The sequence below is a fragment of the Vibrio sp. 10N.261.51.C6 genome, assembly GCF_041471785.1.
Lineage (GTDB): Bacteria > Pseudomonadota > Gammaproteobacteria > Enterobacterales > Vibrionaceae > Vibrio > Vibrio crassostreae_C.
Map to the genome: position 1 here is coordinate 1 of NZ_JBFRPB010000007.1, position 115343 is coordinate 115343.

Below are 115343 nucleotides of genomic sequence, written 5' to 3' on the forward strand. Positions count from 1 at the left end.
CTTGTGATCAAGAGACAGCCACAAGGGAGGCTTTCAAGATTCTTAAACTAAACCGTTAATTCGGTATTAGTGAGAACCACAGCTACCGCCGCCGCAGCAGCCGTCTTTTTTCTCTTCACCGTGGTCATGGCCTTCGCCACCACAGCAACCGCCTTCGTGGTCATGATCGTGGTCGTGACCGCCACAGCCGCCTTCTTGGTGTACGTGACCGTGTTGAACTTCTTCTTCAGTCGCTTCACGAACCGCTACAACTTCAACGTCAAACGTTAGAGTTTGGCCAGCTAGCATGTGGTTACCATCAACAACAACTTCGTCGCCATCTACTTCAGTAACTTCAACTGGGATTGGACCTTGGTCAGTATCCGCTAGGAAACGCATGCCAACTTCGATTTGCTCAACACCTTGGAATACGTCAGCAGGAACACGTTGAACTAGTGCGTCGTTGTGTTCGCCGTATGCGTCTTCTGGAGTAACAGTTGCAGAGAACTTGTCGCCAGCTACTTTGCCTTCAAGCTCTTTTTCAAGACCTGTAATTAGGTTGTTGTGACCGTGAAGGTAATCTAGTGGAGCTTCTGCAGTTGATTGGTCAACTACTACGCCATCTTCAAGTTTCACTTGATATGCAACACTAACTACTACGTTCTTTTCAATTTTCATGAGAGCTCCAAGGAGGTTTGGACTAAGCTCGAACAGTTGAGCTTAGGAAAAATTCTGTACCGGGATATTATGGGGATCAATTAACGAAACTCAATCATTCTGGCTTAAAAATACCGATCATTTCTTGATTCGCGTGTTCAGATTTCTCTACAGTTTTCGGTTTACGCTGTTCTGTGAAGTCACAATCGACACATTCCACCAGCTCGATATTATTTTCAATCCACCAACGGAGTGTGTCTTGAGTGTTGCAACTTGGGCAGCTTGCCCCTGCGATAAAGCGTTTTTTCTGTTTCACGTTCATATCCTTTACTGCTCTGGATTCGCGGTTCTTCCCACTCACTTTATTGATAAGTTAAGCAGAGACCGCGTTTATTATTAGGTTAGTTCTATAGTCTGTTATTTCTATGCCCAAGCTCTATTTCTAAGCTCAAGCATGAGTTATCACTTCAAGCTACTGCCAATAGTTTCGAGATTGGTGATCGTTTTCCATCTCGTGTCCAAAGATCTCTTCAAGTTCTTTACGAGCCTCTTTCGCTCTTTGGGCTAACTCGGCATCTTCGTTATGCTGAGGCAGCAACTCTTTCAGCATACCATTATCCAACTTTCTAAAGTGTGCTTCTGCTCGCTTCGCTTTATATGGATGCATGCCAAGTTCAGTCAATGTTTGACGACCTAAATCCAATGCTCCAAGGAAGGTTTCACGCGAATAGTTACTCACACCGTGGTTAAGTAGTTGATACGCTTCAACACGGCTTCGTGCACGCGCCAAGATCTTTAAGCGTGGGAAGTGCTGCTTACATAAATCGACGGTTTTCATGATTTCATCTGGGGAGTCAGTACACAACACAATCGCCTCTGCTTTATCAGCACCGGCTGCGCGTAATAGCTCTAGGTGAGTCGAGTCTCCGTAAAACACCTTGTAGCCGAACTTTCTAAGGATGTGTATTTGGCTGGCATCACTTTCAAGGACAGTGATACGAATCTTGTTGGCATACATCAGACGACCAATGATCTGACCAAAACGACCAAAGCCCGCAATAATCACTCGAGGGCTGCGATCAACCACATCCGAAGACATCGCACTTTCACTGATTTGATTAAGCTGACGTGCAAAGAATCGGTCTTGCAGTTTAAGCATCAATGGCGTGGTCACCATAGAAAGGCTCACAACCACCAGTAAGAACGACACTTGTTCGCCACTTAAGATGCCTTGAGCACTCGCCGCAGTAAAAATAACGAAAGCGAACTCACCACCTTGGCTAAGGATCATCGCCATTCGGCTGCGTGCTTTAGCTTGAGTGCCGAAGATACGAGCCAGCGCATACAGCACCAAACCTTTCAATACGACTAGCGACGACACTGCAATAAGTATTGCGAATGGGCTTTCTGCCAGTAGACCTAGGTTTACCGCCATACCCACAGAGATAAAGAACAGACCAAGCAGTAAACCTTTGAATGGATCAATCGCGATCTCAAGCTCGTGTCGATATTCACTTTCAGCCAGAAGTACGCCCGCTAGGAAGGTACCTAATGCCATCGACAAGCCAATCCGTTGCATGATCACAGCAATACCAATCACAAGTAACAGCGCCGCGACGGTGAATAACTCACGCACACCACTCATCACTACGTATCGGAAAAGTGGTCTCAACAAGAAGTGGCCACCGACCAGTAGGCCAATCACGCCACCCAGCATCCACAGCATGTCAGCCCAGCTACCGCCGGTATTACCCGCAAGTAGAGGCAACATTGCTAGCATTGGAATAACAGCGATATCTTGGAAAAGCAGTACTGCAAAGCCCGACTGCCCTGCTTCTTTGCCGCCGAGCTCTCGCTCTTCAATAACACGCAAGGCAATCGCAGTCGAAGACAGCGCCAAACCCATACCTATCACGAGACTGGTTTGCCAGGTTAATCCAAATAGACAGGCGATGGCGGTAATAATTAGAGTGGTGATCAGCACTTGCGCGCCGCCCAACCCGAGAATGGGGGCTCGCATCTGCCACAGTTTTTTCGGGTTAAGCTCTAAACCAATCAGGAAGAGCAGCAGTACCACCCCGAATTCGGAGAAGTGCAGAATCGCCTCTACATCACTGATTAAGCCCAGCCCCCATGGGCCAATTGCCACACCTGCTAATAGGTAACCGAGTACTGAACCCAAACCGGCGCGCTGTGCGATAGGAACCGCAACCACAGCAGCCGCTAAAAATATAACGCTACTTTGTAGAAAATCATTAGTCAGAGCCATCATCTGCTCCTATATCTTGTAGCGGGTCTCGCAACCAATTTCGATACGCTTCGGCGTGTTGGTAACGCGTCATATCGGTGACATTTCGTGCCCAGTGTAAAACCAAAGGGGATATCCAGTTCATTTGACACAAAGCAGCGGTGAGCTCGAATGGTTGCAAGATCTCTTGTAATGGATATTTATTATAACCTGCGGCACCAAACGCCTCTTCTTTACCACCGGTAGTAATCACACTGCGCCAGTGTTTGCCTTTAAGTGCGCTCTGCTCACCAAACGCAAAACCCTTGCCTAACACGCGATCAAACCACTCTTTTAACAATGAAGGGCAGGAATACATAAACAGAGGATGCTGAAACACGATCACATCGTATTGAAGAAGCAATTCATGCTCATAAGGCACATCGATAAAGAAGTCTGGGTAGATGGCGTAGAGATCATGAACTTTGACATGACCGAGCGACTCTACCTTCTTAACCATCATCTGATTAGCAATAGAGGTTTGCGGCTCTGGGTGCGCGTAGATGATCAACACCTTTGGCACGACTTTGTCTGTCGAGGGAGTATTACTCATTCCTTTGAAACATTCCTTTGAGGGCTAAACGGTGGCAAGGCCACAAGAATTTAAGCAAAAGTTATTAATATGTTATTGGCATCATAACGCAAATTGCATTGTGATCGACTTTTATCTGGTTTCAGCCTACTATGCAGGCGTCTGTTCACCTCTAATTTCTATGCTATTTCAATTATGATTACTTTCTCTGATATTCAATTGCTACGCGGCGGTAAACCACTCCTCGACCAAGCATCTGCGACTTTTCACCCTGGCGACAAGATCGGTTTGGTTGGTAAAAACGGCTGTGGTAAATCTACGCTATTCGCCTTAATTAAGGACGAACTGTCTATTGATGCGGGCTCATTCAGCAAACCTGCCCATTGGGAAATGGCTTGGGTTGCTCAAGAAACCCCTGCATTAGAAAGAACAGCAATTGAATACGTGATTGATGGTGACCGTGAATACCGCGGCCTTGAAGATCAACTAGAAAAAGCTGAACAAGCCGACAATGGCACATTGGTAGCAGAGATCCACGGCAAGATTGAAACCATTGGTGGTTACAGCATAAAGGCACGTGCTGCCGAGTTACTGGATGGCCTAGGCTTTAGCCAAGAACAAATGACATGGAACCTGACTCAATTCTCAGGTGGTTGGCGTATGCGTTTGAACCTAGCGCAAGCCCTACTGTGTCGCAGTGACCTACTGCTACTCGATGAGCCTACCAACCACTTGGATTTAGACGCAGTAATGTGGCTAGAGCGTTGGTTACAAAGCTACCCTGGCACGCTAGTGCTTATCTCGCACGATAGAGACTTCTTAGACCCTATCGTCAACCGCATCGTGCACGTTGAAAACCAACAGCTCAATGAGTACACGGGTAACTACTCATCGTTCGAAACCCAACGAGCGCAAAAACTGATTCTGCAACAAGCGATGTACCAAAAGCAGCAGAAACAGATGTCTCACATGCAGAGCTACATTGACCGTTTCCGTTACAAAGCTTCAAAGGCTCGCCAAGCGCAAAGCCGTATTAAAGCGCTAGAGAAAATGGAACAAGTGCTGCCTGCTCAGTTTGATAACCCATTCAGCTTTGAATTTAGAGAACCAGACGCACTACCAAACCCAATCATGATGATGGATGAAGTATCAGCGGGCTATGATGACAATCTGATTCTAGAAAAGATTCGCTTGAACCTAGTACCGGGCAGTCGTATTGGTTTGCTTGGCCGAAATGGCGCTGGTAAATCAACACTGATTAAACTGCTTTCTGGCGAACTGAAACAGCAAGGCGGTGAACTGAGTTATTCGCAAGGCGTTAAGATTGGTTACTTTGCACAGCACCAGTTAGAAACGTTGCACCCAGAAGAAACACCGCTGCAGCACATGATGCAGATTGCCCCTAAACACACCGAGCAACAATTGCGTGATTACCTAGGTAGCTTCGGTTTCCAAGGTGAAAAAGCACTTGATAAAGTAGCACCCTTCTCAGGTGGTGAAAAAGCGCGTTTAGTATTAGCGCTACTGGTATGGCAAAAACCAAACCTGTTGCTACTCGATGAACCAACCAACCACTTGGATCTCGACATGCGTCAAGCGCTGACTTTTGCCCTGCAGACATTTGAAGGCGCAATGGTTATCGTATCGCACGACCGTTACCTACTGCGTGCGACTACCGATGATTTATACCTTGTACACGACCGCCAAGTAGCACCGTTTGATGGTGACTTAAGCGATTACTACAAGTGGCTAACCGAACAGCAGAAAGTTGAGCGCAAAGAAGCACAAGCATTGGCACCAGCAAAAGACGGCGCCAACAGTGCAGCGGCGAAAAAAGAGCAGAAACGTAAAGAAGCCGAGTTCCGCAAACTGACGGCACCACTTCGTAAAAAGCTCACTCAATTTGAAAAGCAGATGGATAAATTAACGCAGGCTCTTGAAGAAGCTGAGCAAGAATTATCCGACACTTCACTGTATGAAGCTGAAAATAAGGCTAAACTGAATAAAGTACTCGCTCTCCAAGCGAGCAGTAAGTCACAGCTAGAAGAAGTTGAAATGGATTGGATGTCCACTCAAGAAGAGCTTGAGCAGATGGAACAGGATATGGATAGCTTATGAGCCCAGAGCACGCCCCAATATCACTAACACTGGAACGACTATGGCAATTTAGCCTTCAGTATTACAGTGTGCGCGGTGTAAAGGATGCGTGCTTAGCTTTGCAAAACCAGTTCCACGGCAACGTCAATCTACTGCTGCTTCTCAAATGGCTTGATGAGCAGCAATTGTCTTTTGCTGAAGAAGAGTGGCATAAAGTTCAACAGTGTTTAAGCCGCTCTGAAACCCTGCTTCATAGCTATCGAGAGCTACGTAAACATCTCAAAGCACACGTTGTCGACTCTCTATACCGTGAAGCGCTAAAGTTTGAGTTACAGCTTGAAAAGCAACAACAGTCCGATCTGGTCGACTGTATAAACTCCCTACAGCTGTACGCTAACCAGCAATCACCGCTCACTTTTCAGTACTGTCGTTTATTAGGGGCTGAAAACCTCTGCGACGCTTTTTCTGAACCAGCACCACAGCCCTAGCTCGTTCTCTTTCCCTTTTATTCAATCAAGATCCAAGCTTAACCTTGATATTATTCAAACGGTTACCCATAGCCTGTTTTTGTATCTCGTATAAGTGAAGCCTTGCGCTTATGCCGAGAATCAACCAAGCTCAAATAAAAACGTGGGCGTTTCGTTACAAACTCAACACGTTATCAAAACCCGTAAAAGAAGCATGGATCGTTTTTATGACAATATTTACCGCAGCTGCTGGTCTCTCTAATCCGCACTTACAAACCTTAGTGCCACGGTTTATTCGAAAGCAGGCGCTGTTTCATCCTCACTGGCAAACCTTAGAAACACCCGATGGTGACTTTCTTGATCTTGCTTGGAGCGAATCACCAGACGGTGACACCTCAAATAAGAATGATCGCAGTAGCAAGCCGATATTCGTTCTATTCCACGGTTTAGAAGGTAGCTTTGAGAGCCCTTATGCCAATGGATTAATGAATGCGTTTGCTAAAGATGGTTGGTTGTCCGTGATGATGCACTTCAGAGGCTGCAGCGGAAAACCCAATCGCCTGGCTCGCGCTTACCATTCAGGTGAAGTCGAAGATGCGCGCTTTTTTCTAAGACACCTGCACGCCCAGTTTCCGAATAACCCTAAGGTTGCGGTTGGCATATCTTTAGGTGGAAACATGCTGGCGAACTATTTGGCTGAGTACGCAGACGACCCATTGCTGTCGGCGGCGACCATCGTATCTGCTCCTTTTGACTTAGCGTGTTGCTCTAGTCGTATTGAGCGTGGTTTCTCCAAGCTCTATAAGAAGTACCTGCTCAACTCTCTAAAATCGAATGCGCTAAAAAAGGTTAACCTGCTGCAGGAAAAACTTGGCATCACCGCTGAAGCCATCAAGAACATCACCAAACTGTATGAGTTTGATGAACGAATCACTGCGCCTCTGCACGGCTTCAAAAATGCCCAAGATTATTATGCGCAATGTTCTGCTCTGCCTAAGCTCAATAAGATCAAACTACCGACTCAGATCATTCATGCCAAAGACGACCCTTTCATGACCGATGATGTGATCCCAAAATTTGTTCTGCCCGATAACATCGATTATCGACTGTTTCAAAAAGGCGGCCATGTTGGGTTTATTACTGGCAGTACACTCAAGCCAAGGTTTTGGTTAGAAGAAGCCTTGCCTGCCTACTATGAAAGTATCCAAGATTCGGCATAATGTCCGAGCCTTAGTAAATAGAAGTAAAACAATACTAAGCACACGCATTTCTACATCAATAAACCTATTTATGAACATAAAAGAGAGAAGTATTTATGATCATCCCATGGCAAGACATTGCGCCAGAGACACTGGAAAACCTCATCAAAGAGTTCGTGCTGCGTGAAGGCACAGACTACGGCGACGTAGAGGTTTCACTGCAAAACAAGATTGATCAAGTGAAACATCAATTAGCTTCAGGAGAAGTCAGCATTGTGTTTTCTGAGCTCCATGAAACCGTTGATATTCAAGTCACAAAACGCTTCTAAGCTGCGCTCATAAAGGAGCCGTGTTATAGTGGTAAACGATTGCTAACAAGTAAGTTACTCAAAAGACAAGGGTTGTCATGTCCGCTAAACATCCAATTATTGCGGTGACGGGTTCATCTGGAGCCGGCACCACCACCACCTCAGAAGCCTTCCGTAAAATGTTCAATATGATGGACGTGAAGGCCGCTTGGGTTGAAGGGGATAGTTTCCATCGCTTCACTCGCCCAGAGATGGATGTCGAGATCCGTAAAGCGCGCGAGCAAGGTAAGCACATCAGCTACTTTGGTCCTCAAGCCAACGACTTTGGTGCGCTAGAAGAGTTCTTCCGTAAATACGGTAACGAAGGTACAGGTAAAGTAAGAAGCTACCTACACACCTTCGATGAAGCCGTGCCTTACAATCAAATGCCGGGCACCTTCACGCCATGGCAAGAGATCCCTGAAAACTCCGATGTGATGTTTTACGAAGGCCTGCACGGCGGTGTGGTTGATGGCGACATTAACGTTTCTCAACACGTCGATTTGCTGATTGGCATGGTACCTATCGTAAACCTAGAGTGGATTCAAAAATTCGTTCGTGACACCCGCGATCGTGGCCACTCACGCGAAGCCGTAATGGATTCCATTGTTCGTTCGATGGATGATTACCTTAACTACATTACCCCGCAATTTTCGCGCACTCACATCAACTTTCAGCGTGTTCCAACCGTAGATACATCTAACCCTCTCAACGCCAAAGGGATTCCAAGTTTAGACGAAAGCTTCGTAGTTATACGTTTGCGTGGCATCAAAAACGTCGATTTCCCCTACCTTCTGGCTATGATTGATGGCTCGTTTATGTCTCGTCATAACACGCTAGTAGTGCCAGGCGGCAAGATGAGTTTTGCTATGGAGCTCATTGTGAGGCCAATCCTGCAACAACTCATCGAAACCGGAAAAATAGGTTAACAAAACGACATTCTGGTTGATTACTTTTCATACCGTGATCATGTGCACAATTTTGCGTAAAAAATCGTAGCTTGGTCACGATTAAAATCAAGAAATAGTACCTGAAAAAGGATACTATTCTTAAACGAAACACAAGATAGCTTGCAGCACTCAACGAGTGCTCTTATCCTACAAGTCAATCCAGGCTTAGCTAAAATACGGAAAGCGGCAAGCATACCCTGCAGAGGAAGTGAGATATTATGGTTCTAGGTAAACCTCAAACCGATCCAACATTAGAGTGGTTCCTTTCACACTGTCATATTCATAAGTACCCTTCAAAAAGTACTTTGATTCATGCTGGTGAAAAGGCAGAAACCTTGTACTACATCGTTAAAGGTTCTGTGGCAGTTCTTATCAAAGACGAAGAAGGTAAGGAAATGATTCTTTCTTACCTAAACCAAGGCGACTTCATCGGTGAGCTTGGCTTGTTCGAAGAAGACCAAGAGCGTACAGCTTGGGTTCGTGCTAAATCTCCTTGTGAAGTAGCTGAAATTTCTTTCAAGAAATTCCGTCAACTTATCCAAGTGAACCCAGATATCCTAATGCGCCTTTCAGCGCAAATGGCAAACCGTCTACAAGTAACTAGCCAAAAGGTTGGTGACTTAGCGTTCCTTGATGTAACAGGTCGTATCGCACAAACGCTACTAAACCTAGCAAAACAACCAGATGCAATGACTCACCCTGACGGCATGCAAATCAAGATCACTCGCCAAGAGATTGGCCAGATCGTTGGTTGTTCTCGTGAGACCGTTGGTCGTATCTTGAAGATGCTAGAAGAACAGAACCTAATTTCTGCACACGGTAAAACTATCGTGGTATATGGCACTCGTTAATCTCGATTAACTGAGCCTAAAATTTGAAAGCCACCAAATGCAAATTTGGTGGCTTTTTTGTTTTCTAAAGATCTACAAAGAAAATACGAATGAAACACCTACAGCTTCGAAGCGCAAACACTCTCGAAGCGAAGCCTATCTGCATCTTTAGGGTAAAGTCCGTACTCGTATCTTTCTTTAACCGTTAGTGCTTTCGAAGATCTTGTCAGCCGATGCTGCCACAAAACCGGTATAAAGCTCACCATTAGCCATCGCATAACGCTTAGCGAACTCATAGAAGCCTCCAGGAATCATCTCATTGCCCTCAACAAATGAAACTGGGACTTTATCTGCCATTGTTGATGATTGCTCTAATAAGACCTCTGGAGAGCCTTTAACCTGGCCACCAGATGCATTGATCGTGAAGCCTGATTCGCTCAAATAATCATTCACTGCCTGCACTTCATCAAAAGCATCGAGTTGATTAACGCTCACTGTAAAGTGGTTGGCACCGTAACCATGAGCTGCGAGCCAAGACGCGTATTCACTCTCTTTTGCAAGCACTTGGAAATCTGCGAAGCTCAAGTCCCATAGACGACCACCAAACAAGAATTCATGGCCTTGAAGCTTACTTGAGTCCACTTGCTCAACCAACTTAGCAACGATCTGTTGCAAGTCACTTGAACACTCTTCTACCTTCAACTCACTAATGAACACTTTTGGTTGTTTTGGATCTGGGTGCTCGTAATGCTTAGCCACCAACTTCTTGCTCTCAAACAAGTAGTCGCCACACGCCTTATAGCCTAACTCTAGGAAAGGCTTCGCTAATGTTTCAATACCCAAAGGAGCAACATTGAAAGTACGCAGTGCAATGTGATCATTAATCAGCGCTTCGTCTTCTTTCAGCAAGTGATGCACTTTCTCAGCCGATGGACAAAGCCTGTGAATGTAATCGTCCCAAAGTGATTTAAAGAGTAGATCGGGCGTCATGGTGACTCCTTGTCAGAGGTTCTAGCAAGCTAGTAATTTGGATTAGAAAGGGAGAGGCTGAGACACAGAGTCAGCAGCCATCAGCCTGTGACATACTTTTTCTATTATCTACCGCCCAATCTAGGTGTCGGACGTGATGGAAAAGGAAAGCGATAACACCACTTCCCTATTTCAAGCTTAACGCATGAGCCTAAGACTCATTAGCCTAAATTAAAGCTCAATACCCGGGCTAAACGTTGCTGGAAGTTGAGTTTCACCGCCTTCCATTGAAGCCATAGGATAAGCACAGTAGTCCGCCGCATAGTAAGCACTTGGGCGTAGGTTGCCTGAAGCACCCGGACCACCAAATGGTGCATCACCACTTGCGCCTGTTAGCTGACGGTTACGGTTAACAATACCCGCACGAATATGGTCAACGAAGTATTCCCATTCAGAATCATCTGTTGATACAAGACCCGCAGACAAACCAAAACGAGTGTCGTTAGCTAGCTCAACCGCTTGCTTTAGCGATTGGTAACGAACCACTTGTAGCAGTGGACCGAAGTACTCTTCATCCGGCAGCTCAGCAATGTTGGTTGCGTCGATAATACCCGGAGAAACAAACGCCGCTTGACCCGCTTTTGCTTCTACTAGGCTGACGCCGCCTAACGATTGTAGATTCGCTTGCGCGTCCAGAATGAACTTAGCCGCAGCTTCAGAGATCTGAGGACCCATGAAGGGTGCTGGTTCAGCGAATGGCTGATCAACACGAATCTTTTGCGTCGCTGCGACCAGCTTATCGAGTAGCAGATCCCCCTTCTCGCCAACAGGCACGTACAAACGACGAGCACATGTACAACGTTGACCCGCACTGATGAACGCCGATTGGATAATGGTGTATACCGTTGCGTCTGCGTCACCATATTGGTCACTGATCACCATAGGGTTATTGCCACCCATCTCTAGTGCCAGCATCTTGCCCGGTTGGCCCGCGAATTGACGGTGAAGGATATGCCCAGTATTAGCGCTACCTGTGAACAGCACGCCATCAAGACCTTTAGCATCGGCCAGTGCGATACCTGTCTCTTTAGCGCCTTGTACTAAGTTGATTACGCCAGCAGGAAGACCCGCTTCTTGCCATAATTTCATCGCAAACTCACCCGTCCAAGGTGTCTGCTCTGAAGGCTTAAATACCACGGTATTACCCGATAGCAGTGCAGGAACAATATGACCGTTAGGTAGGTGACCAGGGAAGTTATAAGGACCAAATACCGCCATTACGCCTAATGGGCGATGACGCAGTACGATTTGGTTGCCTGCGGCTTCACGTGAAGCTTCACCCGTACGTTCGTGGTAAGCACGAATAGAGATAGCGATTTTACCCGCCATCGCACCCGCTTCAGTGCGAGTTTCCCAAATCGGCTTACCCGTCTCTTTTGCAATAATCTGTGCAATTTCTTCGCTGTTCTCTTTTACCTTCTCAGCAAAGTTCAACACGATCGCTTCACGCTCTGCAAAGCTCAATTTTTTCCAAACTAAGAAAGCGTCACGCGCCGCTGCTACTGCAGATTCAACCTGTGCTGGTGTTGCACTATCGCCTTGCCACACGACTTCATTATTGTATGGGCTTACTGATGTCATGGCGTCACCTTGACCTGCCACCCACTGTCCTGCTATCCACTGAGTCATACTTCTATCCTTAAAATCTTCGACAGATAATCGCCGCTCTTATTGAGCCAACATGCGAACGAATTCGCCTTCTTTTACTTCAAGAGCGCTTGCTACTTCAGATGATAAAATCACTGTGTCGCTAGCTTGGTCATACGCGCCTTTCGCAGCTACTGCGCGGAAGTTCTCAAACGAGGTATTACCAATTAGGAAGTCTTTAGAGCTTGAATGCTCTGCAATTGTCACTTGAGCTCGAATCGCATGACGCACTGATTCGATATTTCTTAGATCACACTCAACCGTTGGGCCTCCATCAAAGATGTCGACATAGCCACGGTTGGTGAAACCTTCACGTTCCAGTAACTTAAGTGCAGGGCGTGTATTGTCATGAACCTCTCCAATCACCGCCTGAGCTTCTTTACTTAGCAGGTTCACATAAATAGGTAACTTCGGCATTAGGTCAGCAATGAAGCCTTTCTTACCAATACCCGTTAGGTAATCGGCAAGCGTGAAGTCAATCGAGAAGAAATGTTCTTGCAGCCATTGCCAGAAAGGAGAATTGCCTTCCGCATCTGATACACCACGCATCTCAGCAAAGATCGTTTTTGAGAAACGCTCTGGGTGCTCAGCCATCAGTAGGAAACGACACTTAGACATCAGTCGACCGTTTAAGCCTTTGCGGTAATCAGGACGTAAGAACAGCGTACAAATTTCGCTGCAGCCTGTGTAGTTATTACCAAACGTCAACAGCTTAACCACGTTATTCACTTTAAGGCGCTGTGAAGAGTGAACCACTTTACTGATGTGGTACGAGTAAAAAGGCACATCCCAGCCAATGGAAGCTTCGATACCCGTTGTACCAGCAACTTCGCCAGTTTCAGCGTCGAAACCCACCATTAGATAGCCTTCATCACCGGGTTCGGTCACGTCTGCTTTCGCAAAGCTGTATTCAGAATGGGTAATTCGGTTAGTTAACAATTCTTCGTTAACCGGAAGAGATGTGAATCCATGACCAGATTCAACCGCGCAGGTGTGCAGCGCATCGTAATCAGACAGTTTTATTGGGCGAACAACTAGCATCAATATTCCCTCCAGATGCAAAATAGGCCCAAAACCAGAAGCTTGGGCCTTTAGCAGAACGTCATGGGATCGCTCTATTGGCGATCATTCCTATGACGCCACTCAGGCTAAACTAGCGTAGCGATTGCTTTGTCTAGTTTTGATAAACCTTCTTCAATTTCTTGTTTAGTGATAACCAGTGATGGAGTAAAACGAACCACGTTTGCACCCGCAACCAGTACCATTAGGCCTTGCTCGCCTGCTGCTACTAATACGTCACGCGCACGCCCTTGCCATTCGTCATTCAGTGCAGCACCTAACAATAGGCCTTTACCACGAATCTCACTGAAAATTTGGTATTTGTCGTTAATCTTAGTTAGACCATCACGGAATAGCGCTTCACGCTCTTTTACGCCTTCTAGAGTCTCAGGTTGGCTAACTACGTCAACCACTGCTTCAGCTACCGCACACGCCAGTGGGTTACCACCGTATGTAGAACCGTGCGTACCAACCTTAAGGTGTGTAGCCAGTTCAGACGTCGTCAGCATTGCGCCGATAGGGAAACCGCCACCTAGAGACTTCGCTGTGCTTAGAATGTCTGGCGTCACGCCCAGACCTTGGTAAGCATAGAAGTTACCAGTACGACCATTACCTGTTTGTACTTCATCAAAAATCAACAATGCATTGTGCTTGTCACACAGTTCACGAACCGTATTCACGAACTCAGCCGTTGGAGAGATGATGCCGCCCTCGCCTTGCAGAGGTTCCATCATGATGGCACAAGTGCGATCAGAGATATGCGCTTCTAGAGCGGCAATATCGTTGTAAGGTAGGTGAGTTACATCGCCAGGTTTTGGACCGAAGCCATCTGAGTAAGCTTCTTGACCACCAACGGTTACAGTAAAGAAAGTACGACCGTGGAAACCTTGTTTGAATGCAATGATTTCAGATTTCTCAGGACCGTGAACATCCGCAGCCCAACGACGAGCTAGCTTAAGTGCTGCTTCGTTCGCTTCTGCACCAGAGTTCGCAAAGAATACTTTTTCTGCAAAACATACGTCAGTTAGCTTCTTCGCTAGACGCAGTGCAGGTTCGTTAGTCATTACATTACTTAGGTGCCAAATCTTGTTTGCTTGCTCGGTAACAGCATTAACCATTGCTGGGTGACAGTGACCCAAACAGCTCACAGCGATACCACCAGCAAAGTCGATATACTCTCGGCCTTGTTGGTCCCAAACGCGTGCGCCTTCCCCTTTTACCGGGATCATTTCCATTGGGTTATAACAAGGCACCATCACCTCATTAAACAGACTACGTTCTACTTTTTTTTCCACTGTCATCGTACATTCCTTTTCGATACCGCAAGCTTCGCAAATAAGCGTACTGGTTCATAAGTGAGACAAAGATATTTTCTCTCGCCATAATCCCGCTGCAGCATTATATTTACATTTAATTAACGTTTTCAATAGTAGATTATTCTTTAGCTATCCCTAACAACCAGCTAAACGTCACTACCTATGACTATTTATGCATCAATTAATCTGTTTTATGAAGCTTTTTTTACCTAAACGTGTAACCTGCAACGGCAAAGCCTTACTGGCATTGCGGTATATTGGGTTCGAGACGAAATAAGGCGAATAATTTTGCATAGGCTAAAAACTTAGCCTGACGAGGAAGAAATGTTATAAAAAGTGATCAGCGTCAGAGGAGTAAGAGGAGTAAGAGACGCGTAATGCCCGAATTTAAACGCTTAACGAATGGGCTAACAGGTTTAACTGGCTTATTTAGACGGAGAAAGAGTCAAATTTAAACACTCAACGCGCTAAGAAGTTAGCGAGAAGCTGGTGTCCCTGCTCTGTTTTAATCGACTCAGGGTGAAATTGCACCGCATCAATCGACAAGGTTTTGTGTTGATAACCCATGATCTCATCCATGCTGCCATCTTCAAATTCCGTCCAAGACGTCAGTTCAAAGCAGTCAGGAAGCGTGCCATTTTTCACCACTAGGGAATGGTAACGTGTCACAGTTAGAGGGTTATTAAGCCCTTGAAAGACGCTCTTGCCATTGTGGCGTATTGGAGAGGTTTTACCGTGCATCACTTGTCTGGCTCGCACTACTTCACCACCAAACACTTGAGCAATGGCTTGATGACCAAGACACACACCTAAGATCGGCAGTTTACCCACGAAGTGTTCAATGACTTGTAGAGAGATTCCCGCATCATCAGGCGTACAAGGACCTGGCGAGATAACAAGATGGCTAGGATTCAGCGATTCAATACCCGCAATATCAATCTCATCGTTGCGAACAACTTTTACAGTGACCCCTAACTCACAGAAATACTGATACAAGTTATAGGTAAAAGAGTCGTAGTTATCGATGATAAGTAACATGGGTCGAAATCGTTTGCTAAATACTAAATGATTGGGAGATATAGGGGCGGTATTGTGCAATACCCATGGCGAAAGGCAAGTGGAAACTGCATTTCGCCAATAATTAAGGCTAACCTAAGTTGACCTTAATTGTTTACAGATAGCCTTAAGTTATCTGAATTGGCCTGCTTGTATAGCAAGCCAATCTATTTGTGATTGAGCTACTTGCGACGACGCCACATTGCTAAACCAAATAGTGACATCAGAGCACCGAAGCCAAATGAACCACCTACTCGCAGTTCAAGAACAGCAGGATCATGATCCGATGAACGGAAGTGATCTTGGTACTTAGGTAGGTCACCTTTGAACTCTTCGTTGTAGTCAAACAACGTCGACTCACCACCATTGATGTGCCAATCGGTCGCATCGACAACCCTATCTTTCAGGCTGTCACTGATCAATAAATGATCCAAAGCACCAACTTCATCATTGTATGAGTAGCTCCAGCTGTCTGGGTGCTTTTGAGCCACAGCATTAATGTAGCCGTAGTTCTTAGTAATCACCGCACCGTTATCACCAAACTGCTCGACGCCGTCAATGTAAGTGTTACGAGCCGCTTTGATTTGCTTGCCGTACTTCTCTTCAGAGTAATCAGTAAGCACCAGCATTGGGTCTTCCATGCCGTACGAGTTCATATCCCCCAGAATCACTTTATGGCCTTTGATGCCGTCTAGCGCTTCACCCAGAGCAACTGCTGCAGCCACACGGAAGTTCTCACATGAGCCTTGCTTATCGGCATCAACGCCGCCTTGGCCGCCCTGCTCAATCGGAGCAGCATCTTCCCAACACTTAGAGCCTTTCGATTTAAAGTGGTTGATCGCTACGGTGAGTTTCTCTTTGGTGCCTTTAACTTTAAAGGTTGGCGCCAATGAGTCACGTTGGTAGTTCTTACCGTCTTCAATCACCTTGCCTGAATCGTCTAACACCTCTGGTGCTTGTTGGCTTGGCATCGCGATAACACGGCTGTCTTTAAGCTTAACCACCTTCTTACGGTAGATAACACCCGTTGTGATAACGTCAGTACCAATAGAGTCCATCTCGTCGGTTACGCCGTCTTCGTTCGAGTCGACAGCCACAAAGGTATAACGGTCTTTCTTACGCTCAATGCGATCATTCAGTTGGTTTACAAGTTGCTGAATGGCAGAGCCTTCACCAAAGCCATTGTTCTCAATTTCCATCAAGCCAATGATGTCTGCATCTAAGCGAAGAATCGCGTTCACAATCTTCTCTTGCTGCATCTCAAACTCAGTGATGGTGTTCGCGCCACGGTTATTGCCGTGCTGATTCGCGTCGCCACCAAATGGAGAGTTGAAGTAGTTCAATACGTTGAAGGTCGCAATACGTAGGTCGCCTTCATCCATGTCTGGTTTGTCGGTACGCGGATCGTTACGCACATAGTTTTCAGCCGAGATCTGGTTAGTCGCAATTAAACGGTACTCACCGTAGCTGTAAGTCAGCACGCCTTCTAGGCCAACAATGGTGTCATCAATGCGGATGTAATCTTCTGTTGAACCATCTTGGTCGATATCAGTGCGGCCAAAATCTGGGTAGAAAGGGACTTGTCCATCAGCCGCTTTTTGATCGGTTTCAACGAAAAGACGGCGGTCTGCGTTGTCTTCAGTTTGCTGCTTCGCTTCGTCAGATCCCGCGGCGAAAAGCTGGTTCGGCTGCATGTTAATACGCTCATGCGCCAGTACCATGTTGTTACGACGACCTGCGTAGTCATAACCAAAGGTACGCGTCACACGCATATCAAGCGCTTCGGTTGTTTTCACCAACATGCCTTCGTAGCGTTCAAGCGTTGCAGCGAAGTTCTCGTCACTGTCTAGCACTTCAATCGCCGTAGCTTCAGGTGCCTGCTGCTCGCCCTGTTTTAGCCATTGGTTGTTTTCTACTTTCAGCTGAGTGTGGCTGTAGTATTCTTGAACCTTGCCTTTCACACACACTACATCACCGGCTACTAGCTCTGAGCTCGACTGGTTGGTATGAATAAATAGACCCTCAGAAGTGCTTGAGTTGAAATCATCCTCAAGTGCTTGCAGGTAGAAGCCTTTAGTTAGGCCTGTTGTTACCGCACTTACCACACCTTTTACGAAATATTCATCGTCGGTGATGTACGGGTAGCCATCGATGAACGGTGATGTTGCACCTTCGCCTTGGATCTCTTGAATGGTGGTAAATACCGGGTCTGAGCCATCTTCTGTACAATTAAAGGCTTCTGGCAGCTCAACACTGTCTAGTGAACCTAGCCCTTCAATACTGTCTTTTGGTAGCGATACCCATTGTGAAGCATCAAACGTCGCAGAAGGTGTTTGTGTCGCACGAACCAAAGTAACATCTTTGCCCCAGTCCACATCGCCCATCAAACCAACAACATCATGCACCGAACCATCTGCATTCAAGATAGCTAGCGGGTCGTCACCATTATGATTAGCCAATGAAGCATTTAGAATGTCAGCGACCGCCTTAATCTCATCACTAGCACTGGTATGAGCAACAACAAGCACCTCACCGGGCGCTAAAACGTGGCCATCTAAAGGTAAAGTGGCGCCCCATGATCCGTTGCCATTGGCAGACTTCGCCAGTGAGTAACCATCTAAGTTAATGCTGCTATCGCCGTTATTGGCGATCTCAACCGCTTTGTTGTAGCTGCCGCCTTCCACATATTGTGAAATAAACAAATCAGCGTGTGCGCTTGTGGTTAACAAGCTACCAATTGCCACTGCTAGCAATGAAGGTTTGTGTAAAAGAGCCATCCGTTTCACCTGAGTTCATTGATTTATAGTCACTGCCATCTATGGGCAGTCATGTATTTTGTGGTAACTATCAGGTTTATTTATGAAAGGAATAAGTCAGTTGGCAAGAAAATGAGGAACTTATCACTTTGGAATCATCAATTGTTTGGCACGTTATATATTTCCAACATATATAGAAACGAGTGTGATTTTATAAAGCTTGAGGGTACCAAATAAGATCATCTGCACAGCATTACAGCTATGGATATGCTAGCTAAATACTGGGTAAATTATCAATTCAAACAAGGGGGTTTCGAGGAAGGCAAATGGAATGGGCATGAAAAAGCCCAAAGTAAACAACAGCTACTTTGGGCTCAAATTCTCAAGCGAGTTGTGTTAGTTCACCCTATGGGCGAGTAACAAAACCTACTGCTTCGTATGCTTTTTTCAGTGTCACTGCAGCACGTTCAGAGGCTTTTTCAGCACCGGCTTTCATTACTGCGTCCATGTAGGCACGGTCAGCACGGATACGGTGATATTCAGCTTGAATCGGCTCAAGCATCTCAACCAATGCTGCGCCTACGTCTTTCTTGAACGGACCGTACATTTCAACGCCTTGGTACTGCGCTTCGATCTCTTCGAACGTTTTACCCGTCGCTGCAGAGTACAGACCCATTAGGTTAGAGATACCCGCTTTGTTTTCCCAATCGTGAGCAATGCGTGGTGGTGTTTCTGCATCGGTTTGCGCTTTGTTGATCTTCTTGATGATCGACTTAGGCTCTTCTAGCAGAGTAATCACGTTCTTACGGTTGTCGTCCGACTTAGACATCTTCTTCGTCGCGTCTTGCAGGCTCATTACACGTGCATTCACTGTTGGAATGTAAGGTTCTGGTACTTGGAAGATTGGCGTTTCAGGACCGTAGATGTTATTGAAGCGAGTTGCGATATCACGCGCTAGCTCTAGGTGTTGTTTCTGGTCGCTACCTACAGGTACTTGGTGAGCACCGTAAAGCAGGATGTCTGCAGCCATCAACACTGGGTAGTCGTATAGGCCTACGTTTACGTCGTTTGAGTGACGTGCAGACTTATCTTTAAACTGAGTCATACGGCTCAGTTCACCCATTTGTGTGTAACAGTTAAGAAGCCAACCAAGTTGAGCATGCTCTGGTACGTGTGACTGAACAAATAGCGTGCTCTTCTTTGGATCAACACCGACAGCAAGACAGATTGCTAGTGCGTCTAGAGTCGCTTCATGCAGTGCTTTCGGATCTTGGCGAACCGTAATTGCGTGAAGGTCTACAACACAGTATTGGCAATCGTAATCATCTTGCATCTGTTGCCATTGACGTAGAGCACCCAAGTAGTTACCGATACTTAGTTCACCAGATGGTTGAACACCACTCAATACGATGGGCTTGCTCATGGTTTTAATTCCTTTGCTTATTCGCTAAGTTTATTGAACGCTTAGCTTCTTAACTTAAATATAGAAAAGCCGCACAGCTCTTCTGTACGGCTCATCCAGTGTACTCATTGATAAGTATTTTGCTAGTAGGTTAGCTAACTTTTGTCCGTTTTATGCTGAAACTAGAACGACATCTAGTAATTGCGCGACGTTATCCGCGACATAGTCAGGGTTTGATGCTGAAATCGGCTCGCCGTGGTTATAACCGTAAGTCAGACCAAACGAGTGACAACCTGCATTCTTAGCCGCTTTAATGTCGTTGCTTGAATCGCCAACCATCAACATCTCTTCCGCTTTTACATTGTGCTTTTCTAGCAACCAGTTCAGAGCGACTGGGTTCGGTTTTTTCTCTGGGAAAGAGTCGCCACCCAACACATCAACAAAGTACTTATCAATACCGTGTTGCGCCAGTACGTCTGGTACAAACTTCGATGGCTTGTTGGTAACCAGCGCCATAGTGAAGCCGGCTTTATCCAGCTCAGCCAGCGTCTCTTTAACCGATGGGTAAAGGTGACTTAGCTTGTGACCGCCCTGCTCATAGAAATCATCAAACAGGATGCGTGCTTTTTTCAGTAGCTCTGGCTCTAGGCTTGGGTCAACCGTCAAGTTACGGCTGAGTGAACGTCCGATAAGAACATCAGCACCATTACCTACGTAGTCGCGAACTTGTTCTTCGCTCACTGAAGGGAAGCCCAACTCCTGACAAGCTTGGTCAGCAGCAACGGCCAAATCAGGCACGCTGTCTAACAAGGTTCCATCCAAATCAAAGGCGATCAGTTTTATTGAGCTTAATGACATCTTACTTTCCTATTTATTATGTTCGTCTTATGAGTTGAGCTATAAGACGTAAAAAAGGGGCAAATTAGCCCCTTAATATTCAATCTATCTGTAGTTTTACGATTATGCGTTTACTTTTGCAAGCTCTGCACGCATCTCATCAATCACTTCTTTGTAATCTGGTTGATTGAAGATAGCTGAACCCGCAACGAACATATCTGCGCCCGCTTCTGCGATTTCACGGATGTTATCAACCTTCACGCCGCCATCAATCTCAAGGCGAATGTCACGGCCTGACTCATCAATCAGCTTACGAACAGCACGTAGTTTATCTAGCGTGTGAGGAATGAAAGATTGACCGCCGAAGCCAGGGTTCACAGACATTAGTAGAATCATGTCTACTTTGTCCATGATGTAATCTAGGCAAGAAAGCGGTGTTGCAGGGTTAAGAACCACACCCGCTTTACAACCGTGCTCTTTGATGAGCTGTAGAGTGCGATCGATGTGCTCTGAAGCTTCAACGTGGAAGGTAATCATTGATGCGCCCGCTTTTGCAAACTCAGGCACGATGCTGTCTACTGGCTTAACCATAAGGTGAACATCGATAGGAGCAGTAATACCGTAGTCGCGCAGCGCTTTACAAATAGGCGCGCCAAAAGTCAGGTTAGGTACGTAGTGGTTGTCCATCACATCGAAGTGCACAACATCAGCACCAGCTGCGAGTACTTTTTCTACGTCTTCACCAAGACGAGCAAAATCTGCAGACAAAATCGATGGAGCGATTAGAAAATCTTTCATACCAAACCTCTTAAGAGTGAGTAAATTGCGAATATCACCGCCTTGGTGACATCTCATACACAAATACAAGACTCAATCCCAAGACTATTTGGTGTGCAATTCTACCTAAGCAACTAAGCAGATCCTAGCAGTTCGAAAGATTAGTTTATGAAAGTACCCGTTGGTCACTCAATTTAATGAGTTCGAGGGTTATGTTGGCCGCTACAATTCTTCTGAAGCGTGTTGCTGGTTTTTCTCTTTATGAAAAAGTGCCAGTAACTCATCGACTTTATTGCGCCCTGCGCCATTACGGCTAATGGTGCGCTTAACCTTGACCACGTTCAGTTCTGCACCATGGTATAAACGGCGCGTTAAGGTGGTGTCATGGTTTGAGATCAAGACAGGGATGCCTCGTTCCATCGCTGCTTTTTCAGCAACATCCGCCAGTGCAGCTTGGTCATCTAAGCTAAAGCCATTACCTGCGTAAGAGGTAAAGTTTGCCGTGTTCGACAGTGGTGCGTATGGAGGATCGCAGTAAACCACACAGCCTTTGCGCGCGCGGCTAAAGGTTTCATGGTATCCCTCACAGACGAAGGTGGCTTTTTTCGCTTTCTCGGCAAAAAATTCCAGCTCAGCTTCTGGGAAGTAAGGTTTTTTATAAGAACCAAATGGAACGTTAAAACCGCCCTTCTTGTTGTAACGACATAGGCCATTGAAGCCAAATCGGTTCATATACAAGAAAGCCAATGAACGATACATGACGTTATCTGTACCATTGAACTCAGCGCGAATATCTAAGAAGGCTTCTTTACGGTTGTTCTCAGGACAGAACCAGCGCTTCGCTTCCGTGATATAAGTTTCAGGATCGGTTTTAAGCAGGTTGTACAGGTTGATAAGATCGGGATTGATATCTGCAAGCAGGTACTGTTCAAAGTCAGTATTCAGAAATACTGAGCCGGCACCGACAAACGGTTCTACCAATTTACGAGCAGGTGGCAGGTGACGTTGGATGTCTTCAACTAGGCCATATTTACCACCAGCCCATTTTAGAAAGGCACGCTGCTTTTTCATTTACTGCTCTATCTATCAACTCAAAAATAAGGCTGCGGAATGTAACATATTTTGAGGCTAAGCTCAGGGTTATTTCGCACGTTCTATCTCTCGATGCACTTGATTCATCGATTTTGCCCAAGGTTCCAACTGTTGAAGGGGTTTTGATAACGCACTTACCGCGTCTCTCGCCACTTGAATCGTTGGGTAATCTTGATAAGTGATAATAAACCACTTGGTGTCGTTGCGAAGTGTTGGGTAAATACGAACCTTGTTCTCAAGGTCATACTCTTCAATGAAAGACTGTACGTCGTCCAATGAGGTCATCGCACTCAACTGCAAAGTATAAGCTCGCGGAGAGATAGCTTGTAACTCTTCGCGAGAAAATGAGAATGTAATTTTCTTAGTCGGTGGCGTGGACTGTGTTAGGTCTGTTGCTTCATCGGCTGAAGGCTGTGACTCCACTTTGTCTGCATCTGATTGCGAACTCACCGCGGCACCTGTGTTTTCTTCAACAGCAGCATCAATCGCACTGGTATCGGCACTTTCAGGTTTATCATCAAGCAAGGCATCAACCACATCAGAGGTGATTACGACACGCTGCTGATCTTGTTCGACTTCTCCAACACTCGCGGTATCTTCAACGACAGTCGGTGGCAAAGATGAGCTGTCGTCATCAGCACCTTGATAACTCATGTCAGCTTCGGCTTCAGAATCGTCCATTCCGTCGATTCCAGCTTGCTCGGTACCACTTTCCACTTCAAAAGTTGGGATAGCTGTCTGTTCAATCGGAGCGATAAGAGATTGCGCTTTATCGTCAGGGGTTGGTTGACTGAACATCCACCAATAACCACCACCAATTAAAATCAACAGCAAGGCCACCACAATCGCGATATTGATGGGTGAGCCAATAATTGAGCGAATAATAATCCTTTTTTCCACTTTCAATTCTCCTAAAGCCATTAACTCACCGGGCAGAGGTTGCGCTTTATTAAACGCACGTCGCACGCAAGTTTCAGACTCATCATCAACATATCGAATCACCAGTGATTCAAAGAAATGTTCAGCTTCTGGTTGCGAAAGGTCATCGATCTCAAGATCGATAGGTTTGTGTTGTTGACCGTAGCTCAAACGCGTTAATAACGTATCTAAGTGGCCAGGTTCCGAGAAGAGAACGATATTGATCGTCCATTGAGGGTTTGATTGAGCTTCCAGTACCAACATCCATAATTCGGATACCAATAGCTCAGAAAGTCGTTGGGCATCATCAACGACGATAACCACATTACACGGTTCTCCATCCAGTAACCTTGTTAGGCTATCCGATAAAGAATCATGTTGATTAAACAGGGGATCAGAAACAATTTGGCTAAGAATGAGCGCACGGCGTTGTTGATCGTCTTGGCTTGGATGACAAAGCAGTAAACACTGATTTTTTTCTGTCGACCATGCTTCAAGATAACGCTGAGCCAACCAAGATCGGCCAGAGCCAGCTTTGCCCGCCACCGTCACAAGGTTTGAACCAAAGTTAGTCAAAAGCTGTAAGCGCTCTAGCAGCTCAACTTGAGATTCTAACTCTAATACTCTTAATTCATGAGCCAAACTCATTGGGGATCCCTACTGATAAGATCGATCAGTAAAACGCTTCAGTTGCCTAGAGTTTAGCTAGGCAACCTCACAACCAAATTTAAAGAGTACGGCAGAAATCGATCGCTTGTTTAATGATGTCTTGAGGCACATCAGCAACCACTTCAGCAGTACCAATACTTGTTGGTAATACCAAACGTAACTGACCAGACAGCACTTTTTTATCGCGCATCATGTGCTTCATAAAGTCTTCAAAAGACATGCTTTCTGGCGTATGGATTGGTAGTTTCGCATTCTTGAGTATAGAAATAATTCGCTCAAGTTGCTGCTGAGAGATCAGTCCCTGTAATTGAGCTGTTTTAGCTGCCATTACAGTGCCTGACGACACAGCTTCACCATGTAGCCAATTACCATAGCCTAGTTCTGCTTCAATCGCATGACCAAATGTATGACCTAGGTTCAATAACGCTCTGATTCCTGACTCTTTTTCATCTAGAGCCACCACTTCAGCCTTAATTGCACAACAACGAGCAATCGCGGTAATCAGTGCTTCTTCATCAAGTTGATAAAGTTTCTCTAGATTCTGCTCCAACCAATCAAAGAAGGCTTCATCGTAAATGATGCCGTATTTGATCACCTCAGCAATGCCCGCTGCAAACTCACGCTCTGGAAGCGTTGATAAACAGTTGGTATCGATGATCACAGATTTCGGTTGGTAAAAAGCGCCGATCATATTCTTACCAAGAGGATGGTTTACTGCGGTTTTACCACCAACAGAAGAGTCCACTTGAGAAAGAAGGGTCGTCGGGATTTGAATGAAATCAATACCGCGCTGGTAACAAGAGGCAGCAAAACCGACCAAGTCACCGATAACACCACCTCCTAAAGCAATCACCACCACATCGCGGCTGTAATTTCCTTCAAGCATGTAGCTCATCACTGAATTGAACGTTTCAAGGGTTTTGTACTGTTCACCGTCTGGCAGCTCGAGAAGAGATGTCTGACAGCCGACTTGATCCAATAGCGATAAAATTTTATCAGCATAAAGAGGCGCTACTGTCACATTACTGATAACAACAACTTTCTGCTTACCTGATAAAAAAGAAAGGTACGCCGGGTCTTCAAATAACCCGGCGCCAATAGAGATAGGGTAGCTACGCTCAGCTAGATTGACCGTAATCCGTTCCATGGGTTTGCTCTCCGAAAAAATGAACTTAACGTTCTTCTAGCATTTTTACGATCTGGTTGGCTACCACTTTTGCACTTTGGTCGTCAGTACGAACTGTGTAGTCCGCCACTTCTTCGTATAGTGCGTTGCGAGATACAGCTAGATCTTCTAGCACATCACGCGGGTTGTCTGTTTGAAGTAGAGGGCGTTTCTTGTCGCGGTTAGTGCGAGCAAGTTGCTTTTCAATTGTTGTCTCTAGGTATACAACAATGCCTCGTGCAGATAGACGGTTACGGTTTTCTTTGCTCAACACTGAACCACCACCTGTCGCAAGAACAATACCTTGTTCTTCTGTCAGATCATTGATTACAGATTCTTCGCGCTTACGGAAACCTTCTTCGCCCTCAACATCAAAAACCCATGCGATGTCTGCGCCAGTGCGCTCTTCGATCACAGTGTCAGAGTCTAGAAACTCCATATGAAGTTGGGAAGCTAGGTGTCTACCAATTGTACTTTTGCCGGCGCCCATTGGGCCAACAAGAAAAATATTGCGTTTCTCAGCCATGTTTTTAGCAGTAATTTACAACGTTAATTCAATGACATCGCCACAAGGTAGGTCAGTACAAGTACTGAAATTAAAAGGCCCGTGGCACCGATTCCTCACAGATAATTCGTGATAAGACCCGAAATTATCAAGGTTAGGTGCCACTAATGCAACTTTATTTTTAATCTAATTGTTCATTACTGAATCACAACTTTGGGTGTGACAAAAATAAGTAGTTCACTTTTACCCACATTTTCATAGCTGCGACGGAACAATGCGCCCAAAACTGGCAGGTCCCCCAACAGAGGAACTTTATCCACTGTACTGCTCACGCTGTGCTGAAATATCCCGCCAAGCACGACAGTTTCACCATTATTAACAAGCACTTGCGTACCTATTCTTTGCGTATCAATGGCGACCGCTTCACCGGTTCCAGTTTTTACCACTTGCCCTGGCCTATCTTGAGTCACGCTCAAATCCAATACCAAACGATTATCGGGCGTGATCTGCGGTGTCACCTTAAGACTCAACACGGCTTTCTTAAATGCAACCGACGTAGCGCCACTTGAAGATGACTCTAAGTAAGGAATTTCAGTACCTTGCTCAATATAAGCCGGCTTTTTATTGGTGGTGATTAAGCGTGGACTAGAAATGATTTCAGCTTTTGACTCTTGTTGCAGTGCCGACAGTTCAAGATCGAGTAAGGTATCTGAACCCAGTTTGGCCACCTGAAACGCAATACTCGAGGCGTTCGGCGATGTTGCCCCTAAATTGACGTTGAGATAGTCATCAATCACGCTGCTGCCGCTATCGTCGTCATACGGCGTAATCGCTGATGGGTGGTTACCTTCGATTGAGCCACCAACGGTGAAGCTTCCGTTGGTTGAGGAAACGCCCCAGCGCACGCCAAGCTCATCAAGATTACCCTCAGTAACCGTGACAATACGTGCCTCTATCTGTACCTGCTTCACGGGAATGTCTAACGATTCAATGATGCCTCGGATCACGGCAATGTTTTCTTCCAATTCACGAATGAGCAGTGAGTTGGTGCGCTCATCAATGGTAATCGAACCACGATCGGACAACATGCTGACCGCACCTTCACCTCCAATCATGTCAGCGATGTCGGTGGCTTTAGCAAAGTTAATCTTGATGATTTCCGATTTAAGCTCCCCTAACTCCTCTTCTAAGCGCGATTTCTCTAACGCTTGTTGCTCTCGAAGGTCGAGCTCCGCTTTCGGCGCGACCAAGATAACATTGCCATCAACACGCTTATCCAAGCCTTTAACTTGCAAGATAATGTCGAGAACTTGCTGCCAAGGTACGCCATCTAAGCGTAACGTCAGGTTTCCGGCTACCGAATCAGACACCACGAGATTGAAGTCGTTGTAATCGGCAATCAGTTGCAGGACATTTCGTACCGGGATATCCTGGAAGTTAATCGATATCAGCTTGCCCTCTTTCTCTAGAACGCTTTTTTCTTTGGTCGCTTCATCGAGCACCGGTTTGCTGATCACCACCTCAATAAAGCGCCCCTTTAGGTTGTATTCATACTGATAGTCATTGCTAATCGTCGCTAGAAGCCGAGTGCTTGGTGTCTCTTTATAGACTTCAATGCCTTCAACCAAGGTAGCGAAATCCTTCACATCCAGCAGGTAGAGCTTGTCATCATCAACTTGAGTATTGATTAGCTCGATACTTAACCCTTCCTGAGCTCGTTGAACATCCACCACTGCTGTGCTGGTCGCCAGCTCAATAATGATGACGGCGTCTTTATCCTTATTGACCCTAAAATCAATATTCTCCAATTTGTTCGGTAAGCTCTCGGCATGGCTGAGCACGCTAACAACCAACATCACAGACACAGCAAAACCTTGTAGAGCCTTGCTCACTAATCCACTTATTCCTTTAATCATATTTACATCTCATATCCACATCATGTGACATTGGTTTACTTCAGAGCCAGCCTAACGTTGCGCTTATGCCAACAACCTAAGCCATCTGGAAGAGTTTCATTAATCTGAACGTATTGGCTCGTCACCTTAGTAACTCGGCCATTGTTTAAGCCGATAAACTGGCCTTTCTTGACGTTTACCACGTTGCCTTTGGGTGTTTGCACTAAGCCAAACACGCTTGAGCCACTGCCCATCACGCCTCTTAAACGAAGCTTACTCAGCGGGTACTTCTCTAACTTGCCATTACGAGAACGGGCGCTGGGTTGCCAACAGTCTTTCTTAACCAAGGGTTGGTTTTGCACAATGGCTTCTTTAGGCAGTTCAAACGGAGGACGAAAGGCTCGCCGCTGATAAGTAGCGGCCAAAAATTCAGTCGCAGGAACCAGTTGTTCCACCTCTTTTTTCGCTTTGGCCTCAACTTGCACTACAAAGTCTTCTAACGAATCTTCATTCGCTTTACAGCCCGTGAGCACAAGCAATAGTAATGTTGAATAAAACACGCTATTGGGTTTCATCATTAACCTCCGATTTAAACTGGTAGGTATAAGCTCGAACCCTAAAGTGCAGCGTGCTACTTTCTTGACTGACTCGCTGCCAATTCACATCATCAAAGCTAATAATACGCGGCAGCTTGGCGATGGCAGCAGAGAAGTCACCAATCTCGTGATAGTCACCTGTCAGCTCTATATTGAGAGGCAATCGATAGAGAAACTCCTTATTCTGCTTTTGCCCCCAATCGATTCGTGTGAAGGTCAGCGAGTTATCCAAGCCGAGCTCATTCACGGAGGCCAACATGCTCGCTAACTCCTTTTGAACGGGCAGCTGCTCTAATAGATAATCGTAGCGACTGGTTAGTTCATCCAGCTGACTCTGCAATTTAGGCAAGGCTGCAACCTTGTTGGCCTTTATTCGCAAGGTCGTCTTTAAGGTTTGTTCTTGTTGCTTCATCTGTTGCAGTTCATCGTCGAGTGGCAACACATAAAGCCAAGTGCCTACACCTTGGATTAACACTATCAACACCAGAATCACGAGAAGCTGAGGCAGCAATGGCCATTCGGTGATCTCATCAACATCGAGATCTTGCAAGCTCATCCTGTTTTGCCTACTAATCCTATTTTGAAGGTTAGCCATGATGCGCCCCCTTATCTTTTCTGCTCGCGGTTGTGTTTTCTAAAGACACAGGGCTAAACACAAAAGAGACCTTGAAGGTCTGAAACTCTTTATTGAAGCGCTTGCGGTTATGAACGATAGAGTGCATCTCGACCCCTTTCAAAGAATCTGAACGTTCGAGGTTGTCCAACATGGTGGCGAGACGAGCAGTGCTGTCGCTGATGCCCGACATTTCAATCTCCTGACCATTCATCTTTATCTTGTCGACATAGACCCCCTCTGGAATCAGCTCCGGCATCAAGTTCATGAAGTCGGTGGTCTTATTACGGCCAAGCTGCAGCGACTCAACCACATCAAGTCGAGTCAGAATGGCTTTGTGTTCTTGCTCTGCGACTTTCAGTGACTGAATTTGTCGATCAAGCTCAGCGATGTATTGATTGAGATAATTAAGGCGCGCTTGCTGCTTGGCTTGTTGGTCGTGAAAGTAGTTACCGACCGCCCATTGCCCACCAAGCGCAATGATGACGCCAAGAATGACCAGATGGATAAAACGCTTCTTGTGCTGAGCACGAATCTCATCACGCCACGGCAGCAGGTTAATTTGATGCAACATGCTTCTCTCCCTGCCACTTGAGCCCACTCATCGCCATACCCGCCGCGATACCAAAGTGTTGCCAGTCAATCGGCAGTCGGCGTCTCTTGGCGACCTTATTCTCAAATAAAGACAAAGGATTCAATGACTCGCAGCTCAACTGAAAATGGCGTTCTAGCTCTTCGGTTACCATAGGGATGCTGGCGCCCTCGCCCATCAACCAAATCCCTGAGATAGGTTGCTGCGCATTTCCCGATGAATAGAGCTGCAATTGACGCTTGAGCTTCTCAATCAGGTTAACAATGAATTGATGTGTCTCTTCCATAGTACCGAACACGCTCTCGATATCACTCGGGTCATCTGAGCTGCGAAGATCTTGAGTGCCAAAGGCGATGTCTTTATAGAAAGGCGCCGAATTCTGCGGGATAACCCCTAGCGAGGTTTGGTCGATTCCAACATCCACTAGCAACCAGTTTTTCTTATCGGGATACAGGCGCGAGGCCAATTGCCAGATATTAAGTAGCCCATGCGCCTGTGTATCCACCACCACAGGTTTGAAGCCAGCCTTGGTTAATGCATCCGCTCGGCTATCCACAACTTCTTTACGAGTGGCGTATACCTGATAACTGCTTGTCGAACCTTTACCAAATCGTTTGTCTTCCAGCTTTACAAAATCTAAACTCAGCTCCTCGATAGGGAAGGGAGATTGATGGGCGAAGGTTTGATAGATAGAAAACTCTTTTTCTCTGTCTTCTAACTCACTCTCTATTTGCAGTACTTTGCTGATCACCGTGTTATCAGGTACCGAAATGGCGACGTTGCGACAGCCAAAAGGCAGTCCTTTCCTAAGTTCTTTAAGTTTCTTAACAGTTTTCTGATACTCCAAAGTATGGTTAGCTGTAAAAATGTCGTCCGAAATCGGCAGCTCTTTGTATCCCACTAGGGCATACAACTCCCCCACGGGTTTTAGTACCACGGCTTTGATGCTGTGATGATTTATATCTATACCTGTAATTAATGATGAACCCATGTGACCTAGCTCCTGAAGTGCCAAGCATTTCGTTGATTATCTAGGGGTTGTGATTATTAGTTAAATAAGCGTTAATAAACGAAAGCTAAGTTTTTAGCCTAGAGTACAAGGGTTTGCTGCTTATCAGCCTTAACTAATCAGGGATTATCCGGTGAAGTTCATAAAGCGATTATTCATATTTACATTGATTTGCATGATTCTTGGAGTCAGTACAATTTTCGGGTTTTATTTTTACGTAAAACCAGAGTTGCCTGATGTTGCCACTTTGCGCGACGTAGAACTCCAAACGCCGATGCAAGTCTTCAGTCAAGACGGTAAGCTGATCTCTCAATTTGGTGAAAAGCGTCGTAATCCAGTGACTTATGACGAGATTCCTCGCCACTTAGTTGAGGCTCTGATTGCCACCGAAGATAGCCGTTTCTATGAACACCCAGGTATTGACCCAATCGGTATCACACGTGCAGCACTCGTGGTTGCAATGTCGGGTTCAGCCAAACAAGGTGCTAGTACCATTACTCAGCAGCTTGCGCGTAACTTCTTCTTATCTAATGAGAAAAAGATTATGCGTAAGATCAAAGAGATCTTCATTGCGATCCACATTGAGCAACTTCTTAGTAAAGAAGAGATCATGGAGCTTTACGTCAACAAGATCTTCCTTGGTCACCGTTCGTATGGTTTTGGCGCGGCAGCACGTGTTTACTTCGGTAAAGATCTTCCTGATCTCACGCTGAGTGAAATTGCGACCCTTGCGGGTATGCCAAAAGCACCTTCGACAATGAACCCTATTTACTCTGTTGAGCGCGCGACTAACCGTCGTAACGTTGTATTACGTCGTATGTTAGACGAGAAATACATCACTCAAGCAGAATTTGATGAAGCTCGCAGTGAAAAGCTGATCTCGAAGTACCATGGTGCAGAAATTGAACTGAGCGCACCGTATGTTGCAGAAGTTGCACGTGCTTGGATGGTGGAACGCTATGGTGAAGAAGCTTATACATCAGGCATGAAGGTCTACACGACCGTTGATTCGAAACTGCAAAAAGCAGCGAACCAAGCCGCAATTAAGAACCTACTTGGCTACGATGAGCGTCACGGCTACCGTGGTGCTGAAAAAGTATTGTGGCAGACTGCGCAATCAGCGTGGGATCAAGAACAAATCGTTAAACACCTTAAGTCTCAACCAACCTATGGTGACCTAGTCCCTGCTGTTGTTACCGCGGTTGATTCGAAAAGTGCTCAAATTTGGGTTAAGAACCAAGGTGAAGGCACTATCGAATGGCAAGGCATGAACTGGGCGCGTAAATTCCTAACGGATAACCGCCAAGGACCAGCGCCTTCTCAAGCGAAAGAAATTCTGGCTGTTGGTGAACAAATCTGGGTTCGCCATGAAGCCGTTACCGGCGATGAAGTCTCTGAAGAGCCGACAGAAGAGTCAGCGACTGCAGAATCAGAAACACCGATTGTATGGCGACTAAGCCAAGTACCGAATGCGAACACAGCATTTGTTGCAATGAACCCGAACAACGGCGCGGTATTGTCGATGGTCGGTGGCTTTAACTTTGTCCACAACAAGTTCAACCGTGCAACGCAATCTATTCGTCAGGTGGGTTCTGGTATCAAACCCTTTATCTACTCAGCAGCGATTGAGAAAGGCTTAACGCTAGCCTCACTGATCAACGATGCACCGATTAACCAATGGGATAAGAGCCAAGGTACCGCATGGCGACCAAAGAACTCGCCACCGACTTACGTGGGTCCAACTCGTTTACGTATTGGCTTAGCTCAGTCTAAAAACGTAATGGCGGTACGTGTACTGCGCGAAGTAGGCCTAGATGATACTCGTAACTACCTAACTCGATTTGGTTTTGATATTGACGAAGTGCCTCGTTCAGAGACCATTGCTCTGGGTGCGGGTAGCTTAACGCCAATGAAAGTAGCTCAAGGTTACTCAGTATTCGCTAATGGCGGCTACTACGTTGAACCTTTCTACATCAGCCGCATTGAGACACCATTTGGTGAGACTGAATTTGAAGCGACACCAAAAGTGGTTTGTAAAGACGATTGCCAACAGCAAATGACCTCAGACCCAATGGCTGATGAGTTTGCAGAGCAAGATGTGGATGCCAAAGTACAATACGCACCTCAAGTTATCTCTGAACAGAACGCATTCCTTGTTCGTGAAATGATGTACAGCAACATCTGGGGTGGCGGTGATTGGAGCGCAGGTACGGGTTGGAACGGTACAGGTTGGCGTGCACAGCCGTTGAAGCGTCGTGACATTGGCGGAAAAACGGGTACCACCAACGATTCGAAAGATACTTGGTACAGCGGTTACGGCCCTGGCATGGTTGCAACGGTATGGGTTGGTTTTGATAACCACAACCGCAACCTAGGCAGAACCAAAGCGAACTCAAATCTTGGTAAGAACCAAATTACGGGTGCAGAAGCTGGCGCGAAAACAGCAGAACCTGCATGGGTTGATTTCATGGGTACGGCGTTAGCGGGTGTTCCTGCTGAGCGTAAAGAGATTCCTGAGAACATCGTCCGTGTTCGTATCGACCGTGAAACTGGCTTACTGACCAACAAGTTCGATAGCTCATCAATGTTCGAGTACTTCGAGAAAGGCACAGAGCCAACCGAGTACATCACTGAACGTTTCAATGATGACATCTACTCAACCTCATCAGGTGAAGCAGTAGAAGAACTGTTCTAACTAAGGTTTGTAGAACCTAGTAACATGAACCAACAAAAAGGGTTGATATGAATTCATATCAACCCTTTTTATATATCTATATCTGACCAGACTAGGCTCTAAATTCAAGCGCTAAGCCGTCTTCTCCAGTTGAGTTCGAATCGTCTCAGCCAGTTGCTCGAAACGTCCCTTCAATGGAGAGCCCGGACGATAAGCCACGACAATTCGACGTGAAGGTGTTGGATTCACCGCAGGTACGTAACACACACCATCTTTCTGCTTTTCCTTTGGCACCGATAACTGAGGTAGCAAGGTAATGCCCGCCCCCGCCGCGACCATGTTACGCAGCGTTTCTAAGCTGGTTGCCTTAAAGCGCTCGTCATCTTTGGCACCCGCAGCAAAACAGAAACCCAAGGCTTGGTCTCTTAAACAGTGACCGTCACCTAGCGCCAGTACGGTTTGTCCATTTAGCTGCAGCATATCGACAGTGTCTTGTTGAGCCCACTCGTGGTCACATGGAACGGCAACACTTAACGGCTCGTCATACACATCAATCTCTTTAAACACCGCCGTTTCATCAACCGCAGCCAGTACCAAGCAATCAAGCTTGCCGTCTTCAAGTTGACTCACTAACTGATGGGTCTGAGCTTCATGCAGGTAAAGCTCAAGATCTGGGAAGCTCTCTTTAAGATGAGGAACAATCTTAGGCAAGATGTAAGGACCCACGGTTGGAATAAAACCAATGTGCATTGGCCCCGTCATCGCTTCACCGTGTCCACTCGCCATATCTTTAAAAGTTTTCACTTCATTGAGAATACGCTTGGCTTGTTCAACAAGTTGTAACCCTGATTCTGTAAATATTACCTTCCTTGGACTACGCTCGGTTAACTGAAGTCCAATTTCATCTTCGAGTTTGCGTATTTGACCGCTTAGTGTCGGCTGACTGACAAAGCACGCTTCTGCCGCTTTTCGGAAGTGTTTATGCTCTGCGAGCGCCACCAAGTATTCAAAGTCACGAATATTCATGATCAGTCTCTTACCTCAGGTTTTAATAAGAACAAGGGGTTTCATAGAAACATTTAAAAGAAAAATGCTCTTGATAGAATTTACCTATCAAAACCATAACATCAAACGATTAGAGCTATCAAAGAATTTATCTAATAATGGGCTCAACAAAACGAAACAGAGCAACGAAAAACGTTAAGCTCTAATAGAACAAAATTAAAAATACTATTTAAGGAAATCAATATGTTTGCATCTAAAGAAGGTCAATCAATCCCTCAAGTAACATTCCCAACTCGCCAAGGCGATGCATGGGTTAACGTAACGACAGAAGAGCTTTTCAAAGACAAGACAGTTATCGTATTCAGCCTACCAGGTGCGTTTACTCCAACATGTTCTTCAAGCCACCTACCTCGTTACAACGAACTACATTCAGTGTTCAAAGAAAACGGCGTTGATGACATCCTTTGTGTTTCTGTAAACGACACGTTCGTAATGAACGCTTGGAAAGCAGACCAAGAAGCGGAAAACATCACATTCATCCCAGATGGTAACGGTGATTTCACAGACGGCATGGGTATGCTAGTTGAGAAAAACGACATCGGCTTCGGCAAACGTTCATGGCGTTACAGCATGCTGGTTAAAAACGGCGTGGTAGAAAAAATGTTCATCGAAGAAGACGTACCAGGCGACCCGTTCAAGGTTTCTGATGCAGATACTATGCTTAACTACCTTGCTCCTGAGCACAAAGAGCAAGAGTCAATCACAGTATTCACTAAGCCAGGCTGTCCTTTCTGTATGAAAGCAAAACAGAACCTAATCGACAAAGGTCTGAACTACGAAGAAGTGGTTCTAGGTAAAGATGCAACAACAGTAAGCCTACGTGCAATCTCTGGTCGCACTACCGTTCCTCAAGTATTCATCGGTGGCAAACACATCGGTGGTAGTGAAGAACTAGAAACTTTCCTAGGCTAATCGCTTCATCGCCGATATAGGCTTAGAAGTATCAGCTAACCCACCCTCTTGTGGGTTAGCTATTCCAAACACTCTTATCTGAGTTTTGGGAAAAAGAATATAGCTGGTGACTCGCCTGTCTTTTACTAACCTATAGTTAGCAATAAAAGCAGAGTCACAAGCTAAACCTAATAAAACAGAATCACAAAACTGACCCGTTATCCTGACTCTCAAAAAAATCACCAGAGTTGGAGGGGTTCGTTCAAACTAAATTCAGCCATTGCGAGAAAATTATTATGAAACAAGTCAATGTAGATGTAGCAGTTATCGGGGGCGGTACGGCAGGTCTAGGTTCTTACCGCGCTGCAAAAGCACACACTGACAGTGTCGTGATGATTGAAGGCGGCCCTTACGGTACTACCTGTGCTCGCGTTGGTTGTATGCCATCTAAACTGCTTATTGCAGCTGCAGAAAGCGTACACCAAATCGAGAAAGCTCCGGCTTTTGGCGTTCACCCACAAGGCGATATCGTGATTAACGGTCGTGAAGTGATGGAGCGAGTGAAGTTTGAGCGTGACCGTTTTGTTGGTTTTGTTTTAGAAGGCGTTGATGAAATCCCAGAGCAAGACAAGATCTCTGGCTACGCAAAGTTCTTAGATGACAACACACTACAAATTGATGACCACACGGTTGTCACCGCTAAGCGTATTGTTATCGCGACCGGTTCTCGCCCTGCATACCCTGCCGTTTGGAATGAGCTTGGCGATCGCCTGATCATTAACGACGACGTGTTCAGCTGGGATGATTTACCAGAATCGGTTGCGGTATTTGGCCCTGGTGTTATTGGTCTTGAGCTTGGTCAGTCACTGCACCGCTTAGGTGTGAAGACCAAACTGTTCGGTTTGGGTGGTCAAGTTGGCCCAGTAACTGATCCAGAGATCATGGCTTATGCAGATAAAGCTTTCAATGAAGAGTTCTATCTCGATGCCGACGTGAAAATCGAAAGCATGAAGCGCATTACCACTGAATCGGGTGAGCCACGTGTCGAAATCCAGTTCATCAATAAACAAGGTGAATTAGAAACTAACGTCGTTGAATACGTACTGGCAGCAACAGGTCGTCGCCCTAACACTGACAAGCTTGGCTTAGAGAATATCTCTCTAGAGCTTGATGAACGTGGTGTGCCAATCGCAGACCACTACACGCTACAAACATCACTACCATCAATATTTATCGCTGGTGATGCGAGTAACCAACTGCCTCTACTGCATGAAGCAGCAGACCAAGCTCGTATTGCGGGTGACAATGCAGGTCGCTTCCCAGAGATTCGTGCAGGCCTACGCCGCTCTAAAATCTCGGCAGTATTCTCTGACCCGCAAATCGCGATGGTTGGTGAAACCTACAAAGAGATCACCACACGCTTGGGCACATGTGGCTGTTTCGCAACGGGTGAAGTGTCTTTCGAAAACCAAGGTCGTTCTCGAGTGATGCTGCGCAACAAAGGTATTCTGCACGTATACGGCGAGCAAGGTACAGGCCGCTTCCTTGGTGCTGAGATGATGGGACCAAACGCAGAACACTTGGCTCACTTGTTAGCATGGGCACACCAGAACAAGATGACGGTTTCTGAGATGCTAGACATGCCGTTCTACCACCCAGTAATCGAAGAAGGTGTACGAACAGCGCTACGTGACCTGAATGCGAAACTGCACCTAGGTCCAGAGATGGTGAAACACTGTCTGGATTGTGGCCCGGGCTGTTAATCTCAGACTAGCGCCAGTCAATTAGCAGTTAACAAACGTTAGATACTAAAAAGGAAAGCCATTGGCTTTCCTTTTTGTTTTTGGCAACGAGTAAACTATAGATTCCCGATTACGCTCCTTCGTCGCTCTCGGGAATGACAGCAATTTTCATACACGTCTAGGCGAAGCTAACCAGAATAACGGTGCTTTTCAAAACGCGTCTAAACTGAAGCAAATCAAAGTGACGCATCAGCTAAACCAAAACTAAACTCGTCATTCCAGAACCGAGGGACGAGGTATCTGGAATCTCTTGAAGCCATTGCGTCACTAAAAGCTTTAAGCAATTACTTCTCAGCAGCAATCACAGAGATCTCAACAAGTAGCGCTTCGCGAGCCATGTCGCCAGTCACACATGCGCGAGCTGGAGCGTGACCTTCTGGAACCCATGCATCCCAAACTGCGTTCATTTCTTGGAAGTCTTTCATGTCTTTCAAGTAAATCGTTGCTGACAGCATGTGCTCTTTGTCGCTGCCTGCTTGCTCAAGTAGCGCTTCTACTTTATCTAACATGGTTTGAGTTTGTTCAGTGATGTCTTTAGTTGCATCAGCACAAACTTGGCCACATAGGTAGATAGTACCGTTGTGTTTAACAATACGGCTCATACGTTGCTTGGTTTCTTGGCGCTCAATCATCGACTTTCTCTCTCTGTGTCACCGTGATCCAATATCTTGTGACGTGTTATTATCAGGGCAACAAGCATAACGCGAATCAAACCCAAGATGACATGCATTCATTGCAATAAAAGTGAAAAAATCCGTAACAAACTCGGTCGCTGCCAGCGTTGCATGAATCAGCTGATGGTGTTGTCGATTTTGAGTTGGGGAGTATGGTGGCTGTTTTTCAGAGAAGACCCAAAAACCATCAATGCCATCGCGTTGATGATGGCCGCTTTCGCGTTCAGTGGCTTGCTGTCGTTGCATTGGGTCATGAAGTTTGTGGTGCTACCGTTAAAGGGCAAAAAACGTTAGCTGGAAGTCTTTATTGGATAAAGAGTAGTGATTAGAGACAGGGCTAAACAATCCGATAATTCATCATAATTTTCGAGCTATTGTCATTTCCCGAACAGCAGATAGAAAAAAGCCCCAGAACCAATCGATTCTAGGGCTTTCTTAGAAAATTCTAAGAAAAAGCAGTGGTACTTTAATAGACCGGGCTTTTCTTAGTTTGTTCCCAAAAAAGATCAGATTTTTGATCTTTTTTTTAGGAGTTATAAAATCAATGCCTTATGCAACATTAACCTTAGCAATTATCTGCTCTACCAAGTTCACTTCCAATGCCACTTCATCACACGCATGTTGACGAGGACACTGGTCACAATCTTTCAGTACCTTCTCAGGCAGCAGAGATTTCGATGTTGGTAAGAAATCATGCTTCATAAAGAACTCTGGAGTACGAGTCAGCACAAACACCTTCTTGATGGCCATTTGTCGCGCTTTCTCAACCAAGTGCTGCACAATTGCGGTACCCTGCCCTTGACCTTGCCAGCCAGCTTCGACACCCAGTGAACGGATTTCCGCTAGGCCAGAGTCATACACATAGAGTGATGCACAACCTGTCACCTCACCATGATGCTCTGCGACCGCAAACGAGCCAATATCACGCACCAGTTCATTACGAGAACGAGGTAGGTTTTCACCCATGTTCGCCCAGTAAGCGACCATACCTTCCAACGCTTCAATATCGGTCAGACGAGCAGGACGAACCTTGACGATGGACGTATCACGCTGTGATAAACGTTTCTCAGCTTGGTCAACCGCGTAAGCCACTTGCTGTGGAGATACACCGCCTAGCGCGCTACGTTTTTCAAGACACGATTCAATGGTCAGGATGTCATACACATCTTCCTCAATCACCTCAGAGAACTCTTTCATCTCTGCGATGGTTAATTCTTCTAATGCACAGCCTTTAGCAATCGCCGCCACTACCGTCACACCAACAATATGGTGAGCTTCACGGAAAGGAATCCCTTTCGCTACTAGGTAATCAGCCAATTCAGTTGAGTTCGCGTAGCCTTGTTTCGCGGCTTCAAGTGTACGTTCGCCGTTCACTTTAATGCCGTCAAAACAGAGTGCTGCCATTTCCATACAATCATTCCAAGTATCTAAAGCGTCGAACAGACCTTCTTTATCTTCTTGCATGTCTTTGTTGTACGCCAAAGGCAGAGCTTTTACTGTCATCATCATTGCCGCTAATGAACCGTAAACACGGCCAGTTTTGCCACGGATAAGCTCTAGCGCATCTGGGTTTTTCTTTTGTGGCATCAGAGATGAACCTGACGTCACGGTATCCGCTAACTCGATGAAGTTTGATTCACCTGAGTTGTAGAAAATCATATCTTCTGCAAGACGCGAAAGGTGAAGCATAGAGATAGAAGCAATCGACATTAGCTCCATCACATGGTCGCGGTCAGAAACTGAATCTAGAGAGTTGCGCGTTGCACGACGGAAACCTAAGTTGTGAGCTAACTCTTCACGGTCCATCGGGTAAGCTGTTCCAGCAAGGGCACCAGAACCCAGCGGACATGTGTCTAGACGCTTAATCGCATCATTCAAACGTGAATAATCACGCTCAAGCATTTCAACGTAAGCCAAGCACCAGTGAGCAAAAGTTACCGGCTGAGCACGTTGTAAGTGAGTGTAGCCAGGAAGCACGGTTTCTTGATGCTGAGAAGCAACGTTCACCATTTGGCTTTGTAGGCGATCCAATGCCAGTAGCAGTTGGTTACCTTGCTGACGACACCATAGTTTCAGGTCTGTCGCCACTTGGTCGTTACGAGAACGGCCAGTGTGAAGTTTTTTGCCCAAGTCACCGACTTTGCCGATAAGTTGCTGCTCAACCCAGCTGTGAATATCTTCTGCATCAGAACGTAGAATCTGTTCAGGATCTTCCATCACCTCAAGTTTTAGCTCATTCAGCGCTAACTCAAGCTTCTGTTGCTCTTCTTCTGTTAATACGTTGACCGACAGTAGAGCTTTAGACCAGGCAATTGAGCCCACAATGTCTTGCTCAGCCAATCGGTAATCAAAACGAAGAGAATCGTTAAAATCTTTGAACCGGGTGTCTGCTGCTTGGGTAAATCTACCGCCCCATAATGCCATTGTGTATCTCCTAATTGCACAGTGCTCACTGTTTTTGCAAATGATAATTCTGATTAAGATTCAGTATTTTTCTGATGGTTTAAACTTACGGCAATTCAAAATGAAAATAAAGTATTAATTCATTATTTTCACATATTTATTCACCAACAGTTCAATCCATTGATTATTTTTAGCGTGGAGCGCGAATTATATGCCATCCGATAGGAAAAACCGAAGCTGATTTATTAGGCAAATAGAAAGTAAAAAGCCCACTCACTAATCAATAGTGAATGGGCTTTGCATAATAATGTCTGTTTACTAACCTTCAATCTTTCATCAAAGGCTAGCTCACTAACTCATTGTTAGGATTACTTTTGGCTATTCAAAGCACGGATACGGCTTGATAGCGAGTAAAGGCGGATGAAGCCTTCAGCATGGCTTTGGTCGTAAACTTCATCTTCACCAAAGGTTGCAAACTCTTCTGAGTACAGGCTGTTGTCAGAACGCTTCTGAGTCACCGTTGCATGGCCTTTGTAAAGCTTGATAACCACTTCACCATTCACGTCTTGTGCTAGCTCTTCTGTCGCGGCAAGGATTGACTTACATAGTGGAGTGAACCAACGACCATCGTATACAAGGTGAGAAGCCTTAACACCGAGCTCTTCACGGAATTCGAATGCCGCTTTATCAAGAACCAGTTGCTCTACTGCACGCAGTGCTTCCATCATGATTGTGCCACCCGGAGTTTCGTAACAACCACGAGACTTCATGCCAACAAGACGGTTCTCTACGATATCGATACGACCAACACCGTGCTTAGCTCCTTTTTCGTTTAGGTAAACCAGTGCGTTGTATGGCGTCATTGTTTCGCCATCAACCGCAACCACTTCGCCTTTTTCAACTTTAAGCGTCACTGTTTCAGATTCGTTTGGCGCTTGCTCAGGGTCTACCGTCCAAGCCCAGCAATCTTCGTTAGGTGCATTCCATGTGTTTTCTAGAACGCCGCCTTCTGTTGAGATGTGCCATGCGTTTGCATCACGCGAGTAAATCTTAGTAAGAGAAGCCGTACAAGGGATGTTACGCTCAGCCAGGTAATCTAGACACTCTTCACGACTCACTAGATCCCATTCACGCCATGGTGCAATTACGTGTAGATCAGGTGCTAGTGCAGCAAATGCGCCTTCAAAACGAACTTGGTCATTACCTTTACCAGTACAGCCGTGACACAGTGCGTCTGCACCTACTTTACGTGCGACTTCAACCTGTGCTTTCGCGATGATTGGACGCGCCATCGACGTACCTAGTAGGTATTTACCTTCGTAGTAAGCGCCCGTTTTCAGCGTTGGGTAGATGTAGTCAGCAACCATCTCTTCTTTAAGGTCTGCGATGTAACACTCAGATGCACCAGAAGCTTTTGCTTTCTCTTCGATACCAATCAACTCTTCGTCGCCTTGACCAACATCCGCAACAAACGCAACCACTTCACAGTCATAGTTCTCTTTCAACCATGGAATGATTACTGATGTGTCTAGACCGCCAGAGTAGGCTACTACAACTTTCTTTACGTTAACTTTGCTCATTTTCTTTCTCCTAGTTTCCATACTGCACATGGCGGTCAGCGTTGGAAATGACTTCATAATTATATGTTTATTTAATTTGTCTAAATTCTTTAAGTAGTGACTCGTTGTGAGACCTACTGAGGTAAAAACTGTGTTCCTATGCTTTTACCTGAAAACAGTTGTGTTAGCTTTTCTGGGTATCGCCAAGTGGCAACTTCGATTGGTCGTCCAAGGTCGTTAGCGGCTTCTAGTGCAGCTTGAACCTTAACGATCATGCCGTCGGTAATCACTTTGCCGGCAATAAGGTCATCGGCTTGCTGTTGATTAAGACTTGGAATGAGGTGGCCTTTGCCATCCAACACACCACTTACATCAGAAAGCAGTACCAGTTCAGCATCAAGTGCGCCCGCAACGGCAACCGCAGCTTGGTCGGCATTGACGTTCATCAGTTGACCTTGCTCAGTAAGACCAATTGAGCTAATGATTGGCAGTGCGCCCGCATTAAGAATCGCTTGCAGAACGGTTGAGTCGCCCGGCTCCGCTTTTCCTACCGCGCCCAGTTCAGGGTTCAGTTCGCTCACTTTGCATAAACCACCGTCTGCTAGGCTTAAACCAACGGCATTGATACCGTCTTTAATTGCCTGACCTTGAAGTAGTTTGTTGGCCGTGCCCGCTAGTGCACCAGCGATCACAGGGATCTGATCATAAGGAGTAACACGTAGCCCTTCTTTCTTAACGGTTTCTAGATTCAACTTATTCATCAAATCATCAACAAGGTAACCGCCACCGTGAACAATCACGATTGGTCGTTGTGCCTGTTGTTGGTAAGCAGAGATAGCACCAAATAACTTGCTAAGTGTTTCACCACAAGATAGCGCAGCGCCACCTAACTTTATGATTAATGGTTGATTATTAAGGCTCATATCTAGATTTCCTTACACTAACGCAGTTAATGGCGCAAAACCATAACGTAAATTTAAACACTGCATCGCTTGGCTAGATGCACCCTTTAATAAGTTATCAATCGCTGAAACAACGATGATGTGTTGACCTTGAACCTTCCAACCTAAGTCGCAGAAAGGCGTCTGCTCTACATCTTGAATTCTTGGCAGTGTCTCTTCGAGTAGTCTCACTGCTGGTTTACCTTGGTAAGCTTGTTCAAAGGCATCTTGTATCTGTTGTTCTGTCACGCCTTCAGCCAGTTTCATGGTGATGGTCGCTAAAATACCGCGCTTAAAGTTGCCGAGGTGTGGAGTGAAAATCACATCACATCCTAAATGTGCAGCCATTTCAGGTTGATGACGGTGATTGAAGACGCCATAAGCTTGCAGGCTTACTTCGCAGAAGCTGTTAACCATCGTCGCCTTGCGGCCTGCACCAGTCACACCGCTAGTCGCGTTAATCACTGGCCATTGGTTTTCATCCAGTAACTTGGCCTCAACCAAAGGTTTAATCGCCAGTTGTGATGCCGTTGGGTAACAACCCGCGACAGCGACAAGCTGAGCTTCTTTAATTTCTTGTTCGTTCCATTCCGCTAAACCGTAAGCCGCTTTGTCTAGCCATTGTTCGTGTTGATGTTCAAAACCGTAAAACTCTTGATAGAAGTTTTCGCCTTTAACTCTGAATGCACCCGATAGGTCGAAGACTTGGCAATCGTTCTCTAGAAAAATTGGCGCTAGGTCGTGACTGACTTCGTGTGCCGTTGCTAAGAAAATTACATCAGATTGTTTAGCTACTTCTTCCGGATTTGTTAAAGGTTGTACTGGCATATCAATCAAACCAGCTAACTTACCGTGCAGTGCCGCAATAGGTTTACCTGCGTCTACACTATTGGCTGAGACATATAAACCTGATAGCGTGAGCTCAGGGTGTCTGTTTATCATTAGAGCCAGTTCTGCTCCTGTGTAGCCGCTTGCGCCAATGATCGTGGTTTTCAACATCTCAACACATCCATTTTTGAGGTAAGTTACATTTCAAATTTGACTATTCATACTTAATTTTTAGCTTTATTTGATTTCTTATGCATTAAATATGATTTAATATGTGTTTTACCGACTTATGGTTTTCCTGTCAATAGTAGAAGTGAAGTTATTATGCAATTACCGAGTTTTCTTGAGGTCTACAAAGGCCTAATTTCCACAGACTCTATTAGCTCGACCGATCCAAGCTGGGATCATGGCAACGAGAAAGTGATCGAAAAAATGGCTCAATGGTTTAAAGACGTAGGCTTTAGCGTTGAAGTCGTGGAAGTCGAACCCGGCAAGCATAATATGGTCGCTAAGATGGGATCGGGCGAAGGTGGCTTGCTACTCGCAGGACACAGCGACACAGTGCCATTTGATGAAGGACGTTGGAACTTCGACCCTCACGCACTAACAGAACACAACAATCGCTTCTATGGATTAGGCACAGCCGATATGAAAGGCTTTTTCGCTTTCGTTTATGAAGCGGCAAAGAAGATGGATTGGAGCAAACAGACCAAGCCGCTATATGTATTGGCAACCTGTGACGAAGAGACCACCATGCTGGGTGCGCGTCATTTCACTGAAAATGCACCGTTTAAACCGGATTACTGCATTATTGGTGAGCCAACCAGCCTTGTGCCGATTCGTGGCCATAAAGGCCATGTTGCTAACGCTGTGCGAGTAACGGGTAAATCAGGTCACTCTTCTGATCCTGCATTAGGTGTCAACGCCATCGAGATCATGCATGAAGTGTTGTTCGCTTTAATGCAACTGCGTGACAAGCTAGTCAAAGAGTATCACCACCCGGGTTTCGCAATTCCAAGCCCCACTCTAAACCTTGGCCATATTCACGGTGGCGACAGCGCGAACCGTATCTGTGGTTGCTGTGAGCTGCACTACGATGTACGTCCTTTACCGGGTATCAGCTTAGATGGTTTGGATAACATGCTGCGCAGCGCACTCAAAGAAGTAGAAGCAAAATGGCCGGGCAGAATTGAGATTACGCCACTGCACGAACCTATCCCGGGTTACGAGTGCCAACATGACCATCCATTTATCGGTGGCATGGAATCAGTTTGCGAAACTGAATCACAAACCGTGAACTACTGTACAGAAGCACCTTTCCTTCAAGAACTTTGCCCAACCTTAGTGCTGGGTCCAGGCTCAATCGACCAAGCTCACCAACCAGATGAGTTCCTAAGCTTCGATTTTATCGATCCAACGATTGATGTTCTGAGTAAGTCGATCCGCAAATATTGTTTCTAGTTATTACTTTTCTTCCAATATTTTCGTATAAAAGCTACCCGAAAAGGTGGCTTTTATTCTGTTATCCCAGACACAGCCTGATCTTGTAATTAAATTTCACTTTAATTCCGAACTATTGGGAAATTTACTTCTCCCGCATTTCGAAAACTAATAATTGCAAACTTAGAATGCTTTATTTGACTAGATACAGCACTTTTCGCTAGATTGTGTACTTAACAAGGAACAATGGATGTAATTTTTTTACGAGGCAGGATGACAATGAACGAGAAATACGCCGCTCTCAAGAGTAACGTAAGCATGCTGGGACGCTTGCTAGGTAACACAATCCAAGATGCACATGGTGACGTTATCTTAGAGAAAGTGGAGACTATCCGTAAACTTTCCAAATCCGCCCGCGCAGGCAACAAAGCTGACCGTGACAGCCTAGTTGAAGAAATCAAAAACCTGCCGAACGAACAACTCACTCCTGTTGCTCGTGCATTTAACCAATTTCTCAACCTCACCAACATGGCAGAGCAGTACCACACCATCTCTCGCCACTGTGAGGAGCATGTTTGTGAACCAGACGTGCTGCAATCTCTATTTTCCAAATTAAACCAGAATGACATCAGCAAGCTAGACGCGGCTCAAGCCGTTCGCGACCTGAACATTGAACTCGTTCTGACTGCACACCCAACAGAAATCACTCGTCGCACCATGATCAACAAGCTAGTTAAGATCAACGAGTGTCTGTCTAAATTAGAATTAAGCGACCTATCACACAAAGAGCGCGTGAAAACCGAACGCCGCTTAGAGCAACTGATCGCTCAAGGTTGGCACTCAGATGTGATTCGTCAGCAACGCCCTACGCCACTTGATGAAGCGAAATGGGGCTTTGCGGTTGTTGAAAACTCACTTTGGGAAGCTGTACCAGATTTCCTACGTGAAATGGACGGCCGACTAAAAGGCTACCTTGGTGAAGGTCTACCAATTGATGCGCGCCCGGTACACTTCTCATCTTGGATGGGCGGTGATCGCGATGGTAACCCATTCGTAACGCACACCATCACTAAGGAAGTTCTGCGCCTATCTCGCTGGAAAGCCGCTGACCTTTACCTAGGTGACGTAAACGAGCTGATTACCGAACTATCGATGACTAAGTGTAATGATGCCGTTCGTGAACTAGCGGGTGATGAGCATGAAGCTTACCGAGCAATCCTAAAGAGCCTACGTACTCTGCTGAACAACACGTTAGAAGTGCTGGATGCAAAATTGCATGACACAGAGGTTCCGAAGAAAGAAACACTACAGAACATCGAGCAACTTTGGACACCGCTTTACGCATGTTACCAATCGCTGCACGAATGTGGCATGGGCGTAATCGCAGACGGTTCTCTGCTTGATACTCTGCGCCGCCTAAAAGCGTTCGGTGTACACCTAGTTCGTCTCGATGTTCGTCAAGAAAGTACTCGTCACTCAGATGTACTGTCTGAACTGACTCGCTACCTAGGCATTGGCGACTACGACCAATGGAACGAGCAAGACAAGATTGCTTTCTTAACCAATGAATTAAGCTCTAAGCGTCCGCTTCTTCCTCGCGATTGGGAGCCATCTGAACAGGTTAAAGAGGTTTTAGACACCTGCAAGGTTATTGCTGCTCAACCTCGTGAAGCCTTCGGTGCTTACGTAATTTCTATGGCTCGTACTGCATCAGATGTACTGGCTGTTCACTTACTACTGCAAGAATGTGGCTGCCCATACCGCATGGACGTATGTCCGCTGTTCGAAACGCTAGACGACTTGAACAACTCAGAAGCAGTAATGAAACAGCTAATGAGCATCGACTTGTACCGTGGCTTTATCCAGAACCACCAAATGGTGATGATCGGATACTCTGACTCAGCGAAAGATGCGGGCGTAATGTCTGCTGGTTGGGCTCAATATGATGCAATGGACAAACTGGTTAAGGTTTGTGATGAAGAAGGCATTGAACTGACTCTATTCCACGGTCGTGGCGGTACGGTTGGTCGTGGTGGTGCTCCGGCGCACGCTGCTCTTCTTTCTCAGCCACCTAAGAGCTTGAAAGGCGGTTTACGTGTAACAGAGCAAGGCGAAATGATCCGCTTTAAACTTGGCTTGCCAGACGTTGCTGTAAACAGCTTCAACCTTTACGCAAGCGCGATTCTAGAGGCGAACCTTCTGCCGCCACCTGAGCCAAAACAAGAGTGGCGCGACCTAATGGAAGTGCTATCTCAAGTATCTTGTGAGGCTTACCGCAACGTGGTTCGTGGCGAAGAGAAATTCGTACCTTACTTCCGTCAAGCGACACCTGAACTGGAGCTAGGTAAACTGCCTCTTGGCTCTCGCCCTGCGAAACGTAACCCGAACGGCGGCGTAGAAAGCCTACGTGCGATTCCATGGATCTTCTCTTGGAGCCAAAACCGTTTGGTACTGCCTGCATGGTTAGGCGCTGGTGAAGCGATTCAGTACTCTGTAGATCAAGGCCATCAAGCCCTGCTCGAAGAGATGTGTCGCGAGTGGCCGTTCTTCTCTACCCGTCTCGGTATGTTGGAAATGGTGTACTCGAAGTGCAACATGGAAATCGCTAAGTACTACGACCAACGCCTTGTTGACGAAGAGCTATTACCATTAGGTGAGTTACTGCGTGAACAGCTGCAAAAAGACATCAAAGCCGTGCTAAATGTTGAGAACAACGAGAACCTAATGCAGAGCGACCCTTGGGGACTTGAGTCAATCCGCCTACGTAACATCTACGTTGAGCCACTAAACATGCTTCAAGCTGAACTGCTTTACCGTACTCGTAAGTGTGAAACACCACCAGCAGAGCTTGAAGAAGCGCTAATGGTGACGATTGCAGGCATTGCAGCAGGCATGCGAAACACTGGTTAATTAGTGATTCCTACCATTCAACAGACAAAAGGTCGCCTAGTGCGACCTTTTTATTTCACAAAATAAGCAATACTGAGTTTTTTGTCAGTTTTTTGGGTTATTTTGTCCATGTATTCTACTTTATGCTTATTATTTAGATATACTACTGCTCCGCTGCGGAAACACTCCAAAAAATAATCTGCAGCATCTTGACCAATAAACTGGTCAACCTAGGTGATAAACGGCTTTGTAAGGTGACATAACCAACCGATGAGTTGGTGCTACTTAGACATAACCAATATAACGTGCCATTAGAAGCACACTTGTTGTTTAAGTATTTGTTTACTGTTTACCATTTGGATTTCAGACATGTCATTACCACACGTAATTCTAACCGTTTTAAGTACACGCGATGCTACTGGTTACGATATCACAAAAGAATTCTCCGCAAGCATTGGTTACTTCTGGAAAGCTAGCCATCAACAAGTTTACCGCGAGCTAAATAAAATGGCTCAGAACGACCAGGTAACTTGCGTGCTTGAGCCTCAAGAAGGCAAACCTGATCGTAAAGTTTACTCTATCACTGATGCTGGCCGTGGCGCGCTAGGTGAATGGTTTGAACAACCAACTGCACACCCAACCGTTCGTGACGAGTTCTCAGCTAAGCTAATGGCTTGTGCTGTACAACCTTCTGACGCTTACCGTGTACAACTTGCTGAGCTAGTAGAAGAGTCTCGCAAACTGGTTTCTCACTACCGTGAAATCGAAGCAGCTTACTACGCAACGCCATCGACACTAGACAAGCAAGCACGCCTTGAGCGTCTAACACTTCGTCGTAACCTACTTATCCGTGAAGCATGGATTGTATGGGCTGAAGAAGTACTGCTTGAACTTGGCGCTCTAGCTTAAGTTAAGCTAGAAAAGCAAAAGGCTTGAACTCTATGAGTCCAAGCCTTTTTTGTATCTATATGATTTGAAATGTTACTGCCAGAGGCTTTTTACAAGTGCTTAGGCTTTACTTCTTAGACTTTTCTTACAGCGCAGCGACTTGCGGACGAACACCTAGCGTATGGCAAAGTGCATAAGTCATTTCTGCACGGTTTAGCGTGTAGAAGTGGAAATCTTTCACACCTTCACGGCTCAGTGTACGAACCATATCAATTGCTTGGCTAGCACCAACAAGCTGACGAGTCGTTGGATCATCATCCAAACCTTCAAACTGCTTCGCCATCCAGCCCGGTACTTTTACGTTGTTCATCGCAGCAAAGCGAGATGCTTGCTTGAAGTTAGAAACCGGCAGAATGCCCGGTACAATCTCAACATCAACGCCAGCCGCTACACAGCGGTCACGAAAGCGTAGGTAGCTCTCTACATCAAAGAAGAACTGAGTGATGGCACGGTTGGCACCCGCATCCACTTTACGCTTTAGGTTAATAAGATCAGATTGAGCGCTTTTTGCTTCAGGGTGAACCTCAGGGAATGCCGCTACTGAGATATCAAAATCGTGGCGAGATTTAAGTAGCTCGACTAGGTCAGATGCGTACATCTCTGGCGCGCCGCCGCCTGCTGGAATATCACCACGTAGCGCAACAATACTCTCGATACCATTTGCCCAGTAATCGTCGGCAATTTGAATCAGCTCTTCACGGCTTGCATCAATACACGTTAGGTGCGGTGCAGCCACTAGGCCGGTTTGGTTTTTAATTTCTTTAATGATTGAGTGGGTACGGTCACGTTCACCCGAGTTTGCACCGTAAGTTACCGATACAAATTTTGGTTGAAGTGTTTTAAGGCGGTGAACAGAGTTCCACAGGGTCTCTTCCATCTTCTCACTGCTCGGTGGAAAAAACTCAAATGACACATTGATGTTGTCAGAAAGCTCAGCGATATTCTGATTTAAAGCGTCGATATGACTAGCGTGTGTGTATCCCATCTTACTCTCCCTGTGGCAAAAGCAACCACTAAAAACTCAAATCCTTAAACGACGTTTAGACGTCTATATGTCTGTAGAATGTATTGAATACGATTTAATGTCAACAGATCCATTATGAATTTTTCTCAAGTAGATCGTGAGTAAAACTCAAGTCGTTAGATGGGTCGCAAAGCAGAAATAATGTAGAAAAAAGGCTGAAAAACACATCGTGCTTTCAGCCTTATTTATCTTAGTGAATAGTATGCCATTTACGTACTAAAACAATTGATCTGAGTTTCAAACCAACCGATATGAGTATCAGAACAGGCTAGACATTCTGTTTAAATCAGATTGAATTGCACCTGCCGTTACTTCACGACCGGCACCTGGGCCACGAATAACCAATGGATTATCTTTGTACCATTTGCTCTCAATCGCAAAGATGTTGTCGCAAGGCAACAAGTTCGCCAGAGCATGTTCTTTAGACAGTGCTTCAACGCCTACGGTTGCCTTACCGTTCTTCTCCAAACGCGCTACGTAACGCAGAACTTTCTGTTGAGAGTGCGCTTTCTCTAAACGCTCAGCCAGCTCTTCGCTCAGTACAGAAGCTTTGTCGAAGAAGTCATCCACAGATAGATCTTGCAGCTCTGCAGGTACCAGTGATTCCACTTTTACGTTTTCAGGTTCGATATCCAAACCAGATTCACGCGCCAGAATCACCAGCTTACGCATCACGTCTGAGCCATCTAGGTCAGCACGAGGGTCAGGTTCCGTAAGGCCTTGTTGCCATGCTAAGTCAACCAACTCGCTGAACGGCACGGTGCCATCAAACTGTTGGAACAACCAAGACAACGTGCCCGAGAAAATGCCAGACAACGCAATGATGTCATCGCCACTTTCACGTAGGTCACGTACCGTGTGGTTAATCGGCAATCCAGCACCCACTGTCGCGTTGTACAACCAATGACGGCTGATCTTAGCGAAAGCATCTTGTACTTGATGGTAATACTCGCTCGATGCAGAACCTGCCACCTTGTTCGCCGAGATTAGGTGAATACCTTGTTGTGCGATTTGCAGATACTTTGCTGCAAGCACTGGGCTCGCAGTCACATCCAGAACCACTGCTTCGTCATAACCTTGAATAGAGCCCAAACGCTCTAACCAGTCGTTACCATTGTTAGCAATAGCTTCGTCGTCAAAGCGCTTACCTACCGAAGTCGCATCAATGCCTTGATCGTCAAACCAATAGGTTTGGCTATCAACCACGGCAACCAATTCAAAGTTCATTCCACGGCGCTTTTCAAGTTCCGCTTTTTGCTCAGCAAACAGGCTTAACCAGCTTGAACCAATATTGCCCTTACCACACAAGGCAATCGCAACACGCTTCTGCGCTTGGAACAGTTGAGAATGAATGCCTTTCACTAGACTTGATGTTTCACTCTTACGAATCACAGCCACCAAGCTTAAGCCTGAGTTCGCTTCTGAGATGAACTCAACCGGCGAGCTCTTAAGCTGCTGGTAGAAACCGTAGCAATGGTTAGGGTTCTTAGTCACACCCGCACCCACTGCAGCAATCAGAGAGAAACCTTCTTTTAGCTTAATTTCCGCTTCAATCGCATGGTCTTGGAGATATTCTAATGCACCACCAGCGATCTCTTCTGTGTAGGCAAGACGCAAACAGTGTTGATCCGGTTCAAGCTCATAAGCAAGCGGCTCAAGTTGAGCACGCTTAAGCCCTTCAAGCACTTCACTCTCTAGACGGTCGAAATCATGGCCGTGACCAAAGGTCAGTTGCACGATAAGCACTTCATCCAAAGAGGTAATGATTTTTGCGCCACGACCCGATGCCAGTACACGCTCTATCTGTGTAGAGCCCGCCTCCGGCTGATAGCTGCAGCGTAAGCTGAGATCCATAGCACTTTGAGCCACAGGCTGTAGCGTTCGGCTGTGAAGCACTGGAGCGGCAAGACGAGCCAATTCGCTGGCTTCATCAAGGCGAAGTAGAGGCAATAGACACGCATCTGAAACCAGACGAGGGTCAGCGCTGTAAACGCCTGCCACATCACTCCAAATCGTCACGCGTTCAACTTCAGCCAAAGCACCAATCACGGTTGCTGAGTAATCCGAACCGTTACGGCCAAGCAATACCGTTTCACCCTCGCAGTTCTGAGCCATAAAGCCGGTAATCACCACGCGGCAATGTGCATGCTGCGCCAAGGCTTCTTTGATCAGAGGGTAAGAACGTGCGCGGTCGACTTCAGGCTGAGCGCCCACTTCTGCACGTAAAAAAGCACGCGCATCTTGAGCAACGGCTTGTAAATCATGCTGGCACAACAAAGCCGCGAGTAGACGTGAAGACCAAACCTCACCGTGTCCAAGCACTTTTGCTTTTTGTGCTTCGCTCAAGGGAGCCGTTAGCTCACCCAAAGCGGTAAATTCTTGTTGAATGGTTGAAGTAAGTTGTGCGGCTGATTCACCCTCAAGCAGTGCTTCAATCAGATCGAGTTGGAACTGACGAAGTGCTTGTAGGCATTCATGGGCAATACGACCATCTTTGTCGAGCGCTTCAACAAATTCAATCAAACGGTTGGTTGTTTTGCCTGCTGCCGATACCACCACCAAATCAGATGCTAATGAGTATTCTCTAAGAATGTTGACCACGCGTTGGTAACATTCAGGATTCGCTAAACTGCTGCCACCAAATTTATGTAGCTGGCGAAAGGTTGCCATTATTAACCCTCCCCTTCAGCGATAAAGCGCTGTGTTCTTTCAAACGCTTGCTTGAGGTCATCGATTAGGTCTTCTGCATCTTCAAGGCCAACAGATAGACGCAGTAGTTGCTGAGAAACACCCGCTTCTGCTAAGGCTTCTTCACCCATCGCGCGGTGAGTCATCGACGCAGGGTGACAAATCAGGCTTTCAACACCGCCCAATGATTCTGCCAAAGAAAACAGCTCTAACTTATCAACAAAGTATTTAAGCGCCTCGAATGAGCCCGCAAACTCAAAACTGAGCATGGAACCAAAGCCCGATTGCTGTTTCTTCGCGATATCATGACCCGGATGTTCAGGAAGGCTTGGGTGGTAAATAGTGCCAACAAGATCTTGTTGCTGCAGAGACGCTAGAATTTCACGTGAGCTTTCTTCGTGAACTCGCATACGCGCACCTAGCGTACGAATACCACGTAAAGTCATGTAGCTATCAAATGGTGTGCCGGTCGCACCAATACAGTTGCCCCACCATGCTAACTCTTCAGCGTGTTCTTCTGTCTTAGTGACCACAACGCCACCAATAACATCTGAGTGTCCATTGATGTACTTAGTGGTTGAGTGGATAACAAAATCAGCACCCAGCTCTAAAGGCTTTTGGAACACAGGTGTCAAAAACGTGTTGTCGACAGCAACCAGAGCACCAACCTCTTTCGCTTTACGGCAAGTTTCTGCAATATCAACCACGCGAACCAGTGGATTCGATGGGGTTTCAATTAAGATCAACTTTGGCTTAAGCGCGAGCGCCGCATCCAGCGCTGCTTGATCCGATTGATCAACGAACAGAACTTTGAAGTCACCTTTTAGCGAGCGAGTGTTAAACAGACGGTAAGTACCGCCGTAGCAATCGTGCGGTGCAATAATAAGATCATCGCCGCCTAAGAAAGCCGAAACCCATAAGTTAAGCGCCGAAGTACCACAGTTAGTCACAACCGCGCCTTTGCCTGATTCAAGCTCAAACAGTGCCGTCTCTAATAAACCGCGGTTTGGGTTACCAGAACGGGTGTAATCGTACTTTGGCACTTCACCAAAAGCGGGAAACCCATAGTTAGTCGAAAGATAAATGGGTGGGACAACGGCATGGTGTTGCGTGTCTGACTCGATACCAGTACGTACTGCGATTGTTGCTGGCTTCCGGCTGCTCATAGGTGCTTCCTTACAAGTTTTGCGTCTGAGAATCACAGCGGCTTGTCGGCATTTTGCGGCTGTGTTAGATATATGTTATTCACTTTACTTTCATAAACGTGAGACGTCAACACTTCTAGACGTCTATATGTCTTTGCTTATGGCAGTAAATCCCGCTAAAATCACCACTATTAATTTATTCTAACAACTAAAGTGATGAAGGTACGCAATGGCCGACTGGAATGGTGAATACATAAGCCCATATGCTGAGCATGGAAAGAAAAGCGAACAAGTAAAGAAAATTACAGTTTCTATCCCTCTAAAAGTGTTAAAGGTTCTTACTGACGAGCGTACTCGCCGCCAGATTAATAACCTACGCCATGCAACAAACAGTGAGCTACTGTGCGAAGCCTTTCTACATGCGTACACAGGCCAACCACTACCAACGGATGAAGACCTTCGTAAAGACCGCCCAGACGATATTCCTGCTGAAGTGAAAAAGCTGATGACAGAGATGGGTATCGAGTTCGAAGCGTTTGACGAAGAATAAAAACAACTCAGTCACTGCCTTCATTATTGATTCGCTCTAGCTGAACCTTATTTATCACATCGCGCATAGCTTTTTATGATTGCGCTGTGAATGATAGACATAAAAAAACCGACTCCAGATGAGTCGGTTTTTTATTATTCTTTTTGGCTCAATAGAGCAACAGCTATTAAACTATTACGCTATTAAGGCATTAAGCCATGTAGTTAGCAGGCATCTCAATACGAGCTACGCCAGATTCAACAGCCGCTTCCGCAACTGCTCGTGCTACGCGAGGAAGTAGACGTGGGTCCATTGGCTTAGGAATGATGTAACCCTTACCGAACTCCAGTGCAGTCTCGCCCGCAGCTGCTAGTACTTCAGCTGGAACTTCTTCTTTCGCCAGTTCACGAATCGCTTTAACCGCCGCTAGCTTCATTTCGTCATTAATTTCGCTCGCACGCACGTCTAGTGCACCACGGAAAATGAATGGGAAACAAAGTACGTTGTTTACTTGGTTAGGGTAATCACTGCGGCCTGTACCCATGATTAGGTCAGAACGAACTTCGTGTGCAAGCTCAGGCTTGATCTCTGGATCTGGGTTTGAACATGCAAACACAACAGGCTTATCAGCCATCAGCGTTAGTGCTTCAGCAGGCAGTAGATTCGGCCCCGATACACCCAAGAACAGGTCAGCGCCTTCGATAACATCTTCAAGCGTACGCTTATCAGTGTTATTTGCGAACAGCTCTTTGTATTCGTTAAGGTCATCACGACGAGTATGGATCACACCTTTACGGTCAAGCATGTAGATTTTTTCACGCTGAGCGCCACACTTAATCAGTAGTTCCATACAAGCAACCGCCGCTGCGCCAGCACCTAAACAAACGATCTTACACTCTTCAAGTTTCTTACCTTGAAGCTCGATCGCATTCAGCATACCCGCTGCCGTTACAATCGCAGTACCGTGTTGGTCATCGTGGAATACCGGAACATCACAACGTTCAATCAGGCGACGTTCAATCTCAAAACAGTCTGGTGCTTTGATGTCTTCCAGGTTAATGCCGCCGAATGTATCTGCGATATTCGCAACTGTATCAACGAACTCATCGATTGTGCGGTGTTTTACTTCAATATCGATAGAATCTAAACCAGCAAAACGCTTAAACAGGAGCGCTTTGCCTTCCATAACAGGTTTAGAAGCAATAGGGCCAAGGTTACCTAGGCCAAGAATCGCTGTACCGTTAGAGATAACTGCAACCATGTTGCCTTTACCTGTGTACTTATAAACGTTATCAACGTTCTGTGCGATCTCGCGAACAGGCTCAGCCACGCCTGGGCTGTATGCAAGTGCTAGGTCTTCTGCAGAGTTTGCAGGCTTCGTCAGTTCTACGGCAATTTTGCCTGGAATTGGGAACTCATGGTAATCAAGAGCTTGCTGACGGAATTGTTCTTGAGGTGATAATTCTTGAGAGGATTGAGCTTGGCTGCTGTCTTCAGACATAGGTGTAGGTTCCTAGGATATTATTATTTGGGGGATCTTGTTCATGTTAATGGATGTACTTCAAAGTTCCTAGGTGGTTGAAGCCTCTGTCTCATTAAAAAACGAGATTTCACTACTAATAAGACCAGTGAGCAGTTGAAATTACTATCGCTTGTTGAAGTTTCGTGCTGAATTTTGGTGAAGAGAGATACGCAAGGAATTGCCCTGAAATAGAATAGAGAGGCAACTTATCGTTGGGTGAGAGTGATGCTTGAATAGAAGTCAGTGCTTTCTCAAATTACAGGCAACAAAAAAGGACACCGAAGTGTCCTTTTTCATGTCTAAATAGCGAGAATTACTTCTTGCTAGAAAGAGCACCGAAACGCTTGTTGAAGCGATCAACACGGCCGCCAGTATCTACGATACGTTGCTTACCAGTGTAGAACGGGTGACATTTGTCACATACGTCTAGGTGGATTGATTCTTTTGCTAGCGTTGAGTTGAACTCAAATGTGTTGCCGCAAGAACAAGTTGCAGTAACTGCTTTGTATTCTGGGTGGATTCCAGCTTTCATGGGATAACCTCAAGTAGGCCGTGTCGCTATACGATTCTAAGCCGCACACCACACGTAGTTTAAAAAAAGAAATAAAGACACCGCATCGACACAAAAGAGTGATGAAGCCATACCTTTAAGGCGCAGTATAGTAATGAATCTGTGAAGTAGGATCAACTGATTTGATACATTTTTCGCCAATATCGGCGTTATTTCCTTTGCTGGCTGTGATTCTTGGCTTGGCCCCAACCTCACCCGCTTCTCTGCCACATCACATTCAAACTGCTTCTCGAATTTAACCGCCTTATCCTTTAGACTGTTCGCTCTCGTCAATTCAGATAAAGCCGTCCCTTTATGCGTCCAATGATTGCCCGTGTGGCGCTGCCTGTTCCACTCGACAAGCAGTTCGATTACAAGATTCCAAACCACCTATTCCCGATTATTGGTGGTCGCGTCTCTGTGCCTTTTGGACGACAAACCTTAACTGGGATTGTCACGGCTCTGGTTAACGAATCAGAATTCGAGCTAGATAAGCTCAAGCCCATTAAAGCCTTATTAGACAACCAACCCGTTTGGCCGGAATCTGTCTATTCACTGTTAATGTGGTGCAGTCAGTTTTATCAGTACCCCCTTGGCGAAACCTTTGCTAACGCCCTTCCGAGCGCTCTAAGAAAAGGCAAAGCCGCCGACTTCGCGACGCTGGTTGAGTGGCAGTTAACGCCATCAGGCAAAGACCAACTGATGCAAGGTTTTGGTCGCGCAGTCAAACAAGCCAAAGTGATGCACATGCTTGAGCACGGCCCGGTTCCCCATCAAGAGTTCATTGATGAAGAAGTTGGCAGCGCCGTACTCAAGACACTAGAAGAGAAAGGCTGGATTGAATCGGTAGAGAAAAAGCCGAAGCGTCAGGCGTGGCCAGTTGATCTTGAAAACGACCAAGACAAACCTAAGCTCAATGCTGAACAAGCCATCGCGATTGCGACCGTAAATAGCCAAACCGACTTTGGTTGTTTCCTGTTAGAAGGCGTCACTGGCTCAGGTAAGACCGAGGTTTACCTGAATATGATTAAGCCGATTCTCGATCAAGGTAAACAAGCGTTAGTACTCGTGCCTGAGATTGGCCTCACCCCTCAAACGATTAACCGCTTTAAACGACGCTTTAATGTGCCTGTTGAGGTTATCCACTCAGGTTTAAACGATTCTGAGCGACTGAATGCTTGGTTATCGGCGCGTGATAAAATAGCGGGCATCGTGATTGGTACCCGTTCGGCTCTGTTCACGCCGTTTGCGGATCTGGGCATTATCATTGTCGATGAAGAACACGACGCCTCTTATAAACAACAAGATAGCCTGCGCTACCACGCTCGAGATGTGGCGATCATGCGTGCGCACAAAGCGCAGATCCCGGTTGTGTTAGGCTCGGCGACTCCGGCCTTTGAGACGCTGCACAACGCTCAGATCGGCAAATACAGTTATCTCACCCTGACTTCACGTGCGGGTGTCGCACTGCCGACCACCAATAAGGTGTTGGATGTTAAAGGTGAATATCTAGAAAGTGGTTTGTCTGCGTCGTTAATTGCAGAGATGCAAAGACACCTCAAAGCTGGCAACCAAGTGATGCTGTTCCTCAATCGTCGAGGGTTTTCTCCGGCATTAATGTGTCACGATTGTGGTTGGACAGCCGAGTGTAAGCGCTGTGATGCGTACTATACCTACCATCAATACAGTAATGAAATGCGCTGCCACCATTGTGGCTCGCAACAGCATATCGTGCACAATTGCCAAGGTTGTGGGTCTGCGAACTTAGTGACTGTGGGTGTCGGTACCGAGCAGTTAGAGGCTCAGCTTGGCCAACTATTCCCTGAATACAAAACCATTCGTATTGACCGTGACAGCACCCGCCGTAAAGGCAGCTTAGAAAGCGCACTAGAGTCGATTCGTAAGGGGGAATATCAAATTCTTATCGGTACGCAGATGCTTGCTAAGGGCCACCATTTCCCTGATGTGACACTCGTGGCGTTATTGGATGTCGATGGCTCTTTATACAGCAGTGACTTCCGAGCCTCTGAGCGTCTTGCTCAGCTTTTTATTCAAGTGGCTGGTCGTGCAGGTCGTGCTAGTAAGCCAGGTGAGGTGATCTTACAAACGCACCACCCAGAACACGGGCTGCTGCAGGCGCTACTACATAAAGATTATAACCACTTTGCTCAAACGGCCTTGGCAGAGCGTAAACAGGCTATGTTGCCACCTTATACCTTTATGACGCTGTTTAGAGCAGAAGCGAACGACACGCGCTTGGTGGAAGAGTTCTTACGTCAAGTTCGTCACACATTGGAATCGCACCCGCTGTTTGATCAATATTGCATGGTGTTAGGGCCAACCCCGGCTCCGTTAGCAAAACGAGCGGGCAAATCTCGCTGGCAGTTAATCTTACAAACTCAGACGCGCTCGTTAATGCAGAAGCTATTAATGAGTGCCAAGCCGGCCATCAATATGTTACCTGCTGCGAAAAAAGTCCGTTGGTCACTCGATATTGAGCCGCAAGATTTGAGCTAAACCCACTTGGGTTAAAACTAACGATAAGTTTGTTCACAAATATTTCATATTTATCGTGAGCAACTTCACACTAGTCATGTGATTTTTGTTAATCTAGCCGTAACTTTACACGGATTAAACGAATAAAATATTGCAATAAAAAAAGTGTTAGCAACACTTTCATAATATCTATTCGATTACATTTATTATTCATGCCTTAGATGCTTAGGCGGCAAAGGAACTTAAAAGAGGGTTTAATTTATGGCGACAATGAAGGATGTTGCCCAGCTAGCAGGCGTCTCAACAGCCACTGTATCACGTGCATTGATGAACCCTGAGAAAGTCTCAGTTTCGACTCGCAAACGAGTGGAAACAGCAGTACTTGAAGCTGGATACTCACCCAATACATTAGCTAGAAACTTACGTCGCAACGAATCAAAAACCATCATCACTATTGTTCCTGATATCTGTGACCCTTATTTCGCCGAGATCATTCGTGGTATCGAAGATGCCGCAGTAGAAAATGATTACCTTGTTCTACTGGGTGATAGCGGCCAGCAAAAGAAGCGCGAGTCTTCGTTTGTTAACTTAGTTTTCACCAAACAAGCCGACGGCATGTTGCTGCTGGGTACTGACCATCCGTTTGATGTCAGCAAGCCTGAACAAAAGAATTTACCGCCGATGGTAATGGCGTGTGAGTTTGCCCCTGAGCTTGAACTGCCTACGGTACACATCGATAACCTGACCTCTGCCTTTGAAGCGGTGAACTACCTAGCTCAGTTAGGTCATAAGCGTATTGCTCAAATTTCAGGACCAGTATCGGCAACACTGTGTAAGTTCCGCCAACAAGGCTACCAGCAAGCGCTGCGTCGCGCCGGAGTCTCAATGAATCCAGCCTATAGCACGGTCGGTGACTTCACCTTTGAAGCGGGCGCTCAAGCGGTTCGTCAATTACTGGCACTTCCTGAACAACCTACAGCTATCTTCTGTCACAACGATGCGATGGCGATTGGTGCGATTCAAGAAACGAAGAAGCTGGGCTTGCGCGTTCCTCAAGACCTATCGATTGTCGGCTTCGATGACATCCAATTCGCTCAATACTGCGATCCACCGCTAACCACCATTTCTCAGCCTCGTTATGAGATTGGACGCCAAGCGATGTTGATGATGCTTGATCTATTAAAAGGCAACGATGTGCAAGCAGGTTCGCGTCTGCTTGAAGCTAAATTAGTGGTTCGAGGCAGTACAGCGCCACCTCGAATATAACCCTTAGAAATACCCTTATAAATCTGCGGCACATTTTGATGTGCCGCTTCCATTTCTGCACTATTATCCTCGCGCAATCTGGATTACCATGAGGGCAGAATCAGCAACTATTGAATTGTCTTGTGGCTAATAGAGATTATGTAAAGCGCGGTCGTGGCACGAAAAAACCGACCAAAAAACAAGCCCCTCGCCGTAAACCTTGGCGCAGTGGTCTTTTGGCGATCCTCCTTGCCGGTGGTTTTGGTTACGGACTTTACCTATTGAGTAATGATCCTGAGCCGCCTGCACCAACGCCTGTGGCAACCAAACCAAAACCTAAGCCAAAACCAGCGAAAGTGATTCCGCCGCCTCCTGAAGAGAAGTGGGACTACGTTGAAACGCTGCCAAGCCGCGAGATTGAAGTAAAAGCCAAAGAGCAACAGATCTCTAAGATCCCTTACATCATGCAGTGTGGCGCTTACAAAACCTCGTCGCAGGCAGAAGCACGTAAGTTGGATATTGCCTTCCAAGGTATCTCAAGTGAGATCCGCAAGAAAGATGGCAGTAGCTGGTACCGTGTGGTTTTAGGGCCATACAAGTTGAAGCGTGACGCAGAACGCGATCGCCATAAGCTGCAACGAGCGAAAATTGAACCTTGCGCTATTTGGAAAGACGGGGCTTAATCAACTCAATATATAATAGGGGGAAGAGGATTCCCCCTATTGCTGTTTGAAAGCGTTCAATAGTTCATCGCACAAGCAATACCAGTATGTTAATCAAAAGAGTGCGTTTTAACGAAACTGAGGTACTTGTTCGTAGTACTCAAGCCCAAAGTCAGTCAGGTAGACCTGCTCCTTATTTATCTCGATGTAACCAAAAAAATCCAAGTGCGCTAAAACGTTAGGAAATGGACGTTTAAGAAAAACGTTGACCGAGTTTTTTAGATGTTCTGTTGAACACTCGCCCGCCTCCTGATACATCAGATGATGCAGTATAGACAGCTCATCCAGATCCATATCTCTATTAAAAAAACTGATATTGTCACTATTCATCACACTACTCCTTATGCAGTGAATACCACTGATTAGTGAACATCATTCCTTATAAATCAAACAAAAAGTGTTAACCATTTCACGTTAGAAATTTGTTTTATCTTTTTTTATATTTATCACAAACTATTAACCCACCAACCCTTGCCACACATAGGCTCAACAGGTAATGGATGTTTGAAACAACTGGTAACATTTAGCTTTTTTGATATGACATACCATTAAAAGTGGCACTTGAATTCATGATAGTGGAGCCACATATAAGTAGTAACCATAAATAATAATCAAAAGAGGTCGACTCGTGACTACCATTGTATCTGTACGTCGTAATAATAAAGTCGTCATCGCGGGTGATGGACAAGTATCTCTGGGCAATACAGTAATGAAGGGCAACGCCCGTAAAGTACGTCGCCTATACAACAACAAAGTACTGGCCGGTTTTGCTGGCGGTACGGCTGATGCTTTCACGCTATTCGAAAAATTTGAAAGCAAGCTGCAAATGCACCAAGGCCACCTGACCAAAGCTGCCGTTGAGCTAGCGAAGGATTGGCGTAGCGACCGTGCTCTACGTAAGTTAGAAGCGCTGTTAGCAGTAGCGGATGAGACCGCTTCACTGATCATCACAGGTAACGGTGACGTAGTTCAACCTGAGAACGACCTGATTGCGATCGGTTCGGGCGGTAACTTTGCTCAAGCAGCCGCTACTGCACTGTTAGAAAATACTGATTTAGATGCGCGTGAAATCGCAGAAAAGTCGCTGAACATTGCAGGCGACATCTGTGTCTTCACCAACCATCACCACACTATTGAAGAACTAGAAAGCACCGTTGAGCTGCCAAAGCCAGAGTAACGACCGCTTCCATCAATAACGTTGTATTCAACAGTGATTAAAGAATTAAGGAAAAACCATGTCTGAGATGACTCCTCGCGAAATTGTTCACGAACTCAATCGCCACATTATCGGCCAAGACAACGCTAAGCGTTCAGTGGCTATCGCTCTGCGTAACCGCTGGCGTCGTATGCAGCTTGAAGAAAGCCTGCGTGTTGAAGTATCACCAAAGAACATCCTAATGATTGGCCCAACGGGTGTCGGTAAAACTGAGATTGCTCGCCGTCTAGCGAAACTAGCAAACGCGCCTTTCATCAAGGTAGAAGCGACTAAGTTCACCGAAGTTGGCTACGTTGGTAAAGAAGTAGAGACCATCATCCGTGATCTAACGGACGTTGCAATCAAGATGACACACCAACAAGCGATGGAAAAAGTACAGTACCGCGCTGAAGAACAAGCTGAAGAACGCATTCTTGATGCCCTTCTGCCACCAGCACGTGATGCTTGGGGTCAGAACGAGCAATCAACTGAAGACACCACTTCTTCAAACACTCGTCAGATTTTCCGCAAGAAACTACGTGAAGGTAAGCTAGACGACAAAGAGATTGAAGTTGATGTAGCCACGCCGCAAATGGGCGTTGAAATCATGTCACCTCCAGGCATGGAAGAGATGACAAACCAGCTGCAAGGCATGTTCCAAAACCTAGCGGGCGACACCAAGAAAAAGCGTAAGATGAAAATCAAAGACGCATTCAAAGCACTGACGGAAGAAGAAGCTGCGAAGCTTGTGAACCAAGAAGAGCTGAAAGAGAACGCGATCTTCAACGCTGAAAACAACGGCATCGTATTCATCGATGAGATCGACAAAATCTGTAAGCGTGGCGACAGCTCAGGCCCAGACGTATCTCGCGAAGGTGTTCAGCGTGACCTACTGCCTCTTATCGAAGGCAGCACAGTATCAACAAAGCACGGCATGGTTAAAACTGACCACATCTTGTTTATCACATCAGGCGCATTCCAAGTGGCTAAGCCATCTGACCTGATCCCTGAGCTACAAGGTCGTCTACCAATCCGCGTAGAACTTGAAGCACTATCAGCACATGACTTCAAACGCATCCTAACTGAGCCAAAAGCATCTCTAACAGAGCAATACATTGCCCTAATGAAAACAGAAGATGTCAACATTGAGTTCACTGAAGATGGCATCAACCAGATTGCGGACGCAGCATGGCGCGTAAACGAAACCACTGAGAACATCGGTGCGCGTCGTCTACACACAGTGATGGAGCGTCTAATGGATGAGATTTCATTCGAAGCAACAGACAAAGCTGGCAGCAAGCTAGTGATTGATGAAGCTTACGTAACATCGAAACTTGGCGAATTCGTTGAAGACGAAGACCTAAGCCGCTTCATCCTGTAGCACACAAAACTCCAACTTATTGCTCTATCTCAAAGAAATAGCAGCTAATAAGCGAATTCAAGGCCCACTTTCGAGTGGGCTTTTTATTACCCGAAAAATGGGCGTATACTCAAATCACAGTTTGAAACGAAGACTTACAAAGAAATAGACCTACGATGAAACAATCTCTACTGATTTGGCTTGATGCCGCACGACCAAAAACTCTGCCTCTCGCACTTGTCTCTATTCTTACAGGAAGTAGTTTAGCGTTCGCCGGTGGTCAGTTTTCTTTATCGATAGCCCTACTGGCATTTTTAACCGCCACCCTATTACAGATTTTATCGAACCTAGCCAATGACTATGGCGACGCCGTAAAAGGCACAGACAACGAAAATCGTCTGGGGCCAACACGTGCCATGCAATCTGGCGCGGTAACAGCGAAAACCATGAAGCAAGCGATCATCCTCAACATCGTGTTTACTATGGTCGCTGGGCTGATTCTTATTTTTCATGCCTTAACCTCGATTGAAAGTATCTTATCTTTCATTGCGTTAGGCATATTAGCCATTGTTGCTGCCATCGCTTATACCGTCGGTAATAAGCCTTATGGCTATATTGGCCTTGGCGACTTATCGGTATTTATCTTCTTCGGTTTATTAGGTGTTTCAGGGACTTACTTCTTGCACACTGGCCATGTTGAACCAAGCCTATTCCTTCCGGCATTGGGCTGTGGCTTGATGGCGGTTGCGGTACTCAATATCAACAACATGCGTGATATCGAAAACGACAGCGAATGTGGTAAGCGCACCATGGCGGTTCGCCTAGGACAACGCAAAGCCAAACACTATCATTTTGCTCTGCTTGGCCTCGCCCTTGCGTCTTTCGCTATCTACCTGCTTATTCAAGAAAAACCGGTCTGGATCAGCCTGCCGTTTTTGCTGAGCATTATTATTGTTTACAAGCATGGCAAAGCCGTTTGGGAAACCGAAAAGCCAGCGCAAATTGCACCAATGATGCCCGTGATTGTGAAATGCTCACTGGTCACTAACCTATTGTTTGCAGGGGTTGTCGTAGCTCAAACTCTATTGAGTTAAATGAGACTAATCATTGCAAAGGGATCAAGCGCCGATATACTCAAAGTAAGCTCATTGTTCAAAAGGTATACTAATGGAATACAACACTTCAGCACTGTGCGACATATATTTGGATCAAGTTGATGTCGTGGAGCCAATGTTCAGCAACTTCGGTGGACGTGCATCCTTCGCAGGACAGATCACGACATTAAAGTGTTTTGAAGACAACGCTTTGATTCGCTCTGTACTAGAGCAAGACGGTCTGGGGCGTGTGTTGTTAATCGATGGGGGCGGCTCACTACGTAAAGCGCTGATCGATGCTGAGATAGCCCTACTTGCCGAAGACAATGAGTGGGAAGGGATTGTGGTTTACGGGTGCGTTCGTGAAGTCGATGAGCTTGAAGACATGAACCTAGGTATCCAAGCCTTGGCTTCTATCCCTGTTGGTGCGAGTCAAGAAGGTGTCGGTGAATTAGACGTTCCAGTGAACTTTGGCAGCGTGACCTTCTTACCTGAAGATTACCTCTACGCAGACAACACTGGCATCATTCTTTCTGCCGAACCTCTAGATGTAGAACTCGATTTGGATGTCGAGGAAGAAGACGTCGAGTAACTCTCACTCAGCTTCAAATAATAAAACAAATCATAAGAACACAAACAAAAACGCCCGCTACTGAGTAGCGGGCGTTTTTTTAAATCTGAAGAGTCGATTACTCTACTTCATCCATTTTACCAAGAAGGTTACGGATGCGATCTTGCCATGCTGAATGCTCTTCCTGCATTTGCTGAGTTTTTTGCTCTAGCTCGTGACGGCTTGCTTTAAGCTCACCAGCTTCTGTTGCTAGTGCTTGTTTCTCTTCTTTAAGCTCTTCCACTTCCATTTGAAGAAGTGCAATTGTATCTACTGCTGTTTGAATTTTTGCTTCTAGCTGCTCTAGTACTTCAAAAGACATTCTGGCCTACCTTTAAGTTATCCGTTTGATGGTGAAGGTTCACTCCACTTATTTCCCCATTCTACTCAGCAGAGCAAGGATAAACACTCAATATATTCGATATTTTGCGCCATTCGATGAAAAAAACAGCGCTTTTTACCGAATATTGACGTGAACGATTATCGCCACAACGGCAAACCGATTATTTTGATGAATAATAACTGTTTTCCACTGCGAATTGATCGAGAGCAATCTCCAAAAAAACAAAAAGGCAAACGTTTCCTTTTGGATATGGTAAAATTCGCCGCGAAATTTCTATTCCCCCTTTGAAAATTTTGGAGTCCGCATGAAACGCGATTTAGCAATGTCATTCTCTCGTGTCACAGAAGGTGCAGCACTAGCTGGTTACAAGTGGCTTGGCCGTGGCGATAAAAACGCTGCAGATGGCGCTGCTGTAGAAGTAATGCGTAGCCTATTAAACAAAACCGAAATTAGCGGTGAGATTGTTATCGGCGAAGGTGAAATCGATGATGCACCTATGCTATACATCGGCGAAAACGTAGGTGTGGGCGGCGACGCTGTCGACATCGCAGTTGACCCAATTGAAGGGACACGCATGACAGCAATGGGCCAATCAAATGCATTGGCTGTATTGGCTGCGGGTGAAAAAGGCAGCTTCCTTAAAGCGCCTGATATGTACATGGAAAAGTTGGTTGTTGGCCCTGGCGCTAAAGGCGTGATTGACCTAGAACTGCCACTAACAGAAAACCTAGAAAACATCGCTAAAGCACTAGGTAAAACACTTGATACTCTAGTCGTAACCACGCTTGCTAAGCCTCGTCATGATCAAGTCATCGCCGACATGCAAGCAATGGGCGTTCGTGTATTTGCTGTGCCAGACGGTGATGTTGCGGCTTCTATCTTAACCTGTATGCCAGACAGTGAAGTAGACGTCATGTACTGCATCGGCGGCGCACCTGAAGGTGTGGTCTCGGCGGCGGTAATTCGCGCACTCGACGGCGACATGCACGGTCGTCTTCTACCTCGCCACGAAGTGAAAGGCGACACAGAAGAGAACCGCAAGCACGGTGAACTTGAACTTGAGCGCTGCGCAGAAATGGGCGTAACGGCGGGTATCGTATTGAAGATGGAAGACATGGCACGCAGCGACAACGTTGTATTCTCAGCAACAGGCATCACTAAGGGTGACTTGCTAGAAGGTATTTCTCGTCAAGGTAATATCGCAACCACAGAAACCCTGCTTATCCGTGGCCGCTGCCGTACAATTCGCCGCATCAAATCTATCCACTACCTAGAGCGTAAAGATCCAGAAGTAGTAGGTCATATCCTGTAAGCCTAAATTCGGTGAAACAGAATATTCCAAGGCTGATACCTAGTATCAGCCTTTTGTTTTATTAGCGCACCAGAATCTGACCATGGCAGCCAATAGAGTAAAACGCTATCTATAGAGTAAATTATCATCAATATAGTAAATGGTTTGCTTTATAAACACCTTGCCTCATAATAGTAAGGTTCATTAGGTAGGGATAGTATGAAAACAAGCGACAGAATCTTACAGACCATTAAGCGTCAAGGCGCGGTAACCGCGAAACAACTGTCAGAAGAATTTGGCATGACGACAATGGGGGCAAGGCAACATCTGCAAAGCCTGGAAGATGACGGTATTCTTGTGTTTCATGATGTGAAAGTGAAAGTGGGTCGCCCGACTCGCCACTGGTCCCTGACTCAACAAGGTCATAACCAATTTTCAGACCGACATGGTGAACTCACCATTCAAGTGATTGATGCTGTCGAGAATCTATTTGGTAAAGAAGGGCTGGCTAAGGTTGCTGCCGAGCGTGAACAACACACTCTTAAGCAGTATCAAACTGCGCTGTCTGGCTGTGATTCACTCATCAGCAAGCTTAAAAAACTCACCCAGCTTCGTGAAGACGAAGGCTACATGGCTGAGCTTCAAGAGCATGATGATCACTACATCTTGATTGAGAACCACTGCCCTATCTGTAAGGCTGCAACTCGCTGCCCTAGCCTGTGCCAATCTGAGCTCAACGTGTTTACTGAGTTACTAAAAGATGAGTGTCACGTGAGCCGTACAGAGCACATCATTGCTGGCGAACGACGCTGCACTTACACCTTAACACCCGCCCTTTGATTGCAAAGGTAATCGGCTAATACCGTCTCAATATTGAGAAAATACAAATAGATTAAAATTTGTACAGATTTCTTTCTTAAGCTTAGAGCATATGAAACACGCTTAATGCTAAGGAAGGAATGATGGCGCATCCACAACCCGCTCAAAAACTGCCACCCTTTGATGAACTTGTCCAACTCGCGAAAAGCGACCCGAAAGCATTCAATCAATTCAAACACGAGATGTGCGAACAGATGATTTGTTCGGCTTCAGACGTGATGCAAGACCGACTTCGTGCGCAGCAAAGTCACATCGACTTAGTGGTTAGCCGTTGTAAAAACCCACACCACGCCAATGTCGTACTCATGCAAGAGCTGCGCTGTCAGGTCTGTAAGTTCCAAGATGCACTCGAAGGGCGCTGCGGCTTTGAAGAATCTCTGCCTGAAAATGTCGTGCCTTTTAAGCCGAATACCGAACCTAAAATGTACTGAAATTAGCAAAGCACTAAAAAGAAAAAGGGAGCGTAATGCCCCCTTCTTATTGGTTCGCTGTTCAATATTCACATGGGTCTTCGCCGTAGTCATTACGGCCTTCTGTACCTTTCAACAAACCACACTCAATCAGAATCCAGAAACCACACACTAATGCCGCGACGGTTGCCGCCATATGAATTGGCGATACCGGCTCTGTCGTCGTTGCAACCATTGGCGAAGCTAAACGACCCAAGACTAATGGCACATTCAATAGTAGCCAGTAATTAGACTTATTGCGGTCGTGCCAGCGCTTAGCGGTTACCGCAAGGTCTGGGATCACAAGCATCAATAGGATGATTGGTAGCAGGATATAAGAGTAAGCAGGGAACAACACAGAGATACCTGAAGCAAAACCGGTAATCGCTATGTAGTAGAAAACATTCCAAATCCAGTAAGTCTTACGACCAATTCTCCCCTTGAAAGAGAGCAGTAATTCTTTCATCGACATCTTAAATACTCAAATTTATACGCCGCTAAAAGTCAGCAGCAATGGTTAGTTTATTACTTTTTGAAAGCAACTTTTATCCATATCACGAATATTCACCGTTAAGCTTCTTACATGACTCGCTTGTTCTTGCAGGATCTGCATTAACGATCGTGACAATTCTCGCTTTTGCTCTTCCGTTCGTCCCGAAAGTAACTCAAAGCTGATATGAATAAAGTCTACACTATCTTCCTCATCACCGACCAACCAATTATGGCAACGCAGTGAACGAGATTTCACTGATGGCACATCAAACAAGCCACATGTGAGAGCGACTTGGTGGAGATCTTCCAGTAAGCCTTGGATATTTACTCGCTCATCCACTGAATTGGAGTACTCTAGAACTAGATTCGGCATTGTTACTTCCTGTTGTTAACGCAATCGTTTGTCCCTTAATAACAACTAACGATGAAAAATCCGAGAAGTTAGCTATTATTCTGTCTGCCGGATCACTGATATATGCTCAAAATCTACTCTGACCATTGAGTAAGATCCAAGAAAGTCATGACCACAGTCATGATCTGTTGATATTAATCTGTTATATTATTTCGTAATAAAGTTTACTTTTTTACATTCGATTTATTTAAATACTTTGGAGATATTCCTATGCGTCATCCTGTAGTTATGGGTAACTGGAAACTAAACGGCAGCAAAGAAATGGTTGTTGATCTACTAAACGGTCTTAACGCTGAACTTGAAGGCGTAACAGGCGTAGACGTAGCAGTTGCTCCACCAGCACTTTTCGTTGATCTAGCAGAGCGTACGCTTACTGAAGCGGGCAGCGCGATCATCCTAGGTGCTCAAAACTCTGACCTAAACAACAGCGGTGCATTCACTGGCGACATGTCTCCAGCAATGCTTAAAGAGTTCGGCGCATCTCACATCATCATCGGTCACTCTGAGCGTCGTGAATACCACAACGAATCAGATGAGTTCGTAGCTAAGAAATTCGCATTCCTAAAAGAGAACGGCCTAACTCCAGTTCTTTGTATCGGTGAATCTGAAGCACAAAACGAAGCAGGCGAAACTGTTGCAGTATGTGCTCGTCAACTTGACGCTGTTATCAACACTCAAGGTGTTGAAGCTCTTGAAGGCGCTATCATCGCTTACGAACCAATCTGGGCTATCGGTACTGGTAAAGCAGCTACAGCTGAAGATGCACAACGCATCCACGCTCAAATCCGTGCACACATCGCAGAGAAATCTGAAGAAGTTGCTAAGAAAGTTGTTATCCAATACGGCGGTTCTGTTAAGCCAGAAAACGCAGCAGCTTACTTCGCACAACCAGACATCGACGGTGCTCTAGTTGGCGGCGCAGCTCTAGACGCGAAAAGCTTCGCAGCTATCGCTAAAGCAGCAGCTGAAGCAAAAGCTTAATTTAAACCTCACCGTTTAGATTAGATGAAAGGTCAACTTAGGTTGGCCTTTTTTATTGCCTGTCGTTTCTGAAACCCAAACGGCAGGCACAAAAAAACCGCTGAATAATCAGCGGTTTTTAAATTCTTTAAGAGAACGCTAAGCGTGGCTTAGAACAACTCTTCTGCAACGCGGAACAGCTCAGAACGGTCTGGATTCTGCATGTTCTCGATACAATCGATGATGTCGTGGTGAACAAGTTCTTCTTTCTCGATACCCACACAACGACCACCGTGACCTTCTTGAAGAAGGTGAACAGCGTAGTTACCCATGCGAGAAGCCAATACACGGTCAAATGCAGTAGGACGACCACCACGTTGGATGTGACCAAGAACCGTTGCACGAGTTTCACGACCTGTTGAAGATTCGATCTCTTTAGCCAGTTCGTTAGCATCCATCATTAGCTCAGTTAGAGCGATGATTGCGTGCTTCTTACCTTTCGCAATACCATCTTGGATGTTGCTGATAAGCTGTTCTTTATCTAGGCCAGTCTCTGGAGTAATGATGTACTCACAACCACCCGCGATTGCTGACATAAGCGTAAGATCACCACAGTGACGGCCCATGATTTCAACAATAGAAATACGTTGGTGAGAAGAAGACGTGTCACGTAGACGGTCAATTGAATCAATAACAGTGTTAAGCGCTGTAAGGTAACCGATTGTGTAGTCAGTACCCGCGATATCGTTATCGATTGTGCCTGGAAGACCAATACATGGGTAACCCATTTCAGTCAGCTTCTTAGCACCCATGTAAGAACCGTCACCACCGATAACAACAAGTGCTTCGATACCGTGTTTCTTAAGGTTCTCAATGCCTTTCTCACGAACAGCAACGTCTTTAAATTCAGGGAAACGTGCAGAACCTAAGAAAGTACCACCACGGTTGATCACGTCAGATACGCTTGAACGGTCAAGCTTTTCGATACGGTCTTCAACAAGGCCTTGGTAGCCATCGTAAATACCGTAAACTTCAATGCCAACTGATAACGCAGTACGAACAACGCCGCGAACTGCTGCGTTCATACCTGGAGCGTCACCACCACTGGTCAAAACACCGATCTTCTTAATCATGCTCACCCTCGATTTTTGGGAATCTATTATTCAATTCTTGTTCTTGCTGATTGTATATCAACAAGATTTTAAATCTATATTTGTGCGTTATGTTACATTTCCTCAACAGGAATAGCACTCAAATCGCGTAAAATTATGTAACATTTCTACTTCTGTAAGAGTATTACAGTTTTACTCAATAACTTTGTTGATTCACATCAGAATCAACATTAATTGTTACTAAGGTGGTTTTTGAATCACCTAACAGTTAATAATTTTTACTCACTTTAGTTCAAAAGCCACTCACTTACCATTTGCCCGCTGATTTTTAGCACGCATTACCACGAGTGGAATTTCTGCTGCTTCTCTGGTCCAAATACGACCGAATACGGGTCTTGGTGAATTAATACATCAGCATCAGGGAACACGGAGATAAGCTTAGCCTCTACTTCGTCAGAAATGCGATGCGCTTCAATAAGTGGGATATTATCTTCCAATTCTAGATGCAGTTGGATGAAGCGTATTGGCCCCGAGCGACGCGTTCGTAATTGATGCACACCCAACACGCCTTCCACGCTCAATGATGTCTCTTTAATCTGTTTCAGCTCATCATCTGGCAGCTTATGATCAAGCAGAGACTGAACCGCTTCCATCGCCATTTGATAAGCGCTGTACAGAATGTAGATACCGATACCGACCGCGAATACTGAGTCCGCCTGACCAATCCCAAACCAGCTCAATGCCAGTGCCAGCATGATCGCAGCGTTCATATAAAGGTCTGATTGATAGTGCAGAGAGTCGGCCGCAATAGCTTGGCTGCCTGTTTTGTTGACCACATGCTTTTGGAATCGAACCAAACCGAAGGTCATCACCATCGCAAATAAGCTGACATAGATACCAATCTCTGGAGAATTCAGTTCATGAGGTCGGAAGAAGCGCTCAATACCATTGAGAATAAGGAAACATGCAGAGCCTGAAATAAACATCGCTTGCGCTAATGCAGCTAGGGATTCAGCCTTACCATGACCAAAGGTGTGCTCTTTGTCGGCAGGCTGCAGAGAGTAACGAACCACGATAAGGTTAACGACAGAGGCCGCGATATCCAGCATTGAATCCACGACGGAAGCCAACAGACTCACGGAACCTGTCACCCACCAAGCTGCGACTTTCACTATCAATAAAATAGTGGCGATGGTGGTGGCTGCCCAAGCGGCGAGCGTAACTAAACGTGCGTATTCTTGTTTCATAACTTGGCTATAAAGTGACTGATAGCACAAAGTATAACCTGCAAACCACCAATTGAATATGACAGCCATGATGTAAAACATTCATTTTTAAGGATCAAAAAAAGCGGCACTCGGCCGCTTCTTTCTAAACACTTTCATTCAACGCTGATTTTTCAAGCAATGAATTACTTGTCTTTGTTCATGCGTTTTCCCATTTTGTCAGCACACTTAGTCATGCGCTCTTGTTGGATTTCTTTCAGTTGAGTCTTTTGCTCAGCCGTTAGTACGCTCATCATTTGGTGTTGCTTCTTAAGCATTGCTACGCGACGCTCAGTTTGCTTCTCAACCATTTGGCTTGCTAGGTCGTTTGCTGCTGCTTCGTCAAAGTTGTCAGCAAGTACCAATGCTTGAACCTTTTCGTGATGCGCTTTCATTTGCGCCATTTTTGCCGTTTTGTTTGCACCGCGCTTTGCTTTCATCTCAGCACGGTCTGCTTCACGCATCTCTTTTAACTGTTCTTTTTGAGCGTCGGTTAGGTCTAGTTGGCGCATTACTTTTTTATCGAAACCGCCACACTTGTCGTGCATACCTTTGTGGTCACCTTTATCACCACCACCGTAAGCATACGCGCTTGCTGTACCAAAAATAAGTGGAAGTGCCGCAGCTGCTAGTACAAGTTTCTTAGTCATTTTCATAATTGTTGCCTCAATTCGGTATAATAAGTCATGTGTTGCGTCTGTTTCTCAGCGCTTGAATATAGATTAGTCTTTCCCTCGTAAAGTGACGTTTAGAAAGCGTAAAGAATCGTAAAGAGTGAAAGTTGACGAATAATTAGCAGTATTATTAACCTAACTAAATGATTAAGGCTTCCCAATGGCGAACATTCTTCTTATTGATGACGACACAGAGTTAACCAGCTTACTTAAAGACATTTTGAGCTTTGAGGGCTTCACTGTCTCCGAAGCCAATGATGGCTATGCCGGGCTTGAAGCGATCAATGATGAGATTGATCTGGTCCTTTTGGATGTGATGATGCCGCGCCTTAATGGCATGGAAACGCTAAAAAAGCTGAGGGAAAATTGGGAAACGCCGGTACTAATGCTGACCGCAAAAGGCGAAGAGATCGACCGTGTGATTGGTCTTGAACTTGGCGCGGATGATTACCTGCCTAAACCTTTCAGTGACCGAGAGTTGTTAGCTCGTATTCGAGCTATCTTGCGTCGTACTCAAACCAACACCGCACCTAAGGCGGCCAGTGATAGAGTTCAATATCAAGACATCGAAGTCTTCCCTGGCAAACAAGAAGCCTACTGCAATGGGGAGCTCATCGACCTCACCACAACCGAGTTCGCCCTACTGAGTCACCTTATCCAAAACCCAGGGCAAGTGATCACCAAAGAAGCATTGAGCCTAGATGTATTAGGTAAAAGGCTCGCAGCGTTTGACCGCGCGATAGACATGCACATCTCTAATCTACGTAAGAAGATTCCTGAGCGCACTGACGGCAAATCACGTATCAAAACCTTACGAGGCCGTGGCTACTTACTGGTAGAGGAAGATTAATGCGTATACCTAAAATCACCAGCTTATATGGACGTATCTTTGCTATCTTTTGGTTCACCATGTTACTGGTGCTTTTGTCGGTACTGTCACTTCCCCATTTAGACCCTCGAGTCGCGCGCGATGTGCCCGCAGATCACCTCGATAAACTCGAGCGTATCGCTAAAATCACAGAGAAACGCTACGCCAAAGAACCTAATCTGGGCAAGATTGTCTTCCAACTGGAGGCGCCACGCAGCCGCAAGGATTCTAGAGCTCGCATCTACCTGACCGATCTTGAGGGCGCAGTCCTTACCTCGAAAAGGCATTCAGACTATAAGCTAAAGGCGATTCGTAACTTTGTTACCTCGATTGATAACCCTGAGATACCGAAGCAAAAACTCTACGGACACTACATGGTCGCAGGGCCAGTGCCAATTACTCTCGCTGGTGAAGAGTTGCTGATGTATGCCGGAGTGAAGTGGAACCAACCACCGCCATTCTTACTGCGCCTGTTTGATAGACCTCTGCAGCTATTGCTTGCCGTGATGTTGGCGAGTACCCCGCTATTACTTTGGTTAGCTTGGGCACTGAGTCAACCCGCTCGCAGGCTAGAACGCGCGGCACAACGCGTGGCGAAAGGTCAATTCGAGGTCGATCCAACACTCGAAAAAGGTACTTCAGAGTTCAGACAAGCTGGTGAAAGCTTTAACCAGATGGTCGAAGCGGTGAACCAGATGATTTCGGGGCAACAACGCCTGCTCTCTGATATCTCACACGAGCTCCGCTCCCCACTGACTCGCCTGCGCATGGCCAATGCACTGGCGATTCGTAAACAAGGCGAGAGCCAAGAGTTAGAACGCATTGATACCGAAGCACAGCGTTTGGAACAGATGATCAGTGAGCTGCTGACGCTATCTCGTATGCAGGTCGACAGCCATATTACTCGTGAGGTTCAGCCTATCTCGAGCCTATGGGAAGAGATCTTAAAAGACGCAGAGTTTGAAGCCGAACAGATGGGCAAACAACTGACGTTCTCGGAGATCCCAGAACGCTCTATTTCGGGGAACCCTAAACTGCTGATGAGTGCGCTAGACAACATTACACGCAATGCCATCTACTACGGTAAAGACCAAGTGGATGTACAGTTCCATGTGGTTCAAGATCAGCTAACAATTTGCGTCAATGATAATGGTGATGGTGTTCCAGAGGATGAACTCGATTCTATCTTCAGACCTTTTTACCGTGTCTCAACAGCGCGTGACAGAAACTCTGGCGGCACAGGGCTTGGATTAACCATTACTGAAAGTGCGATTCGCCAACACAGCGGAACCATCACCGCAACCCGCAGCCAGCTCGGTGGATTACAACTCGAAATCACCCTGCCTATCTTACCGGTGTAATACCCCCACAAAGATCGCAGTTGATAATGATTGTCATTACCATTATGGTAAATCCTCTAATTAAGGAGGATTTACCATGTCGCACACTTTCCCTGCTTTACCCTACGCTTACGATGCCCTAGAGCCTTACATTGACGCTAAGACAATGGAAGTGCATTACAGCAAGCACCATAGAACCTACTACGATAAGTTTGTTGCGGCGGTGTCTGGCAGCGAGCTAGAACAGCAATCTCTGACCGAGATCTTCGCCAACATCTCTCAGCACAGCCCGGCTGTTCGTAACAATGGCGGTGGCTACTACAATCACATCTTGTACTGGAACTGCATGTCGCGAGACGGCGGTGGTGAACCTACGGGCGAGCTTGGTGAGGCTATCAAGAGTACCTTCGGAGATTTCGAGACATTCCAAGATCAGTTCGCCCAAGCGGCGATCAATACCTTTGGCTCCGGCTTTGCTTGGCTAGTGGTAGAGCAAGGGCAACTGAAGATCATCTCAACCTCGAACCAAGATAATCCGTGGATGGATACCGTTGTCAGTGATGGCGAACCGATTCTTGCGCTCGATGTTTGGGAACACGCCTACTACATCAGCTACCAAAACCGTCGTCCTGATTACATCAACGCATGGTGGAATGTGGTGAATTGGAAGGCGGTTGCTGAAAACTACGCACAAGCACTCGCGAATAAAGCGTAAGCGAATGGTGGTGAACTGTACTCACTCAGCTTGCCACCGTATACTCGGGCTATCTTTGATTACTCTTGTGAACCAACATGTTTGATATCGCTCTATACGAACCAGAAATTGCACCCAATACGGGTAACATCATCCGCCTATGTGCTAACTGCGGCGCAAACCTGCACCTGATTGAACCGCTTGGCTTTGATTTTGAAGAGAAGAAGGTTCGTCGTGCTGGCTTGGATTACCACGACCTTGCGCGAGTTAAGCGTCACAAGAACCTAGAAGCTTTCCTTGAGTATCTTGAGAATGAACGCGAGGGTGACTTCCGCATCTTTGCCTGCACCACTAAAACGACAGGTCACCACGTTGATGCAAAATTCCAACAAGGTGATGTGTTGATGTTTGGCCCAGAGACTCGCGGCCTGCCTGCTGAGTTCATTGAAAGCATGCCAATGGAACAACGCATTCGTATTCCAATGATGCCAGACGCGCGCAGCCTCAACCTGTCTAACGCAGTGGCAATCATTGCTTTTGAAGCATGGCGACAAATGGGTTTTGAAGGCGCGGTATAACCGAACACTCAAGCTTATCTTTTATCTGTTATCTGTTATCTGTTATCTGTTATCTGTTATCGATAGTAAACAGTAAGTAACAGCTAGCGACAGACAATAAAAAAGGCTCTTACCATTATCACTTTCTTGCGAAGGATAAAGGTAAGAGCCTTTTCTGTTTTCCCTCTATATAAAGAAGAGAGAAAAACAAAGAATAGAAACAACGGATTAGTTTAAGCGGTTACGATCGTTGTCGTCGTCTTTCTTCTCAAACTCACCTTCAAAGGTGTTGCCGTCTTTTGATTGGTCAGATGGATCGCGATTGAATGGGTCTTGTCCAAATGGGCTCTGGCCAAAACCAGCTTGTCCACCGGCATGGAAACCACCAGACATGTTGGTCACCACCATTTTTTCCATCATTTTCTTGGCAATCATCGCTCTTGGTGCTGGCAATAATACCAACATACCGAGTGCGTCCGTCATAAAACCCGGAGTCAGCAGCAATACACCGGCAACTGCAAGCATCACGCCTTCAAGAATCTGTTGTGCTGGCATTTCGCCTTGTTGCAAACGACCTTGCACAGACATAAGTGTCTGAATGCCTTGGCTACGAACCAGCGATGCACCCACAAATGCAGTGATCAAAACCAACGCAATAGTTGGCCACAATCCTAAGAAGCCACCAACTTGAATAAATAGCCCAATCTCAATGATGGGTACGAAGATAAATAGTAATAATAAGATAGGAAACACACGCCCTCCTTTGTTACTTGCAGTTTACGCTGAAAGCCCTAACAATCTCAAATTTATCCTGTAAATAAGCGTGTTTATTGACCAAGAATAACTTTGCAAAATATTGACGAAACAAAACTGAAAAAGGTGATCCACTTAATATTTTTATGCGCTAAGTACAGTATCATGTGCCACATAAGTCAGGACGGATTTATCAGCCCAATATTCTAGCGAACGGAGTATTTGCACACAGAATAGGCTAATAACTAACTATATAATCAGAATAATTCTCTAAGGATCCTGTTATGGCTACTCAATCAGAAGCTCAAGTTGAAGCTCCTCAAGCTACTCGTCTCGAAGAAGATCTATTAGGTCAACGTCATGTTCCGGCTGATGCTTACTACGGCATCCACACTCTACGCGCAGTTGAAAACTTCAACATCTCAAATGTAACGATCTCAGATGTACCTGAATTCGTTCGCGGTATGGTGATGACTAAGAAAGCAGCGGCTTTAGCAAACAAAGAGTTAGGTGTAATTCCAAGCGAAGTGGCTAAATACATAATCCAAGCTTGTGACCTAATTCTAGACACGGGTAAGTGCATGGATCAGTTCCCATCGGACGTTTTCCAAGGTGGTGCTGGTACTTCTGTAAACATGAACGCAAACGAAGTTGTTGCGAACGTGGCTCTTGAACTTATGGGCAAAGAAAAAGGCCAATACGAGTTCATCAACCCGAACGACCATGTAAACCGCAGCCAATCTACAAACTGTGCTTACCCAACTGGCTTCCGTATCTCTGTTTACAACAGCGTTCGTAAACTGATTGATGCGATCGAATACCTAAAAGGTGCATTCGAGCTTAAGAGCCAAGAATTCAACACGATTTTGAAGATGGGTCGTACTCAGCTTCAAGACGCAGTTCCAATGACGGTTGGCCAAGAGTTCCACGCTTGGGCTGTAACCATCAATGAAGAAATCAAAAACCTAGAATACACTTCAAAACTACTGCTTGAAGTAAACCTAGGCGCAACGGCTATCGGTACAGGTCTGAACGCAGCACCGGGTTACCAAGGCCTAGCAGTGAAACACCTAGCAGAAGTAACAGGCCTAGAGTGTGTAGCGGCTGAAGATTTAATCGAAGCAACGTCTGACTGTGGCGCATACGTAATGACGCACGGCGCACTTAAGCGTCTAGCAGTTAAGCTATCTAAGATCTGTAACGACTTGCGTCTACTTTCTTCAGGTCCACGTACTGGTTTGAACGAGCTAAACCTACCTGAACTGCAAGCAGGTTCTTCAATCATGCCTGCTAAAGTAAACCCAGTTGTACCTGAAGTAGTAAACCAAGTTTGCTTCAAAGTTCTAGGTAACGACAACACGGTTTCTTTCGCTGCGGAAGGTGGTCAACTTCAACTGAACGTAATGGAACCTGTTATTGCACAAAGCATGTTTGAGTCTCTAGACATCCTAACAAACGCTTGTGTGAACCTACGCGACAAGTGTGTAGACGGCATTACGGTAAACAAAGAAGTATGTGAAGCGCACGTATTTAACTCTATCGGTATCGTCACTTACCTAAACCCATACATTGGCCACCACGAAGGTGACATTGTTGGTAAGATCTGTGCAGAAACAGGTAAGAGTGTTCGTGATGTAGTTCTAGAACGCGGTTTATTGACCGAAGAAGAACTTGATGACATTTTCTCTGTTGAAAATTTGATGCATCCTCAGTATAAAGCGAAGCGCTACGAATAAAGTTAGCGAGAAAGGGTTCCAAACGGAGCCCTTTTTTAGGCTCCAATACGGTTAACCATGATTATTTTGTGGATTTCCGTTGGTTGCGCTTTTGCCAAATTGAATCTAAACCATAGAACTATTATGTGAACATTCCAGCGGCGAATGTTCACATAATAAAATCTAAATGAGGTGTTACTTATGATTGCAGTAGAACTGTTTGTCGTCCTGCTCTTTATCTTTTTGGGGGCCAGAATTGGCGGTATCGGTATTGGTTTTGCCGGTGGTGCTGGTGTTATTGCCCTTTCACTTATTCTTGGCGTTCCAACAAGCCAATCTTTCATCCCGATCGACGTAATCTTGATCATCATGTCAGTTATCACCGCAATTGCTGCAATGCAAGTTGCTGGCGGTATGGACTGGTTGGTACAAATTGCCGAAAACTTTTTGCGTAAACACCCTGAACGCATCACCTTTTACGCGCCGATTGTGACCTTTGTAATGACATTAATGGCGGGTACTGGTCACACAGCATTCTCTACGCTTCCTGTTATTGCAGAAGTAGCGAAAGGCCAAGGTGTTCGTCCTTCTCGTCCACTGTCTATCGCAGTTGTCGCTTCTCAAATTGCTATCACAGCTTCGCCAATCTCGGCTGCAGTTGTGGCTTTCGCAGCAATGTTGGCACCATTTGGTGTTGATTACCTAACGCTATTGATGGTTTGTATCCCAACAACCTTCATCGCTTGTATGGTTGGTGCGGTTGTTGCTAACTACATGGGTAGCGAATTGAAAGACGATCCTGTTTATCAAGAACGTCTAGAGAAAGGTCTAATCAAGCTAGCAACAGAAGAGAAACGCGAAATTCTACCTACAGCGAAGAAAGCAACGTACATCTTCCTAGCTGCAATTGGTTTCGTGGTTTGTTACGCAGCGGCTATCTCTAGCTCTGTTGGCCTAATTGAAAACCCGGCGCTAGGTCGTAACGAAGCGATCATGTCTGTAATGCTGGCAGCAGCAGCGGCTATCGTGATGTTCACTAAGATTGATGCAGCGAAGATTTCTTCAGCACCAACGTTCCGTTCTGGTATGACGGCATGTGTATGTGTACTTGGTGTGGCTTGGTTAGGTTCAACGTTTGTAAACGCACACGTTGCTGAAATCAAAGACGTAGCAGGCGCTCTACTGGCTGACTACCCATGGATGCTGGCTCTTGTTCTGTTCTTCGCTTCTATGCTGCTTTACTCTCAAGGCGCAACAACAGTTGCACTGATGCCTGCAGCACTAGCGATTGGCGTAGCACCACTAACAGCCGTTGCTTCTTTTGCTGCGGTAAGTGCGCTGTTCGTACTTCCAACTTACCCTACGCTACTAGCAGCGGTTGAGATGGATGACACAGGCTCAACGCGTATCGGTAACTACGTATTCAACCACCCATTCTTCATTCCAGGTGTGGTAACAATCAGTACTGCGGTAGCACTCGGCTTCGCATTCGGCGGTCTGTTTATCTAACATTCGCTGGTGATTGAACATTTAAAAGGAAGCTTCGGCTTCCTTTTTTGTTTTCTGCTCAATGTGTTATTTGATACGCATCAAATAACCATTATAAACTTTAAAAACCGCCTAAAAATAAAGTTTGAATAAAATTCCAAGATTATTCTGCCTAATCATAAACAACACCTACCAAATCAATCTCCTTCCACTTCCAGTTAATCCACAACGAATATTAATCCAAGCTAACTAACCAAAAAACCTTGACGATTTTCTGCCATTTTTTAGCCCTTTCATTAGCCATTATTTTTGTGAACAGCACCAAACTTAAATACCGGAGTAAGGAATAAAATAACCGCAGCTAAATTAAATCTAACTTCATTTGGATTGGTAAATATAAAAACAACCTTAATTTAAAGTCAGCAACTTTATATCGTTGAGTGCTTTATAAGTGTCCGTGTATTTACAATCTATAAATCATTAGTCGCTAATTCACATCACTTCTATTTAAGATGATGTAAGGAGATAGCCATGACAACTCAAACGATACCAAGCGAGAAAAAAAAGGGCGGCTTCTTTGCCAACTTTAAATTCCCTTCTGCCTACACCATTCTATTTATTCTGATTGCGTTCGTCGCACTGCTTACCTGGATTGTTCCAGCAGGCCAATACGACCGTGCAATGAATGAAGAGCTAGGCCGAGAAGTACCCGTAACCGGAACCTATCAAACGGTAGAAGGTAACCCTCAAGGCGTGATTGATGTACTGCTCGCGCCTATTGACGGCTTCTATGACCACAATAGCTATGAAGCGGCGGCTATCGACGTTTCGCTGTTCATCTTAATCATTGGTGGCTTCTTAGGGCTAGTAACCAAAACGGGTGCCATTGATGCCGGTATCGAGCGCGTCACCGCCCGCTTAGAAGGGCGAGAAGAGTTGATGATACCAATACTGATGGCGCTATTTGCCGCAGGTGGTACCGTCTACGGCATGGCGGAAGAATCACTGCCCTTCTATACATTGCTAGTGCCGGTAATGATGGCAGCTCGCTTTGACCCTCTTGTTGCCGCTGCGACCGTACTGCTTGGTGCAGGTATTGGGGTGCTGGGTTCAACGATTAACCCATTCGCAACCGTGATCGCTGCCAACGCCTCTGGTATTCCATTTACAGACGGTATCGTGTTGCGCATTGCGATGTTGATTATTGGTTGGGGTATTTGTGTTGCCTATGTAATGCGTTACGCAAGAATGGTTCAAGCAGATCCTTCGAAATCCATTGTGTTCGACAAATACGAAGAGAACAAAGCGCACTTCTTAGGTAATGCGAGCGGCGAAAAACTTGAATTCACCGCGACTCGCAAACTGATTCTGACCATTTTTGGTGGCTCGTTCGCTGTAATGATTTATGGTGTATCCGTTGCTGGATGGTGGATGGCTGAGATCTCAGCGATGTTCTTAGCAGCAACCATCATCGTTGGTATTGTGGCTCGCATGAGCGAAGAAGAGTTTACCACCAGCTTCATTGATGGTGCCCGCGACCTACTTGGCGTTGCGCTCATCATAGGTATTGCACGTGGTATCGTAGTGGTGATGGACCGCGGTATGATCACCGATACCATTCTCTTCTCAGCAGAACAGATGGTAACGGGGCTTTCTTCGGTTATCTTCATTAACGTGATGTTCTTCTTAGAGATTCTACTGTCGTTCTTAGTGCCATCGACCTCTGGCTTAGCGGTACTGACCATGCCAATCATGGCACCACTGGCCGACTTTGCTGGCGTAGGTCGTGACTTGGTTATCACTGCGTACCAATCTGCATCTGGCTTGGTGAACCTAATCACCCCAACCTCCGCGGTGGTGATGGGTGGTTTGGCGATTGCTCGTGTCCCTTACGTGCGCTGGGTTAAATGGGTGATGCCACTAGTCGGTATATTGATGGTGTTCTGCATTGTTGTACTGAGTATTGGTGCGCTGATCTAACTAACAGCACTTCACTCCTTTCTCATCCAAAGCCGCTTCTCACAGCGGCTTTTTTATTGTTCCCTCTCAATGTAACCCTCTGCCACTGAAACAGCTCCTCAAAGCCATACACGCGATATTCAAGGTTCTTCTGTTCGTAGCCAAGCTCAACTAAACTCAAAGCACTCGCAATAGAAGAATCAATCCTACTTTTAAACATCTAATTTTCTTGATGAAATAACACTCTATTTTCAACCATGATGTTTAAACAAATAGTTAGTCACTTATTAGCGTTAATTATATTTAAAGTAATTAATAGCCTAATAAACAGACGAGGATTAATGCCCTTTTCTATCAAAAAACACACTTAAACAGCCGATTTTAAAATGTGATCGCAACAGCTTTATTCGCATTTACTTTGTTAATAAACAATTAATTCCACATCCAAAATTAAATATCTAAATAAAAACACTGCATACTTCCAAGCTAAGTACACTCTTATCAATAAAACTATTCTGCATATAATCCCTCGTAAATTAGATTCTAGTAAGTTTCGTCAAAAAAGCGTGCATAAAGTTCCCTAACTGCTAACTATTTAGAATGTATTATTCATAACTGAAAGTGCATAAAGTTTGTTAAAACCCTTAATTTTAAAGGGCTGCGGGATAAAAAACGATTTGTGATAGATCTCTAAGAATACCTGACTAGCAGGCGTAATATTAATTCCAGACAAGAGATATGAATAAATAATTCATTCTTCTCAACTGAAAATAAATAATTACTCTTAGCGATAAAAGTAATTCAAATATATAAGAGAGAGACGATCATGAGTAAGTTCTATGTAGGTTCTGAAATAGGTCAATTACGCCGCGTTCTAGTTCACCGTCCAAGACGCGCACTGACTCACCTAACACCCTCTAACTGTCACGATTTACTATTTGATGACGTACTGGCTGTTGAACGTGCTGGTAAAGAGCATGACGCATTTACTCAAACGCTGCGTGATCAAGGTGTTGAAGTTCTTCTTCTTACTGACCTACTAGCAGACACGCTAGCAGTGCCAGAAGCGAAAGATTGGCTTTTGAATCATCAAGTTTCTGATTACCGCTTAGGCAAAACCTTTGCTAACGATGTGCGCTGCTACTTGGGCGACTTACCAAACCTAGAACTAGCAAAAATCCTAACGGGTGGTCTGTCTTACGCTGAGATGCCAATGAAATCATCTTCAATGATGCAAGGCATGCACGCACCAACCGACTTCATTATCGAACCGCTACCAAACCACCTATTTACTCGTGACACATCTTGCTGGGTATACGGTGGCGTATCCATCAACCCGATGGCGAAACCTGCTCGTCAACGTGAAACCAACCACGTTCGCGCTATTTACCGCTGGCACCCAACATTTGCTGGCCAAGACTTCATTAAGTACTTCGGCGATGAAGAAAACATCAGCTACGACAACTCAACCATTGAAGGCGGTGACGTTCTTGTAATCGGTCGCGGTACGGTTCTTATCGGTATGTCTGAGCGTACAACAGCACAAGGTGTTGAGCACTTAGCATCGAGCCTATTCAAACACGGTCAAGCGAAACAAGTTATCGCAATGCAGCTACCAAAACACCGCTCTTGCATGCACTTAGACACCGTTATGACGCACATGAACGAAGATACGTTCTCTGTTTACCCTGAAGTGGTGAGTAAAGACCTACAGTGCTGGAACCTAACTGGTGATGAGTCTGGCGCAGTGAAAGTGAAAGAAGAAGGCTACTTCGTAACAGCTATCGAAAAAGCACTTGGCGTAGACAAGCTAAACCTAATCACGACCGGTGGTGACAACTTCCATGCAGAACGTGAGCAGTGGAACGATGCAAACAACGTTCTAACGGTTAAACCTGGCGTTGTGATTGGCTACGAAGGCAACACCTACACCAATGAAAAATACGATAAAGCAGGCATCACAGTTCTTCCTATCCCTGGAGATGAACTTGGCCGCGGTCGCGGTGGCGCACGCTGCATGAGCTGCCCAATTGAGCGTGATGGTATCTAATCACTAAGACGAAAACGGCCAAGTTGAATGATCTTAAATAATCTCAGCTTGGCCAAAATGAGAGAACACAATTATGACTAAGCAAACTGTTGTTGTTGCACTCGGCGGTAATGCCTTACTTCGTCGCGGTGAGCCGTTAGAAGCCGATGTTCAACGCCGTAATATTGAAACAGCGGTTAAAACCATCTCTGAAATCGCGAAAGTGTACAACGTGGTTCTAGTACATGGTAATGGCCCACAAGTTGGTTTACTGGCTCTGCAAGGTTTGGAATACAAAAAAGTAAACCCGTATCCGCTAGATGTATTGGGCAGTGAGACTCAAGGCATGATCGGCTACATGCTGATGCAAGAGTTCAAGAACTATCTACCTAACCGCAACATCTCGTGCATGTTGACGCAAATGACCGTTGATCCAAACGATCCTGCATTCGCCGATCCAACGAAGCCGATTGGCCCGATCTACGAAGAAGCGGAAGCGCGTGAATTGGCGGAGAAATTCCACTGGATCGTCAAACCAGACGGCCAACACTTCCGTCGCGTTGTGCCAAGCCCACGCCCTACTGGCATTGTTGAGCACGAAGCGATCACCCAACTTATCGATGCAGGCCACCTAGTGATTTGTACTGGCGGCGGTGGCATCCCAGTGAAAAAAGAGAACGGCAAATTAGTGGGTGTTGAAGCGGTTATCGACAAAGACATGTCAGCGGCTTTCTTAGCGAAACAACTGGATGCGGATGCACTGCTTATTTTGACCGACGCGGACGCTGTTTACCTTGATTGGGGCAAACCGACTCAACACGCACTGCGCAGCACCACACCAAGTGAACTGGCGAAATTCGAATTTGATGCAGGCTCTATGGGACCAAAAATTGAAGCATCGTGCGAATTCATTCAGCAAGGCGGCAAAGTCGTCGGTATTGGTGCACTCGAAGATGGTTTGCAAATCCTGCAAGGCTTGGCGGGCACCAACATCACCAAAGATTAATCTACTCGCGAGCTTTTCAAACCTTGCGAGAAAACTGAATCACCGTTTGAACTGAAATTAATACACAAAAATTGAATCGCGCTTTCTTGAATTTTCTTTCCCTGTAACAAGAAAGCGCCTAAATCTAAGAAGGAATACATCATGGCTTTTAACCTACGCAATCGTAACTTCCTAAAATTACTAGATTTCACTCCACGCGAAATTCAACACTTGTTAGATCTTTCTATGGAGCTAAAAAAAGCGAAGTACAACGGTTACGAACAGCCAACACTAACTGGCAAAAACATTGCGCTTATCTTTGAGAAAACCTCTACTCGTACTCGCTGCGCATTCGAAGTAGCGGCATTCGACCAAGGCGCTCGAGTGTCTTACTTAGGCCCATCTGGCTCTCAAATTGGCCACAAAGAATCAATGAAAGATACCGCTCGCGTTCTTGGCCGCATGTACGATGGCATTGAATATCGCGGCTTCGGTCAAGAAATCGTTGAAGAGCTAGGCGCTTACGCTGGCGTGCCAGTATGGAATGGTCTAACTGACGAATTCCACCCAACACAAATTCTTGCTGACTTCCTAACCATGACCGAATATGGCCGTGGTAAACAACTGCATGAAATCAGCTTTGCTTACCTAGGTGATGCTCGTAACAACATGGGTAACTCTCTGATGGTTGGCGCTGCGAAAATGGGCATGGACATTCGCCTTGTTGCTCCAAAACAGTTCTGGCCACAAGAAGAGCTATTGGCTCAGTGTCGTGAAATTGCAGAGCACACAGGCGGCAAAATCACACTGACTGAAGATGTTCAAGAAGGCGTGCAAGGTTGTGACTTCCTTTACACCGACGTTTGGGTATCGATGGGCGAAGCGAAAGAAGCATGGGCTGAGCGTATCAACCTAATGATGCCTTACCAAGTGAACATGGAAATGATCAAAGCAACAGGCAACCCACATGTGAAATTCATGCACTGCCTACCCGCTTTCCACGGCGAAGATACAACAGTCGGCAAACAACTTGCTGCTGAATATCCACAGCTTAAAGATGGCGTAGAAGTGACGGATGAAGTGGTCGAGTCTGAATACTCAATCGTGTTCGATGAAGCAGAAAACCGCATGCACACCATCAAAGCAGTAATGGTTGCGACACTAGGCAGCTAAGAAGTTAAGAAGTTAAGCACGCACTTGTTCGCAATAAATTGACAAGCTAAGTGCAATAACAGGGAAATGCGGGTGGCGTTCTTGGGATTTTGACCTTGGATAAAACCCGCATTTTTTTTCATGTCCTTGAAAAGATTATTACCTGAAAAAGCCTGAGATTCGCAGTTCCAACAAAGGCTTAAATGGAAACTAGAAACGGACGTGATTTCGCATAAAAATCCATTAAATGAATACTTTACGGAAAGTATTGCATGGCCTTTTTATCTGAGTATAATCCTCCGCAATTTGTCTAAAGAGAGCAAAAAATGAACCGCAATTCTGTCGCACATAATTGTCAAACTACACGCCAAAGAGTGGCGGTGGTGTCATTTTTATTTTGCTCTATTGATCGTTTCGAAGCCTCCTATTTTTAGGGGGCTTTTTTTTGTCCGCAATTTGACTGTATGCATAGAAAAAGGAAGACCCGTTATGGCGCATTCGTTATTTAACAAGCACATCATCTCCATTCCAGAGCTCTCTCGTGATGAACTGGAGCTTATCGTCGATACTGCCGCAAGACTCAAAGCAGAGCCAAATCCAGAGCTGCTGAAAAATAAGGTGGTGGCGAGCTGCTTCTTTGAGCCTTCAACTCGAACTCGCCTTTCATTTGAGACCGCCGTCCAGCGCCTTGGTGGCACGGTCATTGGCTTTGATAATGGCGGTAACACCTCACTGGCGAAGAAAGGCGAAACACTTGCCGATTCAGTGCAGGTTATTTCATCCTACGTCGATGCCTTTGTAATGCGTCACCCACAAGAAGGGGCAGCACGTTTAGCGTCTGAATTTTCTAACGGTGTGCCGGTAGTAAACGGCGGCGACGGTGCTAACCAGCACCCGACGCAAACCTTGCTGGACCTGTTCTCGATTTACGAAACACAAGGCACGCTCGATAACCTCAATGTGGCGTTCGTCGGCGACCTAAAATATGGCCGTACCGTGCACTCATTGACCCAAGCACTATCGAAATTCAATAACGTGCGTTTCTTCTTTATCGCGCCAGAAGTCTTAGAGATGCCAGATTACATCTGTAAAGAATTGGAAGAGATGGGCATCCAATACAGCACTCACAGCAGCATTGAAGAAGTCGTGCCGGAACTGGATGTTCTGTACATGACTCGCGTGCAGAAAGAGCGCTTTGATGCGTCGGAATACGCACACATGAAATCGGCTTACATCCTCACCGCCGATACATTGAAAGACGCTCGTCAAAACATGAAGGTACTTCACCCGCTGCCACGCGTCGACGAAATCACCACCGACGTTGATAAAACGCCACACGCTTACTACTTCGAACAAGCTGAAAACGGTGTATACGCTCGCGAAGCCCTATTGGCCCTAGTTCTTAACGACACTTTATAAGCAGGAGAAACAGTCATGGTTAAACAAACTCAGCTACAAGTAGAAGCGATCCGTAACGGCAGCGTGATTGACCACATCCCTGCTCACCTTGGTATCAAAATCCTTAAACTGTTTAAGCTACACAAGACAGAACAGCGCATCACTATGGGCTTAAACCTGCCATCATCGGCACTTGGCCATAAAGATCTAATCAAGATTGAGAACATCTTCCTGACCAAGGAACAAGCCAACCAATTGGCTCTTTATGCTCCGCAGGCAACGGTCAATCAGATTGAAGAGTATAAAGTGGTTAATAAGCTAACCCTTGTGCTGCCAGAGCAAATCCACAGTGTCTACTCTTGCCCGAATAGCAACTGTATTTCGCACGGTGAACCTGTCGAAAGCAGCTTTAAAGTGCAGCTAAAACAGGAAAACGTGCAGCTAAAATGTCACTACTGTGAAAAAGTATTCTCTCGCGAGATCATGAGTGAAATTCGCTAACCCTTAGCGCCATTATCACGGTCTCCAAAGCACCCTAATACCGATGGATATTTATGCCAAACTTGGAATAAATATCCATTTAACAAAAGAATAAAACTCCAAAATAAAAGCAATTAACTAGAATTTTATTTGGTGATCCCCTTCAAAAAGATAACTATCCTTTAGTGGTAGACTCAATGGGTAGACGATCATACATCACGCATACCTTCCCTCTTTATTTCGGGATTCATCGGTAAGCCCTATTTAACAATCGTACTCTACGGCTTTGGGAGTACGCTCGGCGCTATGGACAAGCGATAACCACATGTTGACCTTAAGGAGTTGTTCATGAACCCAATCACTGAGCACGGTTGCTTGTATTCAGCTGAAGATAAAACACTGACTGCAGCGTGCAAACGCTTACTACAACAACAAAGCTTCTCGACCCAAAATCAACTGCGAGAGAAACTCGTCGATATTGGCTATACCGGTATCAGCCAATCGACCGTATCTCGTATTTTGTCACAGCTTGGTGTTGTCAAAATTCAGAATGCTTGCGGTAAAAAGGTTTACTGCATCACGGTTGAAAGTGCACCGGTTCGTGTCGATGCATCCATCTCATCGCAAATCGAATTCATCACTCATAACCAAGCGATGGTCATCGTAAAAACTCATCCAGGTTGTGCTCAATTAGTCGCAAGATTAGTCGATATCGACCCACATACTGAGATTATCGGCACCGTTGGCGGTAATGATACCGTGCTTATTATTCCAAAAGATACGATGAATATTGATGCTTGCGAACAAGTAGTAAAAGCACGCTTGGGTGTAGCTTAAATGTCTCTTTTACAAAGGCAAGTCACTCAAGTTGAATTGCAGCTCCCCACTCGATTACCCAATAAAATCGCTATCCCGCCTTAGGGGATATTTGTTTGCCGATGAAACTAATAGCAAACTATTACGGTCTGATTGAGTTAAGATACCTTCAACTCCATTTTGATGACTAAATAGTATGCGACGACTTGCCACATTACTTTTTGTTTGTGTTTCCCTATTCACCCAGCCTGCGTGGGCGCTATTTGGGAACGACAACGCCGAGCCAAGCTTCGGAGGCAATAACAATGGTTTTGTCCCTGTAGACCAAGCTTTCCCTTTCAATTACTACCAGCAAGACGACAAAGTACTTCTCGACTGGCAAGTAAAAGAGGGCTACTACCTCTATCAACATAGCCTCTCGTTCACCGGGCAAAATCTCGCTATCGGTAATGTTGAATTAGAAGATGGTAAGCCGCACCAAGATGAATTCTTCGGTGAGGTGAGCATTTATACTCAGCCGTTATTCGTGCAAGTTCCTCTGCAGAGTTACCAAGATGGCTCACAGCTGATCGTTAAGTATCAAGGCTGTGCGGACGCAGGGTTCTGCTACCCACCAGAGACTCGTATCATCGACATTGAACCTTTCACAGCAACAGGTTCTGCTAATTCGCAAGGTAGTGACTCACAAGCTTCATCTTCTGCTGGCAACGAAACCGATGTTTCTACGCAACCAACATCTCCGAAAGCAGACGTTGTAAGTAACACGACTCAACAGCCAAATGCCCCTGTTTCAAAAGAAGCAGGCTTAGCCGATAAGCTCGGTGACAGTTGGTGGACCCCTCTATTATTCTTAGCACTCGGTGTTGGTTTAGCCTTTACGCCGTGTGTGCTGCCTATGTATCCGATTCTAACGGGTATCGTTTTAGGTGGTGGCAAACTCAGCCAAGGTCGCGCGCTGATGCTGTCCTTTATTTACGTGCAAGGCATGGCGTTAACCTACACCTTATTAGGTTTAGTGGTTGCTTCAGCAGGCATGCAATTCCAAGCCGCTATGCAGCACCCTTACGTGCTGATCGCGCTGAGTGTTCTGTTCGTGGCATTAGCAATGTCGATGTTTGGCGTTTATAACCTGCAACTGCCAAGCAGCATCCAAACTTGGCTCAACAACCAAAGCAACAAGCAGCAAGGTGGCAATACCTTGGGCGTATTCGCAATGGGCGCTATCTCTGGCTTGGTGTGTTCACCTTGTACCACGGCGCCATTGTCAGGCGCGCTGCTGTATGTGGCTCAGAGTGGCGACCTCTTTACCGGTGCGATTGCTCTGTATGCATTAGCCATGGGTATGGGTATTCCGCTGATTTTAGTTGCGGTATTTGGTAATAAGCTATTGCCTAAAGCGGGCAGCTGGATGGACAAGGTGAAGATCGTATTCGGCTTTATCTTGCTGGCAGCACCTATCTTCCTGCTAGAGCGCATCATTCCTGAATTGTGGGCAACCGTGCTTTGGTCTGGCCTTGGCTTCATCGCCTTTGGTTGGCTGTACCATAGCAAGAATGCACTGCCATTCGGCGGCTGGAAGCAGAGTGCGGTAGGCATCATCGCGATGCTTGGCTTGTTTGCTTCGGCACAGCCTGCATTGAACTATTGGTTTGCGGAGAAGAGCGTAACGGTAGAACAACAGCACATCCAATTTGCACGCATCAACACGGTTGAAGAGCTAGAAATCCAGCTCATCGAAGCGAAGAAACTCGGTAAGCCTGTGATGCTCGACTTCTACGCCGATTGGTGTGTGGCGTGTAAAGAGTTCGAGAAGTACACCTTCCATCAAGCTGATGTGGAAAACAAGCTTTCTGACTTTGTATTGCTACAAGCCGATGTAACGAGAAACATGCCTCAAGACATTGAACTGCTTAAACAATTACAGGTACTTGGCTTACCGACGATTGAGTTCTGGGATGGCGAGGGTAACCATGTTCCAAATGCTCGTGTAACCGGTTTTATGCCTGCCGATGTATTCTTAAAACACATGCAAAACCACCAGCTATAACGGCAATATTCACTAAAATATAAGCCGAATCGAAAGCCGCACCGCCCCTCCGTAACGAGATGGCAGTGCGGCTTTTTTGCTATTCAGAGTAACGCTTTCTTATTCCGGGGATAAAAGTCGATATGGTTCAGACTTTTAATGCATAGATATTGTCCACATACTCAATCAGGATGATAATAAATATTAACTAAATTGTTAAAAGTATGAACGTCATGGACTCGACCTATACCATCATCATTGCTGATGACCACCCTCTCTTTCGCAACGCCCTGTTTCAGTCAGTTCATATGGCGATCAGTGGTGCGAACCTGCTTGAGGCCGATTCTCTCGATGCCTTACTGACTCTGCTAAAGAAAGAAGGCGAGCCGGATCTATTACTGCTCGATCTGAAAATGCCGGGCGCCAATGGCATGTCAGGCTTAATTCAACTGCGCGCTGAATACCCAGATCTACCGATTGTGGTGGTTTCTGCCAGTGAAGATGCCAGCGTGGTCACTCAGGTGAAGAGCCACGGTGCGTTTGGCTTTATTCCTAAGTCGAGTGATATGCGTGAGTTGGTGAGTGCACTGAATCAAGTGCTGAATGGCGACCCGTTCTTCCCTGAAGGGCTTATCACCAATAATGCAGCGTGTAGCGACCTTGCAGAAAAGATTTCCACACTGACGCCTCAGCAATACAAGGTATTAGGGATGCTTTCTGACGGCTTGCTTAACAAGCAAATCGCGTATGAATTGAATGTTTCGGAAGCGACCATCAAAGCACATATGACGGCCATCTTCCGTAAACTGGATGTGAAAAATCGTACTCAAGCGGTTATCTTGCTACAAGAAGTCCACAATTAAGCTTCACTGATATCCTCTTCTAAAGTCGTCTTAGGTAAACATAAACCCAACCTGACGACTTTATGATCATCTATCTCTGCAACCACCCAAGTGATGTCATGCCACTCAAAGCTATCACCCAATACAGAGTGTGCGCCAAGCTCTTGAGCAACCAATTGTTTTAGCGTCATTTCTCGCTCTTCTTCCGAGCCAAGTTCAATACCATAACAATCACTCACTGCCGCAACTGATAGCTCAACATCCAAGAAGAAGTCACCAAAGAATCGTGCCGCCTCTTCTGCTAGAGGCGCCTCACTGAACAACGAACTTAAGCTGTCCAAATCTTTGTCTTGACCAAGCACACATAAGATATCGTTCGCCTCTAACACGGTGCTGCCTGATGGGTGAAGCAAGGCATCCTTTCTAAACAGTGCAGTAATTCGCGTTCCTTCCGGCATAGACAAACGCTTTAGTGGTTCGCCCACACACCACTTCTCTTCTTTCAGCTTGTAGACAAACATCTCCCACTCACTAGCAGGGTAAATTTCAATGCCAGTACGAGAAATCGGTGTCGGCGTTGGAGGTAGCGTCACTTGAGCCAATCTCGCGACTTTCATCAAGCTGCCGCCTTGAACAATCAGCGACACCATAACCACGAAGAACGCGATGTTGAAGTAAAGCTGAGCATTAGGCAGGCCAGCCATCATCGGGAACACCGCCAGAATGATCGGTACCGCGCCGCGTAGACCGACCCAAGAAACAAACCAGCGTTCTTTGGTGGTAAAGCTTCTGAACGGCAGCAAACCCAACCAAACCGACAGCGGACGAGCAAACAAAATCATACCGAAGGCCAGTGCCAGCGCAGGCAGAGCAATGTCCATCAACGTTGATGGCGTCACCAATAAACCCAATACCAAGAACATCACGATCTGGCTTAGCCACGTCATGCCATCAAGAACATTAAGAATCGAGTGTCGCGAGCGCGTCGGACGATTACCAATGAACAAGCCCACTAGGTAAATCGATAAGATGCCGCTGCCGCCAAGCATGTTAGAGAACGCAAACAGAGCCACGCCCCCACTGAGTACCAGAATGGAATAAAGGCCATCAGCCAATTGTACTCGATTGATTAAGCTCCATAGAACCCAGCCGCCGCCAATACCAACAAGAGTACCGATACCAAACTGCATCGCAAAACTTTGCAGTAGGAAGTTCATTCCCATCTCAGCGTCAGGGTTACCTAACAGCGCAATTAAGGTCACCGTCAGGAAGACCGCCATTGGGTCGTTAGTGCCCGATTCGATCTCTAGGGTTGAGCCAACACGCTCATTGAGACTCTGTCCTTTCAGCAAAGAGAATACCGCTGCCGCATCGGTTGAACCAACAATCGCCCCGACCAAGATGCCCTGCATTAATGACAAGTCAAACAGCCAAGCCGCCATTAATCCGGTTAAGGTTGCTGTACATGCGACACCTATCGTCGCCAGCGAGAGCGAAGGCCAGAAAGCGACCTTGAAGCTCGCCACCTTGGTTCGCATACCGCCATCCAACAGAATCACGGCAAGCGCAAGGTTACTCACCAAGTAGGTCAGTGAGTAATCATCGAAATGAATATTACCGGGTCCATCTTCACCCGCTAACATACCAACGAACAAAAAGATCAAAAGAATAGGAACGCCCAATCGAGAGGACACTTGTGAGAAAAGCACGCTGATGGCGATGAGTACGGCACCAGTCAAGAATAAGTGGTTAATGGTTATTGCGTCCAATTCGTTCCCCCAAAGAATAAAATCCGAGCTTTAAGCCTGTTGATCTTTTGCCACTAGCTTGTTGATCTTCTGCCGTTTAGCAAGGCACGGTCGGTGAAAGTGCCGTTGTTACTATAACAAACTTATGTTTCGCTTCGTGTCATAAGCAGGGCTAAATACCGTTTCTCAGTCATTTAGTTGTTAAATTTTATGACTCGCAGTCTAATTCATCCCTTTTTGTTAGACCTTTGGCTAATTTAACAACATTGTAACATCACATTTTTCTATGGTTATGTCTCCTAGCTCCCATATTTCAGTGCATTAGCGCTAATACCATCCCGACTAAAGTTGCACAGATCCCTTGACTTATCCTTGCTACATTCTAAATCGTAACATTACGTTAACACGCTATTTTACAAAACGGTTTCACAAAAACAGTTTCTACGAAAACGGAATAAAGGAGAAGGCAATGGCGTTCGAATCTACGGAACATGCTCAAGCCTACTGGAAGGAAAACTTGGGAATTATGGGAACACTGCTCGCGGTCTGGTTTGCGGTGTCTTACGGCGCTGGCATCTTATTTGTGGATGCCCTCAATACCGTTCAGTTTGGCGGGTTCAAGCTAGGATTTTGGTTCGCTCAGCAAGGTTCGATATACACCTTCGTGGCGCTGATATTTATTTACGTTGTCCGCATGAATGCGCTCGACAAAAAATACAACGTACAGGAAGACTAGAGGCTAGAACATGGATATTCAAACTTGGACGTTTATTCTCGTCGGTATTACTTTCGCGGTATATATCGGCATCGCAATCTGGGCTCGTGCAGGGTCTACTAGTGAGTTCTACGTTGCTGGCGGTGGTGTACACCCAGTAGCAAACGGCATGGCGACCGCCGCTGACTGGATGTCGGCAGCATCATTCATCTCAATGGCAGGTATCATCTCATTCGTTGGTTACGACGGTGCGGTTTACCTAATGGGTTGGACAGGTGGTTATGTACTACTTGCGCTATGTTTAGCACCTTACCTACGTAAGTTCGGTCAGTTTACGGTTCCTGATTTCATCGGTGAGCGTTACTACTCGAAAACGGCACGTATGGTAGCGGTATTCTGTGCAATCTTCGTATCGTTTACGTACGTTGCAGGCCAGATGCGTGGTGTGGGCGTTGTATTCTCTCGTTTCCTAGAAGTTGATATTAACCTAGGCATCATCATTGGTATGGGTATTGTGTTCTTCTACGCAGTACTAGGTGGCATGAAAGGCATCACTTATACGCAGGTAGCTCAATTCTGTGTCCTCATTTTCGCCTTCCTTGTTCCAGCAATCTTTACCTCAATCATGATGACAGGTAACCCACTTCCACAAGTTGGTATGGGCTCTACGCTATCAGGCACAGATGTTTACCTTCTTGATAAACTGGATGGACTGACCGAAGAACTCGGATTTACCGCCTATACCGAAGGTAACAAGAGCATGGTAGATGTATTCTTCATCTGTGCGGCTCTAATGGTCGGTACTGCGGGTCTTCCACACGTAATCATTCGTTTCTTCACGGTACCAAAAGTACGTGATGCTCGTATCTCAGCGGGTTGGGCACTACTGTTCATCTCATTGCTATACACAACAGCACCAGGCGTTGCAGCATTCGCTCGTGTAAACATGATCGAAACAATCAACGGCCCTGACATGCAAGGTGTCGCTGCAGCGGACGCACCAAGCTGGTACAGAAACTGGGAAAGCACTGGCCTAGTAGGTTGGGAAGATAAGAACGGCGATGGCAAAATGTTCTACTCGGGCGATGAGCGCAACGAGATGAAGATTAACCGTGACATCATCGTACTGGCTTCTCCAGAGCTAGCGAAACTACCAAACTGGGTTGTAGCACTGCTTGCAGCCGGTGGCCTAGCAGCCGCACTATCAACAGCCGCGGGTCTACTATTGGTCATCTCAACGTCGATTTCACATGACTTGTTGAAGAAAGGCTTCAGACCAAACATGACCGACAAGCAGGAGCTGTTAGCCGCTCGTCTGGCAGCCATGGTCGCGATTGTCGGTGCCGGTTACTTAGGTATTAACCCACCAGGCTTTGTAGCACAGGTAGTAGCGTTTGCCTTCGGCTTAGCCGCAGCATCCTTCTTCCCAGCGATTATCCTAGGTATCTTCTACAAGAAGATGAACAAGGAAGGCGCAATTGCAGGTATGTTGTCAGGTATTGCCTTCACAGCAAGCTACATCATCTACTTCAAGTTCATTAACCCAGCAGCAAGCACACCTGAAAACTGGTGGTTTGGTATCAGCCCAGAAGGCATCGGTACGCTAGGTATGTGTCTAAACTTCGTAGTATCGATTGCTGTAAACAAAGTAACTGCTGAAGTACCACAAGATGTACAAGATATGGTTGAGAACATCCGTTACCCGAAAGGTGCAGGTGAAGCTCACGACCACTAAGCACGACCATTAAACAAAGATGTTTAGCAAAAAATGAATCAGTACTTACATTGTAGGGATTAGGTACTGACTCCAGAAAGCCGATACTTCGTGTATCGGCTTTTTCTTTTTCTGCTCACTTTATAAAAAGATAAACAAAGGGTTGTTTTTAAAATTTTATTTGATAATAATTATCATTAACATCCAATAAAGAGATGCAGATGATGATGAAAGAGCAGCAGGTTCTCTATTCGAGATTTTACAAAGCACAGGATCGCTTTGCTTCATTAGAACAAGTTCAAGGCAATGAGCCGTTTGTAATTCGAGAGTATATCGAGTGTGCACTGACGCTTTCGGCTTACTATGAAAAGCATGCCGCTCAAGAAAACATCTTGTTGTGCGAGCTGTATCTACGCCAAGTTTTCTTTCATTTGATTGAAGCGATTGAGTCTCCTCAGCGCAGTTTCGCCTTTCGTCATATCTGCCTAGACTCTATTCACTCACCACTATTTTATTTGAAGCGCCACTACTGCCAGCAACCTCAAGGCCAAGCGCGTTTTTTGAATCTCAGCCAAACACTAAAACAAGTCCAAGCCCCACTTGGCTAACAAGGATAGAACATGACCCTACAATTTCGGATTGAAAAAGACAGCATGGGCGAAGTGAAAGTCCCTGCCGATGCGCTATACCAAGCACAAACTCAGCGTGCAGCGGATAACTTCGCGTTTAGCTCTCACAAGATGCCGACCAGTTTTATTCAAGCACTGGCGTTAATTAAACAGGCAGCGGCAGATACCAATACTCAGTTAGGTCTACTGGAAGGTGATATTGCCAACGCGATAGCCGAAGCCAGCCAAGAGATCATTGAGGGTAAACACCTCGATCAATTCCCTATCGATGTCTACCAAACCGGTTCAGGTACCAGTTCCAACATGAATGCCAATGAAGTGATTGCTACGCTTGCCTCAAGAAGCTTGCAAGGCGACGTGAACCCCAATGATCACGTCAACATGGGCCAAAGCAGTAACGATGTGGTGCCAACCGCAATTCAAGTGAGCGTTGCTTTGATGGCTGAAAATAAGCTATTACCTGCATTAACTCACCTTTCTGAAGCACTCACCATCAAACAACAGGAACTTGCGGAGGTCGTGAAGACCGGCCGCACTCATCTAATGGATGCGATGCCAATGACCTTTGCTCAAGAGCTAGGTGGTTGGAAATTTCAGATAGAACACGCTAAGCAAGCAATAGAGAACACCCTGCCCGCTATCAAGGCTTTAGCACAAGGTGGTACTGCGGTTGGAACAGGGATCAATGCTGACCCACGCTTTGCCGATAAGTTTGCGAGTAACCTGTCTCAATCGACAAAGATCAGTTTTAGCTCGAGTGAAAACTTCTTTTTTAGCCTCAGCAGTCAAGACGCGATCGTTGCGCTGTCAGGTCAGCTCAAAACGGCAGCAGTTGCGATCATGAAGATCTCAAACGATCTTCGCTGGATGAACTCTGGGCCGTTGGCTGGCTTAGGGGAAATTGAATTACAGGCTCTACAACCAGGCTCATCGATCATGCCTGGCAAGGTAAATCCTGTGATTCCAGAAGCTGCAGCTATGGCGGCGGCGCAAGTCATTGGCAACGACACCACCATTACCGTAGCCGGACAATCAGGTAACTTCCAACTTAATGTGATGCTGCCAGTGATTGCTCATAACGTGTTGGAAAGTATTGAGTTATTGGCAAACAGCTCAGTCGCTTTAGCGGACAAAGCCATCGCGACCTTCACGGTACGCCAAGACAATCTCGATTTGGCACTGTCAAAGAACCCAATCCTAGTGACCGCACTTAACCCTGTGATTGGCTACTTGAAGGCGGCTGATATTGCCAAGAAAGCTTACAAAGAAGGCTTACCAATTCTGGATGTCGCAGAAAGAGAAACCGATCTTAGCCGAGAAGAGCTCAGTAAACTGCTTGATCCAACCACACTGACACAAGGTGGCATTGCTGGTTAGTTATTGAATTAAAAAACGAATAGTCATCCACAGAAACAAAAAAGGCCTCATCTGAGGCCTTTTTAATATCTAAGAGTTAATTAAACTAGCTCACTCGATTCAAGACCGCTCTTAACTTAAGTGGTTTCACTGGCTTGGCAATAAAGCTAAAGCTGTTGGCCTTTATCGCTGCCAACATGTCATCGGTTCTATCGGCACTGATGATGACACCTTCAAAAGAGTCTCCGAGGCGCAAGCGACACTGCTGCAGGACTTCGAGACCCGTTCTGCCATTATCTAAACGGTAATCAGAGAAAATCACATCAGGTAGCCAACCCTCATCTAGGCACTGCAAGCTTTCGACCAAATCAACCGCCGTCTTAACCTCACAGCCCCAACGTCCGATCAGGTTTTCCATACCGACTAAGATTTCTCGTTCATTATCGACACACAATATCTTGAGATGTTCGATGTCGCTGGTCGCCATTGGCGTCGAAGCTTGCACAACTGGAGCCACTTTTTCCGCTCTAGCTAAGGTGATGGAAAAGACACTGCCTTGCCCCGGCCATGAGCGCATCGAAATTTGATGGCCAAGCACATGAGCAATACCTTTCGAGATAGCCAGCCCTAACCCCAATCCTTGATCGGCTCGTACTTGGCTGCCACGAGTAAACTCTTCAAAGATTTCTTGTTGCTTGTCTTCATCGATACCGGTTCCATTATCCCACACATCAATTCGAACCTGTCCATTGACTCTTCTCGCACCCAGTACCACTTTCCCTTCCGGGTTATAGCGGAACGCATTGGTCAAAAAGTTCTGAATCACACGCCTCAACAGCTTAGGGTCTGAATGAATGAACAATGACGACGGAATCATCTTAAACTCAATTTTCTGTTGTCTCGCTAGAGCGCTAAATTCCGCGTTCAAATTGGTTAATACGTCATGCACGGCAATCGCGTGAATGTTGGTTTCTAACTTTCCGGACTCCAATCGAGAGATATCCAGCAAGTCACCAATCAAATCTTCTGCGGCGCCAAGTGCACTCTCGATGTGAGATGACAACTGCTTCACCTCTTGCTCTTTTGCCACCTCAGACAGTGACGAAGCAAATAGACGTGCGGCATTGAGCGGCTGCATCAAATCGTGGCTTACCGCGGCTAGAAAACGACTCTTAGATTGTGATTCTTGATCCGAAATCTGCGTGGCTTTTACCAAGCGATGGTTCAGTTTTTCGAGTTCTTGAGTTCGCTCATGCACTCTCGATTCCAAACTTTCGTTGGCATCTTTTAGCGCTTGCTCTGCTTGTCGGAATACCGTGATGTCGGTAAAGCTCATCACAAAGCCACCACTTGGCATCGGGTTACCTTGCACTTCAATCACTCGACCATCAGGACGAATGCGAGAAGAGGTATGTCGAGTGCCTTGCTCCAAATGATAAACACGGCGACGCACATGATCTTCAGGGTCACCCGGACCACACAAACCTTGCTGAGCATTATGGCGAATCACATCGGAGATCGGCCTGCCCACTTGTATCAAACCAGCAGGGAACTCAAACAATTCTAGATAGCGCTGATTCCACGCCACCAGCCTCATTTGTTTGTCGATTACTGCGATGCCTTGGCCAATATGTTCAATCGCGCCTTGCAGTAAACCACGGCTGAAGTCGTACAGTTCCGAAGCTTCATCCACGATGGTCGCGACTTCTTCAAGCTGCATGTTTCTTCCCTGTAAAGCGGAAGTAAGTACTAACTTAGCAGACGAAGCACCGAATACTCCGGCGAGCACGCGCTCTGCGTGTCGAATCAGACTTGCAGGCGCTTGTTGATTAGGAAGCAGCGGCTGACCGTGTTGTTGCCAATAGCTGTGTAAGGCACTTTTCGCACGTTTGCGACCCACAAAACGCGACGCCAGCATCTCTAATTCAGCGACCGTCACTCGGTTCTGGTAAAGGCTGATATTCTCGTTTTCAGGCAGCGGCGTGCCAACAAATGCTGCTGATTGTAAGCGCTCACTTAGGCTTGGCCTGGTCGACATCGAAACTACGGCATAGCACAAGGTATTAAGTACAATACTCAGCACAATGCCCCAGTTTGAACTGCTGATATTCCAGCTACTGAGCAGTTCTGGCGGCGTGATAATCCACAGTAAAAGGTTACTTTCACTGTCGCCAGCCAACATGCTGGTTTGGCTCATCAAGGTAATCAGCCAAATCAACGAGCCCACCATTAAGCCGACATACACGCCCTTGCGGTTACCCGGGCGCCAGTACAAACCACCAATAAGTGCTGGCGCGAATTGAGCAATCGCAGCAAAGGAAAGAAAGCCAATCGCTGACAGTGAATGGATGGTATCGAGCGCTTGATAAAACAGCCAAGCACCCAGTAACAGCAGTAAAATTAGCCCGCGGCGAATCACCAATAGCAGGCCAGAAAAGTGTCGATGGGTTCTTTGGGTTAGGCGCATACGGCGCAGTAACAGTGGCATCACTAAATCATTCGACACCATGATCGCCAAGGCGATGGTCGACACTATCACCATGCCACTTGCCGCAGACGTACCACCAAGGAAAGCCAGCAAGGCAATGTGATTAGCGCCTTCTGACATTGGCACACTGATCACATAGGTATCCGCTGGCATACCAGTAAGTAGTCCTTGTCCTGCCCAAGCAATTGGCAGCACGAACAGTCCCATCAAAATCAGGTAAAGCGGAAACAACCAGCGAGCGGTATGCAGGTCTTGAGGACGTTCGTTCTCTACCACCATGGTATGGAACTGGCGGGGCAAACAGACAATCGCCAACATGGTTAAAACGGTATGAATAATTAAGGTCGGAATATTGGGTGATTCGTAGGTGGAAGCCGCCACATCAAGCAAGTCGATCTTGTCGCTGCTCATCGCCAGATACATGATGAACAAGCCAACAATCAAGAATGCGGCGAGCTTAACGATGGATTCAAACGCCACCGCCATCATCATGCCACGGTGATGCTCTGTGTTATCAATGTGTCTTGTACCAAACAGCATGGTAAAAATAGCCAAAGCACCGACCACAAACCAAGACACATGATAGTCCTGATAACCGAAGTCAGCCGCTAGGTTGGGTGCAACAATATCCAACCCCATGGTAATACCACGCAGTTGCAGAGCAATATAAGGAAGGATACCAACCACGGCGATAACCGTCACCGCCACCGCTAAGCCCTGAGATTTTCCATAACGAGCCGCGATAAAGTCGGCAATGGAGGTGATATGTTCCCGCTTCGCAATCAGGATCAGCCGCGCCAAGATCCGCCAGCCTAGTGTAAAGACTAGAATCGGGGCGAGGTAAATGGGTAAAAAAGACCAAGGGTTGTTACTCGCCTGCCCGACCGTTCCATAGAAGGTCCAAGAGGTACAATACACGGCAATCGAAAGGCTATAGATCCACGGGCGCCAACGCGATAGCCAACGAACCTGCCTGTCTCCATACCAAGCGATCAGAAATAACACGCCCAAGTAGGCTAAAGAGACTGGAATTACTATCCATCCTTGCATTGAAAACCCTTTTTTCATCCATAAAAAAACCTCTCCATAAGGGAGAGGTTTCATTTAACTAAGGATGGGTGATTAACTCAATCGCATCGCTTAAATTCTGTGCTTTAGACTCTAATTATCAGCATTTGCTGTGAGATTCTGACTGTTCCGAATCTGATTGATTAATCTCAACCACTGAACTTCTTTCATCCAACTTAATGAACAGAGCAAGTGCACCCATTGCAGCCATGCCCCAGAAGATATTTGCGCCCCAAAGCTCATAACCCCAACCACTTAAGGTGGTCATCAGTGCAATAAAGGCACCTAATGGAATCGCGTTATACAGGGCTTGTAGCGCAACCATCTTGTTTTGTTCTTCAGATTGGATGTATTGAATCGCGGCGATGTGTGCCATGGCAAATGTCACACCGTGCAGCAACTGCACCATCACCAGTGCAAAAATCGCCGTGGTTGATGCGGTTATACCCCAACGCGCCATCACCCCAATAGCCGCGACGACAAACAAAGTACGCAGTGACCAGCCTGAGAATAATCGCTTACTCAGAGCAAATACGGCCACTTCAGCAACAACACCTAAACTCCACAAATAACCGATGATAGCTTCTGAGTGACCCGCTTCTTTCCAATAAATCGCACTAAAACTGTAGTAAGCCGCATGACTACCTTGCAGCAGCGCCATCAAGGCTAAAAACTTTACCACTGACGACTCACGCAGCAGTTCACCTAGTTTTGGTCGCGCCGCTTGTTGCTCAGATTGCGTTACTGGCATCACATTGGGGTTTCTCATCGCAAGAATCAATGACAGCAACACACCGGCAAGCGCAGTATACAAAATCATGTCAGTGCCGAATTGTGCCACCAAATAGCCAACAACCGTTGAACCTGCGATAAAGGCAATTGATCCCCAAAGACGAGTTCGGCCGTAGTCGAGCATTTTCAAACGACTGTAATGGTTAGCCATCGCATCAGAAAGAGGAATGATCGGCCCACAACAGAGGTTAAACAGTACCGTTGCCAACAACATCAGTATAAAGCTGCCACCGGTGAAGAAGTGGAAACCGACAAACAGCAGCGCAGCGAAACTCAAACAGCGTAGCGCTGGCATCAAGTGTTCCACTTTATGGATACGCGGCGTAATCACTAAGTTGGCCACACAACGAGTCGCAAAGCCGATACCAATCAATACGCCAATATCACCAGCAGACACGCCTTGGTCTTCAAACCACAACGCCCAAAATGGCAAATACACGCCATACGCAAAAAAGAAACCAAGAAAATACTGAGAGATCCAGCCATAGGGTGAAGGGCTAAACATAAATGACCTATAAAGTGTACGGAAAAAGGCAGCACCAATTATGCCTATCTCGCATACGATGAAAAAGGGAATTATTACTGGGATAGTATTCCCATATTCAATGGGTCTGGATATCGCATTTCAACAAGAGATTTCACGCTCATCAATACTCATACTCGCATTTAGACTAAAGTCGTCTGGAGCTTCGCTGGTATTTTGTCAGACTGAATAAAGACTCCCATTTCTTCTTGTGATGCTTATGCCTGACAAATTTAATATGCAGCACCCGCCCTTCGATAGCCTGTCCGACGCCGAACAGTTGAAGCTTCGCTCTTCATTAGACGTGGTGTATTACCGCTCTCAAGAAGTGATACTGGAAGCTGAAAGGCCGAGCCGACACCTGCATATTTTGATCAAAGGAGCTGTTGAAGAGCGCGCGAGCAGTGATGGTGAGATTTACGCACACTATGCCAATGACGATATTTTTGATGTCCGCAGCCAGTTTGAACCCCACACCAAACACCAATATATCGCACTCGAAGATACATTAAGTTATCTGCTGCCCACCGATATTTTTCTTGAGCTTTACCACGCCAATGGCCAATTCGCTGCCTACTTTGATAGCAACCTATCAACACGAAAAGCTTTGATAGAAGCCGCCCAGCAGCAACAGAATCTTGCCGAGTTTATATTAACCAAAGTGGATGACTCTATCTATCACCCACCACTGATACTTGAACCAAACCAACCGATCAACCAAGTCACTCAAACCCTTAAAGAACAAGGGTTAGACTCGGCCCTAGTCCATTTGGAACATGATGATCCAAAAGCTTTTGGATCATCATGTTCCTTGCCGTATGGAATCGTCACTCGAACCAATTTATTGCATGCTGTGATGCTCGATAATTTCACACTGGATGCGCCTGTCGGTGAGATCGCAACGTTTCCGGTGATGCACGTGAACCAAGGCGATTTCTTATTTAACGCCATGATTACCATGACCAGAAATCGAGTAAAAAGGTTGATGGTTTGTGATGGTAAAAATGCGGTCGGCATGGTGGATATGACACAGATTCTCAGTGCATTCTCCACACACTCCCACGTTCTTACTTTGCGTATTGCGCGCGCCACCAGCGTTGAAGAATTGGCAATGGCATCCAACAAACAACGTCAACTGGTCGAGAGCTTGCTCAGTAATGGGATTCGCACACGCTTTATCATGGAGCTGATTTCTGCGGTCAACGAACAGATCATAGAGAAGGCTTTTGAGTTGGTGATCCCACCTGCACTGCATAATCATTGCTGCCTAATCGTGCTGGGTTCTGAGGGGCGTGGAGAGCAAATTCTCAAAACCGATCAAGACAACGCTCTGATTATTCAAGATGGTTTGGAATGGCATCAATGCCAAAGTGCCATGAACGACCTCACACATACCCTTCAACAATTGGGTTACCCACTGTGCCCGGGCAACGTAATGGTCAACAATCCGAAATGGGTGCATTCAGAACAAGAGTGGAAACAAACCCTCACCCATTGGGTAAAAAAAGCCACGCCAGACACCGTGATGGATATCGCGATCATGGCAGATGCACACGCAGTAGCGGGGAATAGAGAGTTATTAAAACCTGTAAAGCAGCACCTCAGTGATTTAATGCTCGGACAAGAATTGATTCTGACGGAGTTCTGCCGCCCGGCGCTGAACTTCTCAGTTCCCCTGACCCTGTTTGGTAATGTGAAGCAATCTAAGTCCGGACTCGATATCAAACAAGGCGGTATTTTCCCTATCGTGCATGGTGTGAGAGCGCTTTGCCTAGAACATGGTGTCACGGTCAACAACACCTTCGAACGCATTGAGCAGCTGGTCAGCAAGAAAGTATTAGAGCAAAGTACTGCCGATAATCTCAGTGAAGCACTCAAGCAATTCTTTAAGTGGCGCTTAGCCCAAAGGCTTTCTCAGCAGCACAGCAGCAACAAGATTAACGTCAAACTGATGGAACGAGCAGACAGGGATCTGCTTCGTCATAGCCTGCACGTGGTGAAGAAATTCAAGCAATGGCTCGGCTACCACTATCAGATACGGGATTAGGCATTGAACGATGAATAGGTTGGTTCGCTATTACTGGCATCACAAGCTCAAAGGCTCCCTCTATCAGCCTCTGTTTAGTGCGCCTATTGATCATGAATATGTATCGCTCGATTGTGAAACCACCAGCCTAGATCCCAATCAGGCAGAATTAGTTACCATTGCCGCGACCAAGATCATCGGTAACCGAATCATTACCAGCCAACCTTTTGAAGTCCGGTTGCGCGCCCCCCAATCGCTCGATTGCAATTCAATAAAAATCCACCGTATCCGTCATCAAGATCTAAAGCAAGGCATCGAAGAAAAACAGGCTTTAATCGAGCTACTGAACTTCATTGGAAATCGTCCTTTAGTCGGCTATCACATCCGCTATGATAAAAAAATTCTCGACCGCGCCTGTTTAAAACAGCTTGGATTTCCACTGCCTAACCGATTAGTCGAAGTGAGCCAACTCTATCAAGACAAACTCGAAAGACAGCTGCCCAATGCCTATTTTGATCTCAGTATGGACGCCATCTGTCGCCAACTCGATTTACCTATCCCGGTCAATAAACATGATGCATTACAAGACGCTATCTCCGCTGCGCTGATCTTTGTGCGCCTGAAACATGGTGACCTTCCCCGTTTCAACTCTTCTTATTCTTAATTCAACCACTGTCGCTTCACATAGAGAGCAACATCTCAAAATTGAACTTAACTCGCTATTTTGTAAGTGAAAAGCAGCGTCTCATCCTAAAGTCTAATTGTGGAAATCGCCGTCCTAGCCGAGAGTGATAACACAAAGACGGTTCTGTAATAGACCTAGAAACTGAACACAAAGGAAGTTGCCAGTTCATTAGGAATGTAGGCACAAGGAGAGATGCAATGAGTGAAGCCCACGTTTATCCGGTAAAAGAAAATATTAAATCAACCACACACGCGGATAATGACACTTACCTAGCCATGTACCAGCAATCTGTTTCTGACCCTGAAGGCTTTTGGGGTGAACACGGAAAAATCGTTGATTGGATCAAACCTTTCACACAAGTAAAAAACACCTCTTTCGACCCTGGCCACATTGATATTCGCTGGTTTGAAGATGGCACGCTTAACGTTTCGGCTAACTGTATCGACCGCCACCTTGCTGAGCGCGGTGATGAAGTCGCTATCATCTGGGAAGGCGATGACCCGGCAGATGATAAAACTCTAACTTTTAATGAACTGCATAAAGAAGTGTGCCTGTTTTCGAATGCTCTAAAAGAGCAAGGCGTGCGCAAAGGTGATGTGGTTTGTTTATACATGCCAATGGTGCCAGAAGCGGCAGTAGCCATGCTGGCGTGTACCCGTATCGGTGCGGTTCACACAGTCGTATTTGGTGGTTTCTCACCAGAAGCACTGTCTGGTCGTATTATCGATTCAAATTCTAAAGTCGTTATCACTGCCGATGAAGGCGTGCGTGGCGGCCGTGCTGTTCCACTGAAAAAGAATGTCGATGAAGCACTGACGAACCCTGAAGTGAAAAACATCGAGAAGGTTGTTGTATTCAAACGCACTGGCGGTGATGTGGCATGGCACGAACATCGCGATGTGTGGTGGCACGATGCTATTGCTAATGTATCTGCAGATTGCCCACCAGAAGAGATGAACGCAGAAGATCCACTATTCATCCTTTATACGTCAGGCTCAACAGGTAAACCTAAAGGCGTTATGCACACCACAGGTGGCTACCTTGTTTATGCTGCGATGACCTTCAAATACGTATTCGATTACCAAGAAGGCGAGACTTTCTGGTGTACAGCCGATGTGGGTTGGATTACCGGTCACACATATCTTGTTTACGGACCGCTTGCTAATGGCGCAAAAACGATTCTGTTTGAAGGCGTGCCAAATTACCCGAACACCAGCCGCATGAGCGAAGTGGTCGATAAGCACCAAGTTAATATTCTTTATACGGCGCCAACGGCTATTCGTGCATTGATGGCGAAAGGCAATGAAGCCGTTGAAGGTACTTCTCGTGACAGCCTAAGAATCATGGGCTCAGTGGGTGAACCTATCAACCCAGAGGCGTGGGAGTGGTACTACAAAACAATCGGTAATGAGCAATCTCCAATTGTTGATACATGGTGGCAAACAGAAACGGGCGGTATCTTGATTGCACCGCTACCAGGCGCAACAGACCTGAAACCGGGCTCTGCAACTCGTCCATTCTTCGGTGTGCAACCGGCACTGGTTGATAACATGGGTAACATCATTGAGGGTGCAACAGACGGCAACCTAGTGATTCTTGACTCTTGGCCAGGCCAAATGCGTACCGTTCATGGCGATCATGACCGCTTCGAACAGACTTACTTCTCGACCTTTAAAGGCATGTACTTCACCAGTGACGGCGCTCGTCGTGATGAAGACGGTTACTACTGGATTACGGGGCGTGTCGATGATGTACTTAACGTATCAGGTCACCGTATGGGTACTGCTGAGATTGAATCGGCTCTAGTCGCGTTCGATAAGATTGCAGAAGCCGCGATTGTGGGCATCCCTCATGATATTAAAGGCCAAGCGATTTACGCTTACATCACGCTGAATGATGGTGAGTTCCCAACCGCAGAGCTTCATAAAGAAGTAAAAGACTGGGTGCGTAAAGAGATTGGCCCAATTGCAACGCCAGATGTACTGCACTGGACCGACTCTCTACCAAAAACTCGTTCGGGTAAAATCATGCGTCGTATCCTGCGTAAAATCGCGACTGGCGATACAGGTAACCTAGGTGATACCTCGACACTGGCCGACCCAAGTGTGGTTGATAAGCTGATTGCCGAGAAAGCAGAACTGGCATAAGCAACCAGTCACAGCAGCTAATCACTGTTTAAAACAGCACTTTCTAAACCGTCACCTATGTGGCGGTTTTTTTTATGGCTGATCTTGATCTCAAATATCCCGCCCCAAATTAAGGCTAAGACGCTTTTTTGTTAAGTTGGTAACAATTCCAAGCTGTATCAATAGGAGATTAGACCAGTAAATTGCTGCGATTTGCGCTGAATTAGCTATAATCTGGTTCTAATTTTTAAATTTGGGTTTTTCTCACTGGAAATTAACCGCAAATTTTCAATAAAATGGCAACATTCACGTTCGTAAACACGATAAAGGAAGATAGCCCCACGATGTCTACAAAGTTTCGCATTCTAGTTTTAAATGGCCCAAACCTTAACCTGTTAGGCCTTAGAGAGCCCGCACACTACGGTTCTCAAACACTTGACCAGATTATTAGCTCACTGACCGAGCAAGCGAAAGCACACGATGTTGAGCTATCTCACTTACAGTCAAATCGTGAGTACGAACTGATTGAAGCTATCCATAGTGCTTATCAAAATGTTGATTTTATTATTATCAACCCAGCAGCCTTTACACATACCAGTGTGGCACTGCGTGATGCACTACTTGGCGTTGCAATACCATTTATTGAGGTTCATCTATCGAATGTTCACGCGCGTGAACCATTCCGTCACCACTCTTACCTATCTGATAAAGCAGAAGGTGTGATTTGTGGCTTAGGTGCCCAAGGTTATCAATTTGCTTTGACCGCTGCGCTCAGCAAGCTCAACTCAAAGTAAACATAAACAACGAACTATTACTAACCTACTCAGTCATAGAGTAAGTTCAATTAACAGATAAAGAGAAAGAAACAATGGATATTCGCAAAATCAAAAAGCTAATCGAATTGGTTGAAGAGTCTGGTATTTCTGAGCTAGAAATCTCTGAAGGTGAAGAGTCAGTACGAATCAGTCGTAACAGCACTGCACCTGTAGCACCTGTTCAATATGCAGCTGCTCCAGCACCTGTAGCGGCAGCAGCTCCTGCGGCGGCACCTGTAGCAGCAGAAGCAGCAGCTCCTGCAGTTCCAGCTGGTCACCAAGTTCTTTCTCCAATGGTTGGTACTTTCTACGGCGCTCCAAGCCCAGACGCAAAACCATTCGTTAAAGTTGGTCAATCTGTAACTGCTGGCGAAACGCTATGTATCGTTGAAGCAATGAAAATGATGAACCAAATCGAAGCTGATAAATCTGGTGTTGTAACAGCTATCCTAGTTGAAGACGGTCAACCAGTAGAATTCGACCAAGCTCTAGTAATTATCGAATAATAGAGAGCACTCATTATGTTAGATAAATTAGTAATCGCGAACCGTGGTGAGATTGCACTACGTATTCTGCGTGCATGTAAAGAGCTTGGCATTAAAACGGTAGCGGTTCACTCAACTGCTGACCGTGATCTTAAGCACGTACTGCTTGCAGACGAAACCATTTGTATCGGTCCAGCTCGTGGTATCGATAGCTACCTAAACATCCCTCGTATCATCAGCGCAGCTGAAGTTACAGGTGCAGTAGCTGTTCACCCTGGCTACGGCTTCCTATCTGAAAATGCAGACTTTGCAGAACAGGTAGAGCGCAGTGGCTTTATCTTCGTTGGCCCTAAAGCTGAAACCATTCGCATGATGGGTGACAAAGTGTCAGCTATCACGTCAATGAAGAAAGCTGGCGTACCTTGTGTACCAGGTTCTGACGGCCCTCTTGACGACGACGAAGCAAAAAACAAAGCGCACGCTAAACGCATTGGCTTCCCAGTTATCATCAAGGCATCTGGCGGCGGCGGCGGTCGTGGTATGCGTGTTGTTCGTTCTGAAGCAGAATTAACAGAAGCTATCGCGATGACTCGTGCTGAAGCAAAAGCATGTTTCAACAACGACATGGTTTACATGGAGAAATTCCTAGAAAACCCACGTCACATTGAAGTACAAGTGCTTGCAGATGGCCAAGGTAATGCTATCCACCTAGGTGAGCGTGACTGTTCAATGCAACGTCGTCACCAGAAAGTTGTGGAAGAAGCGCCAGCTCCAGGTATCACTGAAGAGATGCGTAAGTACATTGGCGAACGTTGTACTCGTGCATGTATTGAGATCGGTTACCGCGGTGCAGGTACATTTGAATTCCTATACGAGAACGGTGAATTCTACTTCATCGAAATGAACACTCGTATCCAGGTTGAACACACGATTACTGAAATGGTAACGGGTATCGACCTAGTGAAAGAACAGCTACGTATTGCAGCTGGTCAGCCTCTATCATTCACTCAGGATGACATTAAGCTGCGTGGCCACTCAATCGAATGTCGTATCAATGCTGAAGATCCAGTTCGTTTCCTACCTTCACCAGGTAAGATTGAACGTTTCCACGCACCAGGCGGCATGGGCGTACGTTGGGAATCTCACATCTACACGGGTTACACAGTGCCACCACACTACGATTCAATGATTGGTAAGCTGATCACTTACGGTGAGAACCGTGATGTTGCTATCGCTCGTATGAAGAACGCATTGGGTGAAATGATTGTTGAAGGTATTAACGTTAATACTGAGCTTCAACTGTCTATTATGAACGACGAAAACTTCCAACACGGTGGTGCAAACATCCACTACCTTGAGAAGAAACTTGGTTTGTCATAATCCGTTCGTTTAAGAACAGTCAAAATGCTCACTTCGGTGAGCATTTTTGTTTTTGAACCGCCGAAAAAATCAATCTTTAATCCCCATTATATTCCGTGGGGTTTTGGTGAATTTGCTCATATTTTCTGCTAGACTCGCCATCCAATTTTTCTCATATAGAAGATGCAGCCATGCCTTGGATTCAAATCAAGCTTAATGCTACCAATGAAAATGCCGAACAAATCGGCGACATGTTAATGGAAGAGACTGGTGCTCTTTCTGTAACTTTCCTGGATGCACAAGATACCCCTGTATTTGAGCCTCTGCCAGGCGAAACTCGCCTTTGGGGTGATACTGACATTCTCGCGCTTTACGACGCTGAGACTGATACTGGTGTCGTTCTAGCGCAGATTAAAGCAAGCAACATGTTCCCTGCAGACTTTGCTCATAAAGTAGAGCAAATTGAAGACAAGGATTGGGAGCGTGAATGGATGGACAACTTCCACCCAATGAAGTTTGGTGAGCGTTTATGGATCTGCCCTAGCTGGCGCGATATCCCTGAACCTGACGCTGTTAACGTAATGCTAGACCCTGGCCTTGCATTTGGTACAGGTACTCACCCGACAACGGCATTGTGTCTTGAGTGGCTTGAAGGCTTAGACCTTGCAGGCAAAACCGTGATCGACTTCGGTTGTGGCTCAGGCATCCTAGCGATCGCTGCGATCAAACTAGGCGCAGCAAAAGTTATCGGGATCGACATTGATCCTCAAGCTCTGCTTGCATCAAAAGACAACGCACAACGCAATGGCGTTGCTGAGCAACTAGAGGTGTTCTTGCCACAAGATCAACCGGAAGGTTTGCTAGCAGACGTTGTTGTCGCCAACATTCTTGCGGGTCCATTACGCGACCTTTCTGGCATCATCAAGGGCCTAGTTAAGCCAAATGGTGTACTTGCGATGTCGGGTGTTTTAGATACACAAGCAGAAGATGTTGCCACTTATTATCGTGATGAGCTTCACATTGATCCGATCATCGAACAACAAGAATGGTGTCGAATCTCAGGTCGCAAGCAAGGCTAGACAAGACTTTGGGTGCTAATTGACTGAAATTTAAACAAATTACAAAAACAAATTGTAAATGCTCAAATATTAGTCTTTTCACGCAGCGAAAAAATGCGTAAAATGCGCGCCCTTGCTGGTACAGAACTGTGATGACATTTTTGAAAATCGGAAATTATCAACTTAAGAACAATCTAATCGTCGCTCCTATGGCTGGCGTAACGGATAGACCATTCCGTGAGTTGTGTCTTCGCTACGGTGCGGGGATGGCAGTCAGTGAAATGATGTCCTCCAATCCGAAAGTTTGGAAAACGTCAAAGTCTCAGCAGCGTATGGTACATGAAGGCGAATCGGGCATTCGTTCAGTACAAATCGCTGGTGCAGATCCACAGCTTATGGCCGAGGCTGCTCAATTTAATGTCGATAACGGTGCGCAAATCATCGATATCAACATGGGTTGTCCAGCCAAAAAAGTGAATAAGAAGCTTGCGGGCTCAGCCTTACTGCAGCATCCAGAACTCATTGAAGACATTCTGAAAGCGGTGGTCAATGCTGTCGACGTTCCAGTAACGTTGAAAACGCGCACAGGCTGGGATACAGACAATAGAAACTGTGTCCAAATCGCGAAAATAGCCGAAGACTGCGGCATACAAGCTCTTGCGCTCCATGGAAGAACTCGCGCTTGTATGTACAAAGGTGAGGCAGAATACAAACACATTAAAGCAGCGAAACAAGCAGTATCTATTCCGGTTATCGCTAACGGTGATATCGATAGTCCGGAAAAAGCGAAGTTTGTGCTGGAGTACACCGGCGCTGATGCTTTAATGATAGGTCGACCTGCCCAAGGACGTCCTTGGATTTTTAACGAAATCCTACACTATTTGGAAAACGGCACCACGATGGACCCACTCCCGATTTCGGAAGTGAAAGACATCATGCTTGGTCATGTGCACGCTCTACATGAATTTTATGGAGAGTTTTTAGGCCCTCGCATCGCTCGTAAGCATGTGGGTTGGTATCTAAAAGAACATGAACAAGCGAGTGAGTTTCGCCGTACCTTCAACGCATTCGAAGCAGGTGATCTGCAGCTTGAAGCGCTAGAAGGTTTTTTTGATAACGTTGCACCATAATTACGAGAAGAGCTAGACCGAATATGTTCGAACAAAATCTGACTTCAGAAGCATTGACAGTAACTACAGTTACATCACAAGACCAAATCACGCAGAAGCCACTACGTGACTCAGTTAAAGCATCATTGAAAAATTACCTTGCTCAATTAAACGGTCAAGAAGTCAGCGAGTTATACGAATTAGTATTAGCTGAAGTTGAACAGCCACTACTAGACACTATCATGCAGTACACTCGCGGTAACCAAACTCGCGCAGCAACCATGATGGGTATTAACCGCGGTACTCTTCGCAAGAAACTTAAAAAATACGGCATGAACTAATCGTTCTTTCGTAATTTATTGAATTGAAAGCCAAGCTCATTGTTGAGTTTGGCTTTTTTTTGGCTTGTCGATCCATGATAGTCGCTGATTACTCTCCAGTGCGACAGCAGCGACCTTTGTCGACGTTTGCTGAGTCCAAGGCTGCTAGAATCGAACAATGGCTTGCATCATCGTCTACGTGACCACAACACGCATCATTAATCTTTTTAAGTGCGGTGCGAATCTTAGTTAACTCGGTAATCTTCTCATCAATCATCTCTAGTTTTGCTGAGGTAATCGACTTCACTTCAGCGCAACTGTGCTGTGTGGCCTCGAGGCGAATCTCAAGCAATTCTTTAATCTCGTCCAAACTCAGCCCCAACGCTTTAGATTTGAGAATAAACGTCACCTGTTTCTGGTTATTTTCATCATATAGGCGATAGCCCGACTCACTGCGACTGGCTGGCGCGATCAGGTTATTCTTCTCATAAAATCGCAAGGTATCGGCTGTCACACCGCATCGCTTCGCTAATTCACCGATCTGAAACATGTTTTTTCCTACTGTTTCGTCCATTCCACAATTAACCTTATCGTTACTTTTCAGGCTGAAATGGCACTTTTCATAATTAATTTTGAGATGCCAAACGATTGCGCGAGCTTTTTTGTAATAAATTAGTTAGAATCTGCGCCATCAAATTTGGAGTTGGTTATCTTATAGCTTAATCATAAGACTAACCCAAAAGGTCTTTACCAAAACTGGCCAATATTTTATCTCTTACTGGTATCTAAGATAATCCACGCTAAGAAGATAGAAACAAGTTCTTTTTTGGCAAATATCTTTATTTTAACCCCATGAATTTGAGGAAGATGGAAGCATGAATAACGCTCGTCCAATTCGCCGCGCTCTAATCAGCGTATCAGACAAAACTGGTATCGTTGAATTTGCACAAGCTCTTGCTAACCGTGGTGTAGATATCCTATCTACCGGTGGCACTGCTCGCCTGCTTGCTGAAAAAGGCATCTCTGTTACAGAAGTATCTGACTACACTGGTTTCCCAGAAATGATGGATGGCCGTGTTAAGACTCTGCACCCAAAAGTTCATGGTGGTGTTCTAGGCCGTCGTGGCCAAGATGATGACGTGATGGAAACTCACGGTATCAACCCTATCGATATGGTTGTTGTAAACCTATACCCATTCGCAGAAACCGTTGCTAAAGAAGGTTGTACCCTTGCTGATGCTGTTGAGAACATCGACATCGGCGGCCCTACAATGGTTCGCTCTGCAGCGAAAAACCACAAAGACGTAACGATCGTTGTTAACGCACACGACTACGAGCGCGTTGTGGCTGAAATGGACGCGAACGAGCAATCTCTAACCCTAGAGACTCGCTTCGACCTCGCTATCGCGGCATTTGAGCACACGGCCTCTTACGACGGCATGATCGCTAACTACTTCGGCACTATGGTTCCTAGCTACGGCGCGAACAAGGAAGGCGATGAAGAGAGCAAATTCCCTCGCACGTTCAACCAACAGTTCGAGAAAAAGCAAGACATGCGCTACGGTGAGAACAGCCACCAGGCAGCCGCATTCTACGTTGAAGCAAACCCTGAAGAAGCATCAGTTTCTACAGCTCGCCAGATTCAAGGTAAAGCCCTTTCTTACAACAACATCGCTGACACCGACGCAGCACTTGAGTGTGTGAAAGAGTTCGACCAGCCAGCATGTGTGATCGTTAAGCACGCTAACCCATGTGGTGTTGCACTAGGTGAAGACATCCTAGAAGCTTACGACCGTGCATTCAAAACAGACCCAACTTCTGCATTTGGCGGCATCATCGCTTTCAACCGTGAGCTAGACGCTGCAACAGCAACGGCTATCACTGAGCGTCAATTCGTTGAAGTTATCATTGCACCATCAGTTTCTGCTGAAGCAGTAGCAATCGTAGCGGCTAAGAAAAACCTTCGCCTACTTGAGTGTGGTGAGTGGACAACGAAGACAACTGGCTTTGACGTTAAACGCGTTAACGGTGGTTTGCTAGTTCAAGACCGCGACCAAGGCATGGTGTCTGAAGATGACCTTAAAGTGGTTTCTAAGCGCCAACCTACAGCTGAAGAATTGAAAGATGCTCTATTCTGCTGGAAAGTAGCGAAATACGTTAAATCTAACGCTATCGTTTACTCGAAAGGCGACATGACAATTGGTGTTGGCGCTGGCCAAATGAGCCGTGTTTACTCTGCGAAAATCGCAGGCATCAAAGCTGCAGACGAAGGTCTACAGGTTGAAGGCTGTGTGATGGCATCAGATGCATTCTTCCCATTCCGTGACGGTATCGACGCGGCTGCAGAGGCTGGCATCAAGTGTGTTATCCAACCGGGCGGCTCTATGCGTGATGACGAAGTTATCGCAGCAGCAGACGAACACGGCATGGCGATGATCTTTACGGGCATGCGTCACTTCCGCCACTAATCAGAATAGGCTCTAGGTTTTCCTAGAGCCTTTTTTATTCGTTTAACCGTTCATTAATGTTGGCGTTTTACTCATCAACGTTAATAGAAATTTTAATTTTTAGAGCAAAATCAGATTGCCTAGTTCAAGGAAAACACGCGGAGCTTATGACTATAAGTGAGCATGTTTGACGCCGAAATAGGTAATCTGATGAAGCTATCAAAGGTAAAATAAAATGAATGTATTAATTATTGGTGCCGGCGGTCGTGAGCATGCACTAGGTTGGAAAGCAGCACAAAACCCAAACGTTGAAACAGTATTCATCGCTC

General features: G+C 46.0%; 101 protein-coding genes (1 of these 101 running past the window's edge). 56 read left to right on the plus strand and 45 right to left on the minus strand.

Annotated elements, in window-relative coordinates:
* Nucleotides 1–66: 66 nt before the first annotated feature.
* The 4 genes from slyD to kefG form a co-directional block, all read right to left on the minus strand.
* The gene (gene slyD, locus AB4375_RS00945; RefSeq protein WP_017061108.1) at nucleotides 67–657 is read right to left on the minus strand and encodes a peptidylprolyl isomerase; all 591 of its coding nucleotides are present in this window, start codon (nucleotides 655–657) and stop codon (nucleotides 67–69) included.
* A 94-nt stretch (nucleotides 658–751) separates the two neighbouring features.
* Nucleotides 752–952 carry a YheV family putative zinc ribbon protein gene (locus tag AB4375_RS00950; RefSeq protein WP_029235422.1) on the minus strand — a complete coding sequence of 67 codons (201 nt, stop codon included), beginning with the start codon at nucleotides 950–952 and terminating at the stop codon, nucleotides 752–754.
* Between the two features lie 156 nt (nucleotides 953–1108).
* The gene (gene kefB / locus AB4375_RS00955; RefSeq protein ID WP_017063703.1) at nucleotides 1109–2905 is read right to left on the minus strand and encodes a glutathione-regulated potassium-efflux system protein KefB; all 1797 of its coding nucleotides are present in this window, start codon (nucleotides 2903–2905) and stop codon (nucleotides 1109–1111) included.
* Nucleotides 2892–3476 (minus strand): glutathione-regulated potassium-efflux system ancillary protein KefG, encoded by a 585-nt coding sequence (kefG, locus tag AB4375_RS00960; RefSeq protein WP_017061111.1) that lies wholly within the window; start codon nucleotides 3474–3476, stop codon nucleotides 2892–2894. The genes kefB and kefG overlap by 14 nt, the downstream gene beginning before the upstream one ends.
* A 174-nt stretch (nucleotides 3477–3650) precedes the next feature.
* Here kefG and AB4375_RS00965 point away from each other — a divergent pair, with 174 nt between their 5' ends.
* From AB4375_RS00965 to crp, 6 genes are all read left to right on the plus strand, one after another.
* The gene (locus AB4375_RS00965) at nucleotides 3651–5573 is read left to right on the plus strand and encodes an ABC transporter ATP-binding protein (protein ID WP_017061112.1); all 1923 of its coding nucleotides are present in this window, start codon (nucleotides 3651–3653) and stop codon (nucleotides 5571–5573) included.
* Nucleotides 5570–6040 carry a TIGR02444 family protein gene (locus tag AB4375_RS00970; protein ID WP_017066206.1) on the plus strand — a complete coding sequence of 157 codons (471 nt, stop codon included), beginning with the start codon at nucleotides 5570–5572 and terminating at the stop codon, nucleotides 6038–6040. The genes AB4375_RS00965 and AB4375_RS00970 overlap by 4 nt, the downstream gene beginning before the upstream one ends.
* A gap of 206 nt (nucleotides 6041–6246) precedes the next feature.
* Complete coding sequence (locus AB4375_RS00975; RefSeq protein ID WP_019825349.1) at nucleotides 6247–7239, plus strand: hydrolase; 993 nt, start codon at nucleotides 6247–6249, stop codon at nucleotides 7237–7239.
* A gap of 95 nt (nucleotides 7240–7334) precedes the next feature.
* Nucleotides 7335–7547 carry a YheU family protein gene (locus tag AB4375_RS00980; protein WP_010435208.1) on the plus strand — a complete coding sequence of 71 codons (213 nt, stop codon included), beginning with the start codon at nucleotides 7335–7337 and terminating at the stop codon, nucleotides 7545–7547.
* A 77-nt stretch (nucleotides 7548–7624) separates the two neighbouring features.
* Nucleotides 7625–8494, plus strand: coding sequence for a phosphoribulokinase (locus tag AB4375_RS00985; protein WP_010435210.1), 870 nt, complete (start codon nucleotides 7625–7627; stop codon nucleotides 8492–8494).
* Nucleotides 8495–8733: 239 nt separating this feature from the next.
* The gene (gene crp / locus AB4375_RS00990; protein WP_004729651.1) at nucleotides 8734–9366 is read left to right on the plus strand and encodes a cAMP-activated global transcriptional regulator CRP; all 633 of its coding nucleotides are present in this window, start codon (nucleotides 8734–8736) and stop codon (nucleotides 9364–9366) included.
* Between the two features lie 177 nt (nucleotides 9367–9543).
* Here the strand turns inward: crp and AB4375_RS00995 are convergent, their stop codons facing one another.
* The 18 genes from AB4375_RS00995 to pilM all read right to left on the minus strand — a co-directional run bounded on the left by AB4375_RS00995 (nucleotide 9544) and on the right by pilM (nucleotide 30260).
* Nucleotides 9544–10335: a DUF1338 domain-containing protein gene (locus AB4375_RS00995; RefSeq protein ID WP_017068830.1), complete on the minus strand. Its 792-nt coding sequence runs from the start codon at nucleotides 10333–10335 to the stop codon at nucleotides 9544–9546.
* A 210-nt stretch (nucleotides 10336–10545) separates the two neighbouring features.
* Nucleotides 10546–12003, minus strand: a complete 1458-nt coding sequence (astD, locus tag AB4375_RS01000) for a succinylglutamate-semialdehyde dehydrogenase (protein ID WP_017068831.1) — start codon at nucleotides 12001–12003, stop codon at nucleotides 10546–10548.
* A 39-nt stretch (nucleotides 12004–12042) separates the two neighbouring features.
* Nucleotides 12043–13062 carry an arginine N-succinyltransferase gene (gene astA / locus AB4375_RS01005; RefSeq protein WP_017068832.1) on the minus strand — a complete coding sequence of 340 codons (1020 nt, stop codon included), beginning with the start codon at nucleotides 13060–13062 and terminating at the stop codon, nucleotides 12043–12045.
* 107 nt (nucleotides 13063–13169) lie between these two features.
* A complete protein-coding gene (locus AB4375_RS01010; protein ID WP_372050877.1) occupies nucleotides 13170–14381 on the minus strand; it encodes an aspartate aminotransferase family protein in 1212 nt (403 codons plus the stop codon).
* A gap of 474 nt (nucleotides 14382–14855) precedes the next feature.
* Complete coding sequence (locus AB4375_RS01015) at nucleotides 14856–15434, minus strand: aminodeoxychorismate/anthranilate synthase component II (RefSeq protein ID WP_102534350.1); 579 nt, start codon at nucleotides 15432–15434, stop codon at nucleotides 14856–14858.
* Nucleotides 15435–15634: 200 nt separating this feature from the next.
* Nucleotides 15635–18229: an ExeM/NucH family extracellular endonuclease gene (locus tag AB4375_RS01020; RefSeq protein ID WP_372050878.1), complete on the minus strand. Its 2595-nt coding sequence runs from the start codon at nucleotides 18227–18229 to the stop codon at nucleotides 15635–15637.
* Nucleotides 18230–18614: 385 nt separating this feature from the next.
* The gene (gene trpS / locus AB4375_RS01025; protein ID WP_016796005.1) at nucleotides 18615–19631 is read right to left on the minus strand and encodes a tryptophan--tRNA ligase; all 1017 of its coding nucleotides are present in this window, start codon (nucleotides 19629–19631) and stop codon (nucleotides 18615–18617) included.
* 150 nt (nucleotides 19632–19781) lie between these two features.
* Nucleotides 19782–20468 carry a phosphoglycolate phosphatase gene (locus AB4375_RS01030; RefSeq protein ID WP_017061120.1) on the minus strand — a complete coding sequence of 229 codons (687 nt, stop codon included), beginning with the start codon at nucleotides 20466–20468 and terminating at the stop codon, nucleotides 19782–19784.
* Nucleotides 20469–20570: 102 nt separating this feature from the next.
* The gene (rpe, locus tag AB4375_RS01035) at nucleotides 20571–21245 is read right to left on the minus strand and encodes a ribulose-phosphate 3-epimerase (protein WP_017068835.1); all 675 of its coding nucleotides are present in this window, start codon (nucleotides 21243–21245) and stop codon (nucleotides 20571–20573) included.
* Between the two features lie 201 nt (nucleotides 21246–21446).
* Nucleotides 21447–22295 carry a Dam family site-specific DNA-(adenine-N6)-methyltransferase gene (locus AB4375_RS01040; protein ID WP_017061122.1) on the minus strand — a complete coding sequence of 283 codons (849 nt, stop codon included), beginning with the start codon at nucleotides 22293–22295 and terminating at the stop codon, nucleotides 21447–21449.
* Between the two features lie 69 nt (nucleotides 22296–22364).
* Nucleotides 22365–23882, minus strand: coding sequence for an AAA family ATPase (locus AB4375_RS01045; protein ID WP_017068836.1), 1518 nt, complete (start codon nucleotides 23880–23882; stop codon nucleotides 22365–22367).
* A 79-nt stretch (nucleotides 23883–23961) separates the two neighbouring features.
* Complete coding sequence (aroB, locus tag AB4375_RS01050) at nucleotides 23962–25050, minus strand: 3-dehydroquinate synthase (protein WP_017061124.1); 1089 nt, start codon at nucleotides 25048–25050, stop codon at nucleotides 23962–23964.
* 25 nt (nucleotides 25051–25075) lie between these two features.
* Nucleotides 25076–25594, minus strand: coding sequence for a shikimate kinase AroK (aroK, locus tag AB4375_RS01055; protein WP_017061125.1), 519 nt, complete (start codon nucleotides 25592–25594; stop codon nucleotides 25076–25078).
* A gap of 176 nt (nucleotides 25595–25770) precedes the next feature.
* Nucleotides 25771–27489 (minus strand): type IV pilus secretin PilQ, encoded by a 1719-nt coding sequence (locus AB4375_RS01060; protein WP_032545762.1) that lies wholly within the window; start codon nucleotides 27487–27489, stop codon nucleotides 25771–25773.
* Between the two features lie 35 nt (nucleotides 27490–27524).
* Nucleotides 27525–28046, minus strand: coding sequence for a pilus assembly protein PilP (locus tag AB4375_RS01065; RefSeq protein WP_372050879.1), 522 nt, complete (start codon nucleotides 28044–28046; stop codon nucleotides 27525–27527).
* Nucleotides 28030–28659: a type 4a pilus biogenesis protein PilO gene (locus AB4375_RS01070; protein WP_017068838.1), complete on the minus strand. Its 630-nt coding sequence runs from the start codon at nucleotides 28657–28659 to the stop codon at nucleotides 28030–28032. The genes AB4375_RS01065 and AB4375_RS01070 overlap by 17 nt, the downstream gene beginning before the upstream one ends.
* Nucleotides 28652–29251, minus strand: a complete 600-nt coding sequence (locus AB4375_RS01075) for a PilN domain-containing protein (protein WP_137001067.1) — start codon at nucleotides 29249–29251, stop codon at nucleotides 28652–28654. The genes AB4375_RS01070 and AB4375_RS01075 overlap by 8 nt, the downstream gene beginning before the upstream one ends.
* Nucleotides 29235–30260, minus strand: coding sequence for a type IV pilus assembly protein PilM (pilM, locus tag AB4375_RS01080; RefSeq protein WP_017061130.1), 1026 nt, complete (start codon nucleotides 30258–30260; stop codon nucleotides 29235–29237). The genes AB4375_RS01075 and pilM overlap by 17 nt, the downstream gene beginning before the upstream one ends.
* Before the next feature lie 151 nt (nucleotides 30261–30411).
* Between pilM and AB4375_RS01085 the strand changes: the two genes are divergently transcribed.
* On the plus strand, nucleotides 30412–32973 hold the full coding sequence (locus AB4375_RS01085) for a penicillin-binding protein 1A (protein ID WP_372050880.1): 2562 nt from the start codon (nucleotides 30412–30414) through the stop codon (nucleotides 32971–32973).
* Nucleotides 32974–33084: 111 nt separating this feature from the next.
* Here AB4375_RS01085 and oxyR read toward each other — a convergent pair whose 3' ends face one another.
* Nucleotides 33085–33978, minus strand: a complete 894-nt coding sequence (oxyR, locus tag AB4375_RS01090) for a DNA-binding transcriptional regulator OxyR (protein ID WP_017061132.1) — start codon at nucleotides 33976–33978, stop codon at nucleotides 33085–33087.
* On the opposite strand from oxyR, the gene AB4375_RS01095 reads away from it, so the two are divergent.
* The 3 genes from AB4375_RS01095 to AB4375_RS01105 all read left to right on the plus strand — a co-directional run bounded on the left by AB4375_RS01095 (nucleotide 33977) and on the right by AB4375_RS01105 (nucleotide 36671).
* Nucleotides 33977–34156: a hypothetical protein gene (locus AB4375_RS01095; RefSeq protein WP_017068839.1), complete on the plus strand. Its 180-nt coding sequence runs from the start codon at nucleotides 33977–33979 to the stop codon at nucleotides 34154–34156. The genes oxyR and AB4375_RS01095 overlap by 2 nt on opposite strands.
* 44 nt (nucleotides 34157–34200) lie before the next feature.
* Nucleotides 34201–34929, plus strand: a complete 729-nt coding sequence (locus tag AB4375_RS01100) for a glutathione peroxidase (RefSeq protein ID WP_017061133.1) — start codon at nucleotides 34201–34203, stop codon at nucleotides 34927–34929.
* Nucleotides 34930–35204: 275 nt separating this feature from the next.
* Complete coding sequence (locus tag AB4375_RS01105) at nucleotides 35205–36671, plus strand: dihydrolipoyl dehydrogenase (protein ID WP_017068841.1); 1467 nt, start codon at nucleotides 35205–35207, stop codon at nucleotides 36669–36671.
* 323 nt (nucleotides 36672–36994) lie between these two features.
* On the opposite strand, the gene AB4375_RS01110 is transcribed toward AB4375_RS01105, so the two are convergent.
* Nucleotides 36995–37342, minus strand: a complete 348-nt coding sequence (locus AB4375_RS01110; RefSeq protein ID WP_004729674.1) for a RidA family protein — start codon at nucleotides 37340–37342, stop codon at nucleotides 36995–36997.
* An 87-nt stretch (nucleotides 37343–37429) separates the two neighbouring features.
* On the opposite strand from AB4375_RS01110, the gene AB4375_RS01115 reads away from it, so the two are divergent.
* Nucleotides 37430–37678, plus strand: coding sequence for a DUF3624 domain-containing protein (locus AB4375_RS01115; protein WP_029235423.1), 249 nt, complete (start codon nucleotides 37430–37432; stop codon nucleotides 37676–37678).
* A 255-nt stretch (nucleotides 37679–37933) separates the two neighbouring features.
* On the opposite strand, the gene argH is transcribed toward AB4375_RS01115, so the two are convergent.
* The 4 genes from argH to argC form a co-directional block, all read right to left on the minus strand.
* Nucleotides 37934–39808 carry an argininosuccinate lyase gene (gene argH, locus AB4375_RS01120; protein ID WP_017061136.1) on the minus strand — a complete coding sequence of 625 codons (1875 nt, stop codon included), beginning with the start codon at nucleotides 39806–39808 and terminating at the stop codon, nucleotides 37934–37936.
* 347 nt (nucleotides 39809–40155) lie between these two features.
* Complete coding sequence (locus AB4375_RS01125) at nucleotides 40156–41367, minus strand: argininosuccinate synthase (RefSeq protein WP_017061137.1); 1212 nt, start codon at nucleotides 41365–41367, stop codon at nucleotides 40156–40158.
* Nucleotides 41368–41480: 113 nt separating this feature from the next.
* Nucleotides 41481–42269, minus strand: coding sequence for an acetylglutamate kinase (gene argB / locus AB4375_RS01130; protein ID WP_017063686.1), 789 nt, complete (start codon nucleotides 42267–42269; stop codon nucleotides 41481–41483).
* Nucleotides 42270–42281: 12 nt separating this feature from the next.
* Entirely contained in the window at nucleotides 42282–43286 is a 1005-nt protein-coding gene (gene argC, locus AB4375_RS01135; RefSeq protein WP_017063685.1) for an N-acetyl-gamma-glutamyl-phosphate reductase, read from the minus strand.
* A 153-nt stretch (nucleotides 43287–43439) separates the two neighbouring features.
* Here argC and argE point away from each other — a divergent pair, with 153 nt between their 5' ends.
* The 3 genes from argE to AB4375_RS01150 all read left to right on the plus strand — a co-directional run bounded on the left by argE (nucleotide 43440) and on the right by AB4375_RS01150 (nucleotide 48353).
* A complete protein-coding gene (argE, locus tag AB4375_RS01140) occupies nucleotides 43440–44576 on the plus strand; it encodes an acetylornithine deacetylase (protein ID WP_009848891.1) in 1137 nt (378 codons plus the stop codon).
* A gap of 252 nt (nucleotides 44577–44828) precedes the next feature.
* On the plus strand, nucleotides 44829–47465 hold the full coding sequence (ppc, locus tag AB4375_RS01145; RefSeq protein ID WP_372050881.1) for a phosphoenolpyruvate carboxylase: 2637 nt from the start codon (nucleotides 44829–44831) through the stop codon (nucleotides 47463–47465).
* A 348-nt stretch (nucleotides 47466–47813) separates the two neighbouring features.
* Nucleotides 47814–48353, plus strand: coding sequence for a PadR family transcriptional regulator (locus tag AB4375_RS01150; RefSeq protein ID WP_017061141.1), 540 nt, complete (start codon nucleotides 47814–47816; stop codon nucleotides 48351–48353).
* A gap of 124 nt (nucleotides 48354–48477) precedes the next feature.
* Here the strand turns inward: AB4375_RS01150 and metF are convergent, their stop codons facing one another.
* The 3 genes from metF to AB4375_RS01165 all read right to left on the minus strand — a co-directional run bounded on the left by metF (nucleotide 48478) and on the right by AB4375_RS01165 (nucleotide 53270).
* Nucleotides 48478–49377 carry a methylenetetrahydrofolate reductase gene (gene metF / locus AB4375_RS01155; RefSeq protein ID WP_004729683.1) on the minus strand — a complete coding sequence of 300 codons (900 nt, stop codon included), beginning with the start codon at nucleotides 49375–49377 and terminating at the stop codon, nucleotides 48478–48480.
* 297 nt (nucleotides 49378–49674) lie between these two features.
* Entirely contained in the window at nucleotides 49675–52086 is a 2412-nt protein-coding gene (locus AB4375_RS01160; RefSeq protein WP_372050882.1) for a bifunctional aspartate kinase/homoserine dehydrogenase II, read from the minus strand.
* 2 nt (nucleotides 52087–52088) lie between these two features.
* Nucleotides 52089–53270 carry an O-succinylhomoserine (thiol)-lyase gene (locus AB4375_RS01165; protein ID WP_017063681.1) on the minus strand — a complete coding sequence of 394 codons (1182 nt, stop codon included), beginning with the start codon at nucleotides 53268–53270 and terminating at the stop codon, nucleotides 52089–52091.
* 208 nt (nucleotides 53271–53478) lie between these two features.
* Between AB4375_RS01165 and metJ the strand changes: the two genes are divergently transcribed.
* The gene (gene metJ, locus AB4375_RS01170; protein WP_004415993.1) at nucleotides 53479–53799 is read left to right on the plus strand and encodes a met regulon transcriptional regulator MetJ; all 321 of its coding nucleotides are present in this window, start codon (nucleotides 53479–53481) and stop codon (nucleotides 53797–53799) included.
* Between the two features lie 190 nt (nucleotides 53800–53989).
* Here the strand turns inward: metJ and AB4375_RS01175 are convergent, their stop codons facing one another.
* Together AB4375_RS01175 and rpmE are read right to left on the minus strand one after the other, a co-directional pair.
* The gene (locus tag AB4375_RS01175; protein WP_017061144.1) at nucleotides 53990–55279 is read right to left on the minus strand and encodes a malic enzyme-like NAD(P)-binding protein; all 1290 of its coding nucleotides are present in this window, start codon (nucleotides 55277–55279) and stop codon (nucleotides 53990–53992) included.
* Nucleotides 55280–55613: 334 nt separating this feature from the next.
* The gene (gene rpmE / locus AB4375_RS01180) at nucleotides 55614–55832 is read right to left on the minus strand and encodes a 50S ribosomal protein L31 (RefSeq protein WP_004737142.1); all 219 of its coding nucleotides are present in this window, start codon (nucleotides 55830–55832) and stop codon (nucleotides 55614–55616) included.
* A 333-nt stretch (nucleotides 55833–56165) separates the two neighbouring features.
* On the opposite strand from rpmE, the gene priA reads away from it, so the two are divergent.
* From priA to AB4375_RS01195, 3 genes are all read left to right on the plus strand, one after another.
* Nucleotides 56166–58367 (plus strand): primosomal protein N', encoded by a 2202-nt coding sequence (gene priA, locus AB4375_RS01185; RefSeq protein WP_372050883.1) that lies wholly within the window; start codon nucleotides 56166–56168, stop codon nucleotides 58365–58367.
* Between the two features lie 240 nt (nucleotides 58368–58607).
* Nucleotides 58608–59612, plus strand: a complete 1005-nt coding sequence (cytR, locus tag AB4375_RS01190; RefSeq protein ID WP_017061147.1) for a DNA-binding transcriptional regulator CytR — start codon at nucleotides 58608–58610, stop codon at nucleotides 59610–59612.
* 122 nt (nucleotides 59613–59734) lie between these two features.
* Nucleotides 59735–60274: an SPOR domain-containing protein gene (locus AB4375_RS01195; protein ID WP_372050884.1), complete on the plus strand. Its 540-nt coding sequence runs from the start codon at nucleotides 59735–59737 to the stop codon at nucleotides 60272–60274.
* Between the two features lie 108 nt (nucleotides 60275–60382).
* Here the strand turns inward: AB4375_RS01195 and AB4375_RS01200 are convergent, their stop codons facing one another.
* Nucleotides 60383–60643, minus strand: coding sequence for a hypothetical protein (locus AB4375_RS01200; RefSeq protein ID WP_017061149.1), 261 nt, complete (start codon nucleotides 60641–60643; stop codon nucleotides 60383–60385).
* A 298-nt stretch (nucleotides 60644–60941) separates the two neighbouring features.
* Between AB4375_RS01200 and hslV the strand changes: the two genes are divergently transcribed.
* The 4 genes from hslV (at nucleotide 60942) to rraA (ending at nucleotide 64554) form a co-directional block, all read left to right on the plus strand.
* The gene (hslV, locus tag AB4375_RS01205) at nucleotides 60942–61490 is read left to right on the plus strand and encodes an ATP-dependent protease subunit HslV (RefSeq protein ID WP_004729692.1); all 549 of its coding nucleotides are present in this window, start codon (nucleotides 60942–60944) and stop codon (nucleotides 61488–61490) included.
* A 58-nt stretch (nucleotides 61491–61548) separates the two neighbouring features.
* Nucleotides 61549–62889 (plus strand): HslU--HslV peptidase ATPase subunit, encoded by a 1341-nt coding sequence (hslU, locus tag AB4375_RS01210; protein ID WP_372050885.1) that lies wholly within the window; start codon nucleotides 61549–61551, stop codon nucleotides 62887–62889.
* Between the two features lie 155 nt (nucleotides 62890–63044).
* Entirely contained in the window at nucleotides 63045–63962 is a 918-nt protein-coding gene (locus AB4375_RS01215) for a 1,4-dihydroxy-2-naphthoate polyprenyltransferase (RefSeq protein ID WP_017061151.1), read from the plus strand.
* Between the two features lie 73 nt (nucleotides 63963–64035).
* Nucleotides 64036–64554 carry a ribonuclease E activity regulator RraA gene (gene rraA, locus AB4375_RS01220; protein ID WP_017061152.1) on the plus strand — a complete coding sequence of 173 codons (519 nt, stop codon included), beginning with the start codon at nucleotides 64036–64038 and terminating at the stop codon, nucleotides 64552–64554.
* A 97-nt stretch (nucleotides 64555–64651) separates the two neighbouring features.
* Here rraA and zapB read toward each other — a convergent pair whose 3' ends face one another.
* Nucleotides 64652–64894, minus strand: a complete 243-nt coding sequence (zapB, locus tag AB4375_RS01225; RefSeq protein WP_008219652.1) for a cell division protein ZapB — start codon at nucleotides 64892–64894, stop codon at nucleotides 64652–64654.
* Nucleotides 64895–65219: 325 nt separating this feature from the next.
* Here zapB and glpX point away from each other — a divergent pair, with 325 nt between their 5' ends.
* The 3 genes from glpX to AB4375_RS01240 all read left to right on the plus strand — a co-directional run bounded on the left by glpX (nucleotide 65220) and on the right by AB4375_RS01240 (nucleotide 67516).
* A complete protein-coding gene (glpX, locus tag AB4375_RS01230) occupies nucleotides 65220–66227 on the plus strand; it encodes a class II fructose-bisphosphatase (RefSeq protein WP_017061153.1) in 1008 nt (335 codons plus the stop codon).
* A 198-nt stretch (nucleotides 66228–66425) separates the two neighbouring features.
* A complete protein-coding gene (locus AB4375_RS01235) occupies nucleotides 66426–67046 on the plus strand; it encodes a helix-turn-helix transcriptional regulator (protein ID WP_372050886.1) in 621 nt (206 codons plus the stop codon).
* A 122-nt stretch (nucleotides 67047–67168) separates the two neighbouring features.
* Nucleotides 67169–67516 carry a DUF3135 domain-containing protein gene (locus AB4375_RS01240; RefSeq protein WP_017061155.1) on the plus strand — a complete coding sequence of 116 codons (348 nt, stop codon included), beginning with the start codon at nucleotides 67169–67171 and terminating at the stop codon, nucleotides 67514–67516.
* A gap of 61 nt (nucleotides 67517–67577) precedes the next feature.
* Here AB4375_RS01240 and AB4375_RS01245 read toward each other — a convergent pair whose 3' ends face one another.
* Nucleotides 67578–68006, minus strand: a complete 429-nt coding sequence (locus AB4375_RS01245; RefSeq protein ID WP_017061156.1) for a DUF805 domain-containing protein — start codon at nucleotides 68004–68006, stop codon at nucleotides 67578–67580.
* 45 nt (nucleotides 68007–68051) lie between these two features.
* Nucleotides 68052–68399, minus strand: a complete 348-nt coding sequence (locus tag AB4375_RS01250; protein ID WP_017061157.1) for a 5-carboxymethyl-2-hydroxymuconate Delta-isomerase — start codon at nucleotides 68397–68399, stop codon at nucleotides 68052–68054.
* A 249-nt stretch (nucleotides 68400–68648) separates the two neighbouring features.
* Here AB4375_RS01250 and tpiA point away from each other — a divergent pair, with 249 nt between their 5' ends.
* Nucleotides 68649–69419 carry a triose-phosphate isomerase gene (gene tpiA, locus AB4375_RS01255; protein WP_017061158.1) on the plus strand — a complete coding sequence of 257 codons (771 nt, stop codon included), beginning with the start codon at nucleotides 68649–68651 and terminating at the stop codon, nucleotides 69417–69419.
* 149 nt (nucleotides 69420–69568) lie between these two features.
* Here tpiA and pfkA read toward each other — a convergent pair whose 3' ends face one another.
* The 3 genes from pfkA to AB4375_RS01270 form a co-directional block, all read right to left on the minus strand.
* On the minus strand, nucleotides 69569–70531 hold the full coding sequence (pfkA, locus tag AB4375_RS01260; protein ID WP_017061160.1) for a 6-phosphofructokinase: 963 nt from the start codon (nucleotides 70529–70531) through the stop codon (nucleotides 69569–69571).
* Between the two features lie 317 nt (nucleotides 70532–70848).
* Nucleotides 70849–71757 (minus strand): CDF family cation-efflux transporter FieF, encoded by a 909-nt coding sequence (fieF, locus tag AB4375_RS01265; protein WP_029235400.1) that lies wholly within the window; start codon nucleotides 71755–71757, stop codon nucleotides 70849–70851.
* A gap of 164 nt (nucleotides 71758–71921) precedes the next feature.
* Nucleotides 71922–72431: a CpxP family protein gene (locus tag AB4375_RS01270; RefSeq protein WP_017063671.1), complete on the minus strand. Its 510-nt coding sequence runs from the start codon at nucleotides 72429–72431 to the stop codon at nucleotides 71922–71924.
* Between the two features lie 178 nt (nucleotides 72432–72609).
* On the opposite strand from AB4375_RS01270, the gene AB4375_RS01275 reads away from it, so the two are divergent.
* From AB4375_RS01275 to trmL, 4 genes are all read left to right on the plus strand, one after another.
* Nucleotides 72610–73299: a response regulator gene (locus AB4375_RS01275; protein WP_017066566.1), complete on the plus strand. Its 690-nt coding sequence runs from the start codon at nucleotides 72610–72612 to the stop codon at nucleotides 73297–73299.
* The gene (gene cpxA / locus AB4375_RS01280; RefSeq protein WP_017068848.1) at nucleotides 73299–74678 is read left to right on the plus strand and encodes an envelope stress sensor histidine kinase CpxA; all 1380 of its coding nucleotides are present in this window, start codon (nucleotides 73299–73301) and stop codon (nucleotides 74676–74678) included. Before AB4375_RS01275 ends, cpxA begins: the two co-directional genes overlap by 1 nt.
* Nucleotides 74679–74754: 76 nt before the next feature.
* On the plus strand, nucleotides 74755–75372 hold the full coding sequence (locus AB4375_RS01285; protein ID WP_017066564.1) for a superoxide dismutase: 618 nt from the start codon (nucleotides 74755–74757) through the stop codon (nucleotides 75370–75372).
* A gap of 77 nt (nucleotides 75373–75449) precedes the next feature.
* Nucleotides 75450–75929 carry a tRNA (uridine(34)/cytosine(34)/5-carboxymethylaminomethyluridine(34)-2'-O)-methyltransferase TrmL gene (gene trmL / locus AB4375_RS01290; protein ID WP_009844716.1) on the plus strand — a complete coding sequence of 160 codons (480 nt, stop codon included), beginning with the start codon at nucleotides 75450–75452 and terminating at the stop codon, nucleotides 75927–75929.
* Between the two features lie 207 nt (nucleotides 75930–76136).
* Here the strand turns inward: trmL and AB4375_RS01295 are convergent, their stop codons facing one another.
* Entirely contained in the window at nucleotides 76137–76661 is a 525-nt protein-coding gene (locus AB4375_RS01295) for an FxsA family protein (RefSeq protein WP_012604974.1), read from the minus strand.
* Between the two features lie 284 nt (nucleotides 76662–76945).
* Here AB4375_RS01295 and aspA point away from each other — a divergent pair, with 284 nt between their 5' ends.
* The 11 genes from aspA (at nucleotide 76946) to AB4375_RS01350 (ending at nucleotide 91572) form a co-directional block, all read left to right on the plus strand.
* Nucleotides 76946–78397, plus strand: coding sequence for an aspartate ammonia-lyase (gene aspA / locus AB4375_RS01300; RefSeq protein WP_017063668.1), 1452 nt, complete (start codon nucleotides 76946–76948; stop codon nucleotides 78395–78397).
* Nucleotides 78398–78577: 180 nt separating this feature from the next.
* Nucleotides 78578–79885, plus strand: a complete 1308-nt coding sequence (locus tag AB4375_RS01305; RefSeq protein ID WP_017061168.1) for an anaerobic C4-dicarboxylate transporter — start codon at nucleotides 78578–78580, stop codon at nucleotides 79883–79885.
* Nucleotides 79886–80395: 510 nt separating this feature from the next.
* A complete protein-coding gene (locus AB4375_RS01310; protein WP_372050887.1) occupies nucleotides 80396–81844 on the plus strand; it encodes a YfcC family protein in 1449 nt (482 codons plus the stop codon).
* An 805-nt stretch (nucleotides 81845–82649) separates the two neighbouring features.
* A complete protein-coding gene (arcA, locus tag AB4375_RS01315; RefSeq protein ID WP_372050888.1) occupies nucleotides 82650–83873 on the plus strand; it encodes an arginine deiminase in 1224 nt (407 codons plus the stop codon).
* 73 nt (nucleotides 83874–83946) lie between these two features.
* A complete protein-coding gene (gene arcC, locus AB4375_RS01320; RefSeq protein WP_017062723.1) occupies nucleotides 83947–84858 on the plus strand; it encodes a carbamate kinase in 912 nt (303 codons plus the stop codon).
* Nucleotides 84859–84999: 141 nt separating this feature from the next.
* Nucleotides 85000–86010: an ornithine carbamoyltransferase gene (locus AB4375_RS01325; RefSeq protein ID WP_017063666.1), complete on the plus strand. Its 1011-nt coding sequence runs from the start codon at nucleotides 85000–85002 to the stop codon at nucleotides 86008–86010.
* A gap of 468 nt (nucleotides 86011–86478) precedes the next feature.
* Nucleotides 86479–87408 (plus strand): aspartate carbamoyltransferase, encoded by a 930-nt coding sequence (gene pyrB / locus AB4375_RS01330; protein WP_372050889.1) that lies wholly within the window; start codon nucleotides 86479–86481, stop codon nucleotides 87406–87408.
* A 15-nt stretch (nucleotides 87409–87423) separates the two neighbouring features.
* Entirely contained in the window at nucleotides 87424–87888 is a 465-nt protein-coding gene (pyrI, locus tag AB4375_RS01335; protein WP_017062720.1) for an aspartate carbamoyltransferase regulatory subunit, read from the plus strand.
* 327 nt (nucleotides 87889–88215) lie between these two features.
* Entirely contained in the window at nucleotides 88216–88704 is a 489-nt protein-coding gene (locus AB4375_RS01340; RefSeq protein WP_017063664.1) for an arginine repressor, read from the plus strand.
* A gap of 175 nt (nucleotides 88705–88879) precedes the next feature.
* Nucleotides 88880–90730, plus strand: coding sequence for a protein-disulfide reductase DsbD (locus AB4375_RS01345; RefSeq protein WP_017066562.1), 1851 nt, complete (start codon nucleotides 88880–88882; stop codon nucleotides 90728–90730).
* 212 nt (nucleotides 90731–90942) lie between these two features.
* Nucleotides 90943–91572 carry a response regulator transcription factor gene (locus tag AB4375_RS01350; protein WP_017062717.1) on the plus strand — a complete coding sequence of 210 codons (630 nt, stop codon included), beginning with the start codon at nucleotides 90943–90945 and terminating at the stop codon, nucleotides 91570–91572.
* Here the strand turns inward: AB4375_RS01350 and AB4375_RS01355 are convergent.
* Nucleotides 91569–93320 (minus strand): potassium/proton antiporter, encoded by a 1752-nt coding sequence (locus tag AB4375_RS01355; protein ID WP_017066561.1) that lies wholly within the window; start codon nucleotides 93318–93320, stop codon nucleotides 91569–91571. The two genes, AB4375_RS01350 and AB4375_RS01355, sit on opposite strands and share 4 nt — an antisense overlap.
* A 448-nt stretch (nucleotides 93321–93768) precedes the next feature.
* Here AB4375_RS01355 and AB4375_RS01360 point away from each other — a divergent pair, with 448 nt between their 5' ends.
* The 4 genes from AB4375_RS01360 (at nucleotide 93769) to AB4375_RS01375 (ending at nucleotide 97734) form a co-directional block, all read left to right on the plus strand.
* Nucleotides 93769–94035 (plus strand): DUF4212 domain-containing protein, encoded by a 267-nt coding sequence (locus tag AB4375_RS01360; RefSeq protein ID WP_010435433.1) that lies wholly within the window; start codon nucleotides 93769–93771, stop codon nucleotides 94033–94035.
* 10 nt (nucleotides 94036–94045) lie between these two features.
* Entirely contained in the window at nucleotides 94046–95749 is a 1704-nt protein-coding gene (locus AB4375_RS01365) for a sodium:solute symporter family protein (RefSeq protein WP_102394136.1), read from the plus strand.
* A gap of 200 nt (nucleotides 95750–95949) precedes the next feature.
* Complete coding sequence (locus tag AB4375_RS01370; RefSeq protein ID WP_372050891.1) at nucleotides 95950–96336, plus strand: hypothetical protein; 387 nt, start codon at nucleotides 95950–95952, stop codon at nucleotides 96334–96336.
* A 12-nt stretch (nucleotides 96337–96348) separates the two neighbouring features.
* The gene (locus AB4375_RS01375) at nucleotides 96349–97734 is read left to right on the plus strand and encodes a class II fumarate hydratase (RefSeq protein ID WP_372050892.1); all 1386 of its coding nucleotides are present in this window, start codon (nucleotides 96349–96351) and stop codon (nucleotides 97732–97734) included.
* An 85-nt stretch (nucleotides 97735–97819) separates the two neighbouring features.
* Here the strand turns inward: AB4375_RS01375 and AB4375_RS01380 are convergent, their stop codons facing one another.
* Entirely contained in the window at nucleotides 97820–101251 is a 3432-nt protein-coding gene (locus tag AB4375_RS01380; RefSeq protein ID WP_372050893.1) for a PAS-domain containing protein, read from the minus strand.
* 118 nt (nucleotides 101252–101369) lie between these two features.
* Nucleotides 101370–102566, minus strand: a complete 1197-nt coding sequence (locus tag AB4375_RS01385; protein ID WP_017062710.1) for a 3-phenylpropionate MFS transporter — start codon at nucleotides 102564–102566, stop codon at nucleotides 101370–101372.
* 232 nt (nucleotides 102567–102798) lie between these two features.
* Here AB4375_RS01385 and AB4375_RS01390 point away from each other — a divergent pair, with 232 nt between their 5' ends.
* From AB4375_RS01390 to fis, 9 genes are all read left to right on the plus strand, one after another.
* Complete coding sequence (locus tag AB4375_RS01390) at nucleotides 102799–104631, plus strand: DUF294 nucleotidyltransferase-like domain-containing protein (RefSeq protein ID WP_371713378.1); 1833 nt, start codon at nucleotides 102799–102801, stop codon at nucleotides 104629–104631.
* A 10-nt stretch (nucleotides 104632–104641) separates the two neighbouring features.
* The gene (locus AB4375_RS01395) at nucleotides 104642–105274 is read left to right on the plus strand and encodes a 3'-5' exonuclease (RefSeq protein ID WP_372050894.1); all 633 of its coding nucleotides are present in this window, start codon (nucleotides 104642–104644) and stop codon (nucleotides 105272–105274) included.
* A gap of 218 nt (nucleotides 105275–105492) precedes the next feature.
* Nucleotides 105493–107442 carry an acetate--CoA ligase gene (gene acs / locus AB4375_RS01400; protein ID WP_009844693.1) on the plus strand — a complete coding sequence of 650 codons (1950 nt, stop codon included), beginning with the start codon at nucleotides 105493–105495 and terminating at the stop codon, nucleotides 107440–107442.
* A 323-nt stretch (nucleotides 107443–107765) separates the two neighbouring features.
* Complete coding sequence (gene aroQ, locus AB4375_RS01405; RefSeq protein WP_010435475.1) at nucleotides 107766–108215, plus strand: type II 3-dehydroquinate dehydratase; 450 nt, start codon at nucleotides 107766–107768, stop codon at nucleotides 108213–108215.
* A 74-nt stretch (nucleotides 108216–108289) separates the two neighbouring features.
* Nucleotides 108290–108742: an acetyl-CoA carboxylase biotin carboxyl carrier protein gene (accB, locus tag AB4375_RS01410; RefSeq protein ID WP_017062707.1), complete on the plus strand. Its 453-nt coding sequence runs from the start codon at nucleotides 108290–108292 to the stop codon at nucleotides 108740–108742.
* A 15-nt stretch (nucleotides 108743–108757) separates the two neighbouring features.
* Nucleotides 108758–110101 carry an acetyl-CoA carboxylase biotin carboxylase subunit gene (gene accC, locus AB4375_RS01415; RefSeq protein ID WP_017062706.1) on the plus strand — a complete coding sequence of 448 codons (1344 nt, stop codon included), beginning with the start codon at nucleotides 108758–108760 and terminating at the stop codon, nucleotides 110099–110101.
* Nucleotides 110102–110271: 170 nt separating this feature from the next.
* Complete coding sequence (gene prmA, locus AB4375_RS01420) at nucleotides 110272–111159, plus strand: 50S ribosomal protein L11 methyltransferase (protein WP_017055901.1); 888 nt, start codon at nucleotides 110272–110274, stop codon at nucleotides 111157–111159.
* 140 nt (nucleotides 111160–111299) lie between these two features.
* Nucleotides 111300–112268 (plus strand): tRNA dihydrouridine synthase DusB, encoded by a 969-nt coding sequence (gene dusB / locus AB4375_RS01425; protein ID WP_032546269.1) that lies wholly within the window; start codon nucleotides 111300–111302, stop codon nucleotides 112266–112268.
* A 23-nt stretch (nucleotides 112269–112291) separates the two neighbouring features.
* Complete coding sequence (fis, locus tag AB4375_RS01430; protein ID WP_004729744.1) at nucleotides 112292–112588, plus strand: DNA-binding transcriptional regulator Fis; 297 nt, start codon at nucleotides 112292–112294, stop codon at nucleotides 112586–112588.
* Between the two features lie 88 nt (nucleotides 112589–112676).
* Here the strand turns inward: fis and zntR are convergent, their stop codons facing one another.
* The gene (gene zntR, locus AB4375_RS01435) at nucleotides 112677–113117 is read right to left on the minus strand and encodes a Zn(2+)-responsive transcriptional regulator (RefSeq protein WP_048612394.1); all 441 of its coding nucleotides are present in this window, start codon (nucleotides 113115–113117) and stop codon (nucleotides 112677–112679) included.
* A 325-nt stretch (nucleotides 113118–113442) separates the two neighbouring features.
* Here zntR and purH point away from each other — a divergent pair, with 325 nt between their 5' ends.
* Complete coding sequence (purH, locus tag AB4375_RS01440; RefSeq protein WP_136977503.1) at nucleotides 113443–115035, plus strand: bifunctional phosphoribosylaminoimidazolecarboxamide formyltransferase/IMP cyclohydrolase; 1593 nt, start codon at nucleotides 113443–113445, stop codon at nucleotides 115033–115035.
* Nucleotides 115036–115249: 214 nt separating this feature from the next.
* On the plus strand, nucleotides 115250–115343 hold the 5' end (the start) of the coding sequence (purD, locus tag AB4375_RS01445) for a phosphoribosylamine--glycine ligase (protein ID WP_017062702.1). The gene runs 1196 nt beyond the window's last position; 94 of the gene's 1290 nt are visible here — the first part of the coding sequence; it begins with the start codon at nucleotides 115250–115252; its stop codon lies beyond the right edge, outside the window.

Excerpts from the sequence above, each read along its gene's own strand:
- slyD (WP_017061108.1), bottom strand. The coding sequence starts at position 657 with ATGAAAATTGAAAAGAACGTAGTAGTTAGTGTTGCATATCAAGTGAAA.
- kefB (WP_017063703.1), bottom strand. The coding sequence starts at position 2,905 with ATGGCTCTGACTAATGATTTTCTACAAAGTAGCGTTATATTTTTAGCG.
- kefG (WP_017061111.1), bottom strand. The coding sequence starts at position 3,476 with ATGAGTAATACTCCCTCGACAGACAAAGTCGTGCCAAAGGTGTTGATC.
- AB4375_RS00965 (WP_017061112.1), top strand. The coding sequence starts at position 3,651 with ATGATTACTTTCTCTGATATTCAATTGCTACGCGGCGGTAAACCACTC.
- AB4375_RS00970 (WP_017066206.1), top strand. The coding sequence starts at position 5,570 with ATGAGCCCAGAGCACGCCCCAATATCACTAACACTGGAACGACTATGG.
- AB4375_RS00975 (WP_019825349.1), top strand. The coding sequence starts at position 6,247 with ATGACAATATTTACCGCAGCTGCTGGTCTCTCTAATCCGCACTTACAA.
- AB4375_RS00980 (WP_010435208.1), top strand. The coding sequence starts at position 7,335 with ATGATCATCCCATGGCAAGACATTGCGCCAGAGACACTGGAAAACCTC.
- AB4375_RS00985 (WP_010435210.1), top strand. The coding sequence starts at position 7,625 with ATGTCCGCTAAACATCCAATTATTGCGGTGACGGGTTCATCTGGAGCC.
- crp (WP_004729651.1), top strand. The coding sequence starts at position 8,734 with ATGGTTCTAGGTAAACCTCAAACCGATCCAACATTAGAGTGGTTCCTT.
- AB4375_RS00995 (WP_017068830.1), bottom strand. The coding sequence starts at position 10,335 with ATGACGCCCGATCTACTCTTTAAATCACTTTGGGACGATTACATTCAC.
- astD (WP_017068831.1), bottom strand. The coding sequence starts at position 12,003 with ATGACTCAGTGGATAGCAGGACAGTGGGTGGCAGGTCAAGGTGACGCC.
- astA (WP_017068832.1), bottom strand. The coding sequence starts at position 13,062 with ATGCTAGTTGTTCGCCCAATAAAACTGTCTGATTACGATGCGCTGCAC.
- AB4375_RS01010 (WP_372050877.1), bottom strand. The coding sequence starts at position 14,381 with ATGACAGTGGAAAAAAAAGTAGAACGTAGTCTGTTTAATGAGGTGATG.
- AB4375_RS01015 (WP_102534350.1), bottom strand. The coding sequence starts at position 15,434 with ATGTTACTTATCATCGATAACTACGACTCTTTTACCTATAACTTGTAT.
- AB4375_RS01020 (WP_372050878.1), bottom strand. The coding sequence starts at position 18,229 with ATGGCTCTTTTACACAAACCTTCATTGCTAGCAGTGGCAATTGGTAGC.
- trpS (WP_016796005.1), bottom strand. The coding sequence starts at position 19,631 with ATGAGCAAGCCCATCGTATTGAGTGGTGTTCAACCATCTGGTGAACTA.
- AB4375_RS01030 (WP_017061120.1), bottom strand. The coding sequence starts at position 20,468 with ATGTCATTAAGCTCAATAAAACTGATCGCCTTTGATTTGGATGGAACC.
- rpe (WP_017068835.1), bottom strand. The coding sequence starts at position 21,245 with ATGAAAGATTTTCTAATCGCTCCATCGATTTTGTCTGCAGATTTTGCT.
- AB4375_RS01040 (WP_017061122.1), bottom strand. The coding sequence starts at position 22,295 with ATGAAAAAGCAGCGTGCCTTTCTAAAATGGGCTGGTGGTAAATATGGC.
- AB4375_RS01045 (WP_017068836.1), bottom strand. The coding sequence starts at position 23,882 with ATGAGTTTGGCTCATGAATTAAGAGTATTAGAGTTAGAATCTCAAGTT.
- aroB (WP_017061124.1), bottom strand. The coding sequence starts at position 25,050 with ATGGAACGGATTACGGTCAATCTAGCTGAGCGTAGCTACCCTATCTCT.
- aroK (WP_017061125.1), bottom strand. The coding sequence starts at position 25,594 with ATGGCTGAGAAACGCAATATTTTTCTTGTTGGCCCAATGGGCGCCGGC.
- AB4375_RS01060 (WP_032545762.1), bottom strand. The coding sequence starts at position 27,489 with ATGATTAAAGGAATAAGTGGATTAGTGAGCAAGGCTCTACAAGGTTTT.
- AB4375_RS01065 (WP_372050879.1), bottom strand. The coding sequence starts at position 28,046 with ATGATGAAACCCAATAGCGTGTTTTATTCAACATTACTATTGCTTGTG.
- AB4375_RS01070 (WP_017068838.1), bottom strand. The coding sequence starts at position 28,659 with ATGGCTAACCTTCAAAATAGGATTAGTAGGCAAAACAGGATGAGCTTG.
- AB4375_RS01075 (WP_137001067.1), bottom strand. The coding sequence starts at position 29,251 with ATGTTGCATCAAATTAACCTGCTGCCGTGGCGTGATGAGATTCGTGCT.
- pilM (WP_017061130.1), bottom strand. The coding sequence starts at position 30,260 with ATGGGTTCATCATTAATTACAGGTATAGATATAAATCATCACAGCATC.
- AB4375_RS01095 (WP_017068839.1), top strand. The coding sequence starts at position 33,977 with ATGATCAGTCTCTTACCTCAGGTTTTAATAAGAACAAGGGGTTTCATA.
- oxyR (WP_017061132.1), bottom strand. The coding sequence starts at position 33,978 with ATGAATATTCGTGACTTTGAATACTTGGTGGCGCTCGCAGAGCATAAA.
- AB4375_RS01100 (WP_017061133.1), top strand. The coding sequence starts at position 34,201 with ATGTTTGCATCTAAAGAAGGTCAATCAATCCCTCAAGTAACATTCCCA.
- AB4375_RS01105 (WP_017068841.1), top strand. The coding sequence starts at position 35,205 with ATGAAACAAGTCAATGTAGATGTAGCAGTTATCGGGGGCGGTACGGCA.
- AB4375_RS01110 (WP_004729674.1), bottom strand. The coding sequence starts at position 37,342 with ATGATTGAGCGCCAAGAAACCAAGCAACGTATGAGCCGTATTGTTAAA.
- AB4375_RS01115 (WP_029235423.1), top strand. The coding sequence starts at position 37,430 with ATGACATGCATTCATTGCAATAAAAGTGAAAAAATCCGTAACAAACTC.
- argH (WP_017061136.1), bottom strand. The coding sequence starts at position 39,808 with ATGGCATTATGGGGCGGTAGATTTACCCAAGCAGCAGACACCCGGTTC.
- AB4375_RS01125 (WP_017061137.1), bottom strand. The coding sequence starts at position 41,367 with ATGAGCAAAGTTAACGTAAAGAAAGTTGTAGTAGCCTACTCTGGCGGT.
- argB (WP_017063686.1), bottom strand. The coding sequence starts at position 42,269 with ATGAGCCTTAATAATCAACCATTAATCATAAAGTTAGGTGGCGCTGCG.
- argC (WP_017063685.1), bottom strand. The coding sequence starts at position 43,286 with ATGTTGAAAACCACGATCATTGGCGCAAGCGGCTACACAGGAGCAGAA.
- argE (WP_009848891.1), top strand. The coding sequence starts at position 43,440 with ATGCAATTACCGAGTTTTCTTGAGGTCTACAAAGGCCTAATTTCCACA.
- ppc (WP_372050881.1), top strand. The coding sequence starts at position 44,829 with ATGACAATGAACGAGAAATACGCCGCTCTCAAGAGTAACGTAAGCATG.
- AB4375_RS01150 (WP_017061141.1), top strand. The coding sequence starts at position 47,814 with ATGTCATTACCACACGTAATTCTAACCGTTTTAAGTACACGCGATGCT.
- metF (WP_004729683.1), bottom strand. The coding sequence starts at position 49,377 with ATGGGATACACACACGCTAGTCATATCGACGCTTTAAATCAGAATATC.
- AB4375_RS01160 (WP_372050882.1), bottom strand. The coding sequence starts at position 52,086 with ATGGCAACCTTTCGCCAGCTACATAAATTTGGTGGCAGCAGTTTAGCG.
- AB4375_RS01165 (WP_017063681.1), bottom strand. The coding sequence starts at position 53,270 with ATGAGCAGCCGGAAGCCAGCAACAATCGCAGTACGTACTGGTATCGAG.
- metJ (WP_004415993.1), top strand. The coding sequence starts at position 53,479 with ATGGCCGACTGGAATGGTGAATACATAAGCCCATATGCTGAGCATGGA.
- AB4375_RS01175 (WP_017061144.1), bottom strand. The coding sequence starts at position 55,279 with ATGTCTGAAGACAGCAGCCAAGCTCAATCCTCTCAAGAATTATCACCT.
- rpmE (WP_004737142.1), bottom strand. The coding sequence starts at position 55,832 with ATGAAAGCTGGAATCCACCCAGAATACAAAGCAGTTACTGCAACTTGT.
- priA (WP_372050883.1), top strand. The coding sequence starts at position 56,166 with ATGCGTCCAATGATTGCCCGTGTGGCGCTGCCTGTTCCACTCGACAAG.
- cytR (WP_017061147.1), top strand. The coding sequence starts at position 58,608 with ATGGCGACAATGAAGGATGTTGCCCAGCTAGCAGGCGTCTCAACAGCC.
- AB4375_RS01200 (WP_017061149.1), bottom strand. The coding sequence starts at position 60,643 with ATGAATAGTGACAATATCAGTTTTTTTAATAGAGATATGGATCTGGAT.
- hslU (WP_372050885.1), top strand. The coding sequence starts at position 61,549 with ATGTCTGAGATGACTCCTCGCGAAATTGTTCACGAACTCAATCGCCAC.
- AB4375_RS01215 (WP_017061151.1), top strand. The coding sequence starts at position 63,045 with ATGAAACAATCTCTACTGATTTGGCTTGATGCCGCACGACCAAAAACT.
- rraA (WP_017061152.1), top strand. The coding sequence starts at position 64,036 with ATGGAATACAACACTTCAGCACTGTGCGACATATATTTGGATCAAGTT.
- zapB (WP_008219652.1), bottom strand. The coding sequence starts at position 64,894 with ATGTCTTTTGAAGTACTAGAGCAGCTAGAAGCAAAAATTCAAACAGCA.
- glpX (WP_017061153.1), top strand. The coding sequence starts at position 65,220 with ATGAAACGCGATTTAGCAATGTCATTCTCTCGTGTCACAGAAGGTGCA.
- AB4375_RS01235 (WP_372050886.1), top strand. The coding sequence starts at position 66,426 with ATGAAAACAAGCGACAGAATCTTACAGACCATTAAGCGTCAAGGCGCG.
- AB4375_RS01240 (WP_017061155.1), top strand. The coding sequence starts at position 67,169 with ATGGCGCATCCACAACCCGCTCAAAAACTGCCACCCTTTGATGAACTT.
- AB4375_RS01245 (WP_017061156.1), bottom strand. The coding sequence starts at position 68,006 with ATGTCGATGAAAGAATTACTGCTCTCTTTCAAGGGGAGAATTGGTCGT.
- AB4375_RS01250 (WP_017061157.1), bottom strand. The coding sequence starts at position 68,399 with ATGCCGAATCTAGTTCTAGAGTACTCCAATTCAGTGGATGAGCGAGTA.
- tpiA (WP_017061158.1), top strand. The coding sequence starts at position 68,649 with ATGCGTCATCCTGTAGTTATGGGTAACTGGAAACTAAACGGCAGCAAA.
- pfkA (WP_017061160.1), bottom strand. The coding sequence starts at position 70,531 with ATGATTAAGAAGATCGGTGTTTTGACCAGTGGTGGTGACGCTCCAGGT.
- fieF (WP_029235400.1), bottom strand. The coding sequence starts at position 71,757 with ATGAAACAAGAATACGCACGTTTAGTTACGCTCGCCGCTTGGGCAGCC.
- AB4375_RS01270 (WP_017063671.1), bottom strand. The coding sequence starts at position 72,431 with ATGAAAATGACTAAGAAACTTGTACTAGCAGCTGCGGCACTTCCACTT.
- AB4375_RS01275 (WP_017066566.1), top strand. The coding sequence starts at position 72,610 with ATGGCGAACATTCTTCTTATTGATGACGACACAGAGTTAACCAGCTTA.
- cpxA (WP_017068848.1), top strand. The coding sequence starts at position 73,299 with ATGCGTATACCTAAAATCACCAGCTTATATGGACGTATCTTTGCTATC.
- AB4375_RS01285 (WP_017066564.1), top strand. The coding sequence starts at position 74,755 with ATGTCGCACACTTTCCCTGCTTTACCCTACGCTTACGATGCCCTAGAG.
- trmL (WP_009844716.1), top strand. The coding sequence starts at position 75,450 with ATGTTTGATATCGCTCTATACGAACCAGAAATTGCACCCAATACGGGT.
- aspA (WP_017063668.1), top strand. The coding sequence starts at position 76,946 with ATGGCTACTCAATCAGAAGCTCAAGTTGAAGCTCCTCAAGCTACTCGT.
- AB4375_RS01305 (WP_017061168.1), top strand. The coding sequence starts at position 78,578 with ATGATTGCAGTAGAACTGTTTGTCGTCCTGCTCTTTATCTTTTTGGGG.
- AB4375_RS01310 (WP_372050887.1), top strand. The coding sequence starts at position 80,396 with ATGACAACTCAAACGATACCAAGCGAGAAAAAAAAGGGCGGCTTCTTT.
- arcA (WP_372050888.1), top strand. The coding sequence starts at position 82,650 with ATGAGTAAGTTCTATGTAGGTTCTGAAATAGGTCAATTACGCCGCGTT.
- arcC (WP_017062723.1), top strand. The coding sequence starts at position 83,947 with ATGACTAAGCAAACTGTTGTTGTTGCACTCGGCGGTAATGCCTTACTT.
- AB4375_RS01325 (WP_017063666.1), top strand. The coding sequence starts at position 85,000 with ATGGCTTTTAACCTACGCAATCGTAACTTCCTAAAATTACTAGATTTC.
- pyrB (WP_372050889.1), top strand. The coding sequence starts at position 86,479 with ATGGCGCATTCGTTATTTAACAAGCACATCATCTCCATTCCAGAGCTC.
- pyrI (WP_017062720.1), top strand. The coding sequence starts at position 87,424 with ATGGTTAAACAAACTCAGCTACAAGTAGAAGCGATCCGTAACGGCAGC.
- AB4375_RS01340 (WP_017063664.1), top strand. The coding sequence starts at position 88,216 with ATGAACCCAATCACTGAGCACGGTTGCTTGTATTCAGCTGAAGATAAA.
- AB4375_RS01345 (WP_017066562.1), top strand. The coding sequence starts at position 88,880 with ATGCGACGACTTGCCACATTACTTTTTGTTTGTGTTTCCCTATTCACC.
- AB4375_RS01350 (WP_017062717.1), top strand. The coding sequence starts at position 90,943 with ATGGACTCGACCTATACCATCATCATTGCTGATGACCACCCTCTCTTT.
- AB4375_RS01360 (WP_010435433.1), top strand. The coding sequence starts at position 93,769 with ATGGCGTTCGAATCTACGGAACATGCTCAAGCCTACTGGAAGGAAAAC.
- AB4375_RS01365 (WP_102394136.1), top strand. The coding sequence starts at position 94,046 with ATGGATATTCAAACTTGGACGTTTATTCTCGTCGGTATTACTTTCGCG.
- AB4375_RS01370 (WP_372050891.1), top strand. The coding sequence starts at position 95,950 with ATGATGATGAAAGAGCAGCAGGTTCTCTATTCGAGATTTTACAAAGCA.
- AB4375_RS01375 (WP_372050892.1), top strand. The coding sequence starts at position 96,349 with ATGACCCTACAATTTCGGATTGAAAAAGACAGCATGGGCGAAGTGAAA.
- AB4375_RS01380 (WP_372050893.1), bottom strand. The coding sequence starts at position 101,251 with ATGCAAGGATGGATAGTAATTCCAGTCTCTTTAGCCTACTTGGGCGTG.
- AB4375_RS01385 (WP_017062710.1), bottom strand. The coding sequence starts at position 102,566 with ATGTTTAGCCCTTCACCCTATGGCTGGATCTCTCAGTATTTTCTTGGT.
- AB4375_RS01390 (WP_371713378.1), top strand. The coding sequence starts at position 102,799 with ATGCTTATGCCTGACAAATTTAATATGCAGCACCCGCCCTTCGATAGC.
- AB4375_RS01395 (WP_372050894.1), top strand. The coding sequence starts at position 104,642 with ATGAATAGGTTGGTTCGCTATTACTGGCATCACAAGCTCAAAGGCTCC.
- acs (WP_009844693.1), top strand. The coding sequence starts at position 105,493 with ATGAGTGAAGCCCACGTTTATCCGGTAAAAGAAAATATTAAATCAACC.
- aroQ (WP_010435475.1), top strand. The coding sequence starts at position 107,766 with ATGTCTACAAAGTTTCGCATTCTAGTTTTAAATGGCCCAAACCTTAAC.
- accB (WP_017062707.1), top strand. The coding sequence starts at position 108,290 with ATGGATATTCGCAAAATCAAAAAGCTAATCGAATTGGTTGAAGAGTCT.
- accC (WP_017062706.1), top strand. The coding sequence starts at position 108,758 with ATGTTAGATAAATTAGTAATCGCGAACCGTGGTGAGATTGCACTACGT.
- prmA (WP_017055901.1), top strand. The coding sequence starts at position 110,272 with ATGCCTTGGATTCAAATCAAGCTTAATGCTACCAATGAAAATGCCGAA.
- fis (WP_004729744.1), top strand. The coding sequence starts at position 112,292 with ATGTTCGAACAAAATCTGACTTCAGAAGCATTGACAGTAACTACAGTT.
- zntR (WP_048612394.1), bottom strand. The coding sequence starts at position 113,117 with ATGTTTCAGATCGGTGAATTAGCGAAGCGATGCGGTGTGACAGCCGAT.
- purH (WP_136977503.1), top strand. The coding sequence starts at position 113,443 with ATGAATAACGCTCGTCCAATTCGCCGCGCTCTAATCAGCGTATCAGAC.